This is a genomic window from Cognaticolwellia aestuarii (genome assembly GCF_002000025.1).
Taxonomy (GTDB): Bacteria; Pseudomonadota; Gammaproteobacteria; order Enterobacterales; family Alteromonadaceae; genus Cognaticolwellia; species Cognaticolwellia aestuarii.
Genome location: NZ_MUZV01000001.1, coordinates 519,042 through 605,868, shown reverse-complemented (window position 1 = coordinate 605,868; position 86,827 = coordinate 519,042). Strand labels below are relative to the sequence as shown.

The window sequence follows — 86,827 nt, the reverse complement described above, 5'->3', positions numbered from 1 at the left end:
AGCCAGAGCCAGAGCCAGAGCCAGAGCCAGAGCCAGAGCCAGAGCCAGAGCCAGAGCCAGAGCCAGAGCCAGAGCCAGAGCCAGAGCCAGAGCCAGAGCCAGAGCCAGAGAAGAAAATTGGTTTTTTTGCGCGCTTAAAGCAAGGCCTAACCAAGACAAGACAAAATCTTGGTGGGGGACTATTTAGCCTATTTCGTGGCAAGAAAATTGATGATGAGCTCTTTGAAGAACTTGAAACACATTTATTGCTAGCGGATGTGGGGGTTGAAACCACAACAAGAATTATCGATTCATTAACGGAGTCAGCATCACGTCAACAATTAAAAGATGCCGACGCACTATACGATTTATTAAAAGCCGAGTTAAAGAAAATAATTGAGCCAGTGAGTCAACCACTCGTGATCAAGTCAACTGATGGCCCTTTTGTTATTTTAATGGTCGGTGTCAATGGTGTTGGTAAAACAACAACTATAGGTAAATTGGCGAAACAATTTCAAGCGGAAGGTAAGTCAGTCATGCTAGCGGCAGGCGATACTTTCCGTGCTGCAGCTGTTGAACAGTTACAAGTATGGGGCGAGCGGAATGATATTCCAGTTATTGCTCAACATACTGGCGCAGACAGTGCTTCGGTTATTTTTGATGCGATTAGTGCGGCAAAATCACGTGGCATTGATGTATTAATTGCTGATACAGCAGGGCGATTACAAAATAAAAATCACCTGATGGAAGAGCTGAAAAAAGTGGTTCGAGTGATGAAAAAGCTTGATGTACATGCGCCGCATGAGGTGATGTTAACACTTGATGCTGGTACCGGGCAAAATGCTTTGAGCCAAACAAAGTTATTTAATGAAGCGGTGGGCTTAACGGGCTTAACGTTAACAAAACTTGATGGAACAGCCAAAGGTGGTGTTGTTTTTGCAGTCGCAGATAAGCATGCTATTCCTATTCGCTACTTAGGTGTTGGTGAAGGTATTGATGATTTACGTCCATTTGATGGTAATGACTTTATTGATGCGCTGTTTACGCACGAAGCACCAGAAGAATAATACGACTTATGATTCGATTTAATAACGTTAGTAAAACTTACCCTGGCGGATTTTTAGCACTGAAACAAGTGAGTTTTGCTATTGCCGCCGGTGAAATGGCGTTTTTAACAGGTCACTCAGGTGCGGGTAAAAGTACGTTATTGAAACTGATGAGTATGATGGAAAAGCCTAGCGCTGGTAGTATTGAAATTAATGGTAGCGAGCTATCAACCATTAAATATCAGCAAATACCTTATGTGCGCCGTGGTATTGGTATGATATTTCAGAACCATAACTTGTTATTAGATCGAACGGTATTCGACAATGTTGCTTTACCACTCATTATTGAAGGCTATAGCCATAAGGAAACTCGTAAGCGAGTTGAGGCGGCGCTTGATAAAGTGCACTTGTCGAGTAAATTAAAATGCTTTCCGAATATGCTTTCTGGTGGTGAACAGCAACGTGTTGGTATAGCACGGGCAATTGTAAATAAACCCCCGATACTATTAGCGGATGAGCCTACGGGTAATTTGGATCCTAAATTGTCTTTAGATATTATTAGGTTATTTGAAGAGTTCAATGATATGGGCGTTAGTGTGTTAATTGCCACCCATGACTTAGGATTAATTGCTCGGATGAAATATCGTACGTTGACGTTAAAACAAGGTCATATGATCACTGATGGCATTGTCGATGGTTTGCAGGCAGCAGGTGATTTAAGTGCAAACTAATTTTAGCCGTCAAAGTAAGCACCAGCTAGGTTGGACCGGGCGCATTACTGCGCGAGTTATTCGTCATTTACAACAGGCGATAGGTAGCTTAGGAGATTTATGGCGTACGCCGTTTACGTCGGTGATGACAGTTTTAGTGTTAGGCATTAGTTTAACTTTACCGGCTACATTGCACCTTTTTGTGAAAAATACGCAAATGGTTACTGAGCAGTGGAACTCTGCCTCGGAAATCACACTGTTCTTAAAACTATCAACAGCTGATAAATCAGCTCAAAATCTTGTACAACGTATTAAGCTTTATCCTGAGGTGGAAAACGTTGTCTACATCTCTGCTGAACAAGCATTAACAGAATTTAAAGTGAGCTCTGGTTTTGGCCAAGCGCTAGAATATTTGGATGAAAACCCATTACCTGCTACCTTGTTAGTAACACCTAGTAAGCGCTTTAGCCAGGTTCAAGCTGCTCGTGAATTGTTACTTAAATTAGAGCAAGAGCGAGGCGTCGACCAAGGTAAACTTGATCTTGAATGGTTAACTCGTTTACAAGCCATGGCAGCGCTAATTGAAGATGTGGTAATAGCAATCGCGGTGTTGTTGTGCTTGTCGGTGGTTTTAATTATTGGCAATACTATTCGCTTAGCAATTTTAAATCAAAAAGATGCTATTGCTGTGATGAAATTGGTGGGCGCAACAGATAGCTTTATTCAACGCCCATTTCTATATGCCGGAGTTTGGTATGGCGTGCTTGGTGGTTTTGTCGCGAGTATTTGTGTCGCTATTTTAGCGAGTTATATTTCTGGAGCCTTAGGGCAGTTAACCGACCTTTATCAAAGTCAGTTTGTTTTATCTGGCTTATCCTTTGCTGAATTAATGGTTTTACAGCTTTTGGCTATTGGTTTAGGCTTATTAGGGAGCTTTATCTCTGTACGCCAACATATACGCGCTATTGAGCCAACAGCTGATTAAAGTGTGCAATATAACTCATCGATAGAAGTACTTAGCTCTACTCTTGTAACATTTCATCAGCCCAAGTAATTGCTTGGGTATGCGTGATAAAGCACTGCTCATGACTGAGTGCTAATTGTTCAATTAGTAAATCACTTGCTTGCCAATGGCCCATTTCAATATTTTTAGCTAGATTCAGGTAATGGGCAAGGTAGTTGTCATTAGTGATTAATGCCTGCTTGATATCGGTATGCACAGGCAATATATCTAAGAGTGTGATTAACGTTTGATCTAAAATTCCATCAATAGAAGATAAAAGACCGGTTAAAAATGCTTTCGGTGGATTTTCTTGGTTTTTCTGAAATAAAGAAATATCTTCACAAAATTTTGCTCTTATTAATGATAAGCGTATGATTTCAGATGGTTTGTCTTGGTTAAGATCCGCTAAAGCTAATAGGGCAATAAATTTTTTTAATTCTACATCACCAATATATATTAACGCATGTTTTAATGAGGTTATTTCCTGGCTTCTTCCATAGCAAGGATTATTGATAAATCGCAATAATTTATAAGTTAAGCCTGGATCTGAGCTAAAAATATTGCCCATAGTGTCAAAGTCTAATTGCTCATCATTGGCATGGCCGATCAATGCTAATATTTTTTGCTTAGCACTGGTAACTTTCTTTTGTTTAAGCATTTCAGGTCTTGCAAAGAAATAGCCCTGAAATAAGCTAAAGCCAAGTAACTTTGTTTGTTCAAACTGCTGAGCTGTTTCAACTTTCTCAGCCAATAACGTTATTTTCGTATGGTTTAATGAGCGAACAAATCTACTGATCTCAAGCATTGAATAGGCTAAAACATCTATTTTCAAAATACTGATATAGGGGAAAAAACGTTGCCATTTTGGATCAAAGTCATAGTCATCTAAGGCAAGTTGGTAACCTTTTTCAGATAGCTGCTTACATGCTAATAGCAAGGCATCACTTGCTGAAACATCTTCTAATATTTCTATAACAACTTTGCTTGGATCTAGGAAACTTGGAAAATCGTTAATCAGCGTATTAGAATGAAAATTGATATAGGCGGGCAGGTCATTAGTGATATTTTCTACGCCTAAAGTTAAGTGATTATTACTTAATATATTGGATGTAGCTTGATCGGGGTCTATATCTGGACAACAGTTGTTTTCACCCTCTCTAAAGAGTAACTCATACGCAACCACATTTTGATTTAAATCTAATATCGGTTGTCGGGCAATAAATGAATACATAACACCTCTAACTTAATGCCGCCATAATGAATTTTAATAAGCGAAACTTTAATACTTATATATCTTATGGTGATATTTTACAACTCGCTATGACATAAAACCGTCACATTAAGATAGTAAACTAACTTTTAATGATTGTTCATGGTTATGTATTTTAAGAAAATTTTTTAATGAGTGACAAAGTTTAACAAATTATTCATCGAAAAGTTGAAAGAGGGTGTTGTTTCCCCCTGTCTTCTAAGCTACTGTTGGCGTATAAAGTCGTGATGGTAGGGAATTTGTGTTACTATTGCGAGCTAGGTTAGATTAGATAGAGGAGTTTTTAAATGAGTGAATCAATGCAATCAATGCAATCAATGGCGTTAACTGTTCCACAAAGTGGCAGCATTGAGGCATACGTGCAATCAGCTTATAGCATTCCTATGCTAACCGCTGAAAAGGAGCATGAGTTAGCAACTCGTTTATATTCTGAAAATGATTTAAAAGCGGCGCAAGAATTAATTATGTCGCATCTTCGTTTTGTTATTCATGTTGCTAAAGGTTATGCCGGATATGGCTTGCCACAAGCTGATTTAATTCAAGAGGGCAATGTTGGCTTAATGAAAGCTGTTAAGCGCTTTAACCCTGAAGTCGGTGTTCGCTTAGTTTCTTTTGCTGTTCATTGGATTAAAGCTGAAATTCATGAGTTTGTGCTTAAAAACTGGCGCATTGTCAAAGTGGCAACCACTAAGGCACAACGAAAATTATTTTTTAACCTACGCAAAAACAAAAAACGTTTAGGTTGGTTTAGCAATGATGAAGTTAACAATGTTGCTGAAACTTTAGGTGTAAGTACCAAAGATGTTTTGGAAATGGAATCTCGTATGAGTAACCAAGACCAAGCCTTTGAATTATCAACTGACGATGATGATAATGCTAGTGCGAGCTCATATTCTCCTGCCCAGTACTTAGAAGATAAGCAATCTGATCTTGCAACTGAGGTTGAAGACTCAAATTGGGAGCAGCACGCTAATAAACGCTTAAGCAATGCGTTGGTCAGCCTTGATGAGCGTAGCCAAGATATTATTCGTACGCGTTGGTTACATGACGATAAATCGACTCTACAAGAGTTAGCGAATAAGTATGAAATATCAGCAGAGCGTGTTCGTCAGCTTGAGAAAAATGCCCTTGCTAAGCTTAAAGGTGCAATGGCAGTATAATATTGTTACTTTTCAAAAAAAACCGGCTTTTGCCGGTTTTTTTATCAATAAAATTTGTTTTGATTCGCTTTATAAGCTCAGTTAATAGAATGAAAAAAGCACTTTGATCTCTCGTGAGCCATTACATTGAGACAGCGAGTGTATGGGTATTGTTCTGACAGTATTTTTTTATTGTGTAAAATATAGACAATGACCTTGAATAAGGTCTAGCCAAAAAATTATATTTTGTTAGACTAGCCGTACAAAAATAATACTAATAATAATAATAAATGGAATTTCCATCATGGAACCGAAGGCGAAGGAAAATATTCATGCGATACGGCAACACCCCAAATTAAAATCGCTACTGAAAAAATATCGTCAACTTAAAAGCATGCAATCTGGTTTACTGCAACTGTCTGAATTAGCCAGTGCTGTGACCGATATGGATGCATTTTATCATGCGCTTGAATCGGTAATTAAAACTTTAATGGTTACTGATAGCTTTCATATTGCGCTGCTCAATAGCTCGGATGAGTTACAATTGGCCTACTGTCATAATCCAGTAGAAATGCGTTTACGCGAGCACGTTGATTTAGCTAACTGGCGAAAAAGCCTGACCGGTTTAGTGTTATTGCGTCAACAACCAATGCACTGCTCAGAAAAACAACGTATGGCTTTAGCTAAAGCAAATGAAATTATTTTATATGGCTCAGAATGTGTTGATTGGCTTGGTGTACCGTTAAAACGGGGCAAACAAGTTATTGGTGTTATTGCTTTACAAAGTTATGATGAAAAGCTTTATTTTTCTGAGCGAGACTGCCAAATATTAGAATTTATTGCTGAGCACCTAGTAACTGCAATAGATCGCGTACGAAGTCGAGAATTATTAGAATCGAGTATTCGTCAGCGCACGTTAAAACTGACTCAAACAAACCAGCAATTACAACGTGAAATTGTTGAGCGGCAATTAGCGGTTAAAACTCATCGAGTATTACTGAATATTTCGGAGTTAACGGCAAAATCACAAGCTATTGAAAATTTCTATCAAGCTTTACACCAAGAGATCAATAAGTTATTGCCTGCTAAGAATTTTTATATTGCCTTATTATCAGATGATAAAACTGAATTGGAATTTCCTTATCACTGTGATGAACAGTTACCGCAACCCGAAACCCGAAAGCTTAGTAATGGTTTGTCAGAGTTAGCTATCAAAAAAGCAAAACCGATCTTGTTGAGTGACAGAATGGTCTACACTTTAGCGTCTCAAGGTGAAGTTACAAAGTCTGCTTTTACGCAGTATTATCCAGAACGTCAATTACCTAAAGCTTGGTTAGCAGCCCCTTTATCTGATCAGGGAGAAGTTTTTGGTGTTATCGCGATACAGCATTATCAAGATGAGTTAGCTTATCAGAGTAAAGATCTTGAGCTGATGCGTTACGTGAGTCATCATATTTCTGTTGAGATTTTACGACAAAGAGCGCAACAACGAGCACTGCAAAGCCACGAAGCACTTGAGAAAATGATCAATAAGCGTACTCAAGAGCTACAAGCAACCAACTTGAACTTACGCATGCAAATTGAAGAGCGTCGAAAAGCGGAAGCTCGCCTATATCATGAAGCGCATCACGATGCGTTAACTCAATTACCTAATAGAGCCATGTTTGCCGATCGCTTAACTTATTCCATTCGGCATTTAAAGCGACATCCCAATCAACGGTTTGCCGTTTTGTTCATTGATTTAGATCGTTTTAAGATGATTAATGACACCCTAGGCCATCATGCTGGAGATCAATTCTTAATTGAAATATCTAAGCGTCTACGCGCTTGTGTGCGTGATAATGATATTTTAGCCAGGCTGGGTGGTGATGAGTTCGTTGTACTTTTAGATTCATTACAATCATTGGAAGATGTTGAGGAAATTACCTCTCGTATTATTGACTCAATTGCGCAACCTTTTGAACTTGATGGTCATACTTTGTACTCTAATGCCAGTATCGGCATCGCTCAAAGCCGAGTCAGTTACAAAGACGCTAACGAAATATTGCGTGATGCTGATGCTGCAATGTATCAGGCTAAAAGTTTAGGACGAGGCCGTTATGTGTTTTTTGATGACAGTATGCGTGAGCAACTTATCGCTAGCATGACACTTGAGCAAGAATTAAGGCAAGCAATACAAAGTAAACAGTTTGAATTACATTATCAGAAAATTTCAGATTTGAATTCAACAAAAGCGCTTGGCTTTGAAGTACTGTTACGTTGGCAACATCCAACAAAAGGTTTGCTGACCCCGAGTGAGTTTCTTTTTATGGCCGAAGAAACCGGTATGATTTTAGAGATTGAAACCTGGGTCATTGAAGAGGTTTGTCTACAATTAAAGCTTTGGAAGCAGTCAGAAGAATATAAACATACCTATATTGGGGTTAATTTATCTGGTCGACATTTAACCCAAGCGAATCAATTGGCAAAATTAATTAATTTAATTAGCGTTAACACTATTGAACCTGAGCGGCTGATTTTAGAGTTTAATGAATCGGCTTTCGCCCGACATACTGAATTAGCTTTGAAAGGCCTACGAAAACTGAAGGAATTTGGTGTCAAATTGGCATTAGATGATTATGGTGCGGGTTTATCATCTTTTAACTTTTTACATAGTTATCCGTTTGAGTTTATTAAACTCGATCGAAGCTTTGTGCGTAGCTTAAATCATAATGAGAAAAATTTGTCATTAGTTAAAGCCTTGCATGAATTGGGAACAAACTTTGGCTATCGATTAGTGGCAGAAGGTATTGAGTCTGAAGCTATGCTTCAAAAGTTACAGCATGTTGGTTGTGAATTTGGTCAAGGCTATCATATTAGCCGACCTGCAAAAATAGTTAAGGCTAAAATAGCAGATAATGTGATAGAGATGTATCGAGCATAACGTTGGCTCGATAGCGTTACCCTTTATGGAAGAAACCTTCAACGCGAAAGGCGATGCCCGGTGTTGTGTGATAGTTTTCTTGCTCTGGAAATTCAAGAAAAGGTTCTATTTCAAAAAATAGCCACTCTCGCAAGGCGTTGAAACGATAACGATAGCCTAAGGTGTATTTATCAACAACGAAACCTCGTGCACCATTACGCTCGCCTTCAGCTTGAAAGCTTAATACTGTTGCGGTTGTGTGATTGATTTGATTAAGTTTATAAAAACCGTGTTTCCAGCGTATGCCGCTAAACTCTGCCGAGCCTCGAATACTATAATTAACTCGAAATAGAGATTTATGATCTAATTGATAATCATACTCCAATAATAATTTGGCAGCTAAACCCTCGTCTAAGTAATAATATAGTGATGGCTCGAATAAAAAGCTTTGCTGTTCACTGATATCAAAGCGGCGTTTGTGCTTTGCTCTTACAAAAATGTCACCACCGGAAATACCTAAACGATAATTCATTAAGCGGCTGTCGCTTTTATCTTCGGTGTAGTTAAGGGCCAAAGAAAACTTTTCATCTTCGGTTTTAGAATTCGTGTTGGCAGACTCGAGTGGTAAATTATTCAGCTCTTCGTCATCTTCGTCTGATAATACAACACTGACCTTATCTTGCAGGTGCGGTAATTTAACCCGCACTCGAAAGCGGGGTTTAACTTCACTCCAATCGCGACTTTTTGGCAGCCAAGCAAAACGAATTTTTGCTGTGGTTTTTGGGCTTTGCTGTTCACTGCCATCTGCGATAAAAAAACTATCAAACCATTGCGCAGATTGATAAACGGAATTGGAAACTGTTTCATGCAATCCCTGCATCCAGTGATCATCTTTTTCTTCAGCGGTTTGTTTTGCTTCTTGTGACGTGTAAGCTTGAGCTGAATTTGCGAATGCAAAGTAAAAGAACACTAGGCAAATACGCCAATAACACTTATTTTTACAATACATTTTTATCAAAATTTGTTTTACCTCATTATTTAGCATATCAGTTGGTGATTTTTTTTCTATAAACTTTATAATGAAATCAATTAAATTATAGGGGATTTTTATGGGCGGTATAGGTATTTGGCAATTATTAATTGTCGCAGTGATTATTGTGTTGTTGTTTGGTACGAAAAAACTCCGTAATTTGGGCTCTGATCTGGGTTCTGCAGTTAAGGGTTTTAAAAGTGCGGTAACAGATGAAACAGCAAAAAAAGAAGCCGATTCAGCTAGCGATGATAGCTTAACGGATAAATCAGTAGAGCAGAGTAAAGTTGCTGAAAAAGAAAAAGATCAAGCCTAATGTTTGATATTGGTTTTTGGGAACTACTTTTAATCGCTATTATTGGCCTAGTCGTTTTAGGTCCTGAACGATTGCCTGTAGCGATTCGTACCGTGCGAAACTGGATAAGTAGTATTCGCAGCTTTAGTGAGGGAGTCAAAAATGAACTTACCGAAGAACTGCGTATCCAAGAGCTGCATGCAAATTTAAAAAAAGCCGAGCAGACAGGTATGAAAGACTTGTCGCCGGAAGTTGCTGCTTCAGTACAATCATTAAAAGAAGCCGCTGAAATGGTAAATAAACCATATCAAAGCGCTGAAAAAACAACTGACTCAGCAGAGACAGTTGCACAGCTCGCTGATAATCAAAATGAAAAGCAGGGTAAATGAGTTCAACAGTTAAGCAAAATTACACCTTATTTGATCATTTGTTGGAACTGAGAACACGATTATTACATGCGGTATTAGGCGTGTTAGTTGTTTTTTGTTCATTGGTCTATTTTACTCAAGATATTTATCAATATGTGGCACAACCCCTGCTGACCGTTATGCCAGCGGATACGCAAATGATTGCTACTGATGTAGCATCACCTTTTTTTACACCCTTTAAACTCACAATTGTTATCTCTATCTTTGTTGCGATGCCTTATATTTTGTATCAATTGTGGTCGTTTATTGCCCCAGGTTTATATAAGAATGAAAAGCGTTTAATTGCGCCACTAATGTTTGGTAGCACAGTACTTTTTTATGCCGGTATTGCTTTTGCGTACTATGTGGTATTTCCGGTGGTATTTGCCTTCTTTTCTTCGGTAGCACCCGATGGTGTAACTATTGCGACAGACATCAGCAGCTATTTAGATTTTGTTTTAAAATTGTTCTTTGCTTTTGGTGTCGCTTTTGAGATCCCAATTGCGATTATATTAATGTGTTGGACAGGGGTTACTAGCCCAGACAGTTTACGCGCTAAACGTCCTTATATTGTGGTTGCTGCATTTGTTGTGGGGATGCTATTAACACCGCCTGATATTATTTCTCAAACCATGCTGGCAGTACCTATGTTACTGTTATTTGAATTAGGCATTATTATCGCATCGCTTTATTACCGAGCCGATGAAGATGAAGAATCAGAACCAAAGGAAGAACAATAATGAAAAAAACACCTATAATATCGTTAATTATGTTGGGTTTGCTGTCATTAACGACACAAGCAGAGTCACTTAACGATGGTTTGATCAATTGTACAAAAATCACTAATAGCTCCGCGCGGTTAAGTTGCTTTGATAAATTAGCTAGCGTAGTGACCAGCTCAAATATATCAATCGAAAAATCGACTACAACGGTATCGACAGCCAAAGCGAGTGTTGCTGCACCGAGACCTACACCAACTCCTAGCCCTGTTGTGGATAAAGTTGCTAACTTTGGTTTAGAACATATAGAAAAGCCTAATAAATCTGATGAAGACGCTGAAATAGTTTTCGTTATTGCTAGCTTAAAGAAAGATCCTTATGGTAAATATCGATTCACTTTTGAAAACGGACAACAATGGAAACAAACGGATAGTAGTCGACTAAAAGTTAGAGTGGGTGAAAGTGTCGTGTTGAGAAAGGGCTTTATGGATTCAATATTTTTGAAACAAAATAAGGCGGATTCAAATAAAGAAATTCGCGTTAAACGTCTTAAATAAAAAGCACGGGTAGCTTAGCTTTGATTGATGTTGGGGTTAACTTAACTAATTCACGTTTTGATAAAGATCGCGCCGAGGTTTTGGCGCGGGCTAAAGAAGCGAATATTCGTGCGATGTTAGTCACAGGTACTAATATTGAAGAAAGCAAACAGGCGATATTACAGTGCCGCCAAAATCCTAATTATTTATATTGTACCGCTGGTATACACCCGCATGATGCAGATCAAGCCGATAAAGATTATCTTGAAACCTTATACCAGTTAGCAGAAAATAATTGTGTTAGGGCGATTGGCGAATGTGGTTTAGATTTCAATCGTAACTTTTCGACAGCAGAAAATCAGACTCGTGTATTTCAAGGGCAAGTTGAATTAGCACAACAGTTGAATTTACCGCTTTTTCTACATCAGCGAGATGCTTTTCAAGCCTGGTTTAAGATCTTAAAACCTTATCTCGATAAAGTCCCTGCTTTAGTTTCTCACTGTTTTACAGGCAATAAAAATGAACTACTGCAGTGTTTAGACGCAGGAATGTATATTGGTATTACAGGTTGGGTCTGTGACGAACGCCGTGGGCAGGCATTACGTGATATTGTGCCGTTAATTCCACTTGAGCGCTTGATGATTGAAACTGACGCGCCTTATTTGACGCCACGCACTATTCGCCCTAAACCTAAAAGTAGTCGAAATGAACCTAGTTATTTACCTTATGTTGTGAAGATGTTAGCTGAATTACTTGGTTGTAGTGAACTCGAATTAATCAATCAAACCACTAACAATAGCGCAAAAGTATTTAATATAAGTGTTAACAATGGGTAGCTTATTTAGGCTTGTCGCTTTGAGCTTGATCGTGTTAGTTTTGCCGATCACTGTGCAGGCTGATGGTGAACACAGCGTTGCATTCGTTGAAGCTGAGATTGTTTTACCAATGCAGCCATATATTCAACAAATATTTATTGGTAGTGGCTTAATTCTGTCGTTAATGTGTTTTGCTTGGGCGCGTGCACTACGTAGTTACAGTATGGTTATTTTGGCAATATTTTTTGCCATAAAATCTTTTGGTATTTTGGTGAGCGGTGGCGTTTCATTGCTAACCTTATTCACTGAAAACCCTCAAATATTAAAAGTTGAGGGGCTGTTACTTGCTTGCTTGTCACACCTTATTCTTTTTGCTTTTACTATCAAGTTTTTCACGTTAAAAAAATTCGCAGCTACATCTTATCAATTACTGATACGCTTATCTTTCTTTATGGTGCTTGCTGTACCATTCGCTTATTTTTTTGCCCAAACATGTGTTTGGTTATTAACACAAATCTTAGTTAGTATGAGTTTGATTGCACTATTGTATGCCGTTAGGCAGGTTCAAGAGCAGCGCTTATCGACGATATTTTCATTAACGCTTTTAGTCCCGTTAAGCTTTAATTTTATTAATTATTTACTGCATTATTGGCAGTTTTCTGCTCAATTAATTAACGGTCTTGATATGTTAGCTTTTTGGCTGATGGCGATTATGGTTACCTATTTAATGGGCCGTAAGTACTATTATCACTTACGTGATGAAAGGTTAGCTCAGCAACAAGTTTTAGCAAGTGCAAAAGCCTCTGAGCTTGCACAGCAAAAATTATTGGCACTTCAAGAAGAAAGCCAAGAACAATTGGAAAGTCGGGTACAAGAAAGAACCTTAGAATTAAATATTGCCTTGCAAGAGCTTGAGGCAGTCAATCAAGCATTAAAAGAAAAGAACACCTTAGACGAATTATCTGGGCTTTATAATCGCCGCTATTACGATGAAAAAATTCTGGCAGAATTTAGACGTAGTCGCCGAAATTTAACGCCATTGAGTATTATTTTAATTGATATCGACCATTTTAAGCTAGTTAATGATAGTTATGGTCACTTAACTGGTGACAAGTGCATAGTAGAAGTTGCTAAGAGAATTAAATCTTTATTACGTCGAAGTTCTGATGTTGGCTGTCGTTATGGTGGTGAAGAGTTTTGTTTAATACTGCCTGAAACAGACGCGCAAGGTGCATTGGCTTTAGCGCAAGATATTTGTCAAAGTACTAATAAACAACAATTTATTGATGATGATATTGTTATTGATTTAACAGTAAGCTGTGGTGTTGCAACCTATCAACAAGAGCAAGGTGTGACACCTGAGATTATTTTCGCCAGTGCAGATAAAGCACTATATAAAGCTAAGCAAGCAGGTCGAAATCAAGTGCAAGTAAGCTTGCTGAGTGAAACCTAAACCATGATAGGAAATGAGTATGAATAACGTCTTTGGCCAATATCCCGCTCGTCGCATGCGCCGTATGCGCTCCGATGATTTTTCACGACGTTTAATGTCTGAGCATCAGCTAAGTGTTGATGATTTAATTTATCCGGTATTTGTATTAGAAGGTGAGAATCAGTGTGAAGCTATTGAGTCTATGCCTGGTGTAGAGCGTAAAAGTATCGATTTATTATTAGAAGAATGTCAGGAATTGGTTGATTTAGGTGTACCGGCTATTGCTATTTTTCCGGTCACGCCAGCAGACAAAAAATCATTGATGGCCGAAGAGGTTTATAATGCTGATGGCTTAGCTCAGCGTACAGTGCGAGCGGTAAAGGCTAAGTTTCCAACCTTGGGTGTGATCACTGATGTTGCCTTAGATCCATTCACTACGCATGGCCAAGATGGCATTATTGATGATAATGGCTATGTGCTTAACGAAGTGACTAAAGATATTTTGGTCAAACAAGCTTTGTCGCATGCACAAGCGGGTGCAGATGTTGTTGCCCCATCTGATATGATGGATGGCCGTATTGGTGCTATCCGAGACGAGTTAGAGCGACACAATTTAGTTAATACTAAAATATTGGCTTACTCAGCCAAATACGCTTCAAGCTACTATGGTCCTTTTCGTGACGCAGTTGGCTCAGCGGGTAACATAAAGGGAGGTAATAAATTCTCTTATCAAATGGATCCTGCTAATAGCGATGAAGCGCTGCATGAAGTAGCACAAGACATTTATGAAGGCGCTGACATGGTAATGGTAAAGCCAGGTATGCCGTATTTGGATATTGTACGTCGTGTAAAAGATAATTTTAAAGTACCTACTTATGCCTATCAGGTGAGCGGTGAGTATGCTATGCATATGGCAGCGATACAAAACGGTTGGTTAGCTGAAAAGCCTTGTGTAATGGAGGGTTTGTTGGCTTTTAAACGTGCAGGCGCTGACGGTATTTTAACCTATTTTGCAAAGCAAGTTGCTCGTTGGTTAAAAGAAGAAGCAAAATAAAAATAGCGAATATAGTTATTCACATCCCACTAGATTAATATTGTTGCAAGGCCGTGCTGTATAGCGCGGCCTTATTGTATGAGTGATAATAATATGAGACTGTTTTAAATCTTTGTATGGTGCATAATCACTTTGAGAGCTTAGTATTGCTTGGCTCAAACTCAGCTTATTTTCATGGCATTAACTTTGACATTTAATGTTGAGTGCATAACCTAAGCGGACGAGATGAACATTTTCTTGCTTTAACTCATCACTAATCAGTGCATGTTGCTTTAGCCACGTTGGTGGTAAACATAAGTTCAGGCTTTTATCGTTTGCTGTTATTTGATAGCTCGGTAATTTATCGTCTTTGCGGCGTCGGCACAATATAACGGCTAAGCGCAGGATAATCAGCAACTTCATAGCGTAATCAGCACCTATTGATGCTTGCTGTTTTATCAGTGCTTGATTTATATCCCCTTTATACAAACTTACAAAAGCAACAAGCAGTTGACGGTCAGATTGACTAAAACCAGCTAAATCAGCATGCTTTAGAATATAAGCGCTATGTCTTTGATGGTATTTGTATTCGAGCAATAAACCAATTTCATGTAAGTCGCAGCTTGCCTGTAATATTTCAAAGGCATTGTCGTTGGGCAAATCCCAAGTGTTTTTTAGCTGAGTAAAAATAATACTGACTTGCTGTTTAATGCTTTGTGCGTGTTGTTGATCGACATGAAAGCGTTGAGAAAGTGCGCTAATTGTTCGTTGACGAATGTTGATAGTGTGGCTATCGGGTAACATTTCATAGAGCAAACCTTCACGCAATGCGCCACTTGAGAGGGTTAATTTCTCGATAGCAAACTGCTTAAACAAGGCAATTAAAATTGCTAATCCACTGGCAATAACAGGGCTTCTTTCTGATGATAATCCCGCTAAACTGATACAACTTATGTTATCAAAAGTTTGTAGCTCTGCTTGTACTTGGTACAAAAAGTTTAATGAAATTACTGTTGGTTTGTGTTGATAAATTAATATTTCGGCTAATGCTTGCATGGTGCCAGACCCGCCGAGTACACACTGCCAGCCAATATCACAAAACTCTGCTTTCACTGTTTTGATAATCTGTTCTGCGGCTGCTATTGCGCGAGAAAAATTATCAGCCGTAAGTGTACCCTTCGGAAAATATTGCTGATTGAAAGTGACGCAGCCCATGTTAAGGCTATGTGCTTTCTTTATGGTAAAACCGTGTCCAACAATTAACTCTGTGCTAGCGCCGCCAATATCCAACACCAAGCGTTTATCGGCACTGCAATTGGTATGTGCTACACCAAGATAGATATATTCAGCTTCAGCAATACCACTTAATAGGCTAATGCGATGGCCTAAAATAAGTTCTGCTTGGGCAATAAAGTCAGCTCTATTTTCTGCTAGTCTTAATGTGGCTGTTGCGACGATGCGAATATTGCTTTTGGGGATATCCTGTAGGCGTTCAGCAAAGAAACTTAAACATTCTAAGCCTTTAGCCATAGCCTGCTCAGATAAAATATTATCGGAGTCTAAGCCGGCAGCAAGGCGTACTTTGCGTTTTACTCTATCGACAACTTGCACGCTATCGGCAAGCTGTCGAGTAATCAACATATGGAAGCTATTAGAGCCTAAATCGACCACAGCATACAGAGCTGATGAAGTCTCCATTGAAGTGATCGTCATTGTCTAACTATTCCTTTGTGGCCTATTGCCCGTGCTACGACTACGGTTTTGACCACCATTATGTGGCTTATGACGACGTGGGCGCGGTTTAGGCTTAGGTAAGTCGGTCAATAAGGCTTCATGATCATACTTGCTAACTGGCAATTCGTGTTCAATGTAGCTTTCAATGGCAGGCAAGTTAAATACATATTGCTCGCAAGCTAAACTAATGGCATGTCCAGTTGCCCCAGCTCGACCGGTACGACCAATACGGTGCACATAATCTTCACAATCGTCAGGTAAGTCATAATTAAACACATGGGTAACAGCCGGAATATGAAGTCCACGAGCGGCTACATCTGTGGCAACTAGAATATCTAATTGTCCGTTAGTAAACTGTTCTAAAATTTTCAAACGTTTCTTTTGGATCACATCACCAGTAAGCATACCAACCCTAATATTGTCGGCTTCGAGGTGAGCATGTATTTTTTCACAAACATGTTTTGTATTAGCAAAGATGATCGCTTTATCTGGCCAGTCTTCTTCAATCAATGTTTGTAGTAAAGACATTTTATCTTCATTAGAAGGGTAAAATAATTCTTCGGTAATGCGAATGTTGGTTTTTTGATCGGGTTCAACTTCTACGCTGTCCGGATCATTCATATGTTCAAAGGCGAGTTCTTTTACGCGGAAAGACAGCGTTGCTGAAAATAGCATGCTTAAGCGATCTGTCGCCGCCGGCATTCTACCAAACATATAACGAATGTCTTTGATAAAGCCAAGATCGAACATGCGGTCAGCTTCATCAAGTACGACTACTTCAATATTGTTAAGGTTATAAATACCTTGCTTTAGGTAATCAAGCAAACGACCACAAGTGCCGATTAATATATCAACCCCTTGTTCAAGTTCTTGGCGTTGACTTTCATAACCTTCGCCACCATATACAATACCAAGGCGTAACCCGGTACTTTTTGCCATAGCAATAGCATCGCGATGAATTTGAATTGCAAGCTCACGCGTAGGTGCCATAATTAGCGCACGCGGTTGATTGTGGCTAACATCTTTTTTCTGTAGTAAATGATGGAATGTTGCCGCCAAAAAGGCAATAGTTTTACCTTCACCAGTTTGTGCTTGACCGGCGATATCTTTGCCTGTCATGAGTATAGGAAGAGACTTTGCTTGAATTGCAGTACAATATTCAAAGCCCATAGATGCGAGGCCGCTAATAACGGTAGGCTCGAGTTTAAGTTCCGAGAACTTTATTTCTGTTAAGTGTGTTTTTTTCATACCGCTAGCTTAACAGGTTACGCTATTAATAAAAATTAGATTCACATAAAAGCACTAATAATTTAATGCTATTAGTTGATTTTGATTTATTTTACTAATAACTGTTATATATGATTGTTGGTAATTAATTGTGATGAAGGTATAATCTTAACCAATTGGCTATAGGCCACCTTTAATGGAGATATAAATGAGCGATAAAATTGTTCAGTTAACTGATGATAGTTTTGATACTGATGTAATTAATGCATCAGGTCTTGTTTTAGTTGATTTCTGGGCTGAATGGTGTGGCCCATGTAAAATGATTGCACCGTTGTTAAATGACGTGGCTGAAGAATATGCTGGTAAATTAACTATTGGCAAATTAAACATAGATCAAAACTCTAACACCCCACCTAAATATGGTATCCGTGGTATTCCAACACTATTACTATTTAAAGATGGTGCTGTTGCCGACACCAAAGTTGGTGCATTATCAAAAACTCAATTAAAAGAGTTTATTGATAACAATTTATAAAAAAAAGGTCCGTAATTCGGGCCTTTTTGCTTTTTAGCAAAAGATCAAGCACGTGATCCTTTACCTGTTTTGTTTTTAGTGCTAAATTTAACATTCGAACGAAAATAACATTTCAAATACCATACTCAAACATCCTAAATTGCCAAACGGCACAGCATAACAACCTAAATAGTCTAAGAAACCCCCACTATGAATCTTAACGAACTTAAAGAAAAGTCTATCAGCGAGCTAGTCAAACTCGCAGAAACAATGAAATTGGAGCATTTGGCTCGTAACCGCAAACAAGACATTATTTTTGCTATTTTAAAAGCCCACGCTAAAAGCGGTGAAGATATCTTTGGTAGCGGTGTTTTAGAAATTCTACAAGACGGCTTTGGTTTTTTACGATCGGCGGACTCATCCTATTTAGCCGGCCCTGATGATATTTATGTATCGCCAAGCCAAATACGCCGATTTAGTATGCGTACCGGTGATACCATTGCTGGTAAAATTCGTCCACCAAAAGACGGTGAACGCTACTTTGCACTCCTGAAAGTAAATGAAGTTAATTTTGACCGCCCTGAAAACTCTCGCAATAAAATCCTTTTTGAAAACTTAACACCAATACATCCAACCGATCGCATGATCATGGAACGTGGTAATGGTTCAACTGAAGACATTACAGCTCGTGTTTTAGATTTAGCCTCGCCTATTGGCAAAGGTCAGCGTGGTTTAATTGTTGCACCACCAAAAGCTGGTAAAACATTGTTGCTACAGAATATTGCGCAAAGTATTGCTCATAACCAACCTGAAGCTGAATTGATGGTGTTGTTGATTGACGAGCGTCCTGAAGAAGTTACAGAAATGCGTCGCTTGGTGAAAGGTGAAGTTATTGCTTCAACATTTGATGAGCCAGCAAACCGTCATGTACAAGTAGCCGAAATGGTTATCGAAAAAGCTAAGCGCTTAGTAGAACACAAAAAAGATGTGGTTATTTTACTTGATTCAATTACGCGTTTAGCACGTGCTTATAACACCGTTATTCCATCATCAGGTAAAATACTTACCGGTGGTGTTGATGCGAATGCTTTACACCGTCCAAAACGTTTCTTTGGTGCTGCACGTAATATCGAAGAAGGTGGTAGTTTAACTATTATTGCTACAGCGCTTGTTGAAACAGGCTCTAAAATGGATGAAGTTATCTACGAAGAATTTAAAGGTACGGGTAATATGGAATTACACTTATCACGTAAAATTTCTGAAAAGCGTGTTTTCCCTGCGATACACTTTAACCGCAGTGGTACTCGTCGTGAAGAGTTATTAACTAAGCCTGATGAATTACAAAAAATGTGGATATTACGTAAGATTGTTCATGAAATGGGTGAAATTGATGCGATGGAATTCATGATTGATAAGTTAGCGATGACTAAGACCAATAATGAGTTTTTTGATTCGATGAAGCGTCAATAATCCATAATAATATCGATTTAAAAAACCAGCATTTGCTGGTTTTTTTGGCTCTAAAATAGCTGTTTTTAAATAATAATGTTGAGCTTGATAAAGTGCTTTAATTACTAACTAATTAAAAAATATCGTTTTAATTTCTTTCTTGTCAAATCAGTAGTGTGAGTATTTGGTTTATGAAAAATTAGCATTAGAGCGCATATTTTAGTGGTTATACTTGATAGAGTTAATGACGCTAAACGCTGTATAGTCATGTAGTGCTTTTAGCTTTTATTGTTTTGTATGAAAAATAAACGACAAATGTTTTGCAATAGGGTAGTATGCGCGCTTTTCAATTTGTCGTGTACAACCTTAGACCGTTAGAGGGGGCGAAATGCGCTATTTTTCATTTATTTTCTTATTGTTATTCTTGAGTAGTTTTGCCTATGGCACAAACGTGCATGCTAAACATGATGCTATTAAGGTAAAAGTCGTAACAGAAGATACCTTCCCTCTACAATATCTTGAAGGTGGTAAGGTTGTTGGCCCTGCAACTGCACTAGTTGAGCAGGTATTATCGATGGCCGGCATTACTTACAGCATTGATGTTTTACCGTGGGCAAGAGCGTACCACTTAGCATTGAATGAGCCTAATATTTTGATTTATTCTCTCGCAAAAACCCCCGCAAGAGCAGAGCAGTTTAAATGGGTTGGTGAGATAATGGCCTTAGATTATTATCTGTATGGCGCTATTGATAGTGAAATCAATGCACAGACCTCTTTGGAAAAACTCAAGCAATATAAAATAGGCACAGTGCGCGACAGTGCGGTATATCAATATTTAATTAAAAATGACTTTAAACATTTAACAACGGTTGTTCAAGGTAAGCAAAATTTATTGTTATTCGAACAAAATAGAATTGATTTATTCCCAGCTAATAAATCCACCTTTCAAGTTATATGTCGCCAAGAAGCTTTTAATTGCCGCAATATAAAGCCCGTTTACAAGCTAGATATTTCATCTATCGATCTGTATATGGCATTTAGTCAATCTACGGATAATGCTATAGTAGAAAAAGTGCGTGCCGGCTATCAAGCCGTCATACAAAAACAACATAATTCATCAGATGTCGGTATCGATTAGGGATTTCTGCCTATCTACCGCTATAATGCATGACAAATTTTTGGCCAAATCCCAATATGAAATACAGTGATTTAAGAGACTTTATCAGTCAATTAGAGAAATTAGGGCAATTAAAGCGTATTCGTCAGCCTATTTCGACTCATTTAACTATGACAGAAATTAGTGATCGAACCTTAAGACAAGGCGGCCCGGCATTATTGTTTGAAAATCCAGTTGATGAAAATGGCAAACCTCATGGTATGCCGGTTTTAACTAATTTATTTGGCACGCCAGACCGTGTTGCATTGGCAATGGGACAAGATAATGTCAGTGCATTACGCGATGTTGGCAAGTTATTGGCTGCGCTTAAAGAGCCTGAGCCACCTAAAGGCTTTCGTGATGCCATGGATAAGTTACCGCTATATAAACAAGTATTAAATATGCCGGTTAAGGTGATTAAAAAACCGTTATGCCAACAAGTTGTGCTTGAAGGTGATGCTGTTGATTTGACTAAACTGCCGATCCAGCAATGCTGGCCAGGTGATGTGGCACCCTTAATTACCTGGGGTTTAACGGTGACTAAAGGTCCGCATAAAGAGCGCCAAAATTTAGGTATTTATCGCAATCAATTATTAGGGCGTAATAAAGTTATTATGCGTTGGTTATCTCATCGTGGAGGTGCATTAGATTTTCAAGAGTTTAAAAAAGCATTTCCAGGTGAAAAATACCCCGTTGCAGTAGCGCTAGGTGCTGATCCTGCGACGATTTTAGGTGCGGTTACACCTGTACCTGACACACTTTCAGAATATGCTTTTGCTGGACTTTTGCGTGGTAGCAAAACCGAAGTGGCTAAATGTATTAGTCATGATTTAGAAGTACCAGCAACGGCAGAAATTGTCTTAGAAGGTTATATTGACCCAGATGAATTAGCGCCCGAAGGGCCGTATGGCGATCATACTGGTTATTATAATGAAGTAGATGATTTCCCCGTGTTTACGGTAACCCATGTTACCCATAGAAAAGATCCAATTTATCACAGTACTTATACCGGACGCCCACCAGATGAACCCGCCATATTAGGTGTAGCGCTTAATGAAGTCTTTGTGCCTATTTTGCAAAAACAGTTTCCTGAAATACAAGATTTTTACTTGCCACCCGAAGGTTGTTCGTATCGTTTGGCAGTTGTGACGATTAAAAAGCAATATGCCGGCCATGCTAAGCGTGTGATGATGGGAGTTTGGTCGTTTTTACGCCAGTTTATGTATACTAAATTTGTCATTGTTTGTGATGACGATATAAATGCCCGTGATTGGCAAGATGTTATTTGGGCAATGACTACACGTATGGATCCAAGTCGTGATACGGTGTTAATTGAAAACACCCCGATTGATTATTTAGATTTTGCTTCCCCGGTGTCAGGCTTAGGCTCTAAAATGGGCTTAGATGCGACCAATAAATGGCCCGGCGAAACAAATCGTGAATGGGGTGAACCTATCGAAATGACTCAAGCGATTAAAGATCATGTTGATGATATTTGGGCTGAACTCGATATATCTTAACGATTAAAATAACCGATAAATTAATGATACCGTATGAATATCAAAAGCATGCGGTAATAAGGTATAGATAAATGAAAATGATAACATGTCAGGTTGCTTCGTTGACTCCTTTAACAGCCCACGTCTACAAGGCACTGTTAAAGCCGAGCCAAGCTGTTGATTTTGCTTCCGGACAATATTTAAACTTTGTTATGAGTGACGAAGACAAACGCCCTTTTTCAATTGCTAGTGCTCCCGGTGCAGAATACATTGAACTACAAATTGGCGCATTTGGCTCAGACAGTTACCCAATGCAAGTCATAGAACATATTAAAGCTAACGCTGAAGTAACGATTGAAATGCCCTTTGGCAGTGCGCAATTACGTGAAGACAGTCAGCGACCTTTGTTATTGATTGCTGGTGGTACAGGTTTTTCATACATTAAATCGATGTTTGAGCATTTAGTTGCGCAAAGCTCACAACGAGAAGTGATTGTTTATTGGGGGTTACGTGACCCAAGTGCTTGTTATGAACTCGACGAAACGGCTGAGATGATTAGCCAATTAGCTAATGGTAAGTTTATCCCTGTTATTGAAACGCCTGATGACGCATGGCAAGGGCGTGTTGGCATAGTGCATAAAGTTGTGATGGATGATCTCGATAATTTAGCCGATTACGATATCTACCTAGCCGGTCGCTTTGAAATGGTTGCCGCTGTTCGAGAAGATTTTGTTGCGCAAGGCGCTTTAGTTGAGCATATGTATGCGGATGCTTTTGCTTTTATTTAAACGAAAAAATCATCATAGTTAAACAGAGGCGGAGCATGTTATTGTTCCGCTTTTTTTATGCATTTATGGGGTATTAATCTTAGCGGTCTTTGCTTGTGTTAAGTAACGATTGGCTATGGCAACAAACCCATCAATTGAACCATTTAAATTATTTGCTGAGATAAATATATGTGCGCCAAGCGCTTGGTTTAATAGCTCACTATGATGAAGAAAAGCGGCTAATGGCCCTTTTATCACCTCGCCGTTTGCTAGTATGTATGGCTCAAAATTTAATACCCCTTGGTCAAATGTTAGCAATTGATGTTTAATGCAATAATGAATAAGTGGTTTTTGTTCGTGAATCATGCGGTTTGCTAATCGTAAAGAAACATGTTTCGCTATTGTCTCTATCGATATTAATTTGATACCAACATAATTGAGTTCATCGCGTGTTATGCCCACCGTGTTGGTGACTGAGTGTATATTACGAAGTTGCTGCCAATGAAATTTCCAGCGCCCGTGACGATGATAAAAGGTTATCGTGTCAGGTGCTAAAATTAAACTGTAGCTAGGTTCGGCTAGTTTGAGTAAGCCAATAAAAATAGTCACTAAGCAAGCGAGCACCATAAAAAGTAAAGGGAAGCGTGCTAATTGCCAATAATAGCTACACAGCCAAGCGACAATAACTAAAGCGATAATACCAGTTAAAGTAATGAATAAACCATGATGACGGGCAATGGCTTTAATTCTTATTGTTTGTATTGTTTGATCAGTTGTTGTCATAAATTTTGCGTTTAAAATTTGTTAGTTCAATAGTGCCGAATGAGATAAATTTAATATTTGTGCATAATTTTTTTATTAGTATATACTCTGCGCGTTTTCGTGATGAAGCAATAAATTTGTCACCATTGATATAACATAAACCAACTGAAAGGTAGTGTAAAATGAGCAAAAATAAAGTAAAAAAGCACCAGCAAAAGCAAGGTGATTGTGAATTGGGACGAGGTGTTATTAAAGATAATTTTTTAGCGGCAGTAGTAACGTCAAAATTATTTAAACAACAAATAATTAACGCTAAGAAAGGTAAGGGCTCTTTTCAAAGAAAGCAAAAACATAAAGGGCAAGAGTCCTATTTAATAGCGGTTTAAATATTATTATCTAATCGTTATTAAATAGGGCTTTATGCTTATTGTTTTTAGAACGTATAAGTTTTTAAGCGTGAATTTTTCTCAATACTTGATTGGCTTTATCTAGCTGACCTTGTTGTTCAAGTACTTGAGCAAAAGCCAGTAAATCTGTTTTATCGTATTGTTTTTCTTCAAGGTTTACTAAGCTATTAAATGCTTTTTCAGCCAGTGACCATTGTTGGGACGTTGTAGCGAAATGCGCAACTAACGACAGCCAAAGCGCGTTATGTGGCTCGTTATGTAAGTGCTTTTGTGCGGCGGCCATTAAACTATCTGGCTGAGCAATAGGTAAAGTTCTTATTGCTGATAGTAAGGAGGTATTAGCGCCTTTTTTTATTATTGGTAGTAATAATTTCGCTAAAGGTTGGTTAATTTGGTTTTCAGCTAAGACCTGGCAATAAGCAAGCACAACTGTTTCTGATTGTTTGTCTTTTTTGGGCAACTGTTGCCAGAATAACATTAAGGCCTCATTATCTTGTTGCTTAATTCGGTCATTAAAAGCGCCGTAAAATGCTTGTTGTTGCCATAAGGTAATGGTTTCATTTGTGATACTTTTTTGTTTTTTAGCCGCATTAAGCTGTTTAATAACATAGTCAAAGCGTTGCTCAATTAAGCTTAATGTTATTTCTAATGATAATAGTCGAGCATCGTGACCAATATGCTTATGATGTTCATCAATCACCGCACGCGCCTGAGCATAATTTTGCTGACCGATCAGTAATTTTATTTTAATTAAGACCGCTTCTAATCCTGCCGTTTTTAGGGTGTTAGATTTTTGTTCAAGCAAGACTAAATAATGATCAGTGTTTGGTTTTAATGCTTGTTTTTGTGCAGCATCAGCGGCAACAAGATAGGCAATATGTTCAAAAGAGGAGGCTTCAGCTGACTTAGCAAGTAAGTGTTCTGCTTGTTTGTAGTCACCTAATACATAGGCTGCAATACCCTTATTGAGATCTCTGAGGGCTTTGCGACGATTGGCAAAGGCTATTTTGTTCCAAGCTGCAAAACTAAAGTTTAGTCCGCCACGGAAAAACTTCAACACCATAAGCAAAGCGATAAAACTGAGTATCAACATGATGCTTGCTGTTACTACGGTTGACTCTATGGTTAAATCGCCCATAGCAATTAAAATATAACCTTTTTCACCAATCAATATCGGGCTAAGGGCAACGGCGCTCAGAAATAACAATACTACTATTAATAATCGTTTCATTATACGCCCTCTTGTTGCTCAATTTTTATTGGCTCAATGATCGGTGGCTGTTGGTCAGATAATATTTGGCGTATCGCTTTTAATGCGGCGAGATCATTGGGATACGCTACGTTTATTGTTTCATTTTTTAAAGCATCGAGCGCTTTGACAAAATTTTGGTTTGCTTGGTGCGACATATCAAAATAGTTATTGAGCCAGTTTATGATGTCATCAAGTGATTGACGGTAAATATCACTATTTGCCTTGCTAGCTGCCCAAGTAGCGGTTTGCAATTTAAGGCTTAAGTTTTCTCTTAAGTTTTGTTGAAAATCTGGAGACATTAAAGGTTCAACATTACCAGCCCTGCGGTTTACAGTGATAAAATCAGCAATAAATTTACGCCATGTTTTTGCTAAATTAGTTCGCCAGTCGCTGACATTTTCGGTTAACTCAAGGCTGCTTTCTTTATCGCTGTTATCAGGAACATCAACCATGGCTAGCGGCAGCTGTTTGATCTGCTGGTCGAGCGCCATTAATTTTAAAATCACATCATCAGTTTTTAATGTTGGTAATAATTGTAATTTAGCAATATCTTGTTGAATGGTTTGACGCAGCACTAAAAATTGTGGATCGTTCAGTTCTTGTATACGTAAATCAGCGTCATTAAGTAAACTGATGGCTGTGCTGGTATTTTTGTCTAACCACAGGCTTCTTGCTGCTACTCTGATGAGATACTCAGCTTCTTCTAACAGCCAGTCGTTTGGTTGATTCTGGCGTAAATTTGCCATTTGTTGCTGCTGCTGTTTTTGCAACTCAAGAATACTATTTTCTGTATTGTATTCAATGCTAGTTTTTAGCTCCTTAAGTTGGGTATTATGTGCTTGCTGTTGTTGCGCTAATTTTTGCGAGAACTGCTGTACAATTTGCGCTTGACTTAACTGTTGTTGTTTTTGTAGTTCGGCGCTTAGTTGTTGACTAAATTGTGCTTTTTGTAACTCACTCCAATAGTAATGTCCGGCACTGGCAGCGATAGCTAATAAAGCCAGAATGATTGCTAAAATCGCGAGCTTTGAAACTTTATGCTTAGGAAGGTTACTTTTTTGCGTTGCTTTAGTATTAGCGGTGGTTGATGTTGTCGAAGCAGAATTTTTCACTGTTGCTGTGCTCTTATCATGATTTTTATCTATTGATGATGTGGTTTGGCTGGTGTTTTTTTCAGCGCCTGAGCTTTTTTTTGAGGCTTGCTCATTTTTGTTTGATTTATTGGACGGTTCTAAAAGCGCTGAGCTAATATCAATTGAAGTTGATATATCCGTTTGCTGATTCGTATTACTGCTGACAGCTGATGTTTTATTCTCAGGCTTAGTTTGCTCTGGGTCTTTTTTATCGCTCATGAACTGATCCTATCTCACATGTTGGCGTCAGGGATATTGAATATATTCGCTGATATTTTTATTTGCGCTGTAAATACGTTAACTTGTAAAAAGCCACAAACATTTAGCTTGCCAGAAACCGTGCGAAGCTTTCATTAAGTTTACTATGATTTTCAATAAAGCGTTACTTAGGTCTGCTGATCTTTACTGCTGACCCAGACTATCAACTTTTGGATTATTTTACAGACAATTTAGCCTGTTAGTTAATCGGTCTTTATCATAGCTAAAAATGACATTGAATGACTTAACTCGCCAATTTTATAGATTCAACAGCACTATAAATAGCGCGTTCAACAGCACTTATGGCTTAAGATACATTTTATCAGACGTTGATGCCATGTTTTGATGGCTGCAAGTAGTCGATTTTACTAAAAATATTGATAATATTTACAATATTAACGGCTGAATGCCATCGCGTAGGCGCTGATTTGCGCTGCGCTCGGTTTTTAGAGCGCAGCGAAGTTATTTAAGCTTGCTGGTATACTTGGCGGAGAATTTTATCAGCACCTTTAGCTAACAAGTCTTCTGCTAACTGATTGCCTAACTGCTCAGCTTCAGTAAGCTTGCCATGCACTTCACCGGTGAGTATTTCACTACCATCGACAGCGCCAACTAAGCCTCGTAAATGTAGTTCTTGGCCGTTAAGTACAGCATAACTACCAATAGGAACTTGACAGCCACCTTCAAGTGCACGATTCATGGCTCGCTCAGCGATAACACGAATACGTGTTTCTTCGCAGGCTAGTGGCGCTAATAATGCTTTAATTGCTGCATCATCAGTACGACATTCAATGCCGACAGCACCTTGACCATTTGCCGGCAGCATAACTTCTGCGGCAATATATTCACGAATACGCTCAGGCATCTCTAAACGAATCAAGCCTGCAGCTGCTAGTATGATGGCGTCATACTCTCCGTTGTCTAACTTTTTAAGACGAGTATTGACGTTACCACGTAAATCGCGAATATCTAAATCCGGACGCATGGCTTTAATTTGGCATTGACGACGTAAACTTGAAGTACCAACAATGGCACCTTGAGGTAACTCGGCTAAGCTGTTAATGGTATTAGAAACAAAAGCATCACGAGGGTCTTCACGAGGGCAAATAATTTCTAAACCTAAGCCTTCAGGAAACTCTACGGGCACATCTTTCATTGAATGTACGGCAATATCGGCGCGGTTTTCCAACATCGCTACTTCCAGCTCTTTGACAAACAAACCTTTGCCGCCAACTTTTGCTAGCGGTGTATCGAGAATGATATCGCCTTTGGTTGTCATCGGTACAAGTTCAACATTGATGCCCGGATGAAAGTGCTCAAGTTGTGCTTTTACATACTCTGCTTGCCACAGCGCCAGTGCGCTTTTTCGCGTTGCAATACGTACGGTTTGTTGCGTCATTTCAATTACCTTATTTAATGTTTATTGCGCAGAGAGGACGATATTTTCTTCTGCTTGTTTGCTGGCTGCATCAGATAAAAACTTCCACAGTTCTCCGCCGCCGCGCTTATCAACCCACTGTTCATTTTCAAAATGAAAGTGATGACCGTTAAATTTTGTTGCTACCCAAATTTCATGTAAGGGCGCTTGCTTGTTAATGATGATTTTACTGCTATTTTTAAATGTTAGGGTTAATAAGCCTCCAACACCTTCGTAATCGATATCGCAGCCGCAATCTTCGATGGCTTCTTCTACTGCAAGTAAGATATCATCAGCAGCTAAATTGTATTGACTGTCATTCATTAATCGTTCCTTTTTACCTGAGCTTTATGATTCTTTCATCTTTGCTTGGTAATTATTGGTCATGGGATTATAAAACGTCTATCATGGGAAAAAAATCGAATAAATCAATTATGCATAAACAAATTGTAATTATTTTCATCAGTTTGCTTAGTTTGGCAACCATAACAGGCTGTGGCATTAAAGGTCCTTTATACCAAACTCCTGAGCAACAGCAAGAGAACTTACCAAAAACAAGTGAAGAAACTGATAATAATACTGATAAAACTAGTTTAGAACAGTAGGGGCAACGGCATTGGACTTCTTCAATCGTAAACAACATTCATTATACGCCGAGCAATGTCCGGTGGCTGAATTAGCAAAGCAATACGGTACACCACTCTATATTTATTCTCGTGCGACTATTGAGCGCCACTGGCATGCTTTTGACCAAGCAGCTGGCGAGCGTCCGCACCTTGTTTGTTATGCGGTAAAAGCTAATAGTAATATTGCGGTGCTTAATGTGATGGCGCGTCTAGGATCAGGCTTTGACATTGTTTCTAAAGGCGAATTGATGCGGGTTATTGAGGCCGGTGGCGATCCAAAAAAAGTGGTGTTTTCTGGTGTCGGCAAAACGTCAGAAGAAATTGCTTTTGCGCTTAATCTTGGTATTTATTGTTTCAATGTTGAATCACCAGCAGAGTTAGATCGTATTCAAGCTGTCGCTGAAAAGCTTGATAAAATTGCGCCAATTTCTCTTCGGGTTAATCCTGATGTTGACGCGGGTACCCACCCTTATATTTCGACCGGCTTAAAAGAGAATAAATTTGGCATTAGCATTGAGCAAGCTCCAGAGTTATATCAATATGCGACGGGCTTATCGCATATTAATATTCAAGGTGTTGATTGTCATATTGGCTCACAGCTAACCGAAGTATTACCCTTTTTAGATGCCTTAGATCGTGTATTAAAGCTAGTTGACCAATTAGCTGAGCAAGGCATTGTGCTTTCACATATTGATGTCGGTGGTGGGTTAGGCGTTTGTTATGATGATGAAAAACCACCGCACCCGAATGAATATGCCAAAGCTATTGCTGAAAAATTAGTTGGTCGAGAGCTAACACTGATTTATGAGCCTGGCCGAGCGGTAATGGCGAATGCCGGTATTTTGGTGACCGAAGTCGAGTATTTGAAAACCAGTGAAGAACGTAATTTTGCGATTGTTGATGCGGCAATGAATGATTTGATCAGACCTGCACTGTATCAAGCATGGCAAGCTATTATTCCTGTTGAACAACGTGATGATGTGGCTAGTGCACAATATGATGTGGTTGGCCCAATATGTGAAACTGGTGATTTTCTTGGTAAAGATCGTACATTGGCAATACGTTCTGGTGATTTACTCGCCGTGCGCAGTGCCGGCGCTTATGGCTTTACCATGAGCTCTAATTATAATAGTCGGCCACGTGCCGCCGAAGTTATGGTGGACGGTAGCGAAAGTTACTTAATAAGACAGCGTGAAACGCTTAGCCAATTATGGCAAGGCGAAAGCTTATTACCTTTGTAGTGTGAGAATAGGTATAGATGTTAGTAAATTTTTCTAAAATGCACGGTTTAGGTAACGATTTTCTCGTGCTCGACAATGTTACCCAAAATGTTTATTTGTCGAATGAACAAATTAAGCAGCTTGCTGATCGAAATTTTGGTGTTGGCTTTGATCAAGTACTGGTTGTTGAACCGCCATACGACCCCGATTTGGATTTCCATTATCGGATTTTTAATGCTGATGGTAGCGAAGTTGGGCAATGTGGTAATGGTGCTCGCTGTTTTGCTAAGTTTGTGCGTTTAAAAAACTTAACCAATAAACATAAAATTAAGGTCTCAACGCAATCAGGTAAAATGACCTTATTTATTGAACGAGATGGTAACGTTTCAGTGAATATGCCGGTACCACAATTTGAGCCAAGTAAAATCCCCTTTACCGCGCAAAAAGAAGAAGGCACCTACATTCTGCGTAGTGAAGATGAAACTGTGCTCTGTGGAGTTGTTTCCATGGGTAATCCTCACTGTGTTTTAACCGTTGATGATGTAAAAAAAGCGCCGGTAGAAAAGTTAGGAGCAGCATTGTCGCTGCACGAACGTTTTCCACAACAAGCCAATATTAGCTTTATGGAAGTAGTATCACCTGAATATATTAAACTCCGTGTTTATGAACGTGGTGCTGCTGAAACCTTAGCTTGTGGTAGTGGGGCTTGTGCCGCGGTGGTCGTTGGCCAAATGCAAAAAAAACTCAATCGACAAGTACTAGTTGATTTGCCTGGTGGCCAGTTGAAAATATTTTGGAAAGGCCCAGGCAATTCAGTAAAAATGACAGGTCCCGCCGTGCATGTTTTCGACGGTCAAATAAATCTATGAAGCAAGATAAAAGTAAAGCTATGCAATCAAGTGATGACACCCTTATGTCGACTGAAGACATCAAGTTAACTGATGAATTAATCGTTAGTTATCTGCAACAACACCCTGAATTTTTTAACCGTCAAGCTGAGCTTGTTAGCAGCTTAAGATTACCTGATCATCAGCGTGGCACGATTTCTTTAGTAGAACGACAATTATCACAACAGCGACAAAAAATTCACAACCTAGAAGAAGAAATTACACAATTGATGGTGATTGCTAATCAAAATGAGCAATTATTCGCCTTGTATAGCGACCTCTACTTGCGTTTATTAGACTGCACGACAGCGACTGAGTTATTAGACTGTTTACATCAAGCAACCACACAATTATTGTCACTAGATTCATTGAAGCTATGGCTAGTTCAGCCAACAGCTGTTCAGCATGACTCTTTAATTGTGAGCGATTGTAGCGAAATTATTGAAAACAGGTTGAGTAAAGAGCAATACTATTTTGGCCGTTTACAACAAAGTGAACAAGAATTAATATTTTCTCAGCCAACTAGCGGTTCTGTGGTTTTAGTGCGTTTAACCCACCTACAAGAAGATCTCGGCTTTTTAGCTATTAGTAGTCGAGATGCTGAGCATTTCGATCCACGTATGGACACCTTGTTGTTAGGACAATTTAAAAAATTGGTAGCAAAACTACTTCACCAACAGCTGTATTAGGCCATTATATTGTGAGATTTTATCGACGTTTACAGCCTTTTCATGCGATCAGTTTTGATTTAGACGATACGCTTTACAGTAATCAACCGATTATGTTGGCAACTGATCAAAAGATGGTCCAATACTTTAAAGATACGGTTACTGCTCAGGTATTGGGTAATCACTCACACAGTTTTGATTTTCGTTTTTGGTGGCCTTTTCGCCAGCAAGCATTATTGCTAGCACCAGAGTTAAGGCACGACGTTGGTTTGCTGCGACAGAAAAGTTATTTTTTAGGTGCTTTGTCACTTGGCTTAGTGGATGCTGAGGCGGCAGTGTTTGCTGACAAGGCACTAGGCTACTTTGTCGAACAACGTAGCAATTTTACTTTGCCGCAACATACTCATGACTTTCTGCGTTACCTTAAAACTAAAATGCCGTTAGTTGCGATTACCAATGGTAATGTTGATACCGATAAAATAGGCATTGCTCAATACTTTACTCATCACTTCCACGCTTCGATCGAAAATAAATTAAAGCCTGATCGAGATATGTTTGATAAAACCTGCCAGGCCTTACAAATAAGCCCTGAGCAGCTACTACATGTTGGCGACTGTGGTAAAAATGATGTTTTTGGTGCGATTAATGCGGGCTGCCAAACGGCTTGGTTAAACCAATACCAAGTAGGTAAAAGATTGAAAGTTTTACCTACTCTTGCCCTTGATAATGTTGAGCAACTAAGCAAAATAGTTTTATAGGTTATTGTCTTTTAAAGCTTTAGTGCTTTTTTGTTGCTCAAAATATAAATGTGTCAATTGAATGTTTGCCCGATTGCATTATCAAAATAGCGCTTAACTTGCTATTATAGCGCTATATTTTTGTTATTGATTTTACCTTTCTATGGATGTTTCTGAATTACTTGATTCGTTGAACGACAAGCAGCGAGATGTTGTTGCAGCGCCTTTACAAAATATGTTGGTGCTTGCTGGTGCTGGTAGCGGTAAAACGCGAGTGTTAGTGCAGCGTATTGCTTGGTTAATGAAAGTTGAGCAAGCGTCCCCTCATAGTATTTTAGCCGTAACTTTTACTAATAAAGCTGCGGCTGAAATGCGTGCGCGTGTTGAGCAAACCGTTGACGGTAATGTGCACGGTATGTGGGTAGGAACATTCCATGGCTTAGCGCATCGTTTGCTGCGCATGCACTTTCAAGAAGCGAAACTACCACAAAGCTTTCAAGTACTTGATTCTGATGATCAACTTCGCATGATTAAACGTATTGTGCGTTCGTTAGAACTTGATGAAAAACGCTGGCCAGCTAAGCAATTTCTTTGGTATATCAATGGCAAAAAAGATGAAGGTTTACGTCCGCAGCATATCGATGCTCAATTTGATCTAACGGAAGAAACTTTTGTTAAAGTATACCGAGTTTATCAAGATACTTGTGATCGTGCAGGATTAGTCGATTTTGCTGAACTGTTACTCAGAGCTCATGAACTCTGGCTTAATAATCCTGAATTATTACAACATTATCAACAGCGTTTTGCTCATGTTTTAGTTGATGAGTTTCAAGATACTAATGCTATTCAATATGCGTGGCTGAACATGCTAGGCAAGAAAAGTGGCAACGTGATGATCGTTGGTGACGATGACCAATCTATTTATGGCTGGCGTGGAGCAAAAATTGAGAATATTCAACGATTTTTACAAGATTTTGATGGCGCACAAACCATTAAACTTGAGCAAAACTATCGCTCAACAGCCAATATTCTTAAGGCCGCAAACCAGTTAATTGGCAACAATAGTAATCGCCTTGGCAAAGATTTGTGGACTGACGGTGATGCCGGTGAAAAGATATCTATCTATACCGCGTTTAATGAGATTGACGAAGCACGCTTTATTGCAGGCCGGATAGCTGAGTGGCAAAAAAATGGTGGCTCATTAGATAATGTTGCTATTTTGTACCGTAGTAACGCGCAATCGCGTCTGATGGAAGAAGCGCTTATTCAAGCGAAATTACCATACCGAATTTATGGTGGTTTACGATTTTTTGAACGCCAAGAAATTAAAGATGCCCTTGCCTACTTACGTTTATTAAACAATCGTGATGACGATGCAGCCTTCGAGCGCATTATTAATACACCCACACGTGGCATTGGCAATCAAACCTTGAGTTTAGTACGTGACGCCGCGAGAAGCTTAGAGTGTACTTTATGGCAAGCTTGCCAGCAGATGATGCAAAATGAGCAATTAAAAGGTCGTAGTGCTAAAGTTATTCAGCAGTTTCTAGATGTTATTGATCGACTAGAAGATGACTCGAGTCATTTGAACCTAGATCAACAAGCTAATCACGTTATACAGCACTCTGGTCTTAAGGCCATGTATCAAGCAGAGAAAGGTGAGCGTGCAGAAGCACGTATTGAAAACTTAAATGAGCTAGTTACGGCCTGTCAGACTTTTGAGGTGGATCCTGAGCTAGAAGAAGAGCAAAGCCCATTAACCGCATTTTTAACCCATGCAGCGCTAGAATCCGGTGAATCTCAAGCTGATGACTATGAGTCAGCAGTGCAATTAATGACGATGCATTCGGCTAAAGGTCTTGAATTTCCATTGGTATTTATTGCTGGCTTAGAAGAAGGTATGTTTCCTTCGCAGCAGTCGGTTGAAGATATTAGCCGCTTAGAAGAAGAACGTCGTTTGTGTTATGTGGGTATGACACGTGCGATGGAGAAATTATATCTGTGTCATGCCGAAAGTCGTCGTTTGTATGGCCAAGAAAAACATCATAAAGCTAGCCGTTTTTTACGAGAATTGCCAGAGGAGTGTATTGAAGAAGTTCGCTTGCAAAGCCAAGTGAGTAGACCAAAAACGAAAGGTCGCTTTTCATCAACAATCACTTTAGAAAGTTTTGGTAACTCAGGCTTTAAACTTGGGCAAAATGTTCGGCATAAAAAGTTTGGCGATGGTGTAGTATTGAACTATGAAGGCAGTGGTCCACAAAGTCGTATTCAAGTTAATTTTGCGGATGTAGGTTGTAAATGGCTAGTGGTAGCCTATGCTAACTTGGAAACAATATGAATATGTCAGATAAAAAGTAGAGGCTTGAATGTCAAAAAATTTATTGGTGGTTGAAGATAGTCGCCCAATAGCACGCGTAATAAAACAGATTGCTGAGTCGCTTAACTATCAGGTCACGCTTGCTACCTGTTTGGCTGAAGTTGAAGCCTTGTTGCAAGGTGGCGAAAATAAGTTTTTTGCCGCGACGATTGATTATGCTCTTCCTGATGCTAATGATGGAGAAGCTATTAGTTGCGTATTATCCCATGGTATTCCGAGCATAGTAATGACAGGGAAGATGGATGAAACTACCCGACAGAAAATTTTATCTCAGCCCGTTATTGATTATATTCCAAAAGAAAATAGCCAAGCATTTTTATATTTAAAGCGCATCTTGCATTGGCAGCTAAGTAATCAAGGTAATGGTGTTTTAGTGGTTGATGACTCTTTGTCAGCTCGTAATCATGTAGTGGAATTACTTAAGCGTCGTAATTTTAATGTCTATGTTGCTGAAAATGGCCAATTGGCACTCGATATTTTGCAGCAACATGCAGACATCAAAATGGTTATTACGGATCTTGAAATGCCTGTGATGGATGGCATTGAATTAACCAATGAAATACGTAAAAAATATAGCCGTGATCAACTTGCTATTATTGGCATTTCGGGGGCAAATAATGGTGTGCATTCAGCGCGCTTTATTAAAAATGGCGCCGATGACTTTTTAAGAAAACCTTTTTGTCCGGAAGAGTTCTACTGTCGTATTACACAAAACATTGAAAACTTGAGTAATATTGAGCAAATCCAAAAGTCTGCGAATACAGATTATTTAACTGAATTACCTAATCGCCGTGCTTTTATCCGTGATGCAGAAGCGGCTATCAGTGAATATATTAATGAAAAAACGCCTTATGCGCTTGCGATATTAGATATTGACTATTTTAAGAAAATTAATGATAACTATGGCCATGAAGCAGGCGATCATATTCTCAAAGTATTCTCTCTGTATTTACGCAAACATTTTGGTAATAGCCTGATTTCTCGATTAGGTGGTGAAGAGTTTTCAGTGCTAATTTCTGGCTTAGATGAAGATCAATTGTATAATCGCTTAGAAGATTTTCGTCGATCAATTTCTGTTGCTCAAATCTCCTTTGAACAACAGCAGATTAACTTTTCGGTTAGTTTAGGCATGATCTACAGCAGTGATGAGTCGTTAGCAAAGCAAATGAGCCTAGCCGATGGCGCCTTGTATTACGCTAAAGAAAATGGCCGTAACCAGATCAGTATTGTTGGTGCTTCAGAAGAACCTTAGCTTATCCAAAGTTCAGGTTAGCTGATATTCAGTGTCATCTTATTTAAAGTGAATGGATGACACAGATATCAATTTTTCTAAGAAAATATGCGCTAAGAACATCGTTGTTAGGCAATAGGATAATACCGCGCTAGATATCAACATGCTTTAAGCGGTATCTTTTCAAGCACTAAAGTGCACATTATCTATGGTAAACAGCGTTATTTACTTTGCTGTATCAAGTTGATTTCTATCGGCACGTTTTCTGGCCTTGATGGAATCAAAACTAAATATTGCTAATGCTGTCCATATACAGGCGAAAGTAATCATCTTGGCAAAGTATAACGGCTCTTGATAATAAAATGTCGCGAGGATAAACATAATACTTGGACCAATATATTGAAAGAAGCCCAAAGCAGATAGTGTCATACGTTTGGTCGCTGCGGTAAAGCAAAGTAACGGCGCTGTAGTCACAATACCTGCACAGATCAAAAGCATGTTTAATGACAGTGTATTATCTAACATATTAGTCGTGCTAGTTTTTAAAAACACTAACCAATAAATTAATGCTATGGGGAGCATCATAAGTGACTCTATCAATAAGCCGACAAATGAATCTAAAGGCATTTGTTTACGTAATAAGCCATAAATACCGAAAGTCGCTGCTAATGCTAAAGAGATTATCGGTAGTGAACCCATCATAAAGAGCTGAATAATAACGCCGACAAATGCTAACCCTACGGCAAAGAGCTGCCAAGGTCGCAGGCGTTCACCTAAAAATATTACCCCTAATGCGACACTAAAAAGTGGATTAATATAATAGCCCAAACTAGCATCAAGCAGGTGATCATTGTTTACTGCCCAAATGAACATAAACCAATTTACCGCTAAAAAAGTCGCTGAAATAGTCAGTCTAAATACTATTTTTGGCTGTGTAATCGTATCAATAAAGTAGCGTGATCTTTTGGTAAATAATACCACCAATGTGAGTAATAACGTTGACCATACCACACGGTGCACAAGTATTTCATCGGCATTAATATGATCTATTAATTTAAAATATAATGGGGCAATACCCCACATAGTATAGGCGCATATCGCACTAATAATACCAGCGCGTAAGGCTGATTTTTCAGGTGTTGGCATGAAATAAGTTGGTAGCTAAGATTGGATAAGAGCGTTAATAATAGCACTAATCATTTCAACAACCCATTGTGAAATTAAGAAATATTGCAGGTCAATTTTATCCCACCATATAAGTGCCAGTACCAAAGGCAATATGATCGCCTTTTTCGTTATGCATTTCCATACGTGCCACTGCAACCTTGCTGCCACTACGAATGATTTTAGCCGTTGCAACGAAGCTTTCGCCACGACCAGGCCTTAAAAAATCAGTGCGTAAATCAATGGTGCTTAGACGACTTAGATTTTTTGCAATTATTTCAGGTGTTAATTCCGGCAGTTGAGCCAGCATATTGGCGGCTGCCACCACACCACCGACAAGGTCAAGTGCGGATGCGGTGACACCACCATGGAGAATCTTTTGCTCAGGATTACCGATAAGCTTGTCGTGCCATACAATACTAACGGCTGATTCTTGGCTATCGAATTTCGTTACTTCTAGCCCTAATAGCTTATTGAAAGGCATAGCTTGGCTCCAATACTGCGCTAGTTGCTGAAACGATTCTTCATGTGTCATAAACTTTCCTGTTAGATTAAATGAAATAAAAGAATAACAATAATTGCCATTATATTGAAAATAAATCTCCGCACTACGCTGTTACTGCGCTAAAATGTCGGCTGATTTAAGCTATTGAAGATTTTCTCTTGCAAGCCACTTCTCCTTTGACATTAACTGAAGCCCTTAAACATCATTTTGGTTATCAGACCTTTCGTCCTGGCCAAGAAGAAATTATTAACCATGCGCTTGAGGGGCGAGATAGCTTAGTACTTATGCCTACAGGTGGCGGAAAATCAATGTGCTATCAGCTGCCTGCGACTTTAATGTCAGGTGTTACTATTGTGGTTTCTCCGCTTATTGCTTTGATGAAAGATCAAGTAGATGGCTTGGTAAGGCAAGGTATTTCAGCTGCTTATGTTAATTCTTCTCTCGATGCTGAGACCATTAATGATATTTTTAAGCGCTTAGGTCAGGGCGAAATAAAATTACTTTATGTTGCTCCTGAACGATTAAAAAATTATTACTTTCTGCAAGGTTTATCTCAACTTGAGATCAGTCTTTTTGCTATTGATGAAGCACATTGTATATCACAATGGGGCCATGACTTTAGGCCGGCATATACTCAATTGCATTTGTTAAAACAAAACTTTCCACATGTACCTGTGATGGCGTTAACAGCAACAGCCGATGTTACAACTCGAAGAGATATGCTGCAACAGTTGGCTTTGCACGACCCCTACATTCACCTTGATAGCTTTGATCGGCCGAATATTCGCTTTACTTTAGCCGATAAATATCAAGGTGAGCAGCAAGCCATTGGCTATATTAAAAAGCGTAAAGATGAATGTGGCATTATCTACTGTAATAGCCGTTGGCAGGTTGAAAAGTTAGCTAAGCGGCTAGCTGAAGCCGGCATTAATTGTTCTGCTTATCATGCGGGTTTAGAAGCTGAAATTCGCAATATTATTCAAGATAAGTTTGCGAAAGATGATATACAAATTGTTGTTGCGACGGTTGCCTTTGGACTTGGTATTAATAAATCTAACGTGCGTTTTGTGATTCATTATGAACCACCGAGAACATTAGAGTCGTACTATCAAGAGATAGGACGAGCGGGTCGTGATGGTTTACCTGCAGAGGCACTTTTTTTGTATGATGAAAAAGATGTAGAGCGCATTAATAAGCGCATTGCTGACGGTGAAAATGAACAACGGGTTAACGTTGAATTACAGCGCTTTCAGGCGCTACGCGGCTTTGTAGAAGCGCAAACGTGTCGACGTAGAGTTGTATTGAATTATTTTGCTGAATTTACCGAGCAAAGTTGTGGTAACTGTGACATTTGCTTAGACCCACCAAGTCAGTTTGATGCGACCCAAGCGGCTCAAAAGGTGCTTTCTTGTGTTTATCGCATTGAAGGTAATGGTGATATAGAGCATGTGGTTGCAGTTTTGCGGGCAGAGCTAAATGATAAAATTATTCAACTCAATCATGACAAAGTTTCCACCTTCGGCATTGGCAAAGATAAAACGCCAGGTTATTGGTTTTCAATCGTACGGCAATTAATACACTTAGGCTATTTACAGCAAGATATTGCCGCACAATCAAATTTATGTCTCACCCAAGCGGCCGGTAGTGTTTTGAAGGGTCTTGAGCCATTAATGCTTGCTACACCTCGTTTACAAAAAGCCAGTTATTGGCAGCGTAATAAACGCGAAAAAGTTTATGATCGCGCTTTATTTACTAAGTTAAGAGCATTACGTAAAGAAATTGCTGAACTTGAAGATATAGCCCCCTTTATTGTTTTTAATGATGCAACTTTAGCTGAATTAGCACGCGTAAAACCTTCAACCTCTAGACAAATGCTTAATGTCAGTGGCATTGGCGATACTAAACTTGCACGTTATGGTGAACCATTTTTGTCTTTGATTAAGCAGCATCAGGGCTAAATGGAGTTTACTTTTGAGGACTTACTGCTGGTTGAATTGTAGTGACAAAAAAAGCGCATTAAAGCGCTTTTTTAGATGCAGTACAGTAGAGTAAAATTATAAAATTTTGAAAATGCTACTATACAAAAAGTCTAATTACTTAAGACTTGAGTAGTAAGCAGCAATGTTAGCAACATCTTCATCAGATAATGCCATAGCCATTGGAGCCATTACTGGATCTTTACGGTTGCCCGATTTAAAATCTTTTAATTGCTTAGCTATGTAAGCTTCTTTTTGGCCAGCAAGGTTAGGGTACATAGGAACAGCAGAAATACCAGCAGCACCGTGACACGCTGCACACATCGCAGTTTTTGATTTACCGGCAGCTGCGTCGCCAGCGAAAACAGGTGAAGCCATCATAACAGTAGCGGCAACAGCTAAAGTAAGTTTTTTCATAGATATAATCTCTCTTTGGTAAACAATTTTAAAGGATCCTCGTTTGATTATAAGTAAAAAGCACAGCGTTGTCGTTGCTTTTTTTAGGATCATGCCAGTATGAAAAATTATCTTATACTTTGTTGCGCTAGCACAAGTTTTAAGCAATTAATTAGCCTAAATGGAAATAAATAAGAACATTATGTCGACAGAAATCGCTATAAAAATAACCAATATTGAAGAGGTTAACCCAAGGGTACTACAGTTTCAATTCAATGCTGAATGGACAATGGATAATACCACCGTAATTATTGACCACCTTTTGCAGCAAACCTCGGCGACAGTGCTGGAGTCGATACAAGGTGCCGATGTTTATTGTGTCAGAATACGCTATGGCGTTAGTGAGTTTTTATTGAATTTCGAAGAGTATAGTCACTCGTGTTGGTTGGAGTGTGCAACAGCACAAGATATTTTAGGTTTAAAAGAAATTAAGCACGCTTTATCATGAACTTATAAGTTCGATTGATGACACATTATACTCAGCGATTATAAAAATAATTAAGGTAACTATCGATGGAAAAAATACTGATAAGCAGCTGCTTTTTAGGTAATAAGGTGAGGTATGATGGCGGTGACAACTTATTAGTAAACACAACCCTCAAGTGCTGGCAAGAAACCGATCGTTTAGTGGTTATTTGTCCAGAATTAGCCGGTGGTTTATCTACTCCTAGAGCGCCAGCCGAAATACAACTAAGTCGTAACCATATTATGGTTAAAACTATTGCGGGTGAAGATGTGACACAAGCCTTTGAATTAGGGGCGCAGCGTGCATTATCACTTTGTCGCCTACATGGCATTCGTTATGCGTTATTAAAAGAGTCGAGTCCGTCATGTGGCAGTTCAAGTATTTACAACGGCGAATTTAATCAACAGAAAATCCCTGGACAAGGCGTTACCACAGCCCTGCTGCGTGCGAACGGGATCAAGGTGTTTTCTGAAAAAAACTTACTCTCTTTAATTGCAGAGCTTAGTTAATTCAAACTGAACAGAACTAACTACTGGCAATGTTAACGTGGTTAGTTAAGGTTTGAGAAATATCATTAATCAATGCTCGGGTTTGCTTGATGATAGCATTTGCACTGGTGGCAACATTATAGTCGCTGACGCCTATGCTGAGTGTCATTGGCGGTAAACGTGTACCTGATTTGCTACTGACAAAACGTAATTTTTCAACGCCTTGGCGTATTTTTTCAGCGATTTCGCCAGCAATATTACGCTCGACATCAGGTAGTAAAATGAGAAACTCATCACCAGCAGATCTTACGGGGAGGCCACTTTCTCCAACATAACTACTTATTTTTTTTGCTATTTTAGCTAAAAGTACATCACTGAGTAGTGGGCCAAAGCGTTCATTCATTTGAGAAAAATGGTCAATATTAACCACGATTGCCGCGACTTGCTTGGTGGGATCATTCGATAGCCATGTATCTAAATGCTTGCTCATCGCTTTACGATTATAGAGCCCGGTTAGTGAATCTAAATAGACTTCTTTTTTAACTTCATCTAACTCTGTACGTAAGGCATCAGTTGAGCGCTGAGATAAGCGCAGTTGTTCAGCGAGTTTTTCTTGCTCAAGTTTGAAGTGTTCACTACTTTGGCGTATGCCTTTAATGGCTCGAAGCACATCATTTTTATTAGTCGATTGTAAGTTAGCGATATTGTTGTCTAATTGATTGATTAAATGAGCAGTACATACAGATGATTGCTTACTATTAGCATGTAAATCGTCTAATACCTCATCAAGATCATCAATCAATTCACTTCGAAATCCACTTTGTTTCAGTATGAACTGATGATACACCTCTGATAAAAAGAAGTTATCGAGCTTCTTCCCCGTAGCGAGTTGCTTTTCAATCGTATTATTAAGTGATTTTGAGTTTTGGTTGAGATAGTGATAACTCACGGTGTAATTGATTGGCGTCGCTGGGATATGCCATAACTGCAATTGTTTTATGGCGGCGTGCATTTTTTCTTCGGCTTGTTTTATTGAGTCATGGTACTGCACTATTTCAACCTTAACTTAGGGAATTCGCTAATAATAGCTAGTAAACCATTTTGTAGTAATTTTTTAAAAAGTACCAGAACAAACGTAATTTTAAATAACAATAAAGTTAATAAAAAATGGAAATGTTGTGTAAAAGAAAACAATTACTTTATAAATATATTGGTTTTGTTATGGTATCGGGCTACTTTGTGCCCTATTTAAACTTGAGATTTACTGATGAAAGTATTTTCAACTACGTTGTTTGTTTTATTTTTTTTGATAGCTTGTCAATCACCTCAGTCTCAGGTCGAAGTAGTGAATCATGACCTTGGGCAGGTTATTAAAGATTATCAACACTTTAAAGATCATCAAAGCCCATTCAATCAAGATATTCCCGGCAAAACTAATAGTCAACTACCTGACTTATCGCCAAAGAACTTAGAAAAACAACATCAATTGTTACTGGCAATTTATCAACGTTTGACACAAATAGCAGCAGAGGGGTTGACAAGAGCCGAGGCGATAAACCACTCTGTTTTGTCATATACCATTAAAAATCAGTTAGATAATTATACCAATCATGAGCATTACATGCCGTTGACGGCTGAGTCAGGGTTTCATGTTTGGATCAGCCGAATTAATCGCCAAGTGAGTTTTAAAACGGTACAAGACTATGAGGATTATTTAGCAAGGCTTTCAGCGCTTCCTGAGTACTTTTCTCAGCAAATGTTCTGGATGAATAAAGGGATTGAAGCCGGTATCACACAACCTAAAGTTGTTTTAGAAGGCTTTGAAGGGTCGATTAAAGCTTTTATCAAGCAAGATGTGACTTCAAGTACGTATTATCAACCGTTTGTGACCATGCCAAGCCATTTCACAAAAGAAGATAAATTAAGCTTAAGAGCAAAAGCAGAAAGTATTATTTTACAATCGGTTATGCCAAGTTATCAGCGATATTATGATTATATGGTGCAACGTTACCAGCCTAATGCTAGAACTCAGATCGCTGCCAGTTCATTGCCTAATGGCGAAGAATATTATCTTAACCGCTTACAGCATTATACGACGTTAGCCATTTCTGTTGATGAAGCGCATCAGACCGGTGTCGCAGAGGTAAAGCGTATCAGGCGCGAGATGGATAATATTATCCAGCAACTAGACTTCTCTGGAAGTTTTGCTGATTTTGTTAATTTTTTACGCACCGATGAGCAATTTTACGCGACAAGCCCTGAAGGCCTACTTAAAGAGGCTTCCTTCATCGCCAAAAAAATGGACGCGCAGTTACCTCGTTTTTTTAAAACCTTACCGAGAACACCTTATGGTGTAATTGAGGTTCCTGCTAACATTGCCCCTAAGTACACTACCGGACGATATTCAGGACCATCACGAGACGATCAAGCAGGCAATTACTGGGTTAATACTTATCGCTTAGATCGCCGGCCTTTATATGTATTAGAAGCGTTAACCTTACATGAGGCTGTTCCCGGTCATCATTTACAAGGCTCAATTGCGCGAGAAATGAAAAATGTGCCAAAATTCAGAAATAGTACCTATATTTCAGCGTTTGGTGAAGGTTGGGGGCTGTACGCTGAATATTTGGGGTTAGAAGCAGGCTTTTATCAAAGCCCTTATAGTAACTTTGGCCGATTAACTTATGAAATGTGGCGTGCCTGTCGGTTAGTTGTTGATACGGGGATGCATGCTAAGGGCTGGAGCCGAGAGCGAGCAATGCGCTTTTTAGCTGATAATACGGCGCTATCATTACACAATGTTAAAACTGAAATAGATCGCTATATTTCTTGGCCGGGACAAGCGTTATCTTATAAAATGGGTGAGCTTACTATCAAAAGGCTACGTAAAATGGCTGAACAAGAACTTGCTGAAAGCTTTGATTTAAGAGACTTTCATGACCAAGTTTTAAAAAATGGTTCGATGCCGTTATCGATGCTTGAAGTTTTGATGAATGAATATATTGCCGATAAGAAAGCAGAACAGCGAAGTTTACAAGACAGTAATTAGGTTATGAACAAAGGAAAGCGCGCAAAGAATACCGAGATTATGACGGCGAACTGTGCAATTAAGATAAGCCCCCACTATATCTAAATTTTGCAGTTCCGCTATCATAGGTTGCCCCTTAGATCGGTAACTTTGCGTCGCCAGTTTTCACTGGTTTTGCCCTTGTTGAGCCTTAATGGCTCAACAACGATTATAAGTAATGCATTGTGTTTGTAAACCACTTTTAAAATATACCAAATGAAATCAAATACGATTGTTTTAGCCCAGACCAGCTTATTCACTGACTACATGGAAAAAAATGCTCAATGAAGCAAATACTGTTAGCTGTTGTCCTCAGTTTTTTCCTCAGCAATACTGGTGAAGCAGAGTCGAGTAACATTACTGAAAATTACCGTCAGTTACTTAATGAGCTCTACTTACAAGATAAAGCCACGCTAATTTCGCAAGAAGTTGTTAATGCGGCACAAGTAGTCGTTAGCAACCGAAAAAAATATAGCCCGAATACCGTAGCGACGGCTTTTTCGCTGTTATCTGATGTTGCCTTTAATCGTGGAAATTTAGTTTCTGCACTACAGTTTGCACAGTATGGTAATGAAACAGAGCAGGTTGATGTTACGCTACAACTTGACTTGTTGTTAAAAATTGCCCGTGGCTACTATGCTCAAGGCAAATATGTTCAGTTAAGGAATACTGCTGAAAAAGCGGCTTGGTTGGCTGAACAATCGAATGATATGAATTATCACCTGCAGGCATTAGCCTACTCAGTGGTGGCTTATTCATTGAGTGCTAATTATGCTTTAGCGGTTACCGAGCTAGATAAGGTTGAATACTTACTAAGTCAGAACGAAAAAAATGTCGATCAAATAACCTTATTAGAAATTATTGCTGAGGCACATTTTAATTTAGCAGAATATGAAAATGCTGTTGAGCTACTTAATCACGTACTAAAGCTACGTAATGACATGTCAATAACTCAAGGGGTTGCAAGAACCTATCACTTAATAGCCAATAGCTATTATCAATTACAGCGCTATGATGATGCTTATAATGCTTTTTGGCAATCACTGCAATTTGCTAAGCAGGATGAACTAGTGGTTAGGGTGGCTTTGGCAGAGCTCGGTTTAGGGCAGGTTTTGTATCAGCAGCAAAAGTACGCTCAAGCAAAAGAGCGCTTGCTCAATGCTCAGTTGGTGTTTAATCAATATAATTTATCGCCGGTTAAGTTGTCGATGCAAATTAGTTTAGTGAAAGTTATGTATGCATTAAACCAGCATACTCAAGCCAATAAAGTGCTACTTTTAGCGCAGTCTTTAGCTGAAACATTAGTTTTATCACCGCAACAAATCGAGCTATTTCTGTTACTAACTGATTACTACCGTACAGAAAAGCAATTTGAATTAGCTATTAAAGCGCAGGAGCGTTATTTGCAGTTATATCAAGGCTTCTATTCGAACGTTAATATCAAAAACTCTTTAGCGAATAGCGCAAAAATAACGCAAAGTAAAACCAAGAAGTTAGCCTTGGATTTGGCAGAAAAAAGTCAGTTAAGTCTGACTTTTACTGATAAATATCATCACCAACAAGTGCTTATAACTTTACTGGCTGTGGCGTTAAGTTGCAGTTTATTTTTTGCAGTATTCTATCGTTTTAAGCTGCATCATCAACGCTTTAACAATGGCTATGATGAGATAGAGTTACCTAAAAATCGCTTAGCACAACCGATTCAAACCAAACGTTGGTATCAACAGCAATATAAAATAGCCAGAAAGTATCAGTACAATATTTCAGTTGCTTATTTAGTGGTTGAAAATTGGCAAGAGCTCAGTTTTCATTTTAATGCTAAAACCTTAACTGATGTCAGTAAGGCACTCGCTATTATTGTTAATGAATACATTGACGAAGAAGACTATGCTGGGGTTATAAGTGCAGGGGAATATTTATTTTTATGCCCTCATCAAACCCCAGAGCAAGCGCTAACTAAGTTTAATAATGTAAAACAGGCGATAAAAACCAGATTTTTTGCCAACTTAGGTGATTATTCAGTTAAAGTAAGGTTTTCGATCGATGCACCTAATATTCAAGATATTGACCCTTATGTTTTTCTTTCACGCTTGAGTGAAGGCACTAAAACTAAGTAATTAAACTATTTAACCCCAGGTAAAATCATGATTTTTGTTTTAGCTATTATCGCAATGTTTGTTGCAGTGAGTATTTACTTTTTCTTTAAGGCCGAAAACTTGCAACGTGAAATTATTTTGATGAAAAGAGATATATCAGCAACAAAAAAAGAGAATAAAGCCTATGTTGATATGATGGCTATTATTGCTCAGCGTAATGAGGAAATTGTTAAGCAGCGCTTTATTGCGTTGCGGTCCGCCTCGGATGATAAAACTGAAATGCATGATATTATTGCGCCAATGATTAATAATTACGCGACTATTTTTAACGACAGTGTTCGAGCAAAAGGTAAATTACAGACATCAATTAAAAAAGTATATGAAGGTCATCAAAAAGGCACTTATAAGGTGCTGAGTAATTATATTAACCAGTCAAACAAAGAAATAAAGCGAGCTTGGTCGAGTAATAATATTAATGGTTTTATTATGCTTGTCGAAGCATTGCTATTAGCTAAATAGAGAGATAAGCAATAAAAAAAACCGCCTTTTGGCGGTTTTATCACATTAGTTAAGTGCTAAGTTACGGTCTAATAGTGATATTGGGAGAAGTGTCTATTTCACCATCATTAGAAATTGTTGCGGCATTATTATCACACAACAAAACCGCGATATTGCCTGACTTGCTACTACGAATGAACGTAAGATCATAACCAAATTGAGTTAAGCTACTGGTGGCAAATTTCTGTGCCAACGATAATTTATCCCATAAGCTTGATTGCTCAGGTGAATACTGACGTCTTTCTAGTAAGACTTCTCGGTCAAGAACTGCGTGCACAATGGCCTCTTTATAAAGTGTTGTGTAACGTGATCTAAGTCACTTATGGGAATTTATATTAGATTTTTGTTAAGATCAACATATAAAATTGTATTTTATGCATATATACCCAAGCCACTTGAAAATGCAAGCTACTTTGTAGTGATTATTTTTTGTATCAACAGTTTTAATATTTATAACCTTATTTTTAGTGTTATAGCACGTTATAATCTTTTTTATTGAATCATGGTTAATTAGAGTAAATGTTTGTATGAGCCAGGTATTAGACGATCTTTCCGCGTTATTAAAATTAGAACGAATTGAGCAAGGCATTTATCGTGGCGAAAGCCAAGATTTAGGTTTTAAAGCTTTATTTGGTGGTCAAGTAATGGGCCAAGCGCTATCTGCTGCACAAGAAACTGTTGCAGTAACGCATAATGTGCATTCTTTACATTCTTATTTTTTACGACCCGGTGATGCCAGTAAACCTGTGGTATATCAAGTCGAAAATATTCGTGATGGTCGTAGCTTTAATACTCGGCGTGTTAATGCAATTCAAAATGGCCAAGCTATTTTCTATATGACAGCTTCTTTTCAACAACAAGAACAAGGCTTTGATCATCAAGATACAATGCCTTCGGTGCCAGGACCTGAAGATTTACAATCATATACTGATTTTATTTTTGAAAACCAAGCCGCTATTCCAGAAACAATTCGCGGAAAGTTTCTTTCTGAGAAGCCGATAGAGACTAGGGCTGTAAAGCAATATAATTGGCTCAACCCTGAAAAAACAGAGGCTAAGTGTTATATGTGGATTAAGGCAAATGGCAGCCTGCCGGATGACCTTCGCATTCATACCTACTTGCTTGCTTATACCTCTGATTTCTCGTTTTTGCCAACCGCGCTGTTTCCACATGGTGTCAGTTATTGGCAACCAAACTTTCAATTGGCAACGATAGATCACTCAATGTGGTTTCATCGCCCATTTCGTTTAGATGAATGGTTGCTCTATAGCATTGATAGCCCGTCAGCTAGTGGCGGCAGAGGTTTAGTAAGAGGTCAAATATTTAACCGTGATGGCTTGCTGGTTGCCTCAACTATGCAGGAAGGAGTTATGCGTCAGCGTTAACTTTTGAGCTTTGCCAATCATGGCCACTTGGATGTTGAAAAACTCTTAAATCAAACAGCGGTGCAGCAGCATAGAGGTGATCAAAAATATCGGCTTGGATAGCTTCGTAGTTCACCCAGTTTTGATCATTGCTGAAAAAATATAACTCTAGCGGTAAGCCAACTTCAGTAGCTGGAAGTTGTCTTACCATGCAAGTCATCTGATGATGAACATGTCGATGCTGCTTTAAATAAGCATTAATATAAGCTCTAAAAGTACCAATATTGGTTAACTGTCGAGTATTTATAGTTGCAGCTGTTAACGGACTATTGCTAATAGCTTGAGCGGTTTCTTGTTTAATTTCAGCTTGCTTCTTTGCTAGGTAGTCACTGATAAGTTGCACAGACTTCAGTTCCTCAAGCTGCTTTTGGTTATAAAATTTAATACTACGGACATCAATAACAATAGCGCGCTTAATTCGTCGACCGCCAGAATTAAGCATGCCACGCCAGTTTTTAAATGAGCCACTAGTTAAGGCATATGTCGGTACCGTTGTAACGGTATTATCGAAATTTTTTACCTTGACAGTATTTAAGCCAATTTCAATCACGTCGCCATCCGCACCATATTTCGGTAACTCAATCCAATCGCCAGGAGCGACCATTTTGTTCGCCGAAATTTGTATACTGGCAACTAAACCTTTAATCGTATCTTGAAAAACTAATATTAATACCGCCGTCAGTGCACCTAAACCACTTAATAAATAAAGGGGAGAGCGATCGAGTACTAGTGATACCGCTAGTATGCTAGCGACTAAATACACCGCAAGTTTAATCACTTGTAAGGTTGAGTTTAAGGGCAAATAACGTTCGCTTGCTGTTTGCCGATAAAGGCTATTAATCACGTTAAGTACCGAGCTAACGCTGCGAGCAATTTGAAAACAAAGGCCGATTTTAGCAATTACTATTAATACCTTAGCAAGTAAAGCATCTTGAGCTAATAGCAAGGGACTGAGTAGCAAGAGTAAAACGAAAGGTACCAACAGCGAAATCCGCGAAAATACTTGATGATCAAATAACAGATCATCCCAGGTATTTTTTGATGCCACTATAACTTTATGGATCAGTAACAGTACGTAGTTTTTCGCAATGTAAAAGCTGATACTGCATAATACTAAAATAAGTGCAAAGCCAATAACATCAGCACATAGTGCTATGTATGATGCATGAATTCCTTGTTCAGTTAACCAAGAGCTGATGATAGCTTGCATTACATTTCCTTTTTGGCTTGCTCTTCAAGCTGAAGCATTTTTTTGTCTTTATCAAGCCATAATTGATTAACCCACTTTTGAAACTGTATCTTATAAGCGCGATCATTAACGTAATCACCTTTAAGCGAATCATCAATATCTTGTGTTTCAATCGCAATATTCACCTGTTTAACTTTGCCTGATAAAAAATCAAAAAAAGTAGGTATGCCCTCAGGATAATAAATGGTGACATTAACGACCTTACTTAGATTACCTTTCATTGCTTGTAAGACAAAGCCAATGCCGCCAGCTTTTGGTTTTAATAGCCTGTTAAATGGCGAATTCTGCTTTTGGTGTTTTTGGTTGGTAAAGCGTGTTCCTTCAATGAAGTTCATGACACTGACGGGCTTGTGTTTGAACTTTTCACAGGCTTTTTTGGTTGTTTCTATGTCTTTACCTTTGAGGTGTGGATTTTTCTTTAAAAAAGGTTGGCTGTAGCGTTTCATAAAAGGAAAGTCGAGCGCCCACCAAGCTAACCCTAAGAAAGGTACATAGATGAGTTCTTTTTTCAGAAAGAATTTTAAAAATGGGATTTGACCATGCAAAATTCTTTGTAATACAAGAATATCAACCCAGCTTTGGTGGTTACTAATGACCAAATACCAGTCTTTCATTTTTAATTTTTCTAAACCTGTGACATTCATTTTAGTTTTGGTGAACAGTTTTTGATTAAAGGTGTTTAATAGCACCCAATTACTGGCCATTTGATCCAATAAATAACTAAAAAACTTTTGCCATAAAGCCCAAGGCACTAAGGCTTTACATAATGAAAACACCAATATCGGTACAAGCCAAAACAGCGTGTTAATAATATAGAGTAAAAATGAAAGGCTGCCAGTAATGGCGCTAGGTAAAAAATTTAACATATAAAACCAAAAATCAATTAAGACAAATGCTGAGAAGGATATTAATGTTTTTTCGCTTTTTTTTCAGTAAAAATCGATAAAAATTTCAGTAGTATTACCTCAAGCTGAGAATGTGCTTATTGTTGGTGGCGTTATTAATTGTGATGAAAGTCACAAAAACACTAATTGAGTTGCCAGCTTTTACTTAATTTATCCTTATTGAGCTTATAAATTGGTGCATGCGAACGATATATTGTATTGGATAAAAACGCACCATTAATTTATTGCTTAGGATTATAATGCAACAAATTGAAAATTCAGCTTAGCAAAATAATGACTTGGTGGTGCTAATGCTATTAAGCAGTAGAAAATAGCAAACAAGTCTATATTAAGTGCAAAAGGTGATTGCAAAGCAACCACTTTTCAAGGCAAGCTAAGCAGATATTAAAGAGGATGAGTTATGATGAAATTTAATCGTGCAGTAATAAAGGTTGGCAGTGCTTTAGTATCTCCTGATGCTAAAGGTTGTAGCGGTAAATACCTACTCGCTATTGCCCGCTTTATTACTCAATGTCAGCAAGCAGGTAAAGAAATTATTTTGGTCTCCTCTGGTAGTGTTGCGGCTGGCAGAAGCTTGATTACGCACGGTTCACCTAACCCCTCAATCCCGACAAAACAAGCGATGGCTTCGGTTGGTCAGATGCAAATGATGGCAAATTGGCAACGCTTTTTTGATGTACCATGCAGCCAATTGTTGATCACACATGGCGACTTAAAAGACCGTCAACGCTACATCAATATTAAAAACACCTTAAGAATATTGTTAGAAAATGGCGTTATTCCCATTGTTAATGAAAATGATACGGTAGCGACTGAAGAATTAAAGGTTGGCGACAATGATAACCTAGCGGCATTAGTTGCATTAGTGAGTGAAGCTGATAGCTTATTTATTTTAAGTGATGTCGATGGTGTGTTTGAACAAGACCCACGTATAAATCCGCAAGCTAAGTTAATTCCTGAAATAGCAAAAATAGATGACTCTGTTTACGCCTTGGCTGGCGCGACTAATAATCACATTGCTACAGGTGGCATGAAAACAAAAATTCAAGCGGCTGAAAAAGCGGTAGAAAATGGTATCGAAACCTATATTTTAAATGGTAGTCGTGGTGAAGTGTTTGAACAGCTTTTATCAGGAGATAATCCCGGCACCCACTTTATTGCACAACAAGGAGCTACACGAGCGCGTAAGCATTGGTTAAAACACACCTTAAAAAGTAATGGTAAGGTGATGTTAGATTTGGGGGCTGTTAGGGCATTAACCGAGCAAGGTGCGTCACTGCTGCCATCAGGTATCTCAGCGGTTAGTGGCAATTTTAAAGTGGGTGATTGTATTGATGTTTTCGATAGTAAAAGTCAGCAATGTATCGCTAAAGGTATTAGCCAATACAATTATCGTGACTTAAAGCGTATTCAAGGTAAGAAAAGTGATGAGATCTCTACTGTGCTGGGGTGCTGCCCAAGTAAAGTGGTTATTCATCGTGATGATATGGTTCTGTTAACTAACATTAGAAACTAATAGTGTAGAGTGAAAAATATGTTTGATATTGCAAAAAGTGCAGCACTAGCCAAGCAGGCCGCCTTAACCGTAGCACAGTTAACCAGTGCTGAAAAAAATAGCTTACTGCTGCAAATGGCGGATGCTATTGTCGACAATTGTGCGGCGATTATCAGCGAAAATGTCAAAGATGTTAACGCTGGTCAAACGAAAGGTTTAGCACCTGCGATGCTTGATAGGCTTAAGCTCACAGAGCAAGGCGTTAATGAAATTGCTAATGCTATTCGTGAGATTGTTCGTTTAGATGATCCGATTGGCCATATTAATAATATGGCGTTACGACCTAACGGTATACAAGTTGGAAAAATGCGTATTCCATTAGGTGTTATTGCGATGATTTATGAGGCACGGCCCAATGTAACCGCTGAGTCGGCCGCGTTATGCTTGAAATCGGGCAATGCTGTTATTCTACGCGGCGGCTCCGAAGCCATTCATAGTAATATCGCTTTGGCGGCATGCCTACACCAAGTGCTAGAGCAAGCTAATATTGATAAAAACTGTATTACTGTTATTCCAGATACTAGCCGTAGCGTTATTGAATTGCTATTAAAGCAACGTGAGAGTATCGATTTAGTGATACCTCGTGGCGGCGAAGGCTTAATTAGTTATGTTACAGAGCATAGCCAAATCCCTGTTATTCAGCACTTTAAAGGGGTTTGTCATTTATTTATTGATAAATATGCTGACTTTACGAAAGCCATTAATATTCTTGTTAATGGTAAAACGCAACGTCCGAGTGCCTGCAACTCATTAGAAACCGTTTTAGTACATGGTGATATTGCGGCTGAGTTATTGCCGAAAATTGTGCTTGCGTTAAAACCCGCACAAGTAAAGGTGCATGCTTGTCAGCAAAGCTTAACTTACTTTCCTGGTGCTGTGTTGGCAACTAATGCAGATTATCATGCGGAATATTTGGCCCAAGAAATAGCGATAAAAGTTGTTGATAGTTTTACGCAAGCGATCTCGCATATTCAAATGTATAGTTCAGATCATACCGAAGTTATTGTTACACAAGATATTACGCGGAGTCAGTGTTTTATCCGTAGTATTAACTCTTCTGTGGTAATGGTTAATGCTTCTTCACGCTTTTCTGATGGTGGTCAACTAGGATTAGGTTCAGAAATTGGTATTTCTACAAGTAAATTGCATGCTTTTGGTCCAATGGGACTCACAGCGCTAACTACTGAAAAGTTCGTCGTGTTTGGGGATGGCCAAATTAGAGATTAACAGTTATATTTTTGTATAAATTATAAATTATAGGTGATAGGCGATGAGGTTTATATTTGTAATATTACTGAATTTTATTTGTCTGTATTATTCATCTAATGTATTTAGTCAAACAATGTCGACAGTTGAGCAGCGCTTAACAACATTATCTAGCACAGAAAAATTACGATATTTACAGTCGATAAAAGCAGATTTTTCCACAGCTTCGATACTAGAGCAAGCAAAGTATCAGCACGAGCTTGGTATGGTGTTTGAGGAAAATAAGCAGCTAAACTCTGCGTTAAATGCCTTTAGCAAATCAATTGATATGTTATCAGCAGCCACTGATGCAACACGTACCATGCTGGTAAAAAGCTTACTTGAACGTTCCTATGTAAATTACCTCATTAACTTTGAAGTGGAGTCTTATTGCCCTGACCGAAAATTAGCGGTAGCGGTGTCAAAGGGGATTATTGATGTTGATGTAAAAATTAGAGCATTAGTACAATATGCCTTTTGTTTCAAAGAGAAAAAAATGCAATTGTCAGAAGGCCTTGCTTTACTCGACGATGCTTTAGCTTTAGCACAAGAAAATCAGCTGCCTGCTAACACTCTTGGGATGATCTATAACGCCTCAGGTAACCTTTATCGTAATCATCAGCTTTATGACCAAGCCAATGAATATCTCTCTACTGCTTATGAGCAATGGGCCAGTGTGAATGACTACCAAGACATGTTTAATATGTTACATGGTCTGGTGGCAACATCGATAGAGCGTCTAGAACTATCACAAGCACAACAACACGTTGATGAAATGTTTCAGTTGGCTAAGCAACAACCTGCTTTTGAAGATTTTATTTTTTTTGCGAATTACAATGCTGGCTTAGTAGCCAATGCAAATAAGCATTGGACAAAAGCGATAAATTATTTTGAAAAATCGCTGCAGCTTCGCAAATATACGCAAGAGATATTTTTTATAAAGCAAAGTTATCAACAGCTAATTTTGCTCTATTTAAGAAATAACCAAACTGAGAAAGTTCGGTTAATGTATACAGAGTTAAAGCAATTTTTTCCTGATTACGTAATTAAAGATGCAGGGGTACTAGCGACAGTAGCATACGCTAATGGTGATTATGCTCAAAGTCGAGATCAGTTTTTATTACAGCTAGATCATGAAATAACCGAACGGCGCTTATTTTTAAAGCATACTATGCATGTGAACACCTTGTTGAATCGTCAAAATACTAATGCGTTAGATAAAAAGTTATTAAACCAAAAAATTAAAATTCAACAGCTGCAATTGATCAATCAGCAAGTAGTACAAGAGCGTACATGGCAGCTTCTGGCTTTTAGTGTTGTTGCGTTAATTTTGATGATGATGCTTATCAGGTATTTACTTAGAAATAGACGTAAATTTAAAAAACTAGCGTGTACCGATGTATTAACAGGAATTGCTAATCGACGCTATATTCTAGAAAAAGGTGACTTGTTATTCAAACAAGCAAAGGTTAAATCAGAATGTTTAGCTGTATTACTTTTCGACATTGACAATTTTAAGCTAGTTAATGACGGCCAAGGGCATCATGTTGGTGATCAAGTTATCAACTTTATTGTTAATCAAACACAAAGTTGCTTAACTAAAGAATGCGAGTTTGGCCGTTTGGGCGGCGATGAATTTATTATTATGGCTAAAGGTTTGTCGATTAATTCAGCAAAAGCGCTTGCTGAAGAAATAAGAGTTAAAGTTGAGGAAAATGCTAAAGCATTCTTTATTGATTTTTCAGTTAGCATTAGTATTGGTGTAGTAAGCGCTGAAGGCTTTGAAAATTTAGCTTCGGCCATTGCAGAGGCCGATACTATGCTGTATGAAGCGAAAGGTTTAGGTCGTAATGTGGTGGTTTGTCAAAACGGATAGTTTATTTTGCTCTATTTACTGAGTAATATATGAACAACAGTAGTCGGCTAAAGTAATAACCTTGATTTTAAAGGATGAATTAGCTGGAACTCCAAATGCTTGATTGGCAGTAAATGTTTGCCAAGTGTTACTATCAGGTAATAATACGCTGACATTACCTTGCTGAATTTCCATCAACTCTTCTTCAGTTGTTGAAAATGTGTATTCACCGGGCATCATAATACCTAAGGTTTTTATTGAGCCATCGGAAAATGTTACTTTTCTACTGGTCACTTGACCATCAAAGTAAATATTTGCCATCTTCGTGATACTGACATGGTTAAGTTCGGACATTATTTCTTCCTATTTTCGGACAAATAAAAGCGGTGTTGGTATCAAACTCAACACCGCTAAGAATGCTTAATAGCACGCCACTTAAAGCGGATCTCACTTAAGGCAATAAATCACTGCTTGCTGCGGGCTTGCTATAACTGAGTGCTTGCTATAACTGAGTGCATTAAAAATTAACTACTGGCTTCTACAATACGTTTCATATCGGTCATATAACCCCGTAATTTCTTGCCTACAACTTCTACTGTATGATTACGGATGGCTTCATTAACCGCAATTAAACGGACATTATCAACACCGTTATCACTTGCTGATATGCCTTCACCTAATTGTTCTAATGTTAAGTTATTGGCGTATTCCGTCAGTAAAGGTACTGCCGCATGAGTGAATAAATAATTACCATATTCGGCGGTATCGGAAATTACTACGTTCATTTCATATAGCTTATTACGCGCGATACAGTTAGCGATTAACGGTGTTTCATGCAGCGACTCATAATAAGCAGATTCTTCAATGATCCCTGCAGCAACCATAGATTCAAAAGCTAGCTCTACGCCTGCTTTAATCATGGCCACAATAAATATACCTTTGTCGTAATATTCCTGCTCGCTGATTTCTGTTGAACAATCTGCGGCTAATTCAAATGATGTTTTAGCTGTTTCTGCGCGCCATTTAAGTAGGTTTTCATCGTCGTTGGCCCAATCTTCCATCATGGTTGCAGAGAAGTGACCTTCAATAATATCGTCCATATGCTTTTCGAATAATGGGCGTAAAATAACTTTTAGCTCTTCAGACATATCAAATGCTTTAATTTTTGCAGGGTTTGATAGCCTATCCATCATATTAGTAATACCGCCATGCTTTAAGCCTTCGGTGGTAGTTTCAATGCCGTATTGCAATAATTTACGTGCGTATGCAGCGTCCATACCTTGGGCAATTAATTGTTTATGTCCCAATACCGCTGCGGTTTGTAACATGCCACAAAGAATGGTTTGTTCACCCATTAGATCTGATTTTACTTCAGCAATAAACGAAGACTCTAAAACACCTGCGCGATCGCCGCCAGTAGCTGATGCGTAGGCTTTAGCAATGGCTAAACCATTACCTTGAGGGTCATTTTCAGGATGTACTGCAATCAGTGTTGGTACGCCAAAACCACGTTTATATTCTTCACGTACTTCAGTGCCCGGACATTTAGGCGCTACCATGACAACGGTGATATCAGGACGAATTTGCATGCCTTCTTCAACAATATTGAAACCGTGCGAATAAGACAATGTTGCCCCTTGTTTCATAAGTGGCATAACAGCGTTAACCGCCGAGGTATGCTGCTTGTCCGGAGTAAGGTTTAATACTAAATCTGCTTGAGGAATTAGTTCTTGATAATTACCTACAGTAAAACCATTTTCTGTTGCCCATTGATATGATTGACGTTTTTCAGCAATGGCTGCATCACGTAAAGCATAAGAGATATTCAAACCAGAATCGCGCATGTTTAAACCTTGGTTGAGACCTTGAGCACCACAACCGACAATGACAATATTCCAATCTTTAATAAAATTACAACCGTCACTGAACTCTTCTCGTTGCATAAAGCGACATTTGCCTAATTGCGCCAATTTTTCACGCAAACTTAAAGTATTGAAATAGTTAGCCATTTTAATCTCCTGTACTTGGTTTTTCACCAAGAAACCTTTATAAATTTATCAATTTTTGAGCTTGTAAACATCATAGCTGAAATATTACCTTGCTTAAAATGATATATTTGCATTGTAGTGTTGCATAATATGCAATACAGTTTCGGTTAAATGTGGTAGTTAAGGAATAAATTTGGAACTTAAGTCTTTGCGTATGTTTGTCGATTTATCAAAATCTCTGCATTTTGGAAAAACCGCTGAACTTCATCATGTTAGCCCTTCAACACTCAGTCGAGTTATTCAGCGCTTAGAACATGAGGTAGGTAGCGCTTTATTACATCGAGATAATCGTACTGTAGTCTTGAGTGAGGCAGGAAAGCAGTTTTATCAATTTGCAGAGCAACAACTGGAACAGTGGCAATTATTACAACTCTCATTGAATCAAAAACAAGCAGAGTTACAAGGTAAATTACATATTTATTGTTCAGTTACAGCAGCTTATAGCCACTTGCCGCCACTGTTAGAACGTTTTCGGCAGCAGCATCCGCTAGTCGAAATTATGCTAACGACAGGCGATGCCGCTGACGCACTCGAGCAAGTAGAAAAACAGGCGGTAGATTTTGCTATTGCCGCCAAGCCCGAGCAATTATCACGTATTTTTACCTTTGAGCATTTAGCAAAAATACCCTTATCCGTTATTGCTCCAACTATGGTCTGTCGTGTTCAGCAGCAAATTCAGCAAGATTTTTCTTGGTCGGAAATTCCGATTATTTTGCCTGAACATGGTCCTGCGCGTAAGCGTTTCGAATACTGGTATCGTAAGAAGCAGCAAGGTAAAGCCAATATTTACGCAACGGTTTCAGGTCATGAGGCTTTGGTTAGCATGGTGGCTTTGGGATGCGGTGTTGGGATTGTGCCACAGGTTGTAGTTGAAAATAGTCCGGTAAAAGATCGCGTACAATACTTAGCAGATGTTGGTGAAATAGCGCCTTTTGATCTGGGAGTTTGTTGTTTAAATCAAAGTAAAGAGCAGCCATTAATTAAAGCTTTCTTTGCTAGTATTTAAAGTTTATTTATTATGCAATAGCATCTGTTAAATGTCGCAGTATTCTATCCATAGCACGATAGGAAAGTGCTTCAATGAGATGTTTTCGTTCTATATGCTCGACTGACTCCATATCGGCAAGGGTTCTGGAGATTTTTAAAATTTTGTGATGTGCTCTTGTGGATAGGTTGAGCTTTTCAATGGCCAATTCTAAAAACTCATTATCTTCAGAGTCAAGTTGGCAGTAATTTCTTACTTCGGCGCTACCTAATTGTGCGTTTACCTTACCTTGACGTTTTATTTGTTTTTGATAACAGTCGCTTACTCTTTTTTGAATGGTATGACTAGATTCTCCTTTCTCCGTTTCATTTGCCCACATACCCCGCGGTAGCCGGGTGACTTCGATTTGAATATCGATACGATCTAAAAACGGACCTGACAGTCTGTTCAGGTAACGTAAAACCTGTTCTGGTGTGCTACGTTTGTCATTGTAAAAGCCGGTTGGACTTGGGTTCATTGCGGCGACAAGTTGAAATTGTGCCGGGAACGTTTGTTTGAGCAGAGCGCGCGATATGGTGACCTCACCCGACTCCATGGGTTCGCGCAAAACATCTAGTACCTTGCGTTCAAACTCAGGCAGCTCGTCTAGAAACAGTACGCCATTATGGGCTAATGAAATTTCACCGGGCTGAGGGTGACTGCCACCGCCGACTAGTGCCGCTGATGACGCGGTATGATGTGGTGCGCGAAATGGTCTTGTTAACCATGATTCTGGACTGATATTTTTATGGCAAATAGACTGGATAGCGGCACTTGATAAGGCTTCTTGTTCAGTCATTGCTGGTAAAATACCCGGCAATCGACTTGCCAACATAGTTTTTCCTGTGCCAGGAGGACCAATAAATAATAAGTTATGCCCACCGCTTGCCGCAATTTCTAATGCTCGTTTCGCTAGCGGTTGACCGACAACATCTGCAATATCATGTTCACTTTTCGTATTGTAGGCTTGTAGCGTTTTGGTCTCGACAAGTGGTAAAGTTTTTTGCTTGAGGAAATGAGGAAATAGTTGACTCAGGTGTGAAAGGCTTAATATTTTTACATTTTGAACCCAGCTTGCTTGCTCGGCATTTTCACTGGGTATCACTAACGTTCTACCACTTTTTTGACAAGCCATTGCCATGGGTATTTCACCAATAATAGCGCGCAGCTCGCCTGATAATGCTAGTTCACCGGCAAACTCATAGTTTTTTAAATCTGCTTCTGGAAGTTGTTGAGCCGCGGCAAGAATACCTAAAGCGATAGGTAGATCGAAACGCCCACCCTCCTTGGGTAAATCGGCGGGTGCTAAATTTACTGTGATACGTTTAGCAGGAAATTCGTAGCCACAGTTGATAATGGCGCTGCGCACACGATCTTTGGCTTCTCGAACAGATGTTTCCGGTAAGCCAACAATATTGAATGCCGGCAAGCCATTGGCTAAGTGCACCTCAACCGTGACTAACGGAGATTCGAGGCCAACACGCGCTCTACTAAAAACACAGGCTAAGGTCATAAAAATCCATTTTTACTTTCACTAATACTTTACGTAAGTGTAGTTAATTAATATTTTTTTTGCGAAAAAATAAACCGGCAAAAACGATAGAAATTAATCATAGAGACAGCTTAATTTCAAAATTAGTGTAAAAACACTTGCGCTTGTTATTAGAGCTATGGTACTAATTTAAATAGGCTGGAAACGGCAAAACTAAAATCAATAAAATTACAGAAAATATAGATTAATATGCAAAAAAATAGTTCAGTGATTATTAACATTCTCGTCGTGGTGATTATTAAATCATCGCGGGGTATTTGTTGAACTAAAGAAAAGTAAAAAATCTTATAACAACAAACCCCCCGCTCCGCAAGGACCGGGGGGTTTGTTGTTATATAAACTATAAATTTCGTCAAGCACATTGGCATGACTACTTTTGGGAGAGTACTTAAAAGCTATAAAAAATATAAATTAGTGAGAATGAATAGCTAATGCATAATTTATGGTTTAAAAGTAAACATAAACATGACAACTGAAAAAAAATTAACTGGCGGCGGCTTATTATTTAATGTGTTAGAGCAGCATGGCGTTGAGCATGTTTTTGGCTACCCAGGTGGCGCAATAATGCCAATCTACGATGCGCTATACGATAGTAATGTTGAACACTTTCTGTGCCGGCATGAACAAGGAGCTGCATTTTCAGCGGTAGGTTACGCTCGAGCATCAGGTAAAGTTGGGGTCTGTTTAGCGACCTCAGGCCCTGGTGCAACAAATTTAATTACAGGCCTTGCCGATGCTTTAGCAGATTCAATTCCTGTTGTTGCTATCACGGGGCAAGTGGCCACCGCAGCCATGGGCTCTGATGCTTTTCAAGAAATTGATATTTTTGGTTTGTCGCTTGCTTGTACTAAGCATTCTTTTCAAGTGACTGACATTAATGATTTAGCAGCCGTGTTGCATCAAGCTTTTGCTATTGCACTTGAAGGTAGACAGGGTCCTGTTCTTGTTGATATTCCTAAAGATATTCAGTTGGCAGAAGTTAATGGCTGTTTAGATCATTTAGTTAATTTAAAAAACAAAGTAAAGCTACCTCCTGCTAATGTTGGTAGTGCTATTGCACTATTGAGTCAAACTAAACAGCCTATTTTATACGTGGGTGGTGGTGTTGGTATGGCAAATGCCATTGATGAATTGAGGGCTTTTGCTAAAACTACAGGAGTGCCGAGTGTTTCTACTCTGAAAGGTTTAGGTACTATTGATCCCACAGATGAAAATTATTTAGGCATGTTAGGCATGCACGGTACTAAAGCGGCTAATTTAGCGGTACAAGAATGTGATTTATTAATTGCTGTTGGGGCACGTTTTGATGACCGAGTAACCGGTAAGTTAAATGAATTTGCGCCTAACGCTAAAGTTATTCATTTTGATATTGATACCGCAGAAATTAATAAACGTCGTGTCGCTGACGCTGCGATTCTTGGTGATTTAAAGGTAAATTTACCTGCATTAGCTATTCCATTATCTATCATTCATTGGCAAGAAAAATGTCAAATGATGAAAACGGATTTTTCATGGGATTATAACCACCCTGGAGAGTCAATTTTTGCCCCCGCGGTGTTAAAAGAAATCAGTGATAATATGCCAGAAAATACTTGTGTTACTACTGATGTGGGCCAGCACCAAATGTGGGCGGCACAACATATGCTATTTGACGATCCGAGTAATTTTTTAACCAGTGGCGGTATGGGTACCATGGGATTTGGGGTGCCGGCAGCTGTTGGGGCACAAGTGAGCCGTCCAACAGATTGTATTATTGCCGTTTCGGGGGATGGTTCATTTATGATGAACGTGCAAGAGCTTTCCACCATTAAACGTTTCCAGTTGCCAGTTAAAATTGTACTTATTGATAATGCTAAATTGGGCATGGTGAGACAGTGGCAAGATTTATTCTTTAATGGTCGATTAAGTGAAACAGATTTAGCTGATAATCCTGATTTTGTCATGTTAGCTAATGCCTTTGATATCAAAGCAAAATCAATCACAAAAAAATCGCAAGTAACTGCCGCAATTGAAGAAATGCTAGAACATGATGGGCCTTACTTGCTACAAATAAAAATTGATGCACAAGATAATGTTTGGCCATTAGTACCACCTAACACCGCGAATGATAAAATGATGGAGAGTACATAAATGAAGAACTATCAATTAACCATAAAGGCGGATGATAAACAGGTGGTACTTGAACGTATTTTGCAGGTTACTCGATATCGAGGTTTTCTTATCAGCGGTATCAATGCCAAAGTAAATACCGGTACCAATGTTGGCACGATTGAATTGATGGTGAGAAGTGAGCGCTCGATTGAACTTTTGGTCGATCAAATTAATAAACTGATCGACATCAAAGAAGTCAAGGTAGACAATAGTGCATCACAGCAGTCTATAGCATAATGCTGGATTATAACCCTCGACAACAAGTAACAAAACTCAAAGCAGAAAATGCGCTTTAATTTAGCGCTATCTATTTGATATAAAATAAAAATTAGGAATAAGAAATGGCTAAAGTTAATGCAGAACTAATTTGGTTTAATGGTGAACTCATGCCGTGGCAGAATGCTACAGTACATGTTATGAGTCATGCGTTGCATTACGGTTCTTCAGTATTTGAAGGTATTCGTGCATATAATACGCATAAAGGTACCTGTATTTTTCGTTTAGAAGAGCATATTAAACGTTTATTCGAATCAGCAAAAATATACCGTATGAACATTCCTTTTACCGAAGCAGAAGTGGTTCAAGCGTGTAAAGATGCCGTAGTAAAAAACAATTTAAAATCAGCTTACCTTCGTCCATTAGCCTTTTTAGGCGACATTGGTATGGGGCTTCGTCCACCTATTGATGCCGTAGCTGATGTGATGATCGCCGCGTTTAGTTGGGAAGCTTATTTAGGTGCTGATGCTATTGAGAATGGTGTTGAAGTGGGTGTATCAAGCTGGAATCGACTGGCACCGAACACTATGCCAACGGCAGCAAAAGCTGGTGGTAACTACTTATCTTCACAATTAATTTCTACTGAAGCTGCTCGTCATGGTTATGCTGAAGGTGTTGCTTTAGATATTAATAATATGGTCAGTGAGGGTGCAGGGCAAAATTTATTTTTAATTCGCAATGGTGTGCTTTATACCCCTCCAGGGACCGCATCTATATTGCAAGGTTTAACTCGTGATACCGTATTTTTCCTTGCTAAGCAGTTAGGTTATGAAGTACGCGAAGAGCCGATTTCTCGTGAATCTTTATACCTAGCCGATGAGTTTTTCATGTGTGGTACCGCCACTGAAGTTGTGCCAGTGAAATCGGTAGATGGTATTGCTGTAGGTAATGGTTCTCGTGGCCCGATTACTGAAGCGATTCAAAGCGCCTTTTTTGGTATTTTTGATGGTAGTACCGAAGTGCCTGAAAACTGGTTAGACAGCGTAGAATAATATTCGATTAGAATTAGCGCTCGCTAATTTATAGCCAGCTATGTGTTCTACATAGCTGGCTAATATAACCTATCGAATGTTACCTGTTAGCTTAAAAACCACCATGATTTTGACAGTCTAGTTATAACGCACACTGTCTCAGTATTTGATTATTTTAAAACAGCATTTTGTAAGTGTTTTTTTGAAATAACCAACACCAATACGAACTACTCATAACGAACTTAACGCATTTAAGGAATTTGTCATGCCAAAATTACGCTCAGCAACCTCAACTCAAGGCCGAAATATGGCGGGCGCTCGAGCGCTTTGGCGTGCAACAGGTATGACTGATGGTGATTTCGGCAAACCTATTATTGCCGTAGTTAACTCGTTTACGCAGTTTGTCCCCGGGCATGTACATTTAAAAGATATGGGACAGTTAGTTGCTGGTGCCATTGAAGAAGCGGGTGGTGTCGCGAAAGAATTTAATACTATTGCCGTGGATGATGGTATTGCCATGGGTCACAGCGGCATGCTTTACAGCTTACCTTCTCGTGATTTAATTGCGGATTCAGTTGAATACATGGTTAATGCCCATTGTGCTGATGCTATGGTGTGTATTTCAAACTGTGACAAGATCACTCCGGGTATGTTGATGGCAGCTATGCGTTTAAACATTCCTGTCATTTTTGTTTCTGGTGGTCCGATGGAAGCCGGTAAAACTAAGCTTTCTGACCAAATTATCAAACTTGATTTAGTCGATGCCATGATTCAAGGAGCTGACCCTAAAGTATCTAATGAACAATCGGATCAAGTTGAGCGTTCTGCTTGCCCAACTTGTGGCTCATGTTCTGGTATGTTCACCGCGAACTCAATGAACTGTTTAGCTGAAGCGTTAGGTTTAGCGTTACCGGGTAACGGTTCGATGTTGGCAACACATGCTGACAGAGAGCAATTGTTTTTAGATGCCGGAAAACAAATAGTGGCATTAACTAAGCGCTATTATCAAGATAATGATGAGTCGGCATTGCCTCGCAATATTGCCAGTAAAAAAGCCCTACATAATGCGATGTGCTTAGATATTGCCATGGGTGGCTCTACTAATACTATTTTACATTTATTGGCTACAGCACAAGAAGCCGAAATAGATTACACCATGGCAGACATGGATAAATTATCACGCATTGTGCCGCAGCTATGTAAAGTTGCGCCATCAACGCCTAAGTATCATATGGAAGATGTACATCGCGCAGGTGGTGTTATTGCTATTTTGGGTGAGCTATCACGCGCAGGTTTATTACACACCGATGTACCTAATATTTTTGGTACTACGCTTGCTGATGTTATTGCAAAATACGATATTAAAGTGACTGATGATGAAGAGGTGAAAAAATTCTACCGTGCAGGCCCAGCAGGTATTCGTACGACTAAAGCGTTTAGCCAAGATTGTCGTTGGAATACTCTGGACGACGATAGAGCTAACGGCTGTATTCGTAGTATCGACCATGCCTTTTCAACCGAAGGCGGCTTAGCAGTGCTTTCTGGTAATATCGCGGTAGATGGTTGTGTGGTTAAAACCGCAGGTGTTTCTGATGATAATTTAGTCTTTACTGGTCCTGCACATATTTTTGAAAGCCAAGATGCCGCTGTAGCAGGAATTTTAGACGGTAAAGTTGTTGCTGGTGAAGTGGTGGTTATTCGCTATGAAGGCCCTAAAGGTGGGCCCGGTATGCAAGAAATGCTTTACCCAACCACTTATTTGAAATCTATGGGCTTAGGTAAAGCATGTGCATTGCTTACTGACGGGCGCTTCTCTGGCGGTACCTCAGGCTTATCTATTGGCCATGTTTCACCTGAAGCCGCTGATGGCGGTACTATCGCGTTGGTTGAACAAGGCGATACTATTCATATTGATATTCCAACACGGACAATTAAGTTAGCCGTTTCTGATGCCGAACTTGAACTGCGTCGTGCGGCGATGGAGGCTAAAGGTAAAAAAGCCTGGAGACCTGTTGATCGAATTCGTCCAATTAGTTATGCCTTGAAAAACTATGCAATGTTAGCCACTAGCGCTGACAAAGGAGCGGTGAGAAACCGTGACTTGCTTGATGGCATCGAGTAACGGGGAAAAGATAATGACTGAAGCTGAACAGCAAGCCTTAGTGCTGGCTAAAGCCACACAAGAGCAAGCACTTGATTACCTACGTAGGATTTTATTAGCACCAGTTTATGATGTGGCTGTAGAGTCTGATCTCACAGCATTAACTAAGCTCTCTTCTCGCTTAGGTAATCAAATATTTCTTAAACGAGAAGATCAGCAACCGGTCCATTCTTTTAAATTACGTGGTGCTTATAACAAGCTAGTTAACTTATCAGAGCAGCAATGTTTACATGGAGTTATTGCTGCCTCAGCAGGAAACCATGCTCAAGGATTGGCATTGGCTGCTAATAAACTCGGCATTAAAGCAACAATAGTAATGCCGATCACAACACCAGATATAAAAGTAGATAATGTTAGGCGCTATGGCGCGGAAGTGCGCTTAGTTGGCAAGAGCTTTAATGAAGCACAGCAAGCTTCTGTGAAGTATGCCAAAGCTGAGCATAAAACTTTGATCCATCCGTTTGATGACCCTGATGTGATAGCGGGCCAGGGCACGGTGGCGAAAGAATTATTACAGCAACGACCAAATGTCGATGTGGTTTTTGTACCAGTAGGCGGCGGCGGGTTATTAGCTGGTATGGCTGTCTATTTAAAGCAACTGCAGCCACATATTAAGGTTATTGGTGTAGAAGCTGAAGATTCTGCTTGTTTAAAAGCGGCATTAAGTGCGGGAGCACCGGTTGATTTAGCTCAAGTGGGATTATTTGCTGATGGCGTGGCGGTTAAACGTATTGGTGAACATACTTTTGACTTGATCAAACATTATTGTGATGAAGTGATCACTGTTTCTACGGATGAAATTTGTGCCTCGATAAAAGATATATTTGAGCAAACTCGGGTTATTTCAGAGCCTGCTGGAGCACTATCCTTAGCGGGATTGCAAAAATATTGCCAAACCAGTCAAGGTGATGAATCACTGGTGGCTATTCTTTCTGGCGCTAACATGAACTTTCATACCTTGCGTTATATTTCTGAACGTTGCGAGCTCGGAGAGCAGAAAGAAGCGGTGTATGCGGTCAAAATACCAGAAGAAAAAGGCAGTTTTAGAAAGTTTTGCCAAGCGCTGGCTGGTCGCGTTATAACCGAATTTAATTATCGTTATGCTAATAAAGGTGATGCGTTAGCTGAAATTGAACATGCTAATATTTTTGTTGGCGTTCGTTTGGGTGGTGAGGTTAACGATCGAGAAAAATTAACGCAGAGCTTACAAAATCAACATTATGAGCTAATTGATTTTACTGAAAACGAACTCGCAAAACTGCATGTTAGATACATGATTGGCGGCAAAAATGCATTGTCGGCCCAAGAGCGTATTTTTCGCTTTCAATTTCCTGAATACCCAGGCGCCTTAGAGAAATTTTTAGATACACTAGGTGAGCATTGGAATATTACCTTATTTCATTATCGCAACCATGGTGCAGCATTTGGCCAAGTATTAGCAGGTTTTGAAGTAGCGCAGCATCAAGAAGGTGAGTTTTTTGCACATTTGGCAGCGCTGGGTTATGAGTGGCAGGAAGAAACTGATAATAAGGCTTATCAGACTTTTCTTACTTAACCCTAAGATTGCATAGTGAAAGCTTATGCTTGATTGAAAAACAGTAAAAATAATAAAAAAGCAGCTAAAAGCTGCTTTTTTATTGGCTAAATGCTTTATATTACTTTGCAAAAATAATAAGAATGAAAAAGGACCTTTTATGCCCAATTCACAAATGAGTGAATTACCATCTGTTCCGGTCGTATCACAGAAATACATTGCCCCGATAATTCCCTCTGAGCGTTTAGATGCTTTAGATATATTACGTGGGCTAGCTCTTGTCGGTATTCTTTTAATGAATATCGAATGGTTTAACCGTGCTATTACCAGTTTAGGTACCCAAGATACCAGCCTAAGCGGTTTAGATCATATCGTAGGTTGGCTGATTAGGTGCTTTGTTGAAGGTAAATTTTATACCTTGTTTTCTTTACTCTTTGGGATGGGCTTTGCCGTCATGATGCAGAGAGCTAAAGCAGCAGGACGCCCTTTTGGTGCTTGGTTTTCACGTCGAATGATTATTTTAATTATTTTTGGTATCTTGCATATGGTATTTCTGTGGGGCGGTGATATTTTACATAGCTATGGCTTTGCTGGTTTACTGTTATTAGCTTGGCTGACAATACTGAAAAAACCACGTTTTCAGCAATATGATAATCCTCAATCATTTTTTAAGCTCGCTGTTGTCTGGTTAAGCATACCGATTATTATTACCGTCATCGGGGCGATTAGCTTCGGGCTGAGCCATGATCATAAAACCATGCTTGAACAATGGCATGAGGAAGTAAAAGTTACTGAACGGGTTGCAGAAATTAATTTAGCCAATGGGCAGCGAGATCTGGCGGCAGCTGAAAATAATACATCCGTTGCTGCACAAAACGCTAAAAGTACCCGTGAGGAGCTAACGAATAAAGTACCGAATGCTTTAATGGCTATTGCCACTGATGATCTTGCTGATGAAGATATTGAAGAATCGATTGAGCAGTACTTAACGGCAATAATAGAAATAAAGGCGCAAGACATAGTTGCTCAACAGCAAGCAATGCATGCTGATGACCTAGCTGAAATCAAAGCCTTTACGCAAGACAGTTATTGGCAAGCTACTGAGTTTCGTTTGGACTTTGCTTGGCATATGTTGATGTTCAGCTTACCGTTTGCTTTTTTTATGTTAATGCCAATATTTATTTTAGGTTACTGGTTAATTGCAAGTAATATTATACAAAACTATCAACAACATACCCGATCTTTTCATATTACAGCATGGCTTGGTATTGGCCTGGGTATTGTCATTGAAACTTGCGGGTTATTAGTAGCTCAGCATCCTGTAGTAAATCAAGTCACCTTATTGGAAACCGTCGGTGAAGGATTATTTTATTTTGGGCAGTTAGTGATGAGTGCCGGCTATTTTGGCCTAGTTATGTACTTATTAGCAAATGATAAGTGGCATAAGCGTTTAGCCATATTTGCACCTATGGGGCGAATGGCATTAACGCATTACATTAGTCACTCGGTGATCTTAAGCAGTATATTTTATGGTTATGCCGGTGGCTATTTTGGTGAAATACCTCGAGCACCACAAATGCTGATTGTCTTGGTGATTATAGTTTTACAATTACTGTTATCACGTTGGTGGTTAAAGCATTATGCTTATGGCCCATTAGAATGGCTTTGGCGTTGTTTATCTTATAAAAAGTTATACAAGCTAAAAAAAGAATATCAATGATTTCTATCAGCGTTTGAATATCAACGTTTAATAGGCTCAGTAATTACTTTTATTGTTTGAATTCAAGCGTGAAACAAGTGGTAATTACTGAGTTTTATCATATCTTCCTTAATATTCATCAATATTCTACTTCATATTAATTTAGGAATACTTGAGAATAGCCCCGCTGTCGACGGCATTCATGTAATTTATAATTTTATTATACCCAAACTATTTGACGAGCGATTTTTAATAGTTAAGTTTGGATATTATCAGTAAGGAAAGCAGCTATGACGTTAGGTGAACAGATTAGAATTTTGAGGAATGCTAAAGGTTTAAGTCAACCAGAGTTAGCTAATTTAGCTCAAATTGAGCAGTCTTATCTTTCAAAATTGGAAAATGATAAATCATTACCCTCAAATGATATTTTTAGGCAGTTATTGAATGGCTTATCACTTTCTTTAGCCGATTTTTTACAAGGTTTCGACAAACAATATCTCCATAATAATTTAAGACAAATTCCTGATATTGAGCACTGGTTATTAAAAAATGAGAAAAAAGATGCTAATAGCCAACGTCGATATCTGTATGTAGCGAGTTTTCTTATAGTGATGGCTGTTACTAGTTTTTATACCGGATTTAGTAAAGTGTTATTCACTGGCTTGCACTACCAATACGAATCATTGGGTGTGATATTGCCTGATGAACCAAAAAATATTTTTGTTAGCTGGCGTCGACTATTAGATAGGACCCAGCCTGATTTTCATACCGTGATAGCTAAAAAAGAGCTTGAAATTGAACAGCGTAGAGATGGGAAGATTCTTTTATCGAGTGTTCATTTAGGCGAACAATTTATTCAGCAAGTTGAAGATGGACGTCGTTTGTATCGTTTTGATAAAGAAAAGGTTATTCCACAGCAAGTGAACGCATGGCTACAAATTATTGGTATATTTCTTTTTAGTGCCGGTATCTTAGGTTTTGTGTTGGAAAGAAGACTTTATAAATGAGAAAGTTAATGAGTGTATACGACGGAACCTACTCCTTGCTAGCTCTTATGTTTCTGGTCATTACTAGTGTTTCTAATGCTCAAGCGATTGAATTTACCACAGAACATAACACTGAAAGTGAGAAAATGACGATAGAGCTAATAAAATCGTTGAATAAAGCACACGATTTAACTAAATGGCAATTTAGCAATGTCATACATATAAATAAAAAGGCGATACCCCATAGTCATCCGGTTTTAACCTTGCATACACGACACAATAAACCGAAAGAAATTGACTTACTGTTATCGACTTATTTACATGAAAATATACACGGGTATTTAGATGCTCATCAGACCAAACTCGCCGATATTATTGCCGTGTTGAAAAAGCGTTTTCCTAACGTAGCTGTGGGTTATCCTGAAGGAGCAAGTGATGAATATTCTACTTACTTACATATAGTGGTGTGTTTTTTAGAGTTAGATGCTATTCGGCAACTATTAAGCGAAGCACGTTATAATAAAGTAATTAACTTCTGGCAAAAAGACCACTATACATGGATATATAAACTAATTGATGAGCATGACAATGAAATTGCAATGCTCATTAAGCAGCACAAATTATTATTATAATTCAAAATTAAAACTGATAAATTGTATTTTCAATAAATGGCAGCGTATATAACTACCTATACGTTTTCATTATTATTGTTTGCCATCAATGCTTCTAATGCTGCAATTTTTGCTTCAAGGTCACTCAATTTAGCTCGTGTTTTGATTAATACTTGTGTTTGTACATCGAACTCTTCACGAGTAACAACATCAAGTTGAGATAACTTACGTTGTAGTACTACTTTTGTTTTATCTTCCATTTCATGGGCAAAATCTTTTAAACCAACAGGAATGGAATCGGTAACTTGTTTGGCAATTTCTTCTATTTTTTTAGCGTTAATCATCTCAATGCTCTTATATTGATAAGCGATAAGCTTATTGTAACTAATCTGCTCGGTATTGATAATCAAATCGTGTTTATATACTCATAACACTTCAAGGTGTAGTAATTTAACCTGAAGAAAAATGTTTTACACAAGGCATTGTTTGAGAATAACCGTTATACCTTTGGCAGAAAAAAAACTTCTGCGATACATTCACTCTAAAGGCGATTGACCTTTCTAAAAATGAGTGTTGAGCTAGCTGTTACTTGATAGCTGTTCAACTGTCCCTTGAAGTATCATAGATTTACTCGCTAAGAAATTAAGTAAGTTGTAGAAAGTTGATGTTGTCTTGCAATAAAAACAGGTAAAATCGTCGACCGATTATCTTATCCATAAATTAGAGTTACGACGCAGCGATGAAATTAAACCCAGGCCAAAATGAAGCAAAAAAATATGTTGATGGTCCTTGCCTAGTATTAGCAGGAGCGGGCAGTGGTAAAACTGGGGTTATTTGTCAGAAAATTGCCCACTTAATTCAAAATTGTGGCTATAAAGCTAAAAATATTGCCGCGGTAACCTTTACCAATAAAGCAGCACGTGAAATGAAAGAACGTGTGGTTAAAATGATGGATAAAGCGCAAACACGCGGTTTAACCGTTTGTACTTTTCACTCTTTGGGTTTAGATATTATTCGCCGTGAATTAAAAACCTTAGGTTATAAGCCTGGCTTTACCTTATTTGATGATCAAGACAGCTTAGCGCTATTGAAGGAATTAACTCAAGAGCAGCTTGATGGCGATAAAGATCTATTAAGTAAATTGCAGATGATGATTTCTAATTGGAAGAATGATCTGCTATTACCTGATAACGCTATTAAACAGGCTGTTGATGCTGACGCTAAACTATATGCTGAGTTTTATGCAATGTATCAAAAGCATATGAAAGCCTATAACGCACTTGATTTTGATGACTTGATTTTAATTCCAACGTTATTAATGCGTAATTATCCAGAGGTACGTGCACGTTGGCAGAATAAAATTCAATATATGCTGGTTGATGAATATCAAGATACCAATGCCAGCCAATATGAACTCGTTAAATTGATCACAGGTGAAAAAGGGTTATTAACCGTGGTGGGTGATGACGATCAGTCTATTTACTCATGGCGTGGCGCTAAACCACAGAACTTGGTGTTGTTGGGGCAAGATTACCCAAACCTTAAGCTGATTAAGCTTGAGCAAAACTATCGCTCTAGTGGCCGTATTTTGAAATGTGCCAATATTTTGATCGCCAATAATCCGCACGTCTATGATAAAGCACTTTTTAGTGAGCTTAACTACGGTGTTGAGCTACGAGTGCTGCAAACTAAGAATGAAGAGCATGAAGTTGAACGGGTAGTTGGTGAGGTGATCGGCCATCGTTTTTTAAATAAAAGTAAATTTAAGGATTACGCGATTTTATATCGCGGTAATCATCAGTCGCGCTTACTGGAAAAAGCGCTGATGACCAACCGAATTCCCTATAAAATTAATGGCGGCACTTCGTTTTTCTCGCGTGCAGAAATTAAAGACATGATGGCGTTTTTACGGGTATTGGTTAACCCAGACGACGACAATGCTTTTTTGCGAATTGTTAACGTACCTCGCCGTGAAATTGGTCCAACGACGTTAGAAAAGTTAGGTAGTTACGCCAATATGCGACAAATCAGCATGTTTGCGGCAAGTTTTGAGTTAGGGTTAGAGCAACATCTTACAGGGCGAGGTTTGGTGAGTGTACAACGGTTTACTCGTTGGCTTGTTGAAACGGCTGATCATGCTGAACGTGGCGATACTTCTGCAGTATTACGGGCGATGGTGCGCGAAATTAATTATGAAGATTGGCTATATGATACTTCACCTAGTGCCAAAGCAGCTGAAATGCGCATGAAAAATGTCACACAACTTTTCAGCTGGGTCACACAAATGCTGGAAGGCAGTGATGACGAAGAGCCAATGACCTTACCGCAAGTGGTTACCCGTTTAACCTTGCGCGATATGATGGAGCGTAATGAAGATGAGGAAGAAACTGACCAAGTTCAGCTAATGACGTTACATGCTTCTAAAGGCTTGGAGTTTCCTTATGTTTTTCTCATTGGTATGGAAGAGGGCTTGTTACCACATCAAACGAGTATGGATGAGGGCAATGTAGAAGAAGAGCGGCGCTTAGCTTATGTCGGTATTACCCGTGCGCAAAAAGAGTTGATTTTTACTTATGCCAGAGAGCGCCGTCAATTTGGTGAGGTTGCTCGAACTGAGGCGAGTCGCTTTTTACATGAGCTACCACAAGATGATCTAAGTTGGGAATTGACACAAACCAAACAAAGTATAGAAAAAAAACAAGCTACGGCAAAAATGGGTGTAGCAAACTTACGAGAAATGCTAAAACAGAAGAAGTAACCTAGACTGATACTAAGCAAATAACGCTAGCTATTTGAGTTATAAACTATAGTTTCCTATATTACAGTTAACTAGTTCACTGACCGTTAGTTGCAGAGGGTACTCTAATAAATAATTGCTTTAGTGAGATAACATCATGACAAAACGCACGACCTCAGAAATGATACTGTTGATCTTAAGTGCTTTGTCAGCGGTACTAATTTTACCCTTTGTATACCTAAGATACATCAGTGGTGACATCACAGTTGCTATTATTGATGCATTTATCATATTGATTTTAATTTGTTTTTTTATCTTTGTGTATAAGACTAGAAAAATAGTAATGGCAAAACTTGTTTTAGCTACAATGCTTGCAACAGTGATTGCTATTTTAGTGGTTATTCGTGGCCAATCACATTTGTATTGGTTATATCCTGCTATTATTGCCTTTTATTACATTTTACCCGAACGCACCGCAGGTATTATTTGTCTGGTTGCTATTACGATTGTTTCTATAAGAATTTTCCCCGGTGATAGCCTGATGAACTTCACCACTATGGTTATGTCATTGCTACTCACTTCTATTTTTTCATATATGATTTTTAGTAACTACCGAATTACTAATGAAAAACTCATATTATTAGCAACAATAGATCCATTGACTTTGTGTGGTAACCGAAGAGCTTTGAAAGACAAGCTTACCGATCTGATCTCTGATCAGCAACGTCAAGCTTCGGTGGTTTCTTTATTGTTACTTGATTTAGATTTTTTTAAAAAAATTAATGATCAACATGGCCATGCAGTCGGAGATATAGTGCTTGTTGAAGTTGCGCGCTTGATGAAAAGTAACACTCGTGCGCTAGATGCTCTTTTCCGTTATGGGGGAGAAGAGTTTATCATTGTCCCCTTATATGTTGAATTAACTGAAGCCTGCATTATAGCGGAAAAGTTACGTGTCATCATTGAGCAGCATCAGTTTGTTAATAATATAAAGTTAACAGTTTCAATGGGTGTGGCACAGTATCGCTTGAATGAGAGTTCAGAAGCTTGGATTGCGAGGGCTGATGCCGCTTTATATTTGGCAAAAGAGAGCGGGCGTAACCGTGTTGAGCAAGAAGCACCATTAATGAGTGATGCTAGCTGAGGACATTACTCTTAATTACGAGAAATTTTATAAGCCGTATTTTGTTAAAATTTCTTGATATGCACCTGAGGCTTTAATTGCTGATAACGCTTGGCTTAGCTGTTCGATTACGGTGCTTGATGTTGTTAATCCTGTCGCTATATAGAGCTCGCTGGGAAAGTCGGTTAATGATAAATAGGCTGCAATACTCGTAGCATCAAAACCTGCTTGAGTGATCTCTTTGTCTAATGCCATAGAGTTAGTCAACACAAGATCGATTCGACCATTAAAAAGCATTGACCACAGATGCTTACTGGTCACACTTAACGATAAATTTTCTTTTTCTTTGAAACCATTTTCATGAAGAAAATATGCTGAATGATAGCCTCGTATTGTCCCTACAACATAGTGCTTAGCACTTTCAAGAGATCGTAGGTTGATATCCAGTCGCCCCTTTAGTCCGATAAGTACGGCGGAGCTTTTATATGTTTGCCCCACCCATTGAAATTCTGTTTCACGATCAGCAGTTCTTAGCATGGAAAACATAAAGGTGTTTTTATGAATCTGCGTAGCTTTAAAGCCGCGGACAAGTGGTTGTATTTTAATTTTACCCGGCAAGTTAGCGTGGTTAAGTACGGCTTGAACTATTTCGACTAGCGCACCTGAGGCTTGCCCCTCACTATTTATAAAATGGTAAGGAGGTAGTTCCTCTGCGACAAAAATTAAAGGCTTTTCTTGTGCAAAGCTATAAGTACTATTGAATAGATAAGATAATAAGAAGGCTAAGTACAGAATTCTTTTGATAAGGAACACTCGATAATTAATATCATTATGAGCAATATAGCTTAGGTCAGGTGCTAGGTAAATCAGTTTTGTGACGAGCTGAAGTGAACGGTGGTTTGTTAAGGAAAAAGCTAGCCTCTTACAAGGTCTAGCTTAGTCAAAAAAGCGCTTCTACTCTTTGATTATTTTAATTTCTTGCTGGTTTTTTATATGTAAAGCATTGAAGAATTTTAGTAGCGTATCATCATTACAGGTACGGAAGTGCTTGTGCTCTGGTTTGCGGAAAAATGCACTCAGTTCATGTTTGCTTAGGGTTAATTCGGCTGAAGACAATAAGTTGATAATATCGTCAGCTTTCAATGCCAGTGCAATTTTCACTTTATTGAAGATAACATTATTATTAATTGTTTGATTTAACTGAGCTTCTGCGCCTTCTTTCGCGCCGCGAAACTCTACAATCAGCCCATCAAGAAAGCTTGCTAAAACATTATCAGCGACACGCGAAAATGCAGGGTCACCGTTTTTACGGAAAAAGTTATTAATTTCATCGTCAGTTTTTGCACATTCGGCGAGTTGAAAAATAGCAGATATTTTTTCATTACTTAAAGTAAATATATAACGAATGTGCTGTAAAACTTCGTTGTTAGTCATGTTTTTTCCTGTTGAGTTTATCTATTGAGTATTAGCTAATATCACGGCCATGAAATGGCACATGAGCATCAGGTAATAGGTTATTTGGGCTTATTAAGTAAAGCTGATGGTTAAGCAAATTGCGAGTGTAGCAATGATGACTAATAAGGTAACTTTCTTATTATGTTGTTGCTGCTGTTGTTGTATCTGTTTCAGTGTTGTTAATTGCAGGCGCTGTGCTTCACGATTGGTTTTTAGGTAATCGTAGACCAAATCAGGAATTTCCGGCAGCTTTTCATTCCAAAAAGGTAAATTGTCTTTTACTTTGTTAAAGACGGCTTTAACGCCCATTTGCTCTTTGACCCAGTTTTCTAAAAATGGTTTAGCGGTTTGCCAAAGGTCTAAAGCTGGATAAAGTTGACGCCCTAAACCTTCAATATAAAGCAGGGTTTTTTGTAGTAATACTAGCTGTGGTTGAACTTCCATATTAAAGCGGCGTGCGGTATTGAAAAGGTTAACTAATACCTGGCCAAAAGATATTTCAGACAAAGGTTTATTAAAAATAGGCTCGCAAACGGTACGAATGGCAAACTCAAACTCATCAACACTAGTGTCACTTGGCACCCAACCAGAATCTACATGCAGTTGTGCCACTTTACGATAATCGCGATTGAAAAACGCGACAAAATTTTCTGCTAAATAGCGTTTGTCTTCACGATTTAAGGTGCCAACAATACCGCAATCAATAGCAATCCAAGTTGGATCTTGCGGGTTAGTTGCATCAACAAAAACATTACCTGGGTGCATATCGGCATGAAAAAAACTATCGCGAAATACTTGCGTGAAAAACACTTCTACGCCTCGTTCGGCGAGCAATTTCATATCAACATTTTGGGCATGTAAGGTCTCAATTTCACCGACGCCAATACCGTATATGCGCTCCATTACCATCACGTTTTTTGAACAGTATTGGCTATAAACGTCAGGCACGTACAACACTTTATCGCTATCTCGCCCTTGGCTAAAATTACGTTTTAGCTGTATGGCATTACTGGCTTCACGGTTTAAATCCAATTCTTCTAAGATGGTTTTTTCATATTCCGCAACAACTTCTACTGGCCTGAGTCGCTTGCCATCAGGTAGCCAACGAGCAACAATTTTAGCAAAAAGTGACATCACAGTGATGTCAGCTAAAATCGTTTTTTCGATATTGGGGCGTAGTACTTTTAAGACGACCGCTTGCTCGCCTCCTGAGTGCAACATAGTTGCAGTATGAACTTGGGCAATAGAGGCTGAAGCTAATGGTGTTTGTTCAAAGTTGATAAAACTTTCAGCAAAGGTGTCAGCACCAATGGCTTTAGTAATAATATTTTCAGCTTCTTGGCCTGAAAATGCCGGTACTTTATCTTGTAGCAATGTCAGTTCATTGGCGAAGTCATCGGGCAATAAGTCACGACGTGTCGAAAGCATTTGACCAAACTTAACAAATACAGGGCCAAGAGACTCTATTGCTAGGCGAAATCGTTGAGCTTTAGTTTTATCGTTATGTTTATTGCTCAGCCAAAATAATGAGCGTCGAGCAACTCGGACATACCAAGGGAGATATTTTTTCGGTACAAGCTCATCAAGCCCAAACTGAAGAAATGTTTTTACTATTTTGTATAAACGTTTACTACTCACCGTAAGGCCTTATGATAGTTTGGACTGTTGATTGATTAATGCATCAATACGTTGGCTTAAAGCTGCAACCTTTTGTTCTACTTGAATAACATCTAGATTAAAATAACTCATTTCAGCTTCAGTGACGAGTAAGCGCTTTTCATGCACTAACCACTCACTGGCATCTGCCTTGATCTGTTTAGTGGCAAAGCTTAGTTTCTTTAAAAGTTTTTTTCCTAGTTGCCCTAACTTGTAGGTAGGTATATCACCAATGCGTTTTGCTAGCTCACTTTGCCAATCAATATCGAGACTTTCTGCTACATGAGCAAAACGTTGAGCTATTTTTAAATCACCTTGAATATCGAGTTTGTCATTTTTTATTAAGTCAGTGAGCTGTTGCTCTGCGTTTAACTCAATTAAGGTACTGACACTGGTGATAATGCAACAATCATTATGTTCATCACTGCTGGTGACGTGAACTTTTTCGTCGCTAACGGTAAAGCTTAATGGAAAAGAAAGTTCAGCTAGTTTAACCGTTAAGGTTTTCTCAGACAGCAATTTTAAGGCATGACTACCATGCAAATTATATTTCAAAAATTGATTGATAAGTGTTTCGAGTACGCTACTTAGTGCTTGTGCGAACATAAACTGCTGGCTGGTTTCTGGACGCATAAGGCTAAAATTTATAACCTTTATGCAGAGCAACCACGCCACCGGTTAAGTTTTTAAAGCTGGTTTGTTCGAAGCCCGCTGCATCCATCATGGTTTTAAGTGTTTCTTGATCAGGGTGCATGCGGATAGATTCAGCTAAATATTGATAGCTGTCACCGTCTTTAGCGACTAATTCACCCATCTTAGGTAAGATATTAAAAGAATAGAAGTCGTAGGCTTTATTAACCAATTCATGCTCTGGTTTTGAAAACTCTAATACTAATAAACGCCCTCCAGGCTTTAATACACGATACATCGAGCGCAAAGCCATATCTTTATCAGTCACATTACGTAAACCAAAAGCGATAGTGATAACATCAAAAGTATTATCTTCAAAAGGCAAATACTGAGCATTGGCTTGTACATATTCAATATTTTGTACTAAACCACGATCGCGTAACTTATCACGACCCACATTTAGCATTGAGCTATTGATATCCGCTAATATAACTTTACCCTCACGGCCGACCAGCTGTGAGAACTTTGCCGTTAAATCACCCGTACCGCCTGCTAAATCTAACACTTTATTACCCGGACGAACGCCGCTGGCATCAATAGTAAAACGTTTCCATAATCGGTGAATACCAAATGACATCAAGTCATTCATGATGTCATATTGTTGAGCAACAGAGTGAAAAACGCTGGCAACCTTCGACTCTTTTTCATTCTTTTCAACAGTTTGAAAACCAAAGTGGGTAGTATTCTCGTCACTATTGTCGTTGGTAGTTTGATGATTTTGATCGTGTGCTGACATCATGATTTCGCTATTAACTAAAATTGCTGCTAGTTTACCGTATTTTTGGGCAATAATTAACACTTGAGATCAAGCTGGCGAGGATTAACTTATTGTTATTAGGAAGAGCTATAGCAAATTGGGTTAATTGCGCCTAGGCATTAGAGTATTTTTCACGATTAGCTAGCCAACGATGAATAAGTGCGTTGGCTTGTTCAGGATATTGTTGCCAGATAAGGCGAGCCTGTTGTTGCACTTCAGGTATTAAATCAGCGTCGCGCTGTAAATCGGCAATTTTTAAGTCAGCAAGGCCCGTTTGCTTAGTGCCTAGCAACTCTCCGGGCCCACGTATTTCGAGATCTTTTTGAGCGATAACAAAGCCATCATTACTTTCTCTAAGTACGTTTAAACGCTTGGTGGCGGTTTTAGATAACGGGGCTTTGTACATTAACACGCAGTGGGACGCCACAGAGCCCCGGCCGACACGACCGCGTAATTGATGTAATTGCGCAAGACCTAAGCGTTCTGGATTTTCAATGACCATAAGACTGGAGTTGGGTACATCAACACCAACTTCAATGACGGTTGTTGCCACTAATAGGTCCAGTTCACCGAGTTTAAATTGTTCCATAACGGCCTGCTTTTCATCTGCTTTCATTCGTCCATGCACTAAGCCAATTTTTAGCGTTGATAATTGTGCTTGCAAGTGGACAGCCGTGTCTTCAGCTGCCTGACATTGTAGTACTTCTGACTCTTCAATTAGTGTGCATACCCAATAAGCTTGGCGTTTGTCGTTAATGCAACCTTGTCGAATGCGTTCAATAACATCGTCACGGCGAGAGTCTGGCAAAGCAATGGTGGTGATAGGTGTCCGTCCAGGCGGTAATTCATCAATTACCGAGGTGTCTAAATCTGCGTACGCGGTCATAGCGAGTGTGCGAGGGATAGGTGTCGCGGTCATGATTAATTGGTGCGGATAATGCCCTTGCCACGCGCCTTTTTCACGTAATGATAAACGTTGATGCACGCCAAATTTGTGTTGCTCATCAATAATGATCAAGGCGAGCTTATTAAATATCACCTGCTCTTGAAATAAGGCATGCGTACCTATCACCATTTGCATATTGCCATTTGCAATGTGTTCTAGCGCATTTCGTCTTGCCTTAGCTTTCGTTTTTCCTGCGAGCCAACCAACAGTAATATTGAGCGGTTGAAACCATTTTTCAAAATTAATAGCGTGTTGTTCAGCGAGTATTTCTGTGGGAGCCATGAGAGCTACTTGGAAGCCTTGGCCAATTGCGGTTAAGGCTGCTAAGCCGGCCACTAATGTTTTACCTGAGCCCACATCACCTTGTACTAAGCGCATCATCGGCATGTGCTTTAATAGGTCGTTACGTATTTCAGCTGTTACTCTAGCTTGAGCACCTGTTGGTGAAAATGGCAATGCAGCTAAAAATTTCTGCTCCAGTTGTTCATCTATTGCTAATGAAACTGCAGGGTGGTGATCGCTTGATGCCCGCAACTTCAACATACTGAGGTTATGAGCTAGTAGCTCTTCTTTAATAAGCCGAAGTTGTGCAGGATGCTTACCTTGCTCCATTAATACTACAGAGGTATCAGGAGGAGGTCGATGTATCAGTGCTAGTGCTTCAGCTAGTGCATATTGCTGATGGCTAATTTCAGCAGGCAATAACTCTTCTACTTGGCCTCGTTGCAGGCGAGTTAATGCTTGTTCAGTAAGGTTTCGTAAAGAAATTTGCCGTAAACCATCGGTGGTTGAGTAAACCGGTGTTAGGTTCTCTTCAACGGCAGTTAATGGTTGGTCTTGATCAAGTGCTTTATATTCGGGATGAACTATTTCAAAACCGCGCATACCACGATTAATTTCACCATAACAACGAATGTTGAGCCCAATAGCAAGGCTATTTTTTTGGCTGGCCGTGAAATGAAAAAAGCGTAAATTAATACTACCGCTACCATCATTGATGGTGACAACTAGCATTCTTCGTTTACCTTGCACTATCCGACTGTCAGTGACTTCACCAATAATATTGGTATAAATACCGGGCATTAGGTCGCGAGCAGCTGTGACACGAGTACGATCTTCGTAGCGAAGTGGTAAATGGAATAATAAATCTTGTAAAGACACCAAACCAAGTTTTTCTAACTTACCCGCCATGCCTGGCCCAACGCCTTTTAATGAGGTAACGGGAATTTTAGCTAAATTGGTTAATGCTTCCATTTGACCAGACACGCAGAGTTCCTTACTGTAAGTATAAAGTTTACTGACTACTCGTCGTCAATATTCTGCCACGCATCTTGGGTCATTTGCATTTGTTGCCACCATTGCTCTGAAGCAACAATTTGACCAGCTTCATCAATTTCAGGATATGGTAAGCCTTTACGCTGACAAGCTTTGGCAAAAATAGGGTGGCCACCTTCAAATAATATTCTTTGACGACGTTGTTGGCTTATTCTTGGTTGTTGATATAAACCGGCAGCCTGGCGTTGACGTTGAGCTTCATATAATACCACTGAGCAGGCAACAGAAACATTTAAAGACTGCACCATGCCAACCATCGGAATAATAATATCTTGATCAGCCATTTTAAGTGCTGTTTCAGAGGCACCAAACTTTTCCTGTCCAAGAATAATTGCTGTGGGCTTGGTGTAATCAATTTCACGAAAATCGACAGCGGTATCTGACAAATTTGTTACCAATACTTGCATGCCTTGTTGCTTTAATGCATTGATGGCGTCTTCGGTTTTACTGTAATCATGAACATCTATCCAGTTTTGACTACCGGCAGCACTACCACCGGAAAGGCGCATGGTTTCATTTTTCCATACGGCATGCACATCACTAACACCAATGGCATCGGCGGTGCGAACCACTGCTGCTAAGTTATGGGTTTTGTGTACGCCTTCCATGCATACGGTTAAATCAGGTTGGCGTTGATCTAACATGCTATTAATTCGTTGTAGTCTATCCGGTGTCATATACTGGTTCTAAAGTTAGTTAAATATTGGCAAAGCTTATTTATTTAGTTTGCCGGAAAATTTGGTTAAACAGAATGTGCTAGCTATAGTTCGGCAATTCCATAATACCGTCAATTTCAATTGCCACATCTTTCGGTAATCGCGCTACTTGAACTGCGGCTCTTGCAGGGTATGGTTGTTGAAAATATTGACTCATTACTTCGTTAACAGTAGCGAAATTCGCTAGGTCTTGTAAGAATATATTCACTTTTACCATATCATTAATATTGCCACCGGCTGCTTCACAAACCGCTACAAGGTTTTTAAATACTTGTTGTGTTTGTTCAGTGAAATCTTCAGAGATAATTTCCATGGTTGCTGGTACTAGTGGTATTTGGCCTGAAAGATAAACAGTATTATTTACTTTCACGGCTTGGCTGTAAGTGCCAATTGCACTAGGTGCAAGCTCTGTGCTAATAATGGTTTTCATATATTTTCCTAAGTAAGACTACTTGTTACGTACAACGCGTTGAACGTCACCCATAACTTTAATTTTTCGGATGATATCGGCAAGGTGAACCCTGTTTCGGCAGGTAATTTCCATATCAATCAGATAAAGGCCAGATTCTTTTTCACCAGAATTTAGCGAGTGAACATTAGAGCCGCAGCGAGCAACCACATTGGTTAATGCCGCTAGTGCTCCTTTGTGATTAAGGATTTCGATACGTAGTTTGGCAATAAAGTCTCGATCGATATCAGTGTCCCATCTGACCGGGAATAGACTACCTTGCTCATGGCCTTTATTATTTCGACAGCCATGTTGATGAACCATCAAACCTTTACCTGGACTTAAATAAGCAAGAATCGAGTCACCAGGAATAGGGCGACAACACTTACCATAGCTAACCATCATGCCTTCTGTGCCTTTAATTGGCATTTTGCCTTTGGTTGCTGTTGGTTGCAGATCAGACTCTTCGGTAAATTCATCTTTTAAGCGCTTAGCAATACCGATACTTAACGCATTGCCTAAGCCGATATTAATTAAGAGCTCTTCAACAGTATTGTTACCGGTATCTTTAACGACTTGTGTAAGTTTTTCTTGCGCAATATCTTCTAGCTTGGTTGTACCTAACGCGTGACTGAGTAGACGTCGACCTAAAGCGAGAGACTCTGTTTGCTCTTGTGAGCGTAAATACGTGCGAATTTGCAGTCGTGCTTTTGAAGTTACAACAAAGTTAAGCCATGTCGCGTTAGGTCGGGCGGCGGTCGAAGTAATGACTTCAATCGTCTGTCCTGAGTCTAGTGGCTGGCTTAATGGAAAAGGTTTGCGATCAACTTTTACACCGACACAAGAGTTGCCCACATCGGTATGGACAGCGTAAGCAAAGTCGACAGCTGTTGCGCCCATAGGAAGTTCAATTATGCGACCATCAGGAGTGAAAACATAAATTTCTTCCGGAAAAAGATCTGATTTTACATTCTCGATAAACTCAAACGAACTACCGGCACTTTGCTGCAACTCTAATAAACTTTGCATCCAACGACGCGCTTTCATTTGTGCTGTAGTACCTGTGTCTTCGCCGTCTTGTTTATATAGCCAGTGCGCCGCGACACCTTTATCCGCCATTTGATCCATATCGTGGGTACGAATTTGAATTTCAACTGGAATACCATGCGGACCAATTAAGGACGTATGTAACGATTGGTAGCCATTGGTTTTTGGAATGGCAATATAGTCTTTAAAGCGTGATTCAATCGGCTTAAATAAGTTATGAGCAGCACCTAAAGCACGATAACAGTCATCTATTTTATCGCCAACAATAATTCGAAAGGCATAAATGTCCATGACTTCATTGAACATGAGCTCTTTGTTTTGCATTTTACGATAGATAGAGTACAGATGCTTTTCTCGGCCAATCACTTGTGCCTTAATACCGCTTTCAGCTAAGCGTCTGGTGACTTCTTCTTGAATGTTGTTGATAATTTCTTTGCGGTTGCCACGTGCTTGTTTAACCGCAGATTTTAACGCTCTAGAGCGCATAGGGTATAACGCTTCAAAGCCTAATACTTCTAGTTCATTTTTGACATCATGAATACCGAGGCGATTCGCGATCGGAGCATAAATATCTAATGTTTCGCGGGCTATACGTCGGCGTTTATCAGGACGTAAAGACTCCAAAGTACGCATATTATGCGTGCGGTCGGCAAGCTTAATTAAAATAACACGAATATCTTGCACCATGGCCAAGACCATTTTACGAAAGTTTTCCGCTTGCATTTCTTCTTTATTATCAAACTTTAGCTTATCGAGCTTACTGACACCCTCAACGAGCTCTGCAACCGTGTGACCGAAAAGTTCGGCGAGTTCATCTTTAGTGGTTTTTGTATCTTCGATGACATCATGCAACAACGCAGCCATTAAGGTTTCATGATCTAAATGCATTTTGGCAAGATTAAGTGCCACCGCAACCGGATGGGTAATATAAGGCTCACCGCTGGAACGCATTTGGCCATCGTGTGCTTCTCGCGCAACAATGTAAGCCTGCTTCAATAAGTCTATTTGTACTTTCGACAAATAACTTGATACATGTTCTTTTAGTGGTTCAAAAAGGTACACCCAGTAATTCCTTAATGATGATAGTGATTCAGAGTTTAGCGATAAGATTAGAATACGATTATTTTGCCGCTATGCCAATGTTTAAGCACACTAGAATGGATTTTTTGTCATGAACTTGTTAAATAACCAACGGAGAATAAAAAACGCGTAAACTACAAAGCCGTAATTTACGCGTTTTTAATGTTGCAACTAACGTTAATCGTTAGTGAAATTATTGATTACCACCAACAATTGCGGCAACAGCTGCTAATTCAGCAGAATCTTGTTGTACTTGCTCATGACGCTCAGAATTGTCCATTACTTCAGTAGTAATAAGACCGGCTTCGATTTCACGCAAAGCTAATACTGTTGGTTTGTCATTTTCAACTTCAACCAATGGATCTTTCCCGCCCGTAGCAATTTGACGAGCACGACGAGATGCAATTAACACCAAGTCAAAACGATTACCGACTTTTTCTACGGCATCTTCAACAGTTACGCGAGCCATTTGGTCACTCCAACAATTAAATTTATAAAATAGTGGCGTAGTTTACTTGATCCACTGGTTGTTAAGCAAGCGCTCTATGCTAATAATTCTGCAAATAACTGCTGATGTCGGCATGCTTGCTGACTGCGCTTCAAGCGTTGATTGTTCACTATCGTCGTCAAATCGGTTAATGCTTGCTCAAAGTCGTCGTTGATAATGATGTAATCAAATTCTTGGTAATGTGAACATTCTGCTTGTGCCTGCGCCATTCTATCTTGAATGACTGCTTCGCTGTCTTGTCCTCGGCCACGTAGTCTATTTTCTAATTCTTGCTTTGATGGCGGACTGATAAAAATAGTGGTTACTTCTGGCTTTTTCATTCTAACTTGTTGTGCACCTTGCCAGTCGATATCAAGAAAAACATCAATTCCCTGAGCAAGTTGCAAGTCTATTGCTACTTCGCTAGTACCATAAAAATTACCAAAAACTTCGGCATACTCGTAGAAATGTTTTTCAGCAATAGCGTTTTTGAATTGCTCCTTGGTGACAAAGTGATAGTGTTGGCCATCAATTTCACCAGGACGAGGGGCACGAGTTGTATGAGAAACGGAAACTTGCATCGCTCTTGGCGACGCTTGTTTAAGTAAAGCAGAAATTAAACTCGATTTACCAGCGCCACTTGGGGCAGATAGAATGAAAAGGTTGCCTTTAGTTGTCACAATTTATCCTCTGTAGCTGATTAATAGTCATCAGTATTAATGGCGCGCACTATACTTAATATTTTCAGTTTTTCCCATTATTTTTCGGTAAAAATCGCGCTTAGCTTGGCGGCTATCAGGAAATGCCAACAGAAATTGGCTGATTGTATTGATTAAGTTCTAGCAGGCTAACAGCATTACGACTGCCTTTTTTGATTAAATATAGCCTTTCATCTGCTTGCTGCATAATGTGCTCTATAGCAGTATTGTTATTTGGTGTGACCATAACTGCGCCAATACTGACCGAGATATAACCGTTGTCAGTGATTGCATGGTGAGGGATAGCAAGTTGAGTGACACTGTCTAAACAAGCTGATAATACCGTTGATGCGGTAATATTTTTTGCTACGGGAAAGTAAAAATAAAACTCTTCACCACCACAGCGATAAATATCTCCACCAGCGCTATATAACGCTCTTCTAATGGCATTTGCTATTTTACGTAAAGCCACATCGCCTTGCTGATGACCGTAGTGATCATTGTATTTTTTAAAGTGATCAACGTCGATAATGCCATATACCATTGGTTTTTTAGCTGCTTTGGCTGATACCCAAGCGTCATCGCTGTCTTGCTGCCATTTTCGGCGATTAGGTACTTCTGTTAGGCTGTCGAATAAGGCATACTTTTCTAATAAATTACGTTGGCGAATAATTTCTAGATGCGTGTTTACTCGCGCACGAACAATACTGTAGTTAAATGGTTTTTGAATATAATCACAAGCGCCCATGAGTAAACCTTTTTCTTCATCTTCAGCATCTTGTAAGCCGGTAATGAAAATAACAGGTATAGTAGATAGTTTGGGGTGCTTCTTTAATTTTTCCATTAGCTCGAAGCCACTCTCTTCAGGCATCAAGACATCAAGCAAAATAATATCTGGTTCTTCTTGTAAAGCGTGCTTAAAACCCTGTTTAGCACTTTTGCAAGCGATAACGTTATAGTGATCTTTAAAGATGGACGCTAACACTTTTAAATTAACGCTTTCATCATCAATACACAAAATGGTGTAATTTTGTTCACTTGCCCTACGGCGTTCTTCCTTGTTGAGCAGTTGCATTAGTCACTACCTCTATAGCAGCTTTTCTGATGATTAATTAGCATTAACTATCACTTCTTCTAGGGCGTTCAGTGCCGCTAAAGCATCATCAAAATCGAAGTCGCTGACTTGTTTTTCAATGGCAATAATTTGTTCGTGATATGGTGTTTCATAAGCAATCTTCATTAACTCTTTGGCAATACCTTCTGCTTGAATATTAGCTGACTTTAAACAAGGTTTTAATTTTTCGATAATTTTTTTTGCTTTGTTGATATCAAATTTCTGATGATCATTAGCCTGCGGCACTGGATGATATATACGGTTTAATTGCGCAACAATAAAGTCTAGGTGCGTAGTTACTTCGTTGAGTTTTAATTCAACGTATGAACCTTGGTGATGAATTTCGTTTTCCAGCGCATTGGCCGACGTTGCCAATTCATAGGCTCCAATGTATTGTGCTGTCGATTTTAACGAATGAGCACTACGGTATAATGATTCTGTTTGTTTAGACTTATAAAATTGCCCCATTTCTTGAGATAGTAATTGATATTTTAGCCAAAAATCATGAATGAGTTCAGTATAAAGTCCTTCTTTGCCCTGGATTTTTTTGATTGCCTCATCAACAGCTAATCCTGTCTCTTGACGTAATCGGGTTAATTTTTGTTTTATGGCACTCGATTGCCCTGATTGGGTTGACTGTGGGGGTGATAAGTTACTTTTTCTGCCTAAATATTGGCTTAAGGTTTTGTAGAGCAGATCAGGCTCAATCGGTTTAGTTAAATGTTGGTTCATACCGGCGATAACACTCTTTTCTATATCACCTTCCATGGCATGTGCGGTCATGGCAATTATCGGTAAATCTGACATTTTCAGGGTTTTACGAATTTCTTTAGTGGCGGTTAAGCCGTCCATTTCTGGCATTTGAATATCCATTAACAC

General features: G+C 39.1%; 79 protein-coding genes and 1 riboswitch (1 of these 80 running past the window's edge). Of the genes, 46 read left to right on the top strand and 33 right to left on the bottom strand.

All coding sequences use genetic code 11. The features are described 5' to 3' along the window. The 3 genes from ftsY to ftsX form a co-directional block, all read left to right on the top strand. Window positions 1-1,046 (top strand): signal recognition particle-docking protein FtsY (ftsY, locus tag B0169_RS02700; RefSeq protein ID WP_143323465.1); only part of this gene is annotated, 1,046 nt, incomplete at its 5' end. An 8-nt stretch (window positions 1,047-1,054) separates the two neighbouring features. Next, window positions 1,055-1,756: a cell division ATP-binding protein FtsE gene (gene ftsE, locus B0169_RS02695; RefSeq protein ID WP_077284392.1), complete on the top strand. Its 702-nt coding sequence runs from the start codon at window positions 1,055-1,057 to the stop codon at window positions 1,754-1,756. After that, the gene (gene ftsX / locus B0169_RS02690) at window positions 1,746-2,720 is read left to right on the top strand and encodes a permease-like cell division protein FtsX (protein WP_077284391.1); all 975 of its coding nucleotides are present in this window, start codon (window positions 1,746-1,748) and stop codon (window positions 2,718-2,720) included. Before ftsE ends, ftsX begins: the two co-directional genes overlap by 11 nt. A 37-nt stretch (window positions 2,721-2,757) precedes the next feature. Here ftsX and B0169_RS02685 read toward each other — a convergent pair whose 3' ends face one another. Then, window positions 2,758-3,969: an EAL and HDOD domain-containing protein gene (locus B0169_RS02685; protein WP_077284390.1), complete on the bottom strand. Its 1,212-nt coding sequence runs from the start codon at window positions 3,967-3,969 to the stop codon at window positions 2,758-2,760. Between the two features lie 326 nt (window positions 3,970-4,295). Here B0169_RS02685 and rpoH point away from each other — a divergent pair, with 326 nt between their 5' ends. Both rpoH and B0169_RS02675 read left to right on the top strand, forming a co-directional pair. Beyond that, entirely contained in the window at window positions 4,296-5,168 is an 873-nt protein-coding gene (rpoH, locus tag B0169_RS02680; RefSeq protein WP_077284389.1) for an RNA polymerase sigma factor RpoH, read from the top strand. Window positions 5,169-5,451: 283 nt separating this feature from the next. Then, the gene (locus B0169_RS02675; RefSeq protein ID WP_077284388.1) at window positions 5,452-8,070 is read left to right on the top strand and encodes a sensor domain-containing phosphodiesterase; all 2,619 of its coding nucleotides are present in this window, start codon (window positions 5,452-5,454) and stop codon (window positions 8,068-8,070) included. Between the two features lie 16 nt (window positions 8,071-8,086). Here the strand turns inward: B0169_RS02675 and B0169_RS02670 are convergent, their stop codons facing one another. Then, window positions 8,087-9,019: a hypothetical protein gene (locus tag B0169_RS02670; protein WP_143323441.1), complete on the bottom strand. Its 933-nt coding sequence runs from the start codon at window positions 9,017-9,019 to the stop codon at window positions 8,087-8,089. A gap of 139 nt (window positions 9,020-9,158) precedes the next feature. On the opposite strand from B0169_RS02670, the gene tatA reads away from it, so the two are divergent. From tatA to hemB, 7 genes are read left to right on the top strand one after another with little or no spacing between them, the layout of a single operon-like run. After that, window positions 9,159-9,395, top strand: coding sequence for a Sec-independent protein translocase subunit TatA (tatA, locus tag B0169_RS02665; protein ID WP_077284386.1), 237 nt, complete (start codon window positions 9,159-9,161; stop codon window positions 9,393-9,395). Next, the gene (gene tatB / locus B0169_RS02660) at window positions 9,395-9,763 is read left to right on the top strand and encodes a Sec-independent protein translocase protein TatB (protein WP_077284385.1); all 369 of its coding nucleotides are present in this window, start codon (window positions 9,395-9,397) and stop codon (window positions 9,761-9,763) included. The genes tatA and tatB overlap by 1 nt, the downstream gene beginning before the upstream one ends. Then, window positions 9,760-10,521 carry a twin-arginine translocase subunit TatC gene (tatC, locus tag B0169_RS02655; protein ID WP_077284384.1) on the top strand — a complete coding sequence of 254 codons (762 nt, stop codon included), beginning with the start codon at window positions 9,760-9,762 and terminating at the stop codon, window positions 10,519-10,521. Before tatB ends, tatC begins: the two co-directional genes overlap by 4 nt. Further along, window positions 10,521-11,057 (top strand): hypothetical protein, encoded by a 537-nt coding sequence (locus B0169_RS02650; protein ID WP_077284383.1) that lies wholly within the window; start codon window positions 10,521-10,523, stop codon window positions 11,055-11,057. The genes tatC and B0169_RS02650 overlap by 1 nt, the downstream gene beginning before the upstream one ends. A 20-nt stretch (window positions 11,058-11,077) precedes the next feature. After that, entirely contained in the window at window positions 11,078-11,872 is a 795-nt protein-coding gene (locus B0169_RS02645) for a TatD family hydrolase (protein WP_077284382.1), read from the top strand. After that, window positions 11,865-13,304 (top strand): sensor domain-containing diguanylate cyclase, encoded by a 1,440-nt coding sequence (locus B0169_RS19490; RefSeq protein WP_235838443.1) that lies wholly within the window; start codon window positions 11,865-11,867, stop codon window positions 13,302-13,304. The genes B0169_RS02645 and B0169_RS19490 overlap by 8 nt, the downstream gene beginning before the upstream one ends. A 19-nt stretch (window positions 13,305-13,323) precedes the next feature. Beyond that, window positions 13,324-14,337 carry a porphobilinogen synthase gene (gene hemB / locus B0169_RS02635; RefSeq protein ID WP_077284381.1) on the top strand — a complete coding sequence of 338 codons (1,014 nt, stop codon included), beginning with the start codon at window positions 13,324-13,326 and terminating at the stop codon, window positions 14,335-14,337. Window positions 14,338-14,517: 180 nt separating this feature from the next. Here hemB and B0169_RS02630 read toward each other — a convergent pair whose 3' ends face one another. Both B0169_RS02630 and rhlB read right to left on the bottom strand, forming a co-directional pair. Continuing rightward, complete coding sequence (locus B0169_RS02630) at window positions 14,518-16,029, bottom strand: Ppx/GppA phosphatase family protein (protein ID WP_077284380.1); 1,512 nt, start codon at window positions 16,027-16,029, stop codon at window positions 14,518-14,520. A gap of 3 nt (window positions 16,030-16,032) precedes the next feature. Then, entirely contained in the window at window positions 16,033-17,298 is a 1,266-nt protein-coding gene (gene rhlB, locus B0169_RS02625; protein WP_077284379.1) for an ATP-dependent RNA helicase RhlB, read from the bottom strand. 187 nt (window positions 17,299-17,485) lie between these two features. On the opposite strand from rhlB, the gene trxA reads away from it, so the two are divergent. The 5 genes from trxA to fre all read left to right on the top strand — a co-directional run bounded on the left by trxA (window position 17,486) and on the right by fre (window position 22,683). Then, on the top strand, window positions 17,486-17,812 hold the full coding sequence (gene trxA / locus B0169_RS02620; protein WP_077284378.1) for a thioredoxin TrxA: 327 nt from the start codon (window positions 17,486-17,488) through the stop codon (window positions 17,810-17,812). 189 nt (window positions 17,813-18,001) lie between these two features. Then, a complete protein-coding gene (gene rho / locus B0169_RS02615; RefSeq protein WP_077284377.1) occupies window positions 18,002-19,261 on the top strand; it encodes a transcription termination factor Rho in 1,260 nt (419 codons plus the stop codon). Between the two features lie 367 nt (window positions 19,262-19,628). Continuing rightward, window positions 19,629-20,378 carry a substrate-binding periplasmic protein gene (locus B0169_RS02610; protein ID WP_077284376.1) on the top strand — a complete coding sequence of 250 codons (750 nt, stop codon included), beginning with the start codon at window positions 19,629-19,631 and terminating at the stop codon, window positions 20,376-20,378. 56 nt (window positions 20,379-20,434) lie between these two features. Beyond that, on the top strand, window positions 20,435-21,916 hold the full coding sequence (gene ubiD / locus B0169_RS02605) for a 4-hydroxy-3-polyprenylbenzoate decarboxylase (protein ID WP_077284541.1): 1,482 nt from the start codon (window positions 20,435-20,437) through the stop codon (window positions 21,914-21,916). Window positions 21,917-21,987: 71 nt separating this feature from the next. After that, window positions 21,988-22,683 carry an NAD(P)H-flavin reductase gene (fre, locus tag B0169_RS02600; RefSeq protein ID WP_077284375.1) on the top strand — a complete coding sequence of 232 codons (696 nt, stop codon included), beginning with the start codon at window positions 21,988-21,990 and terminating at the stop codon, window positions 22,681-22,683. A gap of 63 nt (window positions 22,684-22,746) precedes the next feature. Here fre and B0169_RS02595 read toward each other — a convergent pair whose 3' ends face one another. Further along, window positions 22,747-23,445 carry a DUF2982 domain-containing protein gene (locus B0169_RS02595; RefSeq protein WP_077284374.1) on the bottom strand — a complete coding sequence of 233 codons (699 nt, stop codon included), beginning with the start codon at window positions 23,443-23,445 and terminating at the stop codon, window positions 22,747-22,749. A 161-nt stretch (window positions 23,446-23,606) separates the two neighbouring features. Between B0169_RS02595 and arfA the strand changes: the two genes are divergently transcribed. Beyond that, on the top strand, window positions 23,607-23,810 hold the full coding sequence (gene arfA, locus B0169_RS02590; protein WP_077284373.1) for an alternative ribosome rescue factor ArfA: 204 nt from the start codon (window positions 23,607-23,609) through the stop codon (window positions 23,808-23,810). 64 nt (window positions 23,811-23,874) lie between these two features. Here the strand turns inward: arfA and B0169_RS02585 are convergent, their stop codons facing one another. The 4 genes from B0169_RS02585 to cyaY form a co-directional block, all read right to left on the bottom strand. Further along, window positions 23,875-25,062, bottom strand: coding sequence for a heme biosynthesis HemY N-terminal domain-containing protein (locus B0169_RS02585; protein WP_077284372.1), 1,188 nt, complete (start codon window positions 25,060-25,062; stop codon window positions 23,875-23,877). After that, complete coding sequence (locus B0169_RS02580; protein ID WP_077284371.1) at window positions 25,062-26,435, bottom strand: uroporphyrinogen-III C-methyltransferase; 1,374 nt, start codon at window positions 26,433-26,435, stop codon at window positions 25,062-25,064. The genes B0169_RS02585 and B0169_RS02580 overlap by 1 nt, the downstream gene beginning before the upstream one ends. Window positions 26,436-26,940: 505 nt before the next feature. Next, a complete protein-coding gene (hemC, locus tag B0169_RS02575; RefSeq protein ID WP_077284370.1) occupies window positions 26,941-27,873 on the bottom strand; it encodes a hydroxymethylbilane synthase in 933 nt (310 codons plus the stop codon). A 21-nt stretch (window positions 27,874-27,894) separates the two neighbouring features. Continuing rightward, on the bottom strand, window positions 27,895-28,215 hold the full coding sequence (gene cyaY / locus B0169_RS02570; RefSeq protein WP_077284369.1) for an iron donor protein CyaY: 321 nt from the start codon (window positions 28,213-28,215) through the stop codon (window positions 27,895-27,897). Between the two features lie 26 nt (window positions 28,216-28,241). On the opposite strand from cyaY, the gene lptM reads away from it, so the two are divergent. The 7 genes from lptM (at window position 28,242) to B0169_RS02535 (ending at window position 35,658) form a co-directional block, all read left to right on the top strand. Beyond that, window positions 28,242-28,496, top strand: a complete 255-nt coding sequence (gene lptM / locus B0169_RS02565) for an LPS translocon maturation chaperone LptM (protein ID WP_143323440.1) — start codon at window positions 28,242-28,244, stop codon at window positions 28,494-28,496. A gap of 11 nt (window positions 28,497-28,507) precedes the next feature. Continuing rightward, complete coding sequence (lysA, locus tag B0169_RS02560) at window positions 28,508-29,758, top strand: diaminopimelate decarboxylase (RefSeq protein ID WP_077284367.1); 1,251 nt, start codon at window positions 28,508-28,510, stop codon at window positions 29,756-29,758. Between the two features lie 17 nt (window positions 29,759-29,775). Next, window positions 29,776-30,606: a diaminopimelate epimerase gene (gene dapF / locus B0169_RS02555; RefSeq protein WP_077284366.1), complete on the top strand. Its 831-nt coding sequence runs from the start codon at window positions 29,776-29,778 to the stop codon at window positions 30,604-30,606. Beyond that, window positions 30,603-31,313, top strand: coding sequence for a DUF484 family protein (locus tag B0169_RS02550; protein ID WP_235838442.1), 711 nt, complete (start codon window positions 30,603-30,605; stop codon window positions 31,311-31,313). The genes dapF and B0169_RS02550 overlap by 4 nt, the downstream gene beginning before the upstream one ends. 11 nt (window positions 31,314-31,324) lie before the next feature. Beyond that, complete coding sequence (locus B0169_RS02545) at window positions 31,325-32,050, top strand: HAD-IA family hydrolase (RefSeq protein ID WP_077284364.1); 726 nt, start codon at window positions 31,325-31,327, stop codon at window positions 32,048-32,050. Between the two features lie 142 nt (window positions 32,051-32,192). Beyond that, window positions 32,193-34,367 (top strand): DNA helicase II, encoded by a 2,175-nt coding sequence (gene uvrD, locus B0169_RS02540; protein ID WP_077284362.1) that lies wholly within the window; start codon window positions 32,193-32,195, stop codon window positions 34,365-34,367. A 28-nt stretch (window positions 34,368-34,395) separates the two neighbouring features. Beyond that, the gene (locus B0169_RS02535) at window positions 34,396-35,658 is read left to right on the top strand and encodes a diguanylate cyclase (protein ID WP_077284360.1); all 1,263 of its coding nucleotides are present in this window, start codon (window positions 34,396-34,398) and stop codon (window positions 35,656-35,658) included. 204 nt (window positions 35,659-35,862) lie between these two features. Here the strand turns inward: B0169_RS02535 and rarD are convergent, their stop codons facing one another. Next, window positions 35,863-36,783: an EamA family transporter RarD gene (gene rarD / locus B0169_RS02530; protein ID WP_077284358.1), complete on the bottom strand. Its 921-nt coding sequence runs from the start codon at window positions 36,781-36,783 to the stop codon at window positions 35,863-35,865. 97 nt (window positions 36,784-36,880) lie between these two features. Beyond that, window positions 36,881-37,336 (bottom strand): thioesterase family protein, encoded by a 456-nt coding sequence (locus tag B0169_RS02525; RefSeq protein WP_077284356.1) that lies wholly within the window; start codon window positions 37,334-37,336, stop codon window positions 36,881-36,883. Window positions 37,337-37,464: 128 nt separating this feature from the next. On the opposite strand from B0169_RS02525, the gene recQ reads away from it, so the two are divergent. Further along, on the top strand, window positions 37,465-39,264 hold the full coding sequence (gene recQ, locus B0169_RS02520; protein ID WP_143323439.1) for a DNA helicase RecQ: 1,800 nt from the start codon (window positions 37,465-37,467) through the stop codon (window positions 39,262-39,264). A 135-nt stretch (window positions 39,265-39,399) separates the two neighbouring features. Here recQ and B0169_RS02515 read toward each other — a convergent pair whose 3' ends face one another. Further along, window positions 39,400-39,699, bottom strand: a complete 300-nt coding sequence (locus B0169_RS02515) for a c-type cytochrome (protein ID WP_077284352.1) — start codon at window positions 39,697-39,699, stop codon at window positions 39,400-39,402. Window positions 39,700-39,880: 181 nt separating this feature from the next. Here B0169_RS02515 and B0169_RS02510 point away from each other — a divergent pair, with 181 nt between their 5' ends. Continuing rightward, window positions 39,881-40,186 carry a DUF3630 family protein gene (locus B0169_RS02510; protein WP_158077036.1) on the top strand — a complete coding sequence of 102 codons (306 nt, stop codon included), beginning with the start codon at window positions 39,881-39,883 and terminating at the stop codon, window positions 40,184-40,186. A gap of 65 nt (window positions 40,187-40,251) precedes the next feature. Beyond that, window positions 40,252-40,713 (top strand): 2-thiouracil desulfurase family protein, encoded by a 462-nt coding sequence (locus B0169_RS02505; protein ID WP_077284348.1) that lies wholly within the window; start codon window positions 40,252-40,254, stop codon window positions 40,711-40,713. A 16-nt stretch (window positions 40,714-40,729) separates the two neighbouring features. Here the strand turns inward: B0169_RS02505 and B0169_RS02500 are convergent, their stop codons facing one another. Continuing rightward, on the bottom strand, window positions 40,730-41,743 hold the full coding sequence (locus tag B0169_RS02500; RefSeq protein ID WP_077284346.1) for a GGDEF domain-containing protein: 1,014 nt from the start codon (window positions 41,741-41,743) through the stop codon (window positions 40,730-40,732). Between the two features lie 216 nt (window positions 41,744-41,959). Here B0169_RS02500 and B0169_RS02495 point away from each other — a divergent pair, with 216 nt between their 5' ends. The 3 genes from B0169_RS02495 (at window position 41,960) to B0169_RS02485 (ending at window position 46,374) form a co-directional block, all read left to right on the top strand. Then, window positions 41,960-43,741, top strand: a complete 1,782-nt coding sequence (locus B0169_RS02495) for a DUF885 domain-containing protein (RefSeq protein ID WP_077284344.1) — start codon at window positions 41,960-41,962, stop codon at window positions 43,739-43,741. 85 nt (window positions 43,742-43,826) lie between these two features. After that, a riboswitch (cyclic di-GMP riboswitch) is annotated at window positions 43,827-43,909 on the bottom strand. A 134-nt stretch (window positions 43,910-44,043) separates the two neighbouring features. Further along, window positions 44,044-45,876: a tetratricopeptide repeat protein gene (locus B0169_RS02490; protein ID WP_077284342.1), complete on the top strand. Its 1,833-nt coding sequence runs from the start codon at window positions 44,044-44,046 to the stop codon at window positions 45,874-45,876. Between the two features lie 27 nt (window positions 45,877-45,903). After that, the gene (locus B0169_RS02485; RefSeq protein ID WP_077284340.1) at window positions 45,904-46,374 is read left to right on the top strand and encodes a hypothetical protein; all 471 of its coding nucleotides are present in this window, start codon (window positions 45,904-45,906) and stop codon (window positions 46,372-46,374) included. 61 nt (window positions 46,375-46,435) lie between these two features. On the opposite strand, the gene B0169_RS02480 is transcribed toward B0169_RS02485, so the two are convergent. After that, window positions 46,436-46,690, bottom strand: a complete 255-nt coding sequence (locus B0169_RS02480) for a hypothetical protein (RefSeq protein ID WP_077284339.1) — start codon at window positions 46,688-46,690, stop codon at window positions 46,436-46,438. Between the two features lie 250 nt (window positions 46,691-46,940). Between B0169_RS02480 and tesB the strand changes: the two genes are divergently transcribed. After that, window positions 46,941-47,798, top strand: coding sequence for an acyl-CoA thioesterase II (gene tesB, locus B0169_RS02475; RefSeq protein WP_077284337.1), 858 nt, complete (start codon window positions 46,941-46,943; stop codon window positions 47,796-47,798). Here the strand turns inward: tesB and B0169_RS02470 are convergent. Both B0169_RS02470 and B0169_RS02465 read right to left on the bottom strand, forming a co-directional pair. After that, complete coding sequence (locus B0169_RS02470; RefSeq protein ID WP_077284335.1) at window positions 47,782-49,047, bottom strand: mechanosensitive ion channel family protein; 1,266 nt, start codon at window positions 49,045-49,047, stop codon at window positions 47,782-47,784. The two genes, tesB and B0169_RS02470, sit on opposite strands and share 17 nt — an antisense overlap. Beyond that, entirely contained in the window at window positions 49,047-49,952 is a 906-nt protein-coding gene (locus B0169_RS02465; protein WP_077284333.1) for an acyltransferase, read from the bottom strand. Before B0169_RS02465 ends, B0169_RS02470 begins: the two co-directional genes overlap by 1 nt. Window positions 49,953-50,394: 442 nt before the next feature. Here B0169_RS02465 and proB point away from each other — a divergent pair, with 442 nt between their 5' ends. From proB to B0169_RS02450, 3 genes are read left to right on the top strand one after another with little or no spacing between them, the layout of a single operon-like run. Beyond that, on the top strand, window positions 50,395-51,507 hold the full coding sequence (proB, locus tag B0169_RS02460) for a glutamate 5-kinase (RefSeq protein WP_077284539.1): 1,113 nt from the start codon (window positions 50,395-50,397) through the stop codon (window positions 51,505-51,507). An 18-nt stretch (window positions 51,508-51,525) separates the two neighbouring features. Continuing rightward, on the top strand, window positions 51,526-52,773 hold the full coding sequence (locus B0169_RS02455; protein WP_077284332.1) for a glutamate-5-semialdehyde dehydrogenase: 1,248 nt from the start codon (window positions 51,526-51,528) through the stop codon (window positions 52,771-52,773). Between the two features lie 43 nt (window positions 52,774-52,816). After that, the gene (locus B0169_RS02450) at window positions 52,817-54,667 is read left to right on the top strand and encodes a GGDEF domain-containing protein (protein WP_077284330.1); all 1,851 of its coding nucleotides are present in this window, start codon (window positions 52,817-52,819) and stop codon (window positions 54,665-54,667) included. A gap of 15 nt (window positions 54,668-54,682) precedes the next feature. Here the strand turns inward: B0169_RS02450 and ppnP are convergent, their stop codons facing one another. Together ppnP and ilvC are read right to left on the bottom strand one after the other, a co-directional pair. Further along, window positions 54,683-55,000 carry a pyrimidine/purine nucleoside phosphorylase gene (gene ppnP, locus B0169_RS02445; RefSeq protein WP_077284328.1) on the bottom strand — a complete coding sequence of 106 codons (318 nt, stop codon included), beginning with the start codon at window positions 54,998-55,000 and terminating at the stop codon, window positions 54,683-54,685. Window positions 55,001-55,170: 170 nt separating this feature from the next. Then, window positions 55,171-56,655: a ketol-acid reductoisomerase gene (gene ilvC, locus B0169_RS02440; protein WP_077284326.1), complete on the bottom strand. Its 1,485-nt coding sequence runs from the start codon at window positions 56,653-56,655 to the stop codon at window positions 55,171-55,173. A gap of 172 nt (window positions 56,656-56,827) precedes the next feature. On the opposite strand from ilvC, the gene ilvY reads away from it, so the two are divergent. Beyond that, window positions 56,828-57,700 (top strand): HTH-type transcriptional activator IlvY, encoded by an 873-nt coding sequence (gene ilvY / locus B0169_RS02435; RefSeq protein WP_077284324.1) that lies wholly within the window; start codon window positions 56,828-56,830, stop codon window positions 57,698-57,700. Between the two features lie 10 nt (window positions 57,701-57,710). On the opposite strand, the gene B0169_RS02430 is transcribed toward ilvY, so the two are convergent. Further along, entirely contained in the window at window positions 57,711-59,231 is a 1,521-nt protein-coding gene (locus tag B0169_RS02430; protein WP_077284322.1) for a YifB family Mg chelatase-like AAA ATPase, read from the bottom strand. Window positions 59,232-59,735: 504 nt separating this feature from the next. Here B0169_RS02430 and ilvG point away from each other — a divergent pair. The 8 genes from ilvG (at window position 59,736) to B0169_RS02390 (ending at window position 69,680) form a co-directional block, all read left to right on the top strand. Further along, complete coding sequence (gene ilvG, locus B0169_RS02425) at window positions 59,736-61,400, top strand: acetolactate synthase 2 catalytic subunit (protein ID WP_077284320.1); 1,665 nt, start codon at window positions 59,736-59,738, stop codon at window positions 61,398-61,400. Next, the gene (gene ilvM, locus B0169_RS02420; protein ID WP_077284318.1) at window positions 61,401-61,658 is read left to right on the top strand and encodes an acetolactate synthase 2 small subunit; all 258 of its coding nucleotides are present in this window, start codon (window positions 61,401-61,403) and stop codon (window positions 61,656-61,658) included. A gap of 104 nt (window positions 61,659-61,762) precedes the next feature. Continuing rightward, window positions 61,763-62,689, top strand: a complete 927-nt coding sequence (locus B0169_RS02415; RefSeq protein WP_077284316.1) for a branched-chain amino acid transaminase — start codon at window positions 61,763-61,765, stop codon at window positions 62,687-62,689. A 244-nt stretch (window positions 62,690-62,933) separates the two neighbouring features. Next, entirely contained in the window at window positions 62,934-64,790 is a 1,857-nt protein-coding gene (gene ilvD / locus B0169_RS02410) for a dihydroxy-acid dehydratase (RefSeq protein ID WP_077284314.1), read from the top strand. A gap of 13 nt (window positions 64,791-64,803) precedes the next feature. Beyond that, a complete protein-coding gene (gene ilvA / locus B0169_RS02405; protein ID WP_077284312.1) occupies window positions 64,804-66,384 on the top strand; it encodes a threonine ammonia-lyase, biosynthetic in 1,581 nt (526 codons plus the stop codon). Window positions 66,385-66,523: 139 nt separating this feature from the next. Then, on the top strand, window positions 66,524-68,083 hold the full coding sequence (locus B0169_RS19485; RefSeq protein WP_235838440.1) for a DUF418 domain-containing protein: 1,560 nt from the start codon (window positions 66,524-66,526) through the stop codon (window positions 68,081-68,083). A 269-nt stretch (window positions 68,084-68,352) separates the two neighbouring features. Further along, a complete protein-coding gene (locus B0169_RS02395; RefSeq protein ID WP_077284310.1) occupies window positions 68,353-69,069 on the top strand; it encodes a helix-turn-helix domain-containing protein in 717 nt (238 codons plus the stop codon). An 8-nt stretch (window positions 69,070-69,077) separates the two neighbouring features. Beyond that, complete coding sequence (locus B0169_RS02390; RefSeq protein ID WP_143323438.1) at window positions 69,078-69,680, top strand: hypothetical protein; 603 nt, start codon at window positions 69,078-69,080, stop codon at window positions 69,678-69,680. Window positions 69,681-69,736: 56 nt separating this feature from the next. On the opposite strand, the gene ubiK is transcribed toward B0169_RS02390, so the two are convergent. Next, complete coding sequence (gene ubiK / locus B0169_RS02385; protein WP_077284306.1) at window positions 69,737-70,003, bottom strand: ubiquinone biosynthesis accessory factor UbiK; 267 nt, start codon at window positions 70,001-70,003, stop codon at window positions 69,737-69,739. A 395-nt stretch (window positions 70,004-70,398) separates the two neighbouring features. Here ubiK and rep point away from each other — a divergent pair, with 395 nt between their 5' ends. Together rep and B0169_RS02375 are read left to right on the top strand one after the other, a co-directional pair. Then, window positions 70,399-72,417: a DNA helicase Rep gene (gene rep / locus B0169_RS02380; RefSeq protein WP_077284304.1), complete on the top strand. Its 2,019-nt coding sequence runs from the start codon at window positions 70,399-70,401 to the stop codon at window positions 72,415-72,417. Between the two features lie 322 nt (window positions 72,418-72,739). Beyond that, complete coding sequence (locus tag B0169_RS02375) at window positions 72,740-73,540, top strand: GGDEF domain-containing protein (protein ID WP_158077035.1); 801 nt, start codon at window positions 72,740-72,742, stop codon at window positions 73,538-73,540. A 27-nt stretch (window positions 73,541-73,567) separates the two neighbouring features. Here the strand turns inward: B0169_RS02375 and B0169_RS02370 are convergent, their stop codons facing one another. From B0169_RS02370 to B0169_RS02310, 13 genes are all read right to left on the bottom strand, one after another. Continuing rightward, on the bottom strand, window positions 73,568-74,332 hold the full coding sequence (locus tag B0169_RS02370) for a substrate-binding periplasmic protein (RefSeq protein ID WP_158077034.1): 765 nt from the start codon (window positions 74,330-74,332) through the stop codon (window positions 73,568-73,570). A 141-nt stretch (window positions 74,333-74,473) separates the two neighbouring features. Beyond that, on the bottom strand, window positions 74,474-74,953 hold the full coding sequence (locus tag B0169_RS02365; RefSeq protein WP_077284298.1) for a YehS family protein: 480 nt from the start codon (window positions 74,951-74,953) through the stop codon (window positions 74,474-74,476). 93 nt (window positions 74,954-75,046) lie between these two features. Then, window positions 75,047-76,612: a ubiquinone biosynthesis regulatory protein kinase UbiB gene (gene ubiB, locus B0169_RS02360; RefSeq protein WP_077284296.1), complete on the bottom strand. Its 1,566-nt coding sequence runs from the start codon at window positions 76,610-76,612 to the stop codon at window positions 75,047-75,049. A 9-nt stretch (window positions 76,613-76,621) separates the two neighbouring features. Continuing rightward, complete coding sequence (locus B0169_RS02355) at window positions 76,622-77,263, bottom strand: ubiquinone biosynthesis accessory factor UbiJ (RefSeq protein WP_077284294.1); 642 nt, start codon at window positions 77,261-77,263, stop codon at window positions 76,622-76,624. 4 nt (window positions 77,264-77,267) lie between these two features. Then, on the bottom strand, window positions 77,268-78,056 hold the full coding sequence (gene ubiE, locus B0169_RS02350) for a bifunctional demethylmenaquinone methyltransferase/2-methoxy-6-polyprenyl-1,4-benzoquinol methylase UbiE (protein WP_077284537.1): 789 nt from the start codon (window positions 78,054-78,056) through the stop codon (window positions 77,268-77,270). A gap of 133 nt (window positions 78,057-78,189) precedes the next feature. After that, the gene (gene recG / locus B0169_RS02345) at window positions 78,190-80,277 is read right to left on the bottom strand and encodes an ATP-dependent DNA helicase RecG (RefSeq protein WP_143323464.1); all 2,088 of its coding nucleotides are present in this window, start codon (window positions 80,275-80,277) and stop codon (window positions 78,190-78,192) included. 47 nt (window positions 80,278-80,324) lie between these two features. After that, window positions 80,325-81,035, bottom strand: a complete 711-nt coding sequence (trmH, locus tag B0169_RS02340) for a tRNA (guanosine(18)-2'-O)-methyltransferase TrmH (protein WP_077284290.1) — start codon at window positions 81,033-81,035, stop codon at window positions 80,325-80,327. Window positions 81,036-81,114: 79 nt separating this feature from the next. Further along, complete coding sequence (locus B0169_RS02335) at window positions 81,115-81,504, bottom strand: RidA family protein (protein WP_077284288.1); 390 nt, start codon at window positions 81,502-81,504, stop codon at window positions 81,115-81,117. 18 nt (window positions 81,505-81,522) lie between these two features. Beyond that, window positions 81,523-83,631, bottom strand: coding sequence for a bifunctional GTP diphosphokinase/guanosine-3',5'-bis pyrophosphate 3'-pyrophosphohydrolase (gene spoT, locus B0169_RS02330; RefSeq protein WP_077284286.1), 2,109 nt, complete (start codon window positions 83,629-83,631; stop codon window positions 81,523-81,525). 211 nt (window positions 83,632-83,842) lie between these two features. Next, window positions 83,843-84,118, bottom strand: coding sequence for a DNA-directed RNA polymerase subunit omega (rpoZ, locus tag B0169_RS02325; protein ID WP_077284284.1), 276 nt, complete (start codon window positions 84,116-84,118; stop codon window positions 83,843-83,845). A gap of 74 nt (window positions 84,119-84,192) precedes the next feature. Further along, window positions 84,193-84,816 carry a guanylate kinase gene (gmk, locus tag B0169_RS02320; protein ID WP_077284282.1) on the bottom strand — a complete coding sequence of 208 codons (624 nt, stop codon included), beginning with the start codon at window positions 84,814-84,816 and terminating at the stop codon, window positions 84,193-84,195. 115 nt (window positions 84,817-84,931) lie between these two features. Continuing rightward, window positions 84,932-85,909: a diguanylate cyclase domain-containing protein gene (locus B0169_RS02315; protein WP_077284280.1), complete on the bottom strand. Its 978-nt coding sequence runs from the start codon at window positions 85,907-85,909 to the stop codon at window positions 84,932-84,934. A 33-nt stretch (window positions 85,910-85,942) separates the two neighbouring features. Continuing rightward, on the bottom strand, window positions 85,943-86,827 hold the final stretch of the coding sequence (locus tag B0169_RS02310; protein ID WP_077284278.1) for a response regulator. Its footprint extends 5,808 nt past the window's final position; only the last 885 of its 6,693 coding nucleotides appear in the window; its start codon lies off the right edge, out of view — the gene reads right to left on this strand; the stop codon is at window positions 85,943-85,945.

Coding starts and splice junctions, on each gene's coding strand:
- ilvD (WP_077284314.1), top strand. CDS start 62,934: ATGCCAAAATTACGCTCAGCAACCTCAACTCAAGGCCGAAATATGGCG.
- ubiD (WP_077284541.1), top strand. CDS start 20,435: ATGAAATACAGTGATTTAAGAGACTTTATCAGTCAATTAGAGAAATTA.
- B0169_RS02430 (WP_077284322.1), bottom strand. CDS start 59,231: ATGACCTTAGCCTGTGTTTTTAGTAGAGCGCGTGTTGGCCTCGAATCT.
- rhlB (WP_077284379.1), bottom strand. CDS start 17,298: ATGAAAAAAACACACTTAACAGAAATAAAGTTCTCGGAACTTAAACTC.
- B0169_RS02485 (WP_077284340.1), top strand. CDS start 45,904: ATGATTTTTGTTTTAGCTATTATCGCAATGTTTGTTGCAGTGAGTATT.
- tatC (WP_077284384.1), top strand. CDS start 9,760: ATGAGTTCAACAGTTAAGCAAAATTACACCTTATTTGATCATTTGTTG.
- tatA (WP_077284386.1), top strand. CDS start 9,159: ATGGGCGGTATAGGTATTTGGCAATTATTAATTGTCGCAGTGATTATT.
- B0169_RS02595 (WP_077284374.1), bottom strand. CDS start 23,445: ATGACAACAACTGATCAAACAATACAAACAATAAGAATTAAAGCCATT.
- B0169_RS02580 (WP_077284371.1), bottom strand. CDS start 26,435: ATGAGCGATAAAAAAGACCCAGAGCAAACTAAGCCTGAGAATAAAACA.
- B0169_RS02455 (WP_077284332.1), top strand. CDS start 51,526: ATGTTTGATATTGCAAAAAGTGCAGCACTAGCCAAGCAGGCCGCCTTA.
- tesB (WP_077284337.1), top strand. CDS start 46,941: ATGAGCCAGGTATTAGACGATCTTTCCGCGTTATTAAAATTAGAACGA.
- trxA (WP_077284378.1), top strand. CDS start 17,486: ATGAGCGATAAAATTGTTCAGTTAACTGATGATAGTTTTGATACTGAT.
- B0169_RS02510 (WP_158077036.1), top strand. CDS start 39,881: ATGTCGACAGAAATCGCTATAAAAATAACCAATATTGAAGAGGTTAAC.
- B0169_RS02395 (WP_077284310.1), top strand. CDS start 68,353: ATGACGTTAGGTGAACAGATTAGAATTTTGAGGAATGCTAAAGGTTTA.
- B0169_RS02685 (WP_077284390.1), bottom strand. CDS start 3,969: ATGTATTCATTTATTGCCCGACAACCGATATTAGATTTAAATCAAAAT.
- ilvM (WP_077284318.1), top strand. CDS start 61,401: ATGAAGAACTATCAATTAACCATAAAGGCGGATGATAAACAGGTGGTA.
- B0169_RS02390 (WP_143323438.1), top strand. CDS start 69,078: ATGAGTGTATACGACGGAACCTACTCCTTGCTAGCTCTTATGTTTCTG.
- B0169_RS02465 (WP_077284333.1), bottom strand. CDS start 49,952: ATGTTAAATTTTTTACCTAGCGCCATTACTGGCAGCCTTTCATTTTTA.
- ubiE (WP_077284537.1), bottom strand. CDS start 78,056: ATGTCAGCACACGATCAAAATCATCAAACTACCAACGACAATAGTGAC.
- ilvC (WP_077284326.1), bottom strand. CDS start 56,655: ATGGCTAACTATTTCAATACTTTAAGTTTGCGTGAAAAATTGGCGCAA.
- cyaY (WP_077284369.1), bottom strand. CDS start 28,215: ATGAATGACAGTCAATACAATTTAGCTGCTGATGATATCTTACTTGCA.
- dapF (WP_077284366.1), top strand. CDS start 29,776: ATGTTAGTAAATTTTTCTAAAATGCACGGTTTAGGTAACGATTTTCTC.
- B0169_RS02470 (WP_077284335.1), bottom strand. CDS start 49,047: ATGCAAGCTATCATCAGCTCTTGGTTAACTGAACAAGGAATTCATGCA.
- B0169_RS02675 (WP_077284388.1), top strand. CDS start 5,452: ATGGAACCGAAGGCGAAGGAAAATATTCATGCGATACGGCAACACCCC.
- rarD (WP_077284358.1), bottom strand. CDS start 36,783: ATGCCAACACCTGAAAAATCAGCCTTACGCGCTGGTATTATTAGTGCG.
- B0169_RS02490 (WP_077284342.1), top strand. CDS start 44,044: ATGAAGCAAATACTGTTAGCTGTTGTCCTCAGTTTTTTCCTCAGCAAT.
- proB (WP_077284539.1), top strand. CDS start 50,395: ATGAAATTTAATCGTGCAGTAATAAAGGTTGGCAGTGCTTTAGTATCT.
- B0169_RS02495 (WP_077284344.1), top strand. CDS start 41,960: ATGAAAGTATTTTCAACTACGTTGTTTGTTTTATTTTTTTTGATAGCT.
- B0169_RS02505 (WP_077284348.1), top strand. CDS start 40,252: ATGGAAAAAATACTGATAAGCAGCTGCTTTTTAGGTAATAAGGTGAGG.
- B0169_RS02315 (WP_077284280.1), bottom strand. CDS start 85,909: ATGCAACTGCTCAACAAGGAAGAACGCCGTAGGGCAAGTGAACAAAAT.
- B0169_RS02630 (WP_077284380.1), bottom strand. CDS start 16,029: ATGACGATCACTTCAATGGAGACTTCATCAGCTCTGTATGCTGTGGTC.
- hemB (WP_077284381.1), top strand. CDS start 13,324: ATGAATAACGTCTTTGGCCAATATCCCGCTCGTCGCATGCGCCGTATG.
- B0169_RS02550 (WP_235838442.1), top strand. CDS start 30,603: ATGAAGCAAGATAAAAGTAAAGCTATGCAATCAAGTGATGACACCCTT.
- rpoH (WP_077284389.1), top strand. CDS start 4,296: ATGAGTGAATCAATGCAATCAATGCAATCAATGGCGTTAACTGTTCCA.
- B0169_RS02375 (WP_158077035.1), top strand. CDS start 72,740: ATGGCAAAACTTGTTTTAGCTACAATGCTTGCAACAGTGATTGCTATT.
- B0169_RS02585 (WP_077284372.1), bottom strand. CDS start 25,062: ATGAAACGATTATTAATAGTAGTATTGTTATTTCTGAGCGCCGTTGCC.
- fre (WP_077284375.1), top strand. CDS start 21,988: ATGAAAATGATAACATGTCAGGTTGCTTCGTTGACTCCTTTAACAGCC.
- uvrD (WP_077284362.1), top strand. CDS start 32,193: ATGGATGTTTCTGAATTACTTGATTCGTTGAACGACAAGCAGCGAGAT.
- B0169_RS02355 (WP_077284294.1), bottom strand. CDS start 77,263: ATGCGTCCAGAAACCAGCCAGCAGTTTATGTTCGCACAAGCACTAAGT.
- B0169_RS02525 (WP_077284356.1), bottom strand. CDS start 37,336: ATGACACATGAAGAATCGTTTCAGCAACTAGCGCAGTATTGGAGCCAA.
- hemC (WP_077284370.1), bottom strand. CDS start 27,873: ATGACGCAACAAACCGTACGTATTGCAACGCGAAAAAGCGCACTGGCG.
- ppnP (WP_077284328.1), bottom strand. CDS start 55,000: ATGTCCGAACTTAACCATGTCAGTATCACGAAGATGGCAAATATTTAC.
- lptM (WP_143323440.1), top strand. CDS start 28,242: ATGATTCTTTCATCTTTGCTTGGTAATTATTGGTCATGGGATTATAAA.
- ubiK (WP_077284306.1), bottom strand. CDS start 70,003: ATGATTAACGCTAAAAAAATAGAAGAAATTGCCAAACAAGTTACCGAT.
- trmH (WP_077284290.1), bottom strand. CDS start 81,035: ATGACACCGGATAGACTACAACGAATTAATAGCATGTTAGATCAACGC.
- ilvA (WP_077284312.1), top strand. CDS start 64,804: ATGACTGAAGCTGAACAGCAAGCCTTAGTGCTGGCTAAAGCCACACAA.
- recG (WP_143323464.1), bottom strand. CDS start 80,277: ATGGAAGCATTAACCAATTTAGCTAAAATTCCCGTTACCTCATTAAAA.
- B0169_RS02515 (WP_077284352.1), bottom strand. CDS start 39,699: ATGAAAAAACTTACTTTAGCTGTTGCCGCTACTGTTATGATGGCTTCA.
- B0169_RS02415 (WP_077284316.1), top strand. CDS start 61,763: ATGGCTAAAGTTAATGCAGAACTAATTTGGTTTAATGGTGAACTCATG.
- B0169_RS19490 (WP_235838443.1), top strand. CDS start 11,865: ATGGGTAGCTTATTTAGGCTTGTCGCTTTGAGCTTGATCGTGTTAGTT.
- B0169_RS19485 (WP_235838440.1), top strand. CDS start 66,524: ATGCCCAATTCACAAATGAGTGAATTACCATCTGTTCCGGTCGTATCA.
- rpoZ (WP_077284284.1), bottom strand. CDS start 84,118: ATGGCTCGCGTAACTGTTGAAGATGCCGTAGAAAAAGTCGGTAATCGT.
- ftsE (WP_077284392.1), top strand. CDS start 1,055: ATGATTCGATTTAATAACGTTAGTAAAACTTACCCTGGCGGATTTTTA.
- B0169_RS02365 (WP_077284298.1), bottom strand. CDS start 74,953: ATGACTAACAACGAAGTTTTACAGCACATTCGTTATATATTTACTTTA.
- B0169_RS02535 (WP_077284360.1), top strand. CDS start 34,396: ATGTCAAAAAATTTATTGGTGGTTGAAGATAGTCGCCCAATAGCACGC.
- B0169_RS02335 (WP_077284288.1), bottom strand. CDS start 81,504: ATGAAAACCATTATTAGCACAGAGCTTGCACCTAGTGCAATTGGCACT.
- tatB (WP_077284385.1), top strand. CDS start 9,395: ATGTTTGATATTGGTTTTTGGGAACTACTTTTAATCGCTATTATTGGC.
- rho (WP_077284377.1), top strand. CDS start 18,002: ATGAATCTTAACGAACTTAAAGAAAAGTCTATCAGCGAGCTAGTCAAA.
- rep (WP_077284304.1), top strand. CDS start 70,399: ATGAAATTAAACCCAGGCCAAAATGAAGCAAAAAAATATGTTGATGGT.
- B0169_RS02610 (WP_077284376.1), top strand. CDS start 19,629: ATGCGCTATTTTTCATTTATTTTCTTATTGTTATTCTTGAGTAGTTTT.
- B0169_RS02450 (WP_077284330.1), top strand. CDS start 52,817: ATGAGGTTTATATTTGTAATATTACTGAATTTTATTTGTCTGTATTAT.
- B0169_RS02650 (WP_077284383.1), top strand. CDS start 10,521: ATGAAAAAAACACCTATAATATCGTTAATTATGTTGGGTTTGCTGTCA.
- arfA (WP_077284373.1), top strand. CDS start 23,607: ATGAGCAAAAATAAAGTAAAAAAGCACCAGCAAAAGCAAGGTGATTGT.
- ilvG (WP_077284320.1), top strand. CDS start 59,736: ATGACAACTGAAAAAAAATTAACTGGCGGCGGCTTATTATTTAATGTG.